Consider the following 115,343-nt stretch of genomic DNA (forward strand, 5'->3'; position numbering starts at 1 on the left):
CCTGCGACCTTAAAGAAGTCTCGTCCCACCATCATCAGGTTGGGGTAGCGGCTTGGGTCTTTTTGGTCGATGGGCACGGGAGCAACTCCTTCGATGTCGAAGTCGCCGTCCCACATACTGTTGGAAAGGAACGATGGTGTCTGCACCGACACGCCGGTCACCCCCGGAGTTGCAGCCAACTGTCTTTCAAGCTGATCAAACAGCGCTGGCGCGGCCGCACCGGGATACCTTGCCTCGGGCGCGCTGAGATCGAAGAGCAGCAGATTATCTGCCTGGATGCCTGTTTGCACCCGGTTCAGGTTAACCAGCGTCCGGAGAAAAAGTGCCGAACTGGCGACGAGCAGAGTAGAGAGAGCGATTTGAAAGGCAACCGTCAACTTGCCGGACCACGCCGAACGGCGTCGAGTGATGGACTGCGAAGTCTCTTTCAGGCCACGGTTCGGATCTTCGCGGGTGGCACGCCACGCCGGCAGGATGCCGAAGAGTATCCCTGTCAGTAGGGTGACGCCCGCTGCAAACCCAAAGATCACCCAGTTGAAACGAACATTGGAGGTGTATCCGTCGAACGATGTCTCCATCAGTCGCGGCAGGGTATTACGTCCCAGATAGCCAATTACGAGACCCGCAACGCCACCAAGCGACGAGAGCAGAAGGCTCTCTGTCAGCACCTGGCGAAGCACCCGTCTCCGGCTCGCGCCGAGCGCTAGTCGAACGGCCATCTCGCGCTGCCTTCCAGAGGCTCGCGCCAGCATCAGGTTCGCGATGTTTGCGCAGGCAAGCAACAGCACCAACCCACTCAAACCCAGCAACGTGTGCAGAGGTTTGCCCAGCTCTCGGCTGGTCCATACATACGAAAGGCCGCGGCTCCCATCCTCCAGAACGATCTCTGGAATGGATTCGCCATCTTTAGGCGTCAGCGCGGAGCGTACCGAAGCTTGGAATGTATTCGTCAGAGCAGCTCCAATACGCTGACCGGCGAAGTGGCCGAAGACTTCATGTTCTGGCCGACCGGACGGCATCACTTTGGCTGGTATCTGGAACCGGCGTACGATTACAGCTTCGCTGCGGGGCACCAGAAGTCGGTCGGGATAAGTGCCGGGCTCCTGATCGGTTTGAAAAGGAAGCATTCATGATGACGACAGCCATTGCTCCCCGTTCCTCTATCGAGGGCCGCATTCTCTTGCTTCAGTGGGTGACACTCTGCTGGATGCTTGTTGAGTGTCCGGTCGCCCTCACGGCCGCTTGGAAAGCCAGAAGCGTTTCGCTTCTGGCCTTCGGTGCCGACAGCTTGTGGAAGTCATCTCGACAGTTGTCGTGCTTCTGCAGTTCACTCGTGCGTTTCGGGTGTCGCAAACCCGTGCGGCGAAGATCTGTGGGTTCCTGCTGTATGGCCTGGCAGGCGTGGTCTTCTTGATTGCCTTGGCCGGTCTCGCTTGAACCACTCTGGTTCGGCAACCGCCATCAGCCACTCCGGGGCTATGACAGCAAGGCCGTTCAGCGCCGCCCGCAGCGTCTCACCGACACGCTCCAGCCGGTTCATCGTACGGACCGCAGCCAGGACATGCGTCGAATCGGTCCGCTGCTTGCCCGCGGCTTAAGCAATCCCAGCTCCTGCACCCGTTTCAGAAGTGCATCCAGCAAGATCAACTCCAGCTTTCCTTCAACAAGACGAGTGCGGAACTCGCTCAACACGGTACGGTCGAAGCCCGAGTCCACCAACTCCAGGCCGAGTGCATACTTCCTTTCGATTCGGCCCCGAACCGCAGCCGCCGCCTGTCGGTCGGAGATCGCTTCCGTGAACTGGAGCACCGTCGCAAGCGCCAGACGCCAGGGAGACTCGGCCGGCTGGCCGCGCCGAGGAAACAGGGCCGCAAACTGCTTGTCCCGATACACGCCGCCCAACGCGTCGGCGATGCGAAGGCAGGCACACCCTTTAGGAAACGCCGCCAAAGCCACGCGGCGCGTTTCGTCCGGGACACGGAAGTCTTCTTGAGGTTTGAGGGACATGGTTGAATCTTCAGCGGACAGACGCTCATCGCACGCATATAATCAGCTCCCGCACCACGGTTGATTCCTCATCCGCTCAATTCGCCACCAGTGTCAATGTTGGGTCTACCCCATCCTGAAGAGGCCCCGGCACATCGGACGATAGGCCAGGGCTTTCGGATTGATCCATGCCCTGTCACCAATCAGCAGTTTAGTGATCTGTAGAAGCTACAGGTCACATCACCCTAGCAGAATGTCCTCCTCGGGGAGAGGATTATTCTCTGGCCTTGCCTGAGAATATCGGACGGGGGCCTGGACCGAGAAGGGCGCGGCTGACTTCACTAGCAAGGGGCTCGAAGAGGTTCGCGGTCTCGGGGGAGATGTGGATACGGGAGAACATGAGGATACAGAAGAGCTCCCCCGAGGGAAGGAGGCCTCCGAAGCCCAGCACGGAATGAATGCCGAAAGGAACGACGAAGCTCGACTGTGCGGGAATGAAATCGCTGTCGAGAGCCTGCTCTACGTGGAACACGCGGAGGGTATGAGGGGTGGAGGTGTGGCTAGGATTGGGCTCGGGGTTAAGAAAGCTGTGAGGGTCTAAGCCGAACTGAACAATGAGGCGGGCGATCATGGGAGCGCGGGCTAGGACAACCGGGGAGGCTAGAGGGATGGCCTTATGACTCCGGGAGCCAAAGCGCGTATTCCATTCGGGTTGGTCGCCGCGGGTTGCGAGTAGAGTGAGGCACAGCACGTCCTCGTCCGATGGGGATCCTCCCAGAGGCCGGATGGCCACCTCACGGAGGTCGGCCGGAAGATCGCCGAGACGGTGGGTCTTAAAGCAACGGATGAGTGCGCAGGCGGGTTTCCCGACGGCCGTCAGGAAGCTGCGGTAGAGGTATTCGACGACCTCATTGGCGGCTTCTTCCATGGAGGTGCCTGCCTGCCCGAGGAGGCGGAGCGCGGTGGTGGCGCGAGTTCGCTCGCAAACATCGAATGTGTCGAACTGGAATGTATCTGATAGGTTATGCACGACGAAAGGCTCCATGGTGATAACTGAAAGTCTTTGAGGAGCGAGATTTTATGGTCCCACATCGGGCGGCGTTTGGCGAGATTGCGGCACTGACTGTCAAACACGTAGCCATGCGCGGGAGACCTGATGGCTATTTAAGTCTCGATAATGTATGGTCCGCCGCAGCGACACCATCAACTTTGAGAGGAACTGCTAACTGCAATCTGGGTTGCAGACGGGCGGACGTGAGGCGACGTGAAGAGAAACACTCACCATCTCGTTCCCGTTCATCGTGGCCACGACAATGCAGATTGCTCAAGCTCGTCGGCGGCTTCGATCTGCCATGGCATCAAGTTGATGCCGTGTCTTTCGGTGTGAGTATGCCCCTGCATGATCACCTCGCTGGCAATTTTCGGTTCCTTATCTATACAGTGGCGCGGAATCGTGGAGTATTCAATCCAACGGACCGGTTAGCGGCCGTACCTTGGCTGGTTCAGATCTCCAAGGCAATCCTGTAGGCATCGAAAACAATAGCTATGGACCAGATGGTAGGTACACCGGTACATCTTCGACAAATACTGCGGAACATCGTGCGCGAGCCGGTAAAGACTTTGGTTCCCCCGTGGAACTGGAAGGCCGCGGCCTTTGCTGCAGCGGTGCGTGGAGCAGTCTTTTTCTCAACGAATCTTCAGGCGGGGCGAGGAGAAGCGACAAAGGCTCTCGTTGTCGAAGCAGTATTCGCTTTCGTCACAGGAGGATTGATCGGAGCGATCTCACAGCAGTTGCGGAATGCCGAGCCTCTTTGGGCGACCGCTGCCGTGGTCTGGATAGGTTTGCCGGGGGTGATGCTCCTGGCGCAATCGGGAGTTCATCGACTCGCGCACACGCCTCACCTCAGCGGCGGGCTTGTTCTTTCATTCTTTGTTTCTGCCGTCTCAGCAGCCTTCAGTTGGTACGCCATGCGTCATGGTGCGATGTTGGGGGGATTCTGAAGAGACGACTATTCTTCACGACATGGAAGTGTTGCCGAAGATCCTTCTCGACTTCCTAATCGCTGGCCCTAACATGGTGGCTTCGGCCTTGCGGCCAAAGCGTCACGGCTAGGTTCCGGAGCGCCACGAGCCGGGCTGTTCTCGGGACCGCCATCCTTCTCCGCGCAACCGAACAGTAAGTCTTGGGTTTAGGTTTCAGGCAGCCTTTTTAGCTCCTATTGCGGTCCAGCTTCGCGGATCTGCTCACTATATAAACCAAGGAGCACCACCATGCGTTTCTGCGCCAATGCGCTCGGTCTCTCGACCTTCATAACCCTTCTCCTTGCTGCTTCGTTGAAAGCGGAACCGATTCCAGTTCGATACGGACAAGGGTCGAGTCATGGCTTTCTCGCGCTCAAAACTCTCGACGGCGTGACCATCGCGACAGGCGAGTCAACGCAGGTCGTCAGCAGAGGTAAGGTAACTTCTCGGTTGATATTCCGTTTTAAGGATGGCTCTGTTGATGAAGACGTGACCGTTTTCACGCAAGATAAGGTTTTCCGCTTGTTGACCGACCATCACATTCAGCACGGTCCTTCGTTTCCTAAGCCGATCGACTTCCTGATCGATATGACCAGTGGCGACCTCACATTCAAAGCGGAGGACGGCAGCATTTCGAAGGAGCACATGGATCTCCCTTCTGATGTCGCCAATGGACTTCCGCCGAATCTGCTGTTGAACATCCTACCTTCGACACCGGAGACCAAAGTCTCCTATATTGCGCCGGGCAAGAAGGCCCGACTCATTCATATTTCAATCAGACCAATGGGAACCATCCCCTTCCGAGTCGGAGCGTTTCGGCGAAAAGCTACAGATTTCACGCTCCATGTTGAATTGGGTGGTGTAACAGGAGTCATCGCGCCCATTATCGGCAAGCAACCGTCGGACTACCATATCTGGCTCCAAGCCGGTAATCCTCCCGCATTCGTGCGCGAGGAAGGAGCGTTGTACGAAGGGGGACCTATCTGGAGAATGGAGCAAATCAGCCCGTCCTTTTAGGACTGTCGCTCGCGCTAAGATGTCTGCATGTATGTACGCTACGGACGCCGATCCGACAAGCAGCATATCGCTGAGCACTATCGGCTACACGACCTTGGGGAAGTGACGCTAGAGCCAGCGCCGGACTGGAACATCACCCCAGATTCCATGCAGCCTGTTACCCCGCTCAGCAAAGATACCTGCAAGCGTGAACTGGCGTTCCTGAAATGGCGACTTGTTCCTTTCTGGTCTGAAACCCCTAAGCCGACCTTTGAGAGTATCAATGCTAGGGCGGCCACGCTCTTGACCAGCGGCTCATGGCGAGAGCCCTTCCAACGGCGCAGATGCCTGATCCCTGGCGAGTTCTTTTATGAGTGGGAACCGATCGACAAGAAAACCAAGCAGCCCTACGCGGTAGCTCTAACCGATGACCGGCTATTCTCATTCGGCGGAATTTGGGATCGGTGGAAGGATCACGATACAGGCCAGGTCATCGAAAGCTTTGCCATGATAACGTGCGATCCAAACAAGACCATGGAAACATTTCACGACCGTACTCCGCTCATCGTTGATCCGAAGGACTTCGATCGGTGGCTTGCGGACGCTGAGCCGTCCCAGGTGCCGATCGATCTCGTGCGAACTTATCCGGCTGACGAAATGAAGGCTTGGAAGATCGCGAAGCTGAATGGAAACGGACCTCACCTATTAGATCCGCTTCCTGAGCCACCTCAGGCGCCTTTGACGCTCTTCTGGCACCACTGCACGCCTACTCGAGCCGGTGCAAACGTCAGGCGGCGACGGCCCTTGGGTAGTTACCTCTCTCGATCAGATGTACACCTCGTAGATCGTCAGCGGGAGGCCTTTATTGCTTTTGCGTGCAAACGTAGCTTGATGCTGCGTCTGTATCACCACCGGCGTAACGGGGCCATTCCGGCCAGCAGCACATCGGACGCTCCCGGCGATGAGCATGCTTATTCTGATCGACAGCAATGAGGGTTTTAGGCGCTAAGCCCTCATCGACCCAGCGGTCTAAGGCTCCGACAGTGTCGAAGCCCGCATCAAAGACCCCTCGTCCATGTCCGAAACCCGGAATGAGGTACAACCTGACGAAAGCTGTCGTGCGTTGCTGACCCATTGCCTCAACGATCCGGGTATAGAGCAGGACCGAAGAGTCGGTCGGGATGGTGGAGTCTGCGACTCCATGGACTAACAAGAGCTTTCCGCCATGCCTTTCGTAAGGTGAGAGGTCTGCGAGGCTGGCATCATCTTCAACCGACTGCTCATGAACTCGAGGAAGGTATTCGGAGGGCGCATGGCCGATGGTTCCACCATCTTGCGTATTGATCTGAAACAGATTGACCTGTGGTCCAGCCGCGAGAAACGCACGCACTACTCCGTCCCCGATGAGGTAGTAGAAAGAATTTAGGAAGGGAATTGCTGGATGAAACGGATGGTTGAGCCAACCCATGTTTCCAACCAGATCTGAGCCACGCAAGACGTTATATCCGGGCTGATGGTCCATGTCATTTTCGACCGCAAACACTGTCTTCTGTGGCGCGGAGAAGGCCAGGACGGTGCGCTCTTGACCGTCAGACAAGCAGCCTTTGCGATCTTTTCCATCGGAGCATCGCAGTACCGCCGGATCGAAGTGGCATCCTGCGGGGTCGCTAATGATGCGATCTGTGAGGCCATCCTGAGCATCGCAGGCGTTAAGAACAGCGTCGCGCAGCAGTTTTGTCTTGGACGAAGGTAGCCAGCCCGCCTGCCCGTCTTTTCCTTTGGCGTACATCGCCTGGGAGATGTGAATGAACTGAAGATCAGTCTCAATCTGATTCCATGCAGCATAGGCCGCCATGACGCCATCGTAATCATCCGGCCAGCGGTCGACGACCTTCAGCGCTTCACGCCCCCCAGTAGAACCGCCGATAAAGTACATGCGCTTCGGCACGCGGCCATATCGCGCCTTAATGAGAGCCATTGCTACGTCGTGAGTCTTTTTCAGGCCGTCCGACGCAAAGTTGTTACGCTCTTCATCATTCAATCCAAAGTCTGCATTGACGAGGTTGAAGGCATCTGGGAGAAGCAGGTAATGCTTATGATGGCCTGAGTCGCTGCCAAAGGTTGCGTAGCCTCTTGCGAGGGGGGTGGGTTGACCCTTGTCAGCAACGACGGTGTGGCCCCGTCCATCGGTTTCCCGCAGATATCCATTGAATGCACCTCCCCCGAACTGAAGCGCCTTGCCATTCCATGTCTCCGGAAGATTTACTTCAAAACGGATAGGATCCGCAGCAGGGTCAATCGACCGAATTTGCCCTAACACTCGGCAATATCCGCCACCGTCTTTTCTGACCTCATGGGCAGACAAAACGATCCCGCCTCGGGTACGAAGGCCTATGTCTTCCCCAGGAATGTTGTGTCTACGTAGATCAGCACAGGCGTGAACTGCCGCGTGAGTTTCCTTTACGGAGATCAGGAGCAAGGCAGCTATGAGAACCTGTCGAACATCCATGCGCGTCTCCTCTCCTATGTATGACGCGCAAACACCTGCCGAGTTCTAGCTGTGTCAACGAATACGACGGAAATGGCAATTTGCTAGCTAAACCTTGGCGAGGTAGAAGCAGATTCGTTCAGATTTCAGATGGTCGCTCGGAAGCTGGGATCTTTCCGCTCAGCGTCTCTACCTTATCTGCCTGCGGGCCCTTTATCCCCTGAATAATGTCGAAGTTGCTCCGTCACCTTCCTTCAGGGTCTTGTAGCCTTTGGTTTGAATTGAGCTGTAGTGGACAAAAACGTCGGCTCCCCATCGTGTCCGAGAAACCCGCAACCCTTCACGTTTTTGAACCATTTCACCGTGCCCTTTAGGTTACGGCGAGTTAGGGCTGGGATGAGCAGACTCGTGCGGCCAATTCACCGCCCAAAGTTAGCACCTATACCTGTCTTCACACCCATTTGATTCAGCTGCTGTTGGGCTTGCGAGGCGTAGAGAAGATGAAAATGAGGATTAATCTGGAGCGCCTCGGTGAAGGAAATTTTTGCGCGATCAAGTTGATTATCCCGCATCAAAATCATACCGGAGTGGAACAGGAGAATAGAGTCCTTAGTGCCGTATTGCAGCGCTTTCTCACTCATCTTTGCTGCTTCCGGAATGTTCCCGTTCTTGTAAAGCGCCCATGCTAACGCGTCCCAGGTGTAGACGTCCTGGCGCACTTCAAGTTCCTTCTGCGCAAGTGCTAGTGATTCCGGTAGCTTTATGTCATGGTCGGCGTAGAAGAGTGCCAGGTCGCGGTTGTGCAGGACTTGGTTGATTTGGCCCAGCAATCCGATGTACTGAACGAGCTGATATTGCTTTGTGGCTTCTGCCGGATGGCTTGTTTTCGCGTATAAATCACCAAGTTCTGCAACAAAAATCGGCATGGGAACGACGTCGATGGCCTTTTGATACAGAAGAATCGCTTCATCATAACGGCTGCTTGCGGCTCGCAACTTTGCCAGACTTGCCAGCGCGCGGTAGTCGCCGGGGTGGATGTTAAGCGCTGTCAAGTAAGCGATGTCTGCAGGACCGTAGCTGCCGGTCTGAAAATCAAACTCACCAAGCTCATAATAAAGCCACGCCAGGTTTTCACTCGGCAGCTGCGCCATATTTCCTTCCTCGACTGCCGCTTTCATCAACGCAATAGCGGCGGGGGTGTCGCCGGCGACAAACTTCAAATACGCGAGTCGACTGTCGCGAGCATAAGCCGCACGAGGAGTCAGGGTCATATCGCGGGGCGTGAGTCGCGCATAGGCTTGCGCAGCTTTGTCGTAGGAGCCCATATCGGCATAGGCATCGCCCACAATGGCGAACGAGGACACATCTCCAGAACCCAAGGAGAGCGCCTTCTGTGAATAAGTTAGAGCGTCGTTAAAGCGATGCTCTCCCATGCAGACCTCAGCCAGTGTGCTTAGTGGTTCGTCTGCCGAAAAGTCAGTCGAGACCAGCTCGAGAGATTTTGTGAGCGCCTCTTCCGCCAACTGATAGTCGCTGGCGTCGCCGGTTTCCCGGGCGCGCTGAAAATATGAGGCTCCCAACGAGGAATACGCCTTTGCTTGCTTCGGGTTATTTGATGCCAGCGACTGCGCCTTGTGGATCAACCTGTCGGTGTCGGTGGGAAGAGGGGTGAGCAGCTTTGCTGGAACCGGCGCGAACACTACGACTGCGGGCATGGGCTGGTGAAAGGGAGACATGATAGCTGCAACCTGGGGCTCTTCCGCTGTAGGCAGCAACGAACTTGAAGGAACGGCTGTCGGCGCGACGGGTGGCAGGCTGGCACCTGGCGCTCGTCTGAGCGCCTTTCGTGCATTTTCGGAGAATTGTGAGGCGGCGTTGACTTTGAGGGAACGCTCGAAGTACGTCAGCGCCTGTTCATTCTGATTCAACTTCTGAGCGATCTGACCCGCATGATCGAAGATTTGAGCACTCTGGATGCCAATCGCAATTGCCTTCTGCTCCTGCTTGGCTGCCTCAACGAAATCGGCGTTTGCAAAGAGTGCCCAAGCCGATGCGTCTAATGTCCACACGTCGTGGCGCAATGCAAGTTGCTGCCTGGCAAGAATCAATGCGTTCGGGGCCTGGACAGGATCTTTTGCATAGAGAGAGATCAGGTCGAGCTGCGAGGAGTCGAATGGGTTGCCGGCTTGTGTTGCGAGTGCTGTGAACTCCGCATAGCTTGCGCTTGCCGCCGAAGACTGACCGGCGGCTTCTTGCGCCAAAGCAAGCAGATAGATGTAATGTGACTTGCCACTTATCTGTTTCGCGCGGAGCAGAAGCTGAATCGCATCTGCCGCCCGATGCTGTGCGAGTCGCGCACGACTGAGACTGGCAAGCGTGAACGGATAATCGGGAAAAAGCTCGTATGTCTTCTCCAGCAGAGAAATCGCCGCATCCATGGATCCCGATTCCATCTGGATCGCTGCGATCTGATTGGCAATCCAAGCCTGATCTTCTATCTGGGATGGCGAGGTCTCAGAGTACGCAAGGTCAAGTAGCTCCAATGCGCCATCTGCGTCGCCATAGACGGAACGCAGCCGCGCAGCGATTAGCAGGCCCGGAAGATTGTTGGGGCGCATGTTCAGCATCCATTGTGCGGATTTTTCGGCCGCATCATAGTTCCCCAAGGCTAAGTCCGATTCAGCAAGGTAGCCATAGATCATTACGTCATCTGGCACTTGTCGATTGAGGAGGGATGCTCTTTCTTTGGCCTCAATGTATCTTTGATCGGCAAGCAGTATCGCCACTTGCGTTTTTTGTAGTTGAAAATTGCCTGCATCCAGTTTCAGGCCCTCAGCATTCGCTCGTTCAGCATCAAGCAGGTCCTGCGGGCTGTCTGTCTCGCGTACCCGCTTAACATAGGCCGAAGCGAGGTCGGCATACGCGTCCGCCTTCTTCTGATCGGCCAGAACCTTACGCTTCGCATTTGAAACGAGTAGCTGTGCAGGAGTCGTTATAGAAGTTGTTGCAGCTAGTGAGGGCCCGGGTTGGGCTTGCATCGAACGGGCAATCGGGACAGCAACAAGGCAGCAGGAGAAGATAAGCCAAGCACACGTAGGTTTCACTTGAGGGCCCGTTTATGAAATCGTAAATGGGTTTGCTCCTCGCGACATCTTCGCGCGAGGAGCAAACCTTATCTGTAATGAAGCGTTAGTTTACGGGGCAGGTCGTGTTGCCGCCTTGGTTTGCTGGTTCTCCAGACGTACTGCTTGCACCCGTAGGCTGCTCGCCGCAACCGACTTCGCTTGCGTCGATGTGGCGGCTGTCACGCCCGCTATAAGCAAAATGCACATAGGGGAAAGTTTCCTGAGTCGGAACATCGGTCGCGTTCACACCATCACCGATCAGATTATTCGGCGAAACGTTGTATCCGGGGCTGAGGACGCCGGCACCGACGACTCGCGCAGCGATATCGACCACATCGTCGGTGACGCGACGACCGTTTGGAAAGCCAGCAGGATCGCCAGCGATAAGGCCCAGACGACTCCGATTTGCGTAAGGAGTTGGCGGTACACCAGTGTTAAGTCGGAGAAGATCCGCGATCGGGCCAGCAGGTGTACCCTTGGGAGCGATCGGTGCCGCGTACGTAACGAGCGGTAGAAGGTCAAGCCGTGGAGCAGGGGGAACATTGATTCCGTAGACAGCGTTGAACACGCGCGCGATGAGTGGGTCCAGATCAAAACTGGCGAACTGAGCGTCGTTGATCGGCTCTTCCATGCTCCAACGATCTTTTGAACCCGTTCCGATGACGAGCTCGTTTACCAACGGATTGCCGAAACGCTGTACCTGGTAAAAGGAACCTTCACTTTGAGTTGGTCGAGGCGAACGACGAATAGTAATCTGCGGACGAGAGGTAGTTGCCCACGCCCCGATGGTCCCTTTCGGATCCTTAGCTGAATGGACCTGGAAGTCACTGGTCAGATACTTGATCGGAACTTCAATCGCAATCGTATTGACATTAAAACCGGATACCGCGTTGGGAGCCGTGTTCAGGTGGTCATTCTTGTCCTGTGCCGATGTCATGACGCCTCCGCCTGCGGAGGGCCTGAAATTGAAGCTATCAAAGGCAGCCCCAAGATCGATGAAAAACGGATCAGCGACCGTCCCAGCAAAAACACTCACATCCGACATGACGGTGGTGTTGCCGCTCTTTGCCTCAAGATCATGGTAGATCCCTTGCCTGGCCAATGCGTCATAGTTGGGCATTGTTCTAGGCCCAACATTGCTCGGTACGGCAAACAGGAGTGAACCGTCACGATTCGTAAGGTTGTACTTGTAGCCGCCAACCTCCGCGGTCACGGTGTATGTCTGTCGTAGGCTCAAACCTGCCGACCCTGGGCCGTCCAGAGAGGTAATAGCTGGCGGAACTATTGGCGTTCCGGGTGGTACAGGGGCCGGAGAGTTGGCGGGCGAACTGATTCCATTGCCGGCACCTACGAAACCGGTGAAGACGCCGGGGGCCCGTACTTCCGTCGTAAAGCGGAACTGAACCTTCACTTCCGCCTTGGCACTCTGGTTGTTGTCGAGCTTGATTTCGTACAGCACATTCGGATCAAACGGGAAGTAATTCGGGCCGTTGCTGGGCTGTAGGAACGGATCAACATTCAAAATGAAAGTAACGCGGTCCGGGTGGTCGTAACTGACGAAGGCGTAAAAGTCCGTGATGTCGGCAGTGTGGTCTAAAGCGGTGATTGGTGCTTCCCGGTGGCTGGACGCGACCCCGGACTGGGGCATCGCGATGACGATTCCCAGGGCGACGCCCAGGACGGACTTGAGTTTTGACATGGAAGGGCCTCACACAGGCGAATGCTGTTTGGGAACCGGGTGCCTGACACGTGAGAGTGACCAAGTACCAAGTGAGGGTTCAGAGGCCCAGTTCATCTGTTGGCGTACGTGCAGAGAGTACGCAGCAGCAAAACATTCGGATGTCCGCTTCAGACAAATCTTTCGGTAACCACACGACTGCGGTCTTATTCTTGCCGATGTGGCCCGACATTTCTGCCGTTCATCAGGGAACCGAATGGTCGAGCTGATCCTTGACCTCGACCTGAAATCCTTCGATCTTGCTCGACGGAAACTCTTCGGCCGTCCACGGGGGGAGGGAGCGAAGCGCGGAGACCGATCGGTTCCGTCTCCGCTTCGCGCTAAGACACTGCCTATGCCGTCACCTGCCACGGAGTTTGGTTTATGGGTAATCCTGGCCTCAATGAGCGCATTGGCGATTGCACTAAGCCGCGCTTCTGCGATGCGTCGATCAGTATATTGGAACACTAAGCCAGAAAGCCACGTGCTTGATCGCGCTAAATCGCATCTCTGATGAGTCAGCCTCCAAACCTGCGATTTGGTATAGGGTGACCAGAGTTCGTGACTATTCTCTTCAGCTTTGGGTACCCGGGCGATCTTTTTGGCCGAAAATCTCGAACTCCCCTCAACTTATTCCTGCAAACTGAGAACAAACCAACGCGCGGCTCCGGAACACAGATCCCGCGCGAGCTCGCCTCCGAGATCGATCGCGAAATCCGGACTGAGCAATTTCGCCAGGAGCCCAATACTATGAGCTGTGCCAATCCGAACCTTGCTTCCTTCCCTCGCGTTTCTCAGCAGGAGCAATCATTTCCAACTCGCACAGCCACTTGCCTCACCTTGGAAGCTCGGATTTCGAATCGTGGGGCTTTAGCCCTCCAGCCTAGGCCGCTCGCCTACCTTCCCTCTGGGATTCCCTCCAGCTGGTCCCTACCGGTGACACCAGGTCCAGTGACACTACTGCATGTTTCCATGAACGATTTGAGGAAGAGAAATTCTCACGCGAAGCCGCACCAGGACGTCAGCACCCGTTTCGGTCAGCGCATCAAGGAGCTTCGTACACAGCGAAATCTAACCCAGGTCGGCATGGCTCGCGAGTTTGGCATTAATCGCAGCTATATCAGCCAGCTCGAGCGCGGCCGAAAATCCGTGTCACTCAACACCATCGAAATACTCGCCCTCGGCCTGAAGCTGTCGATCGCGGAACTCCTCTCCGGCATTTAACTGCAGCTGCCATTAAGCTGCCCCACACCTTAACACCGTTTAGTGCCGCTTAAGCCTTGCGGCAGCAGTATTAGGTGCGATGAAAACGCGAGAGCCGATCTTCGTTTCAAACGCCCCGTCGCCCTTTTTGCAGAGACGGTAGAGGAGAGTCGGGCTAATGTCAGGCAAGTTCGAAGAACGCCATTGCAGTGCGTTCCTTGACGGCTGCGGCCTGAGCTTCACGACGTGCGTTGCGGTCGACAACTGACGCAAATTTGCCAAGTGCGCCAGCGAGGCTCCAGAGAGCGTCGGCCGCTTCATTAGTTGCCAGTAGTCTTGCGGCGCGCTCACGCCGCCTGCTTTGGCTGTTCGCGAGTGTTGTTTAACTATTTATCTGGGTTCTTACGTATTTTTTTTGATCCTTTCCAGCAGGGCTGGGTACGGGTAAGTGAGCTTGCCCCCGGAAACGTCTCTCATAGCGAGCTAGTGTAATCGCGAAGAGGAGACTGAGATGGAGAAGTTGACGCGTCGTCGGTATACGTTGGCGTACAAGCAGGAGGCGGTTTGGCTGGTGGTCTCTGGGCAGAGGGTGAGGGCGGCTGCGAAGGCCCTTGGCATCGTCGAGCAGACGCTAGCCAACTGGGTCAAGGCGGACAAGGCCGGCCAGTTGCGTGGGCTGGGCAGCGAGCAACTGAGCGCGGAACGGATGGAGAACATCCGCCTGCGTGCGGAGCTGGCGCGGGTGACGATGGAGCGCGACATTCTGGGAAAAGCCACGGCGTACTTCGCAAAGGTGCAGCGATGAAGTACGCCTGGATCGAGCGGAATAAGCTGCTGTGGCCCTTATGCGTGCAGTGCCGGATTCTGGGCGTGAGCGCTTCGGGATATCGTCAGCACCTGGCGCGGAAGAAGAAGATGCTCACGCGCCGGCATCTGAGCGAGACCGCCTTACTGGTGGAAATTCGAGCGGTCTACGCCGAGGCGCGCGGGGCCTATGGATGGCCTCGCGTATGGCGGCAGTTGAAGCGACAGGGCGCTCGGATCGGCAAGCTTCGGGTGCAGATCGCGATGCGTCAGCACGGCATCCGGGCGCGGGGCAAGCGGCGTTTTCGCGTTGCGACCACCGACAGCAGCATGCCCTGCCCATCGCGCCCAACCTACTCTCGCGCAACTTCACCGTGGCCTGGGCGAACACCGTCTGGGCTGGCGACACGACCTATATCCCCACTCGCGAAGGCTGGTTGTACCTGGCCGTGGCGCTCGATCTGTTCAGCCGCCGTATCGTCGGCTGGGCAATGGGCGAGGCGATCACGGCGGAGCTGGCCTGCCGTGCGCTGGACATGGCGTGGCACTGCCGGCCGCCCGCACCGGGCCTGATCTTCCAAAGCGATCGCGGCAGCCAATACGCGAGTGCCGCCTTCACAGCCAGGCTCAAGGAGTACGGTATGAGGGCTTCGATGAGCCGCAAGGAAACTGCTGGGACATCGCCTGCTCGGAGACGCTGTTCGGATCCTTGAAGGTCCAACGGCTGCATGGCATGGAGTTCAAAAACCACAGAGAGAGGCGAAGGATGTCACGCTCAACTGGCTGCTCTGGTACAACGGATCGAGGATGCACTCGACCTTGCGCTATCTCAGCCCTGCTCAGTTCGAGCAACAAGCAATCGCTCAGCAACCCGCCCTCGCAGCTTGACCGCGAAGGTTCAACCGCAACCCGACGAAAGTCCAAAACCAGTACGCCTATGAGCGACGCGTTCTGAGGGCAAGCTCGGAGAGACACAATCTTTAACCTCTTAGGTTGCGAAGGTTCTCCGTTGTGGGGACATCTACGGGTTTTGGCCGAACATAAGTGCCACCTTCAACGAAGCCAAGAAAGTAAGCCATCGGAAGGGCTGCCGAACGCTGACTTGTAGCTTGCATCTGCAGTCCCTTCTGCATCAGCGACCGTCCGTCACGAGCTTGCTGGCAAATCAATCTTGTTGACTGCGATCAGTCGCCAGTCTGCAAGAGCCGCCCGGCGATGCGGCGTAGCCTCCGTCTCGTACTGCGGACTCTCGGTCACCTTGCGGAAGGCCTGGAAGTCCGGATATTCCACCATGACCATCTCGTCCCACTGATCGTTCGAAGGCCCAACGAGGAGACCCATGACTTGACCGAGAAAAAGAACCTTGATTCCCGTTACCCCTTCAGCTACTGCGACCTGATTGAAAGCCGGCGCATACCGCTGCAGGTAAGCCTCTCGGCCGGAACATTCGACCTCCGAACTTCCGTCTTGGTATAGAGCCGTAGCGTTATAACGCACCAGGTTTAGCATCGTCACTGGAGTCTTTGGTTGAATCGCTTGCTCCACACTCTTCACTTCATTGGCGCTGATTTCCGTTGTCTTCACTTTATCTCCTTCGATATCGTTACTTCTTTAGACCTTGGCCTCTTGCCAGTGCTGCTCAAGTGCGGAAGCGACCTCGATGGCCCGCGATACCTGGGTCCAGTGTCCACAGTCCAGCTTCAGCAATCCATCTGCTCCAGCATCCCGCGCCAGCTCGTCGCCAAATCGCTCAGGGCAGGCCTCATCCTGAGCTCCCCAGAACACAAGCCCAGGCGCCTTGATCTTTTCCAGATCCGGCTGCCACTCCTCGCCGACATGGGCCGCGGAGCGATAAAGCCGAAGAATGCAGCCCTTCATTCGATCTTCTACACGACTTGCGACCTCGGTCGCGATTCTGTAAGGCAATCCAGCAGCCTCCAGCTGTTGGCTGAAAGTGTCCTGATCGAGATTCGCCATCCATTGTTCTCCAACGCCCGGCGTCTGCCAGATCTTAGCGAGCGGGTGCCATTCATAGTTCTTGCTAACCGGCCCGCTGCCCGCGGCCCATGTCCGCACCAAGTCTAGGCGCAGTGAAGCAACACGCATCACCAGGATGCATACCCAGTCATGCCCCACTAAGTCGACCGGCTCGCCGAGCTTCTCAAGCTGCTCAATGATCCATTCCAAATACTCTTCTTTCGTTGCACCAAAGCCTAACGGAACCTCGCTGTTGAAGCCGGGCAATGAAAGCGCGATGACGTCCGTACGCGTCAGTCGCTGGCGCACCTCATGCCAGACCCGTTCCGTATCAGGAACTCCATGTACCAAGACTGCCGGCATATCAATCCTCACTTTCGCGATCACAATTCTGGGACAGAAACAGATATGCTCAGGCTTTCCAACGAGCCTGAACCCATTTCGCAATCTCTTGCCCGATCAGGTGAGGATTGTCCTCCTGCACAAAGTGCTTGCCCGCACCAAGCGCCACCGACTCCGTATTCCGGAGCGTTCGGACATACCAAGCCGCCTTCTCCTCCGGAATCAATCCACCGGGGGAGGCCCAGAAGTAAAGCTTTGGCAATTCGTTAGCCATCAACCAGTCGTGATATCGTTCCGCTCGCGCATACACATCCGCCGGCTCATGGGCGATCGGGAGCTCATTCGGAAACCGGTAGAGCGGCTCTCGATCCTCGACCTTCAGGAAAGGGGCACGATAATGATCCATCTCTACACTGCTCAGAGTGCGAGATACGCCGGCCTGAAGTATCTGCTCGATGAAAACGTTGTGCTCAATGAGCAACTCACGCCCTTTGAGCGGATGCCGGAAGGCCTGGAAGATCTCCCTGCCCTCCTGTGGGAAATCGTTCCAGGTCGGCACTGGCGCAATGAACTCCATCAATGCCAGCCCCGCGACCCGTTCCTCGTGCCGGCAAGCCCAGTCCAGTCCCAGCGCCGAACCCCAGTCATGCAGTACCAGCAAAATCTTGCCCGTCGTAACTACAGCGTCGAGGAATGCCTCCAGGTACCGCGCATGGTCGAAGAACCGATAGTCCGAACCCTTTAGTTTGCTCGAGTCACCCATCCCAATGAGGTCTGGAGCGAGGCAGCGCGCCTGCGGAGCCACATGCGGAATCACATTACGCCAAAGGTATGACGAGGTCGGATTGCCATGGAGAAACACCGCTGTCGTCGACCCGGATCCTCCCGTATCGATGTATGCCATCTCGCCATCAAGAACCTTGATTCGCTGCTTCTCAAAGCTGAACTCAGCGGAAAGCGCTTCTTTCTCATTCCCGTCCTGCATTTGCATACTTCACCTTCCTTTGGTTTTCACGCGCAATGATTCTAAGTAACCCGAAACTGCGTTCAAGCGTGCGCGAATCACGTTCATCTTGCGCGAGCTCTTTGCCAGTCCGAAACATCCTTCGAGCGCTGAAACGATAAACATCGCCGTGGTCTCTGGATCGATATCTCGTTTTACCCGACCTTTGCTTTGCCCCAGCGCAAGTGCTGCCGCGAACCCGCGTTCCCACTCTTCGAAGAGTGCGTCGATGCGTTCCCGAAATCCTTCGTCGAGCGGAGACATCTCTTGGGCTAGGTTGTTGAGCGGGCATCCTAACTCGACCGAGTCCAAATCGCTCGTGTCATGAAAGACCTGTAGGACCCCCTGCATCGCCCCGATAGGGTCGCCTTCCATCATCACTGGCGAAAGCCATCTGTCCCGGATTAGCTTGGCGATTCTCTCATCGAAGACCGCATACCCAAGCGCCTGCTTGGAGCCGAAGTAGTGATACAGCGCACCCTTCGTCACCGACGCGGAATTCAGGATGCGGTCTAGGTTCGCACCTTGATATCCATGACGATGGATCTCCCCAGCAGCTACATCGATTAGCAGGTCTCGGGTTTTTGATGAGGCAGTGCGGACTGGCATACCAACCAGTATGTATGGACCGCGTGTATTTGTCAATGGTCCGCAGTGGGGGTTAGCTAGATGTCAACTATCAGGGCGATAGCGCCTACACGGCTCACTACATCAGACCATTAAAGATGACACTACCGATCTCAGGCATGAGTTGCTAGAAAAGGCGCTTCGCGGAACTGACGCTTTGATACAGCGTGAAGCCGTCCGTTCTAAGAGAAAATTTGAGCTCTGCGGGGCGCCAGTGTCGAAACGGTGTTCCGGGGAGTTCGTATGTTTCTGAGTAACCGATCGCTGGGGCGAGCGTACCCTTCGATGCTCCGAGGTGATGCGATGGTCGCAGGCACGGCACAATAGTACGCGCGATGGATTGAGGCTCTATTTCTCATTTCGATCCTCGCAGGCGGGTGGGACGAGTCCTACGTGCCCGATAAGTTGATCCTCGCGAACGACCTGGCAGGAACGGCCCACCAGATGGCTAATTCGGCGGGGCTCTTTCGGTCCAGCTTCGCCGCTTACCTGATTGAAGTCGCCTGTGACATTACGCTCAACGTGCTGCACAATGCGCTGCTTCGCCCTGTGAGTCGCATCTTCATTGCTTGCAATGTGTTTCGAGCTAATGCGAACCCCGATCTTTGCCACCGGAGAGTTGCTTTACTTTGCCGCCGCGCTACCGGCCATCGATGCCGATGTGGCCCGCGTGATCTCGTTGGAGGCTAAGGCAACGATCACGTATCTCTGCATCACTATCTATGGATACGGTTTCGGCATCTTCGCGATGTTCTATGGCATTGCAGCTGCAGTGCGAGGGTACCTGATCTGGCGTTCCGGGTATTGCCGCATGCGTTTGGCGCCATTGGCATGCTTGATAGAAATCGCAGGCGAATCGATTGCATCACTTGGGCCGGTGCTGGGCTACCAGTTTGAAAGTGCGTTCAAGGCGGCTTTCAAGTGGCAACGGGGTAGTTCTCCGCGCGATTACGTACGCGCCCGCCGGCTAGAGTCGCAGGCTCGCCCGGTCTATTGAGGGCTCACTACACCAAACGTAGAAACGGACGCTAACGATTTGAGGCAGAGCGCGCCAACTGGTGATGACGGCGTGTCTGAGGAACAACGTATAGGGTCGCTTCATCAAGGCCATTCGGTATCTCCGGCCCACAGTTTGGTTTGTTAATAAATTATGTGCAAGGCGTTACCTTTCTAACTAGCTCACTTTACTGACTCGCAATCTTAATCCAGCTGTCCAAGCTGGTATTGGGCGTTGCCGCGACGGTCGTGCCAGAGGGGACGGCAATATCAAGCTTGACGAAGTACGGTCGCCGGTGCGACCCGTCATAGTCTGTCGACGAACCTGAGGCGAGCGGATGGTCGTTCGGATCATAGCCGGCAAAGAACATGTAATAGTTGCCACTCGAATCCAGGAGGACAGAGGGCACGCCGGGGGCGAGAACCTGTGTCTCATAGTTGGGGTAGCTGTTGATTTGATTTTGCAGAAGGTAGTAGCCTTCCGAATGATTGCCCTGGCTAAAGAGTCCGCTCGTATCCTGAAACTCGGCTTTTTGGTACTGTCCGCCGTTGGCCGGCAGGAAGGTGTCCGACCAAGCCAGGCCAGCCTTGTAGTTCGGCTCTTGAAAGTTGCCGGTTGAGTATGCCAGCACGTACTTACCGTTTATAAGGGTGATGTTACCCGTCTCCACCAGCTTGAATGTGGAGGTATGGAAGTCGAAGAAGTCTTCGGAGTTGAAGCCTCCGTTCGCGGTCTCCGGCGCAATCAGTGTCTGCGGCGGTGTGGAGCTGACCTGCGTGGCCGAGATCATCCCCTGCGCGACCACGCCGTCGTTCAACGGGCTCGTAGTTAGCGCCTCACTGTAAAGCAGGTAAAGGCTACCGCCATCTTCAAAGTATTTGCCGTCATAGTTCGCTTTCTGGGTCGTAGAGAGAGAGCCAATCAGCAGCGTATCCACCGTCCATGCAGTCGGCACAGGCGACCCTGTGTTCGTTGGCGTGGTGTGTGCAATCACGCTCCAGGTCGGATCCGCAGTCTGGCTGGGGTTGGTCAGCATAACCGTGGTCGCCATCTGCCAGTTCCCGTTGTTGTCTTGATAACTATTGTTGTTGCCGATAGAGACGAAGGTGGACCCGACGGCTGCGGCCTGCTTAGCGAAGGCGGAGGTGCTAATGGTGTAGGAGGAGACGAAGAAGCAGCCTGCCGAGACGGGCTCCGTGCAGCTCATCAGCTTCTTATCACTGCTGGAGAAGACCAGCGCCCCTGTGGTGCCAGGGCCGTAGTGGATCGGCAGGGGATCGGGGAAGTAACCCGAGGTGTTGACCACGACCTGCGTCGCCGGCTGGATACCGACTGGCCAGGTACTCGTAACCGGGTTAGGCGGAGCTACGGCATTTGACGCGCTGCCGCACCCGAGTGCAATCCCAGAAACTAGGAATGACACAGTAGCTGCCGCCAGACGGCGGGAACAGGCGGTCATACGAAAAGCAATACAGGAAGATAAATCAAACTTCAACGTGTTCTCCTTGTTCGATAAGAACCCACACTGTGTGGATTCGTTGTCGCGTGTCATCCTCCGTTGTCGAGTGAGTTACTCTGACACGACGAGAGCGATCGTTTGCGTTGGACTCGTTTAAGCTACTGAAGCTTCGACGGAACCGCCCCCGTCTTGTACCAAGACTGAATCAGCATTCCAGGACCGAAGCTGGTTGCACCGCAGGCGATGCCGTTTGCAAGGGTAGTCGGCGTCCCGTTGTAGTCACTTACAATCCCTCCATAGGTTGGCAGGCCAAAGTCGTAAGTGACTGCGACCAACCCTATGTGCAAAGACTGTATGTACTGCAGCAGCTGAAGGCCGGCGGTTGGCGTGTTGGCATCGCAATAGTAGGTCGTCGCTGTCGTCCACTCCCCAATGATGACGGGAGCGGTTGCGGCCAGGTTGCCGAACTTTTTTGCCCATGTGCTCTGCATCTGGTTCGCGGCACTATGGAAGTAGGGGTGAGACGAATAGAAAACCTGGTTCAGCGGGTCGGTCAACGGCACGACGCCGTTCAAGCTTTCCGCAAACCTTAAGCCATCGGCAAGCAGGGTGTTAGTAGCGCCTGTACTGCGGATCGTTTTCACGACGACGTTCATAGCGAATGTCCATTGTTGCCAATTGGCGGCATTCGGCGCAGGCTGTGGTTCATTGAACATCTCGTAGATGATGCCGTTGTCTCCGTTGAGCATCGGCGCGAGATTTCGCCAGACACGATTTGTGGCGGCGTTCGGCAAAGGCGTCGGGGAAGTCTCTCCGCTCTGCGACTCGTCCTGGATGGAGACGATGACGTTGAGCCCAAGCGAGCGCGCGGCCTTCACCGCGCCGACCGCCGTTTGCACGAAGGCAGAATCGTAACGAGGATTCTGAGGGTCGGCTCCCGGTTGCGAGATCTGGAAGCGAATGCTGTCGGCGCCCCAGCCCTTAATTGCCGCCAGCTCAGCAGTGCTGTAGTGGGCGTATGCCGCGGTAAACGGAGGCCTCTGTGCGCTTGGAGGAGCGACGAAGGCGACGAGCTGCACGGCATGGGGAACCCAAAGAGCCCCATCCCGCAGCAATCGATTGCCCGAGATGCTGACGATGCCTGCGGGTTGCGTCGCCGGCGCAGAGGGCGCTCCCGACGGCGCACCACTGGTGCTGCAGCTGGCCAGAGAAACGCCTAACCCGCAAACCCCGAGTGCTAGAAGGAAAATGGATGCCGCTAGGATTGGCCTAAGGCTTGTCACATTCCGGAATTTCAACATGATCTATTCATCTCCTTGCGGTTTCAGCAGCATTCGATGATCAGGTGTCGCGTTCCTGGATTCATCCACGATGAACGCTGACATAGAACGATGAAAGATTTGACCCGTTTATCGATCCGTCCAGGAATCATTAGCTGGAAGCACAGCGGAATCCGATATTGGAGGCGCTGCTCTGGGGCGTATTCGACGATCGTGCTGCGACGCGATAACGATTGCAGTACGACGCGTGACAAAGGAAGGATCCACCCTTCAGAACACGGCTAGCTCCTGTGCGCGGACCCTTGGGGTTGACCTTGTCCAGCAGAAAAGTACGGTCGGTCCCGAACCAATCGGCGCACCACTCCCAGGTGTTGCCTGTCATGGAGTACAGCCCAAAGCTGTTTGCCGGAAAAGCCTGGACAGGGCAGGTGCCCGCATAGCCATCCGCGGCTTCGTCGTGCGTGGGAAACTGCCCCTGCCAGATGTTGCAGAGATGCCGACCGTCGGGCTCCAGATCGTCGCCCCAGGGATAAAGTTTCTGTTTCAAACCGCCGCGTGCCGCGTACTCCCACTCGGCCTCTGTCGGCAGCCGCTGGCCGGACCAGTGACAAAAGGCGAGCGCGTCGTTCCAGCTGACATGAACCACGGGGTGGCCGCCGCGCCCGATCAGCGATGAGCCTATTCCTTCCGGTGCATGCCAGCAGGCATGCGCAACGCTGCACCACCACGGCGCCCCCAGAACCGTTGGCTGCGCACCTTGCAGTTCCGGAGTGAGGTGTGCGCGGACAACAAACGAGGATCCCAACGTTTCCGCATCGGTCAGGTAGCCTGTTGCGCGGACGAAGATAGCGAAGAGCTCATTCGTGACAGGTATACGGCCCATGTGAAAAGGCGACAGCGTCACCGGACGTACTGGCCCCTCGCCATCATTAGGAAAGGTGCTGTCATCAGTTCCCATAAGAAATGTGCCTCCTGCGAGGGGAACCGAGAGTCCCATCATGGCGGCGCATGGCTCTCGAGCGGTTATAGGTTGCCCTCGCATGGATCTTCCACCGGCCATCTGGGGTGTGCAACAGCTGTCGCGTTCCGTCTTCATCGTTGTTACCTCGATCTCATACAATGCCATCCACCGAACTGCGCGAGTTAAGCCGGAAATGTCGAGGTCCTGCTTAGAGCGAGAACGTAAGGAAACGGATCGTTCATCTCGCGTAGCCATTCCAATATCTTTGCGTCCAGTTCCTTCATCAGCTCCTGCTGTTCGTTGTCGTTCACCAGGTTCTGCATCTGGTACGGGTCCTTCACGTTATCGTATAAGCACCATCGCCCTGTCTCCATTACGGCATAGGTATGCGTCATTGTCCTTACGCCGCGATAGCTGGGTTGGTTGACGAGCATCAGAGTTCCCTTGCCATCCTCGGTGCTTTCGTCCTCGGGCTCCTCTATGCCGCTGACGTGTTGCGCCGGGACCTGATTCATCAGGAACACAAGCGTAGGTGTTGCCCGCGGGGCCTGTCCAAGCATCACGCCAGACAAGTCGCGTCCTCCACGTCCGGCCGGGACCGGGATGGCCGTCAATCCACAGAGAGTCGGATAGATGTCGATGGCCGCGAACAGCACACTGGATTTGCCGCTCTTCTGCCCTGGTATCCGCACATAGAAAGGAACCCGGCAGGATTCTTCAAAAGGGACCTGCTTTGCCATGCGTCCTTGCGATCCCATCATCTCGCCATGGTCGGAGGTGTAGATGACGATTGTGTTCTCGGACTGCCCGCTTTCTTCTAGCGCCTCCAGCAGGCGCGCGAACTCAAGGTCGACGCCTGTAATGCCACCGTAGTACCCTTGCTCGGCCTCGCGTAATCCATCCTGCGAAGCTAGGAATCGCGCCGGACCCTTCACGGGTTGCCCAGCCGCCGCGAGCCGCACGTTAGGCCGGAACTTCAATCCATCTTTCGGATAGCGACCTGCGTCCTCTGCGGGTGGATTAAAGGGTGGATGCGGCGGATTCCACGAGACCATCAGAAACCAAGGCCGATTTGCCGGTTGTTTCTGCAGGAACGCTACCGCTTGATCGGTCATCAACGTGCAATTCCAGCCCTCTGGCTGAATCTTGTCGCCAGTCACTTGGTCATAGGTCCAGGACTTATAGTGGGCGTTCGTGTTGTTCCACACATGCCAGTCTTCGAATCCCAGACGCTGTGGGCCGGGTGGAATGAAGGTCTGCGACTTACCGGAGAGATGCCATTTGCCGACGTAGCCGGTGTAGTAGCCAGCCTGGCGGAAGGTATCGCCGAGCGAGATCTCCCTTGCGCTTAACGGAACCTCGTTCTGAATGAGCCCTGTCTGCTGCGGCCAACGCCCGCTCATCAGGATGCCGCGATAGGGCGTGCACAGCGGATAATTCGAGATGCAGTTGTCCATCGAAAAATTCTGCCGGCGAAAGGCATCCAGGTTGGGCGCGATGGTCTGGCTATAGGGCTCGCCAGGCATCGATACGGCACGGTGCTGGTCGCTGAAGACATAGAGCAGATTGGGCCGCTGTTTTTTAGAGGGGGTCTGCGCCTCCGCAGTGATAGAAGTTGCAACCGTGGCTGCAAGTCCCTGGAGTAAGAAGTCCCTACGATCCATCGCAAATCTCCTGTTTCAGCATGAAGCCTTGATCTGTGAGTCTCTCAGACTCAGATAATCTGGGAGGGGCAAACGTCATAGCACCGAATTGCAAGACAGGCGTGATCATTGTCGTGCCTGACCAAGCGGAACGTACAAGAGGCTATGATCTCTCTCAGTTTGGAGCACACGAGTGGACTGGCCGGAGGGCAGATCGCGCAGCAGTTCACGCAAGACCATCCAGGTCAGCGACATCTTTCCCATTAAGTCGGAGCCTGTTAGCGTTCTCACATCGTGGATCTTAGTTGTTTGCGGGAGCGGCACCCTGCTGTTGCTTCGCTGTCTTGTGGCTCTGCTTCATCTGCTCATACTGCTGCCTCTGTGTGTCAGTCAGAATCGCTTCGACCTTTGCATCACTGTCCTGCCGGATGCTGCGAACCTTGGCACGTTTGTCCTTCGGAGCCAACGTTGTGTCAGATTGTGCGCCCTGCACCTGTTGTTGCCGGTCTGCAAGAATTGGCTCGATCTTTGATTCCTGGTCAGGCGTCAGACCGAGCCTCTTGGCTATCTTCCTGGCCTCGCGCTGAGGATTTGCGGCGTGCTGTGCCGGGACCAGCGAAGACTGATTAGTCGTCGCAGCGGGCTGCTGCTGTGCGAATAGCGACGAAGCGGAAAGACCGGTGAAGAGAACGGCGCTGAAAGCGAATGCGGGCGAGTGAATACGCATGAGAATAGCTCCTGAAGTTTGCTGCTGCTTGTTTCTGTCAGATTGTTAGAACTGCGGTCACACTCACTGGTTCCTGTGAGATCGTCATCCGATCGCAACTCTGGCGGGAGATGGTCTACTTGGGGGCAACACCAGGATCTGTCGTGCTGTTGTGGTTGCGATCGTAGATGCCCCTGGAGGTTCTATCTTGCTGGCGAGCTAGTTTGTGGCGGTCTGCAGAGGTAAGGTGACCGTTGTCGCGCGACCGCATGCGGGCATCCCGGCTGTTGATTCGTGCTTGATTGGCATCCGCCTTTGCGGCGCCACCCGGAGTGATCTGGCCGTCGGCTACACCTTTGTTAATACGGGCTTGCTGGTTCGCTGACCGCTGATTGATCGTGTGGCGCTGCTGAGGGGATGTTTGTTGCGCGAAAGCACCTGTTAACGGAACGAGGAGGAGCGAGGTTGCGAGTGCGAGTGTTCTTACGTTCATTGAAGTTCTCCTTGCAAGGTAATTGCGGTTGCGGCCTAACCGTCCCGGCCTGGGTGTCGTGGCCGCTTCAATTTAAGCGGCTTCTTCCTTTGGAAACCTGGTACCCCTCTCGATTACTGGGAAAAGGGGAGAGGATTGCAGAGCGAATCCTTTGTTCGCTCGTTCGACAACGACGGCCGGCGATGGCCCGTATGGAAAGCCATCGCGCGCAGTTTGCGTGAACCCATTCCGTATCTCCTTCGAGTCGTTCACACGATCTGTATGTATGAATGCAATTTGCTTTCTTTCCCCCCTCCCGTCGAGAGGGTATTCTTTCCTGCCTTCGGAGGGTATGCCCGCCTGAATAGGCTATTGGCTCCGCAGACCTCCAGAGTCCGCTCGTTATTTCGTCTGAATGAGGCCTAAACTAGGCTTCTTGCATCCGAGCAGGAGCCCGCTCGCTTGGAGGCTTTTGCGCACAAGGCAAGGGGGGCGGTGCTGGAGGAAGAGGCATCCAATGCGAGTAATGGAAGATAGAACTAAGATCATCGCCAAGCCGCTCTTCTCTGGAAGAAAGATTCTCTGGGTCGGTTGCGTCTTTATCCTGGCGGTCATGTGTGTCAGCACGGCGGATGTCATCTACTCCCTTCGCAAGACTGCCGCCAAGAGCGATGCTGTCGTCTCAGGATTTCGTCAACGAAGCCGGCTACTCGAAACGCTTCGAACGCTCATGCTCCGCTCTGCGCTATCACCAGATAGCGATGGAGAGCGCGCGATCGAGTCGAGTGACCTGCCTGCCGCCCATCTGCAAGCCAACCAGATTCTCGAACAGTTCGGGGCGTCGCTCGGAGCAAGCGGTGATGAAGCAACACAGCAAAGGCTTGACGATCTCAAGAGTTCAATCAATCAATATTGGGATTCTCTGCCCATCATTCGTGAGCAGAATGCTAGCCATCCTGTGACTCCACCGCCATTTTTCCGGGGCGCCGAACGAAGGCAAATAAGACACATTGCTCGTCAGATCATGGAGCTAAACAGAGAGCAGCAGGATCGGGCAGGGGCACAACTCCATGCTGAGCACGATCGGTTGCAGGGGGAACTCCTCATCTCCTCCTTGCTCTCCCTGGCTGTAGTTTTTGCACTGATTGCCGGCATCTCCTATCGGATCAAGACAACGGAGCGTTTTGCGGAACAGCAATACAAGGATGTCGTGCAAGCACGTGCAGAGCTACAGACCTTTGCAGGGCGTTTAGAACAAGCTCAAGAAGAAGAGCGCCGCAATCTGTCGCGCGAGCTCCATGACGAACTCGGACAAACAATGGCTGCTGCTCTGGTCGAGCTTAGCCGGATCGAAAGTGAAATGCCTCAGGACACCGCAGCCAAAGCACAGCTCGCGAGCGTGAAATCGGAACTCGAAGGCAGTATGCGTTCAATCCGGGACATAGCGCTGGTGCTTAGGCCGTCTATGCTCGACGACCTCGGGTTGGTACCGGCACTGAAGTGGCAAGGCCGAGAGGTCGCCCGACGTTCTGGTCTTGCGGTACGTGTCGAGGCTGATGACGATTGTGAGTCCTTGCCTGACACATATCGCACGTGCATCTATCGCATCGTTCAGGAGGCTCTTCACAACGTCGTCAAACACGCCTCGGCTACGTCTGTCGCGGTGTCGTTCCGATCGACTAACGAAACACTGCTATTGACTGTCGAAGACAACGGCAAGGGTTTTCGTCCGGCGTCTGAAAAGGGCATGGGGCTGCTCGGTATCGAAGAGCGTGTAGGAAGGCTTGCAGGACTTGTAAGGGTCACTTCCTCCCCAGATAAAGGAACAACCATTCAGGTCACCCTTCCGGTGCCGGCGGTTGAAAGAGAAGAGGTCAGATGATACGCATCGCACTCGCAGATGATCATACCGTCCTACGTGCTGGACTCAAATCGCTTCTGGAGCGCCAGCGTGACTTCGAAGTCGTCGGTGAAGCCGGTGATGGACGAGAGCTGCTCAGAGTGGTGGACGATACGACGCCCGATGTCGTCGTCACCGACATCGGCATGCCGAAGCTGAACGGAACGGAGGCGACTTCTCAGATTGTGACGAAGCATCCCAAGACGCGCGTCATCATGCTTAGCATGCACAGCGACGAAGCTTACGTGCTTCGTGCTCTAAAGGCAGGCGCTCGAGGCTATTTGGTCAAGGAATCAGCTGAGGCAGATCTGATGACGGCAATCCGGACTGTTCATTCGGGTAAAGCATTTTTCAGTCCTTCTGTGAGCGCACTGCTTGTTGAGGACTATGTTCGCCAGATGCGCGACCGTGGAGTGGAAGACAGCTACGAGTTGCTTTCGCCAAGGGAGCGCGAGGTGTTACAGCTGATCGCCGAAGGCCAGAGCAACAAAGACATCGCAAACGTGCTTGGTCTCAGCATTTATACCGTGGAGACACACCGTGGGAACATTCTTCAGAAATTAGGCCTTCATAACGTCCCGGAACTGATCCTCTATGCCGTGCGCAAGGGTGTTATTTGCTAGGCAACAAGAGAATGGCACCTTGTCCTGCTCCGAAGAAACCTCAGAATTGCGCGATGCCTAAAGCTCCTGCAGCAATCAATTCCCGAGGATCAAGAAACTCGCACAAAAGGCGGTCAAGTTGATGAAATTAGGTTGTTCCTGGCCTTGGCCCTGTTCGAAAAGCAGCACCTTCGAACGATCACCTATGGAACGGCACCTGGGTCCTTGATGCGGTACGTAGTACGCCTGGAATCAAGGATTGGGCGGCAGGCGCGTACCGGTTCACACTGCAATCGGGTGGCGTTATTAATGGGAGATTCCATCCCTGGGTGAGGTTGTGACAGGAAAGACGGATGGCGAGCCAATGGAGATTCCCCGTCTAAAACCCACGCCCGGATTGGCCCTCAGCGTAAAGGCAGAACGACCGACGGTGCTGCTCTATCGGGTGGCCTCGGGATGGAAAGCCTGAGGGGGATGGGCGCATGACGCTGGTGGAAAAATGAAAGGTATGGGGGATCTTTGCTAGCGGGCCGGGAAACCGCAATATGCGGGCGAACTCGTCTACGTCAAACAGCCTTAGTAAAAGCCTCTTAGTACAAACGTGAACAGCACCTTTGAAACTCTTCGGGCACCTCTCGCTGAATCGAAGCCTGCGGCGTTCAACGTTCGCGAGCGCAAGGTGATTAAGCGCTGACAGGCGCATCCAGTCTAATCCAATTCTGCTATTGCGCTACTGTACTGATCGGTATACTGTCTTGCTATGGACTCACGAACTGGCATTCTCCGATCGGCCCTTACTCTCTTTGCTGCCAGGGGATACGACGACGTGGGCGTGCAGGAGATTGCGGCCAGTATCGGTGTCGCAAAACCGACCTTATATCACTTTTTTGGGAGTAAGAACGGCCTTCTCAAAGAACTCTTCCGTGAATACGCAAGCCAATTGGACGAGGAAGTCTCGCGCGGTTCGCTGTATCAAGGCGACCTACCAAAGACCCTTGACCGTATTGCTGCTGCGTATATCGACTTCGCCACGCGCGAACCCTTGGCGTATCGCCTGGAACTGGCGCTCTATTTCGCCGGGCACGAGAATCTAGCGCGCTTAGTGGCTCTCGAACACTACAACCGCCGCCAGTCGCTTCTCGAAGCAGTTTTCCTGGCAGCCGCGAAAGATCATGGCAATCTTCGGGGCAGACATCGTCGCTATGCCTTCTCTTTTATCGGAGCCGTCAACAGCTACATAGTTCTGCAACTCGATGGCGAGGTTGTAATCACAGAGCGCCTTCGACACGACATCGTTCACCAGTTCAGCCACGGGATTTACTCGTAACCGTTTTCACAGGGATACCAAGTTCTTTGGCTCGTTTGTATACCTACCCGTACGTAAAGGAGCAAACCAACTAATGTCGATTTGGGCTCAACATAGCTCGCAATATCACCTCTATCCCCTCGGCTGCCTGAACGCGCCGCAGCGGAATACGTTTCTCGACAGACCAGCTGACCGCGTCAGCCAACTCTATCCATGGCTTGATTACCTTCAGGACCTGGGAACCGATACTCTGCTAATCGGTCCCGTTCAGCAATCGTCCGCCCACGGATATGACATTGCCGACTATTTTCTTATTGATGGTCGCCTTGGGAGCAATCAAGACTTCGCGGATTTCAGTCGCGAGCTCCATGGTCGAGGCATGAAGCTTGTCTTCGACGCTGTCTTCCACCACACCGGACGGGACTTCTGGGCCTTTCGGGACATTCTGGGACACGGTCAGTCTTCGGTCTACCGCGACTGGTACCATCTGGACTTTTCTGGCCGCAGTCCCTATGGCGACCTTTTTTCGTATGAAGGCTGGGCGGGACACTATGACCTTGTTAAGCTCAATCTCCGCAACACGGGTGTCAAGGATCATCTGTTCGCCGCAGTCACATCCTGGGTTGATCAGTTCGATGTCGATGGTCTTCGGCTTGATGCAGCCGATCGTCTTGACCCTGACTTCCGACGCCATTTGGTCTCACACTGCGCCACCCTCAAACCCGGCTTTTGGCTGATGGGTGAGGTGGTTCATGGCGACTACGGCAACTGGGCGCATGATGGCGGCCTCAGCTCCACGACTAACTACGAGGTTTACAAAAGCCTTTGGTCGGCACACAACGACCGCAATTACTTCGAACTCGGGTACTCGCTCAACCGTCAATTCGGCGAAGGCGGTCTCTATCGAGATCTAAATCTCTACTCATTCGCCGACAACCATGATGTCGATCGCGTAGCCAGTACCCTGAGCAATCCTGCTCATCTTTATCCCCTCTACTTATTGCTCTTCACCATGCCCGGCATCCCGTCGCTCTACTACGGCAGCGAGTGGGGTATCGAAGGACGTCGCTCCTCCAACTCCGACGCTGCGCTTCGTCCTGCGGTTTCTCCCGCTTCCCTGAAAGAGAATGCTCGTCATGCAGATCTCTACCCGGTGATCAAACATCTTTTATCCATCCGCCGTCAGCAATCGGCGTTGCGGGAAGGCAAGTACACCTCATTGCATATTGACCATGAACAACTTGCCTTCATCCGCGGCTCGGGCACAGGATCGCTCGTTGTCGCCGTCAACTCTTCAAACACGGCGCGCGACATCACCCTCACTTTGCCCGGCGTTAAAGATGGCTACCTCACAGATTTGCTCAACGGAGGAGAGATCGTCCAAGTCACGAATGGACTTTGCACCTTGTCGCTGGCTTCCTGTTGGGGCCGCATCCTCACTCTCAGCTGCTAACCACAACACAACGGAGATCAACGTGAACAGCAAACCCTCCTCTTCTGAAGTCTTTTCGCTCAAGGATCGTGTCGTCGTCCTCACAGGCGCGGCTAGCGGTATCGGCGCGGCTCTGGTTGATCAATTAGCCATGGAGGGTGCGCACCTGGCCCTCATCGACAAAGATCATGTCTCGCTTGAGACTGTTGCGGAAGCTGCAAGGCAAAGTGGAGCTTCTATTAGGACCTACAACATTGACCTCGCCGATGAATCTGCAATAACCACGCTTCCGGATGCGATCGCATCCGATCTCGGCACCGCATCGGTCCTCTTTAACATCGCTGGGATGGCTCTCGCCGGCACCTTCGAGCAGGTTTCATCGCAACGGTTTCATCATCTCTTCGCGGTTAACTTTTTCTCCATGGCGGCAATGACGAGAAGCTTCTTACCGCATCTGCGTCAGCACCGATCTGCTCAGATCGTCAATATGTCGAGTGTTTTCGGCATCATCGGCTCCGCGGGCCAAGTAGCCTACAGTGCAAGCAAATTTGCGGTGCGGGGCTTCTCAGAATCCTTGCGTGCAGAGCTTGAAAGCGCGGACATCGGTGTAACCGTCATCCATCCAGGCGGAGTGAAAACGAATATAGTTTTATCCGCCCTTGTTGAGGCAGGCTTAAGCGAACAAGAAATCAGACCGGTGCGGGGACCTGCCGAAAAGCCTCTTACTATGGAAGCCCGCTATGCGGCAGCGATTATCATCAGGGGCGTAAAACGCCGAAAGCAGCGTATCCTCGTCGGCGAAGATGCACGACTCGTTGCGCGTGTGCAGCGTAGGTATCCCCTCTCCTATAGCCGGATACTTGCAGAGCAAGCGTAATGAGGCTTGGAGCTCCGCTAACGCTAAGGAGCCTCTGCGTAGGCGGCTGATTTGGAGATGTCTGCGAGTGGCTTGAGTCGGCTGCCGGTTTTGCTGCGATGATGGCGGTGCTTTGCTTGTTCTGGCAGGGTTTGTCCTGAGCTGAGGACTCATAGCCCGTTTTCCTGCTATGTGGCGAGCCATGTCAGGCGTTTGCGGTGCAGGTAGAGGTTCATGAGGGCGAAGTTGGCGCACAGCCGGTGATAGTTCTTGGCGATGCCTCGGTAGCGTACCTTGTTGAAGCCGAAGACACTCTTCAGGATACGGAAGACGTGTTCTACTTTAGTTCTTACCTTTGACTTCGTCGCATCTTTCTTCTTTGCAGCTTCATCGACATAGTTCTTGAACCTGGTTCGCTTGCAGGTCATGTCCTGAACATTGGTCGGGGCCTGCCGGATGGCCTTGGTCTGGCCTTGATAACCGCCGTCGACCCACACCTTGCGCTCCTCGCCATGCAGCAGATCCGGCAGCATGTGTAAGTCGGAAACGTTGGTCGCAGACATCGCCACCGAATGCACGTGACCTTCTTTTGCATCGACGCCGATGTCTGCGCCTTCAGTCCGAAGTACCACTGCTTTCCTTTGCGGGTCTGACGCATCGCCGGATCGCGCTCTTTCTTCTCGTTCTTGGTCGAAGAAGGCGCATGAATAATGGTCGCATCGACGATTGTGCCGGTCTCGATGCGGATGCCCTTAGCCGCCAGATGCAGGTTCACTGCGTCGAGCAGGGCACCCCCAAGGTCATGCTTTTCAAGCAGGTGCCGGAAGCGCAGCACGGTCGTTTCATCAGGCGCCGGAGCCACGCCAAGGTCGACGCCAGCGAACCTCCGCAGTGTGGCGGACTCGTAAAACGCCTCTTCGACGCCGGGGTCGGACAAGTTGAACCACTGTTGCATGAAGTAGGTCCGCAGCATGATCGCAAGCCCGACAGGACGACGACCGTTGCCGACCTTCGGGTAATGTGGCTCGACCAGAGCCTGTAACTGGGACCACGGAACAACCACTTCCATCTCATCCAGGAACAACTCCCGCCGAGACTTCCGCCTATACTTCTCAAACCTCGACTGCGACGCAAACGTCTGCTGCTTCATCGCCATCCACCCCTGACCATCGAATTAATCCATCAGGCCGCCGACGCAGAACTCTGTGCAGAGCTTCCCTAAACCTGTATTTCATCGAAACAGTGCTCTAAATCTAGCCTTCATAGGTTCAGGATGATGGCCCGCTGCGATCGCATTACTTCGTCTGCGCCATGAAAACTTAGACAACATGCCAAGTTCATTTTCTCAGCATCATTGACTCGTGACGGGGTTGGCAGTGGGATGAATGGCGCTGAAGTGGTCGAGCACAACCTTCCACCCAACAGCTGTCTTTTCAAAAATGAGAGAGTAAATGTAATCTAAGTTGGCACCTCCATCAAACGTGTGTTCCAGTTGCCAGTGACAGTCGCGACCTGGCATCGAGGAGATGAACTCTCACATTCGTGTAGGTGAGGACGCCACAGGCTCGGGTGTAGCATGGTTCCTGCGATAGCGCTCAAGCATGCCTGCATAGCCATGGCTTCCACGATTGGCGATGAATGACGTGTCAAGTGAATCCTTACACATTGCAGCGAATATTTCGAGATCGCCTCCGTTCCAGTCACTATAGATTTTTCGATGACGGCATAAATGGAGCTTTCAGCTGCGAGTTTTGTGACTTGCTGCTCAAGTACTGGCTCCAGACCGGAAAGGACCGCACGAGGAAGAGAGAGATTACAGAGAGGAGTCTGAGGGGCTTTAGGAATGCTGCTGATTGCTGACGAGATGCTAAGTCGACTACACCTAAGATAGACGCAGTAAGCGAATAGGCACACGCACTCCTGCCGGTGAACGGCCGCACGCCTCTTTACCGCCGGTCGCTTGCGCAGGCTAAGGCCTTCCTCGCGGTAAAGCCGATACACAAGATCCCTGCCCACCTTTCGGCCCTCGCCTTTGATGCCATATGTAAGCGGGCACCTCACCAAGACCCAGAACAATTGAGTGGATGCCAAAAGCTTCTGTAACCATTCCGCTATTTTCGGTTCTAAAGAATGCGCGTCAAGGAGCAGGTCAGCGCAATCCAGAATCAATCGGGAGAAATAAACATGGGAAACAAATTGTGTGGTGCCCTCGTGGTCCTTGCATGCTTCGGCGTAATGCAGCCTGCTGCGCACGCCGCTGAGAGTGGGGCGGTTTTCGTGATGACCAACGCTGCAACCGGCAATCAGGTCATCGCATATGCTCGTGGTCCTGAGGGAAGACTGCAGCAGCGAGCGATCTATGACACTGAAGGTCGTGGTGGCGGCGGAAAGATCGATCCGCTGCAGAGCCAGGGAGCACTCACCCTCAGTCCGGATGGTTCCCGACTCTATGCCGTCAATGCCGGAAGCGGAACCATTACAAGTTTCCAAGTGCAGGGCGCAAACCTTAGCCTCATGGGACATGTTCCGTCGGGAGGCAGTGAGCCAGTCGCGGTCACGCAGTTTGGCAACATCGTATATGTGCTTAACGGAGCAGGTCCTGGCGACGTGGTGGCATTCAGAGAGAACAACGCCGGTCGTTTGGTGCAGATTCCCGACTCAACTGCCTATCTTTCTGGTGTAAACACGGGCGGGGCCTCCATCTCGGTCCGCCCCGATGGGAAGTTCTTAGCGGTTGTCGAACGGGGCGCGAGTGTGATCAGCACCTTCCCAATCAACGCGAATGGAACCCTTGGCCCCATCGTCACGACAACAAGCGCGGATCCAGGAGCCTTCTCTGGCCGCTTTGCTCCCAATGGTGTGTTGCTTGTTACAGACAACACTCCTGGAACCAGCGACGCTTCGCTACTCTCCTCTTACACGATTTCCGGAAATGGTACTCTCTCGCCGATCTCTGAGAGTGCGCCTACCTACGGTAACGGCAATTGTTGGAGTGTTGTTACCCCCAACGGCGCTTACGTCTACTCGGACAATTCTGCATCGTCCACAATTGCCGGCTATACATTGAGCAAAGCAGGCGTCCTAAAACCAATAAGAAATACGATCGTTGCTACTCTGCCTTCAGGTAGTACGAACCTTGAAGTGGCGGTTACAGCCGATGGCAAGTTCCTGTACACCTTGAATGCTGGATCGGGTACCATCGGCATCTTCGCCATCAATAGCGATGGTGTCCTTACCGAAGTTGCTGACCGCAGTGATGGTCTTCTCCCTTCGGCTGGTTATGAGGGACTGGCGGCCTTGTAAAGGCAGTGCGAGCAGGGTCCAGCCTGCTCGCTTCCCCCCTCATCTCATGCGCTGAGGGGGGAAGTTGGGATCACCTTGGTACGACAGACATTCTGCTCGCGTCTAGAGTAATTACCGCATCGGGGGGCGCCGAGTGTTGGGTCGCCGAAGGGTTGACCATCATTGGCGCGTCCACGTGCCCGAGTGGGGTGAGCTATCCTGCCTAAGATCAATGCTGAAGTGAAAACAATATGAGCGCATCCGGAAACGTTCGCGAACTCATCTTGGGAATTGTTCGTAGCATCGTCGACACGCCCGATGCGGTTATGGTCGATGCGAGTAACGAGGGCGAGGGGGTTCGGTTCGATGTTAGGTTGGCGGAAGGTGAAATCGGCTCTGTAATAGGGCCGCAAGGCCGCACAGCCCGGTCAATTCGAATCGTCCTATCCGCAGCATCGATGAAGCACGGGCGGCGGATGGCCGTGAACTTCGTAGAGCCGCACAGCGAGACGCGCTCAGCTGCTGGAATTAAGTGCGGCATTGAATGCCAGTGCCTTCCCAAAGTGATCTATCCTGACGCTTTGGAGCGCGAAGATTTGTAACCTGACCTTGTGCCAAGGACTCTAAAGGATAAGGTGATGATCATGGGAAAGCTGGATGGCAAAGTAGCAGTGATTACGGCTGGAACGTCGGGAATGGCGCTGGCAACAGCAAAGCTGTTCGTTGCTGAAGGCGCCTATGTATTTGTGACGGGTCGCGATCAAACCCGGCTGGATGAGGCCGTGACGCAGATCGGTCATAACGTGATTGGCGTTCAAGGTGACTCCGCGAAGCTCGACGATCTGGATCGGCTTTATGAAAGAGTCATGCGAGAGAAGGGCCACATCGATGTGCTGTTTGCGAGCGCTGGGCAAAGTGGACGGTCGCCGATTGGAAGCGTGACGGAAGAGGAGTTCGACAGGATTTTTGATCTCAACGTCCGGGGTACATTGTTCACGGTGCAGAAGGCGCTGCCGCTGTTTCGCGACGGCGGTTCCATCATACTGAATGGATCGATTGCGGCCCAGAAGGGTATGCCGGGACTAAGCGTTTACGGAGGAAGCAAAGCGGCGTTGCGTGCGTTTGCGCGGAGTTGGTTGATGGACTTAAAGGAAAGGCGGATTCGTGTGAATGTGCTGAGCCCCGGACCGATCGACACGCCGGCGATGCAGAAGGCACCTGAAGCGGCGAGGGAACAGTTCAAATCGATCATTCCCTGGGGCGAGTTCGGAACGTCCGAGGAGATTGCAACTGCGGCATTGTTTCTCGCTTGTGATGATTCAAAGTTCGTCAATGGAACGGAACTTTGTGTAGACGGTGGAACCGCGCAGATCTAGCAGTTCGGCGAAGCGACTGTTCGAGTTTGAAGTGGTGGTCTTCAGGGCGAAGCCTTGGTGTCGTACCTGCAGCCGAGCACCGTTATCGGGCGCTCGATCACGCGCCGCGGCTGCTGTTCGCGCTTCTTGGCACGGTGCGGTTGTCGTCATGGCCGCCGTCTCGCCAAGTAGCGTATATCATCGGGATCGGCTCTGCTCGTTCGCGGGTTGGCGTGCGCGGCGATAGCGTCCTTTCGACCACACACTCCTTCAGATCAGATCAGATCTGATCTGATTAGGCTGGCTGGCAGTCGTAATGTGGCGCTTTAGCCCCACAATTCAATCAACTCTTGATGAGTCAAGGACGGCATACCGTTTCTCCTAAGAGATGAAAGATTGAAAGAGCTGAGTCTCGCTGCGTTCAGCCTCGTAAATCGCGTTCGCCGCATTTATCAAGCCAACATGGCTGAAGGCTTGCGGGAAGTTTCCCAACAAGTCGCCGCTCTTGGAATCGACCTCTTCTGCAAGCAGGCCGACGTCGTTTACAAAGGCAATTGCCCGCTCAAAGGTCTGCTTGGCCTCGGTTGTTCTCCGGGCCAGAGCCTGTGCCTGAGCGAGCCAAAAGCTGCACAGCAGAAAGCTTCCTTCCTGTCCCGGGAGCCCGTCGTCACCTTGATAGCGGTAAACGAGTCCGCGTTCGTCTGTCAGCCGGCTCACGATTGCATCGATAGTGCTTAGGATGCGTGGGTCGTCTCCGGGTAGAAACCCGACGATCGGCAGCATCAGGCAAGATGCGTCTACTTGATCAGAACCGAAGGCTCGCGTGAACGATCCGACTTTTCCGTTCCAACCATGTGCCAAAATCGCTGACCGAATTTGGTCCCGAACCGAACTCCACTGCTCGACCTTTTCTGGTGATTGCAGAAGATCGGCAATGCGAACGGCACTATCTAAAGCAACCCAGCACATGAGCTTCGAATGCACGAAGTGTTGAGGTTCTCCCCTGATCTCCCATATACCCTGATCTTTCTCGTTCCACACTGCCGCTGCAGCGTCCGCGACTTGAACTAGGAACATCCGGGTTAGATCGTCGAGAGCCTCCAGCTTATTGGAAAGCACACTCGCAGACCTTAGGAGCTCGCCATAGACGTCAAGTTGCCGCTGTGTCCAGGCTTGGTTGCCGATCCGAACAGGACGGCTGTTGGACCACCCTGCAAGGTGCGGCAGCTCGCGTTCGGTAAGGTCATGCTCCCCTCCGATGCCGAACATGATCTGAAGGTACTTGTCCTGCGAAAGTTGAGCGGAGGCAGCGTTAGCAAGGAAACTGAAAAAGCGTCCAGCTTCAACAGGGCAGGCCGCGATCCAAAAAGCCTCCATGGTGATGGAAGCGTCTCTGACCCAAGTGAATCGGTAATCCCAGTTGCGATTGCCGCCAGGTACTTCTGGCAAAGAAGTGGTTGGGGCGGCGACGATGGCGCCGGTTGGCTGGTATACCAGACCCTGCAGTACACGTCCGCTGTGTGCCACCAGGTCTCGCCAAGGACCGTCGTAGCGCTGATGGATAGCGGCCCAGCTCTGCCACCCCTTTTCTGTGTCCGTGATCATTTCTTGCATGTGGTGCTGAGTCCAACTCCTCGGCTGCGCTTCCTCCGTGGAAGCATACTCAAGACCGAAGCAGAGGCTTTCGCCTTGCTGAAGACAGAAGGTGCTCACCAGTTTTCCCTGTTCAAGCGTGTAGGGTGTGGTCAAGGATAGAAAGAAGACCGAAGCACCCCCTCTACCGAGGGCGCCGCCTTCGGCCGGCACGAAAACCGGTTGAATGAGGCCATACTCTGGCCGAGGTGCACATTCGACAAGTACCTCAACCGAGCCCGATACGCAGCGCAGGCCGCGAAGTAGCAAAGGCGGGGAGTTCTCACCCAGATCATGCCCGCGCTTTCCTTTGCCAAGGGCGAGCGCATCGGTTAGCTGACAGGTCCCGCTTTTTGCTTGAAAAGTGGTTTGCAGAACGAGAGAGTCGCGGATATAACGCCGTTGTGTTGTCTCGCAACCCGTCACACTTACGCTAAAGTGTCCACCATTGTCACCGAGGAGTTGCGCAAAAAAGGAGGGTGAGTCGAAACGTGGGAAGCACAGCCAGTGGACCGATCCAGCACGGCTCACAAGAGCCGCGGAATGACAATTGGAGAGTAGCGCGTAATCGGCGATAGGAACGGTCATTGGCTGGGTTTGCAGCTATTGCGCGACGGGATGGGCGATCGCTTCCAGTGCGGCCAAGACGTCTGCCGGTTCAGCGCGTCCGGTCATATAGTCCACTTCGACATGTGCAGAGCGAACGATGCCATCCGGATCGAGGATAAACGTGGCGGGAGCGGGAAGCTGATAGGAATCTTCTCCATTCCGGAGAGCAAGATCGTTCTTGAACACGTTCTTCGAAAGATCCTGTAGCTTGTCGCCAACCTGGAACACGATGCCAAACTGCCGCGCCACCTTGTTGTCGAAGTCGCTTAGTACGGTGAAGGTCAGCTTGTTTTTCTTTGTTGCGGCAACCGTTCCTTCCGGTTTCTCAGGAGAGATGGCGACGAGGGTAGCGCCAAGCTCCTGCATCTTCGGCAGGGCCTCTTGTAAGGCACGCAGCTCGAGATTGCAGAACGGACACCACTCGCCGCGGTAGAAGCTGATCACGACCGGTCCTTTTGCCAGCAAAGTCTTTAGCGAGACCTCATCGCCGAAAGCATCGGGCAGGGTAAAGTCCGGCGCTGAATCGTTGATCTTTAGCGCATGGTCAAGAACGCCCGACGACCGGACGTGATCCATGTCATTGGTAAGGATCCCGAACTTCTCCCCAAGAGCGGCCTGGGCCTTTGCCTTATACTCCTCCGCTTCCTGTTTGTAGGCCATTTGATTCTCCTCGGTGCGGTGGGTTGACTAGTTGTAGCACCTGCTACAGAATGGAGATGGAGTCGTCCAATGTCAAGCACCGTTTGTGGCGGACGCAAAAAATCGCGAGGCGGGCCGCATGCCAAGGGCTTTGGAATTTGATTACGAAACTTCGTTGGATAGGGCGACACGGCTCTTCTGGAAGAGCGGCTACGCAGGCACGTCCCTACGCGATTTGCTCAAAGGAATGGGAATTGGGGAAAGCTCATTCTACAACACGCACAAGAGCAAGAAGCACGCATATCTCGAGTGCCTGAAGCATTACAACGAAACAGTCAACAGGAAGCGTGCAGAAGCTTTTTTCATTGCGCCCACGGCTGCGCTAGGAATTCGGGCGCTGTTCAAGACCGTGCTCGACTGTCTTGACGATCCGAACACGCCTTCGCTCGTCTGTCTGATGGCGGGGAGCCTCACGCACGAAGTTCTTGATGAGCCTGAATTACGCCAGTATGTTGAGGAACGGATGACTTTGCTGGCCGATGCGATGATCGCTCGTATGAGCGCTGACAAGCAGGCTGGCGTTCTCGAAGAGAAGTTAGATCCGCACCTTGTGGTGCCGGTCATCATCACCTACCTCCAGGGCATCTGGCGCATGGCCCTCGTGTTTTATGAGAGATCCCGCTTCGAGGGCCAGATCGATGTGTTTCTCACCGGACTCGGACTGTAACTCTTTATTCCAACATGACTGGCGGTCTGGTCCGCTCTTGTTGGGCCTGAAGAAACATATTTGAGGCTTACCTATGCAGATACGCACCATCAACGCCGACCTCGCTCCGCAGCCCGCCAGCGCCTATAGCCAGGCAGTTGAAGTCTCCAGCGCAACGCGCACTCTGTACATCAGCGGCCAGCTCGGAACGGAAGTCGATGGCACAACGCCGTCCAGCGTCGAAGAGCAGGCGCGGCTGGCATGGCGCAACCTTCGCTTCCAACTCGAAGCAGCCGGGATGACGTTCGACAATCTGGTGAAAGTAACAATGTATATTCCCGATCCGGCCGACATCCCGGCAAGTCGCCCTGCTCGTGCTGAGGCGCTTGGCAACCTGCGTCCCGCCAGCACGGTTCTCGTTGCCGCGTTGGCGAATCCAGCGTGGAAGATTGAGATCGAGGCTATCGCCTGCGGCTAATCGCCGCCGTGCTGACCCCCGACTTTCGCAACCGGAACTCATGCTAGAAAAGGATCTTGATTGATGAACTCAGAGCAGGTAAACACAGTGGAAATGGGCCAAATTCTCGCGTTCATTTTGGAAGTGGACCGCTTGAAGGCTGTGACGCGGAAGGTGCGGCCTGTGGGACTGGACCGGTATGAGAACTCTGCGGAACATAGCTGGCAGATTGCGCTGTTTGCAGCTTCTCTAGTGCCGTACGCGTATGGTCCAGTAGATCTCGACCGTACGATTCGTATGCTGTTGGTGCATGACCTGGGAGAGATTGAGACGGGAGACACCATTGTCTTTGCACGCGAGGGCTGGCAGGAGCGGAAGTCAGCGGAGCGGGTGGGCGGTGGAACGGATATTCGGCATACTTCCGAAACCGACGGGTGAGGCCCTTCTCGCTCTTTGGGAAGAATTTGAACTCGCCGAAACCGGCGAGGCGCGCTTTGCGCACGCCGTTGACCGTGCCATGCCTGTTTTGCTGAACCTCAACAATCGGGGCGGCAGCTGGAAGGAGCACGGCATCAGCCACGCGCGAGTGATGGAGCGGGTGGGCCCAGAGATAGAAGCCGGATGCCCTGCGCTATGGCATTTTCTTGAAGAGAAACTGGAAGAGGCGCGCGGGAACGGATTCTTTGGGGAGGAACCTCCTCAGGCGCCGATCCTTTAGAAACGAGCTCTGTATCTTTTTTCGCCCTGGCGACTCCTACCAGTGGCTTGTGTCGGTGTGTACGCAGGCGTTCCCGGACTTTCAGAGCCGGAGGTGCAAGTTTTTATGGAACAAACCGTCAAGGATCTGTCGACTTCCGCAAATGATCGGCTGGCGAGTATCCGCGTCGAGCGAAAACATCCACTCGCGATACGGTGGATGCACTGGATCAACTTTCCGGTACTGTTCACGATGATCTGGAGCGGGTTACTGATCTATTGGAATGACTCCGACAACGCGTATCAGCATGCGCATCGCGTATACCGCCTCGGTCTGGGCAGGTTCACGCTGTTCCGTTTTTTTCCTGACTGGTTTTACGCCAAACTGCATGTGCCCTACCATGTGACGCAAGGGCTGGGATACCACTTCTTCTTCATGTGGATCTTCGCGCTCAACGGTGTGGCGTGGGTGCTTTATACGTGGCTTTCAGGCGAGTGGCGCTTCCTGCTCCCGCAGCGAAGCAGCCTGCGCGAGGCGATTCAAGTGACACTGGTCGACCTGCACCTGCGTAAAGGACTGCCCGCTCAGACCAAGTACAACGGCGCGCAGCGTATCGCGTATACATCGGTGATCTTCATGGGGGCCGGGATGCTGCTCACCGGCTTAGCGATCTATAAACCAACCTCGGCGCACTGGCTGACCAGCCTGCTTGGCGGCTACGAGATGGCGCGATGGCTGCACTTCTGGCTCACGTGGGCGTTCCTTGGCTTCTTCGGCGTTCATGTAGCGCAGGTTATGTTGGCCGGCTGGAATAACTTCCGCTCAATGGTGAGCGGGCTCGAGGTGCAGCGCGTCGAAGCGCCGTCCATCGAAGCGGAAAGGAAGTCCTGGCGATGAGTAATCCCGAGATAGAACAACCGCAGGATGGGTCGCCGAAAGAGCCGGCCGCTTTGCAACCTGAAGCGAAGCAGCAGAGTGAGAGCGCGGACGACGAGCCTTCCGCAGAAGAGTTCGAAGCACGAGCTGAAGCCGACCAGGATCAGCGTGAACCAGCCGCGACCGAAGTAGATGCTCGTGCAGAGAGAGCAGCGGCTGATGCGGCGGTGTTGGCAACTTCCGGAGCGCAGACGCGGCGATCATTTCTCGCCGCCGCGGTCAGCAGCGCGGCTGCTTATGGTTTCTATCACTATCTGGGCGCGAACGATGACGCCGAGATGCAACCTCCTCCGATCCGCGATTCTTTCCGCTTCAATGCTTCCGTTTCTCGCGATCTATTCCGAAATAAGGAGCTGGCGCCAACGTATCCGCTCAGCCGCGCAGAGACGCTGCGCATCAACGGCACCTTTGGGCTGATGATGGACTTGCAACTCGACAGCTGGCGTCTCCAGTTGGTGGGCATGCGCGGCGCGGCCCAACATGCGCGTTACGTTAGGGATGTTACGGCTTGGGACTACCGGTATAAGGCTCCGCCGGCGAATGAGGACAAGGGACACGACAGTAAGGTCGATCCTAATCTTCAGACGGCGAACAAGATGGCGCCGGAGTCGATGCAGGATAAGGCGCAAGAAGATGAAAACCATACAGGACGCAAGCCTCGTGGCATGGCAGAGGCGGGGGAGAGCGACTCTACGCTACCGCCCAATACGCCCGGCTTACTGCTGCAGATGGCAGATATCACGCGGCTTCCACGATACGAGTTGGTTACGCAGTTCAAATGCATCGAGGGTTGGAGCCAGATCGTGCACTGGGCCGGCGTACGCATGGCAGACTTCCTGGAGCTTTATCCGCCCGATAAGATCGACGGCAAGGATCCGAGCTACGTGTATATGGAAACGCCGGACGGGGATTATTACACGGGCTACGATCTGGACGTGATGCGGCATCCACAGACGCTGCTCGTGACCGAGATGATGGGAGCCCCGCTTACCCAGCCACATGGGGCTCCCCTGCGTCTTCACATGCCCACGAAGTATGGATACAAGCAGATCAAGCGCATCGGGCTCATCGCCTATACAAACGATAAGCCCGATGATTACTGGACCAAGCTGGGGTACGACTGGTACGCAGGCTTGTAGGTGACGGCCGAACTACATGGTTGTGAGTCAACAACACGCGAACTCACTTGCAGGAAGGAGCAGGCCTTACCGGTATGGATGGGGACTTTCAACTCGGGACGAGGCGGGGATGATTACTTCCATACTCGCCGGTGACACGGAGCAGTACCATGAGTTGATCCGCCCGTATGAGCGGAGCGTCTACAAGATGGCGCTTTCGTTTATGAAAGATGACTCTGACGCTGAGGATGTTGCGCAGGAGGCGTTTCTAAAGGCTTTTAGGAAGCTCGCCGACTTTCGCGGTCAGGCAAAGTTCAGCACCTGGCTCATCAGCATCACACTCAACGAAGCGCGAGGGCGCCTGCGAAGACAGGGGCTTGTGCGCATGGAGTCGCTCGACGAAACACCTGAAGAAGGAAGCCACATCTCGCCGGCTCTCCTCCGAGATTGGCGCGAAATACCCTCAGAGGCACTCGAGCGCAAGGAAGTTCGTCAGATGCTTGAAGAAGCCATCGGCAACCTGTCTCCGCTCTATCGGGAAGTTGTGCTCCTTCGGGATGTAGAGGAGTTTTCGATTGAAGAGACGGCAGTGGCACTCGCGATCACAACTGGTAACGTGAAGGTTCGGTTGCATCGGGCCCGGATGATGATGCAGAAGGAATTGGCACCAAGACTGAAGAATGTCAGTCAGCGAAGGAGGTGGTTTCAGTGGTAATAGAATGCAAACACGTTTGGAACTACATCTCCGACTATCTCGACGATTCACTACCTGCTGAGACCAGAGAATTGGTACAGCGGCATCTGGAACACTGTGAGATATGTTCCGCCATCCTCGACTCCACGCGCAATATCGTGGTGCTCACCGGAGATGACCGGGTCTTTGAGTTGCCCATCGGCTTCAGCGAGCGTCTTCTTCGAAGGCTGGCGAAGGAAATCGGAACGGGTTCGTCAATGCCTCGTGAGAATCCAGCGGACTAGATGGAGGCATGCAGCCGAAGGTGAAACGCCCATTCAACACAGACAAGCAGCAAGGTGAGCACGGCGAGCCCGATCTGTATCAGTTCTGAGCGCTTTTTTTCGGGAGTGACTGGTCCAACTCGCCACTGAGAGGAAGGGCGAGCGCGCAGCGATCGTACACGCCAAATCGCGTATAGGTTGATGAGCGACCCGGCAACCGCAAGCAACTCCATAGGAATTCGTATTGCTTCACCATGAATGGACGCGATCAAACGTAGACCGGTCGTCGCCGCTGCTAGCGAGCCGATTCCAATGAGGAGCCGAAGGCCACTGACGGCCATTAAGGCGGTGCATGCACTCTGAAGCAAAATGAAGAGCAGGCTGGTGAGTCCGAGAATCCAGGAACGGCGCTGCACGGCGTTACGTGGGTGAGTCGCGACGGGCATTTCCTGTTTGAGCAAGGTAGTTCTCCAATCAGCATGCTAATTGTTTTCGCCAGCCTTGGGCTCGTCCGCTGAAAGATTTGGCTTCGACGCAGAGGTTCCCGTCTCATGCCGCGCGTCTGATCTATGCTTAAGATCGAAGCGCTCTGCAAGCCTGCTACCCTCAACTTTCAAGGTACGTTCAAACACAGGCTGGCAAGAAGAATGCAAAGTAATGAAGAAAGCCAGAGCACACGAGTAGCGATTGTGCAGGCGTCGCCCCACCCATCCGATCTCGCCAGTGGTTTACGTAAGGCGTTAGCCTTGGTCGAAGAAGCGGCAGAGCACGGTGCCCAGATCATTTGTTTCGCGGAAACATTTCTGCCCGGCTATCCGGCTTGGCTTGACTTCTGCCCAGGTGCGGCTCTCTGGAACCACGCACCAGTGAAAGAGGTCTTTGCAGCATTACGAGCGAATAGCGTGGTGGTGCCCGGCAAGGAAACTCAGGCGCTTGGCGAAGCCGCAGCCCGGTTGCGAGTCGGCATCGTGATGGGGATCAGCGAACGCGTTCGCGATGCGCCCGGTCACGGTACGCTGTTCAACAGCATGCTGTACTTCGCGGAGGAAGGGCGCCTGGTCAATCATCACCGGAAGCTGATTCCCACCTATTCAGAACGGATGGTGTGGGGACAGGGAGATGCGGCAGGCCTGCGCATCGCGAAGGTGCACAACTTGAATTTGGGTGGCGCGATCTGTTGGGAACACTGGATGCCCCTGACAAGGCAGCATCTACACAATGCTGGAGAACAGATTCATATTGCCGTGTGGCCGACGGTGCACGAGATGCATCAGATCGCGAGCAGGCACTACGCTTTCGAAGGACGGTGCTTTGTGCTCGCGGCGGGGCAAATCATGAAAGCCAGTGACTTGCCCATCGCTCTTGCGCCGCTGGAAACGCTGGATCCGCAAAGTCTGATTGAGAGAGGCGGCTCAGCCATCATCGCGCCAGACGGACGATATCTCGCAGGTCCGGTGTTCGATGAGGAGGTCATCCTTTATGCGACGCTTGATCTGCAGGAGATTGAAAGAGAATTGATGACCATGGATGTCAGCGGACACTATTCGCGGCCCGACATCTTTCGATTGCAGGTTACGGCATCTGATCGCGGTAACGATGTCAATGGCAAGTAGCTTGATGTGCCCATCAGATTGGCTTTGTGTCGATACCGGCAACCGCGCCGGCACTTCCTTGCTGCGCAAACAGAACGAGGTGATGGCCGGTGGCTTTATCAGAAAGAAAGGGGGCAAAGGCAGCGTCATGGACCGCTGCTCCACCTCGTGTAGCGAACCCAAGGGGACGAGAGCACGCGCCACTGCAACGTGAGTGAGGTTGCGGCCTGAATTATCGCCGCGAAGCACGCTGGACTGATCCAAATCATCCGCCAGCACAGCTACCAACCGCAGTTAACCCTTCGCGGGAATGTCCGACGCCGTGTAAATGAAGATGACGCTCTTGTCCCTGAGCTCGGCAGAGTCGATGCGCAGCAATATCTGCTTGCGTTCCAATTCCGTCTTTAGCGCAGCCTGCAGGGCGCGACCGTCGCTGCCGAAGAACTGCTCCCGGCGGACTACCACCATCTGTGTCGTGTAGACGCTGTCGAGAGCAAAATGACTGCCGTAGTCGTTCTGACGACCCGTGTAAAGGTCAGAGGAAAAGGGATCCTTCCATGCAAGATGATTCCAGTAGCTGACGTGCTCACTGATGCCCACAATCAACTGTCCGTCAACCGATTTGCGGCCATTAACCTGGCTCAGCAATTGATCGGCCGGTGGGCAATCCGAGCACCCTTCCGAGGTGAAGAGTACAAGCAGTACAGCTGTAGGATGTTCCGCAGCAGGCCGTGCCGGCTTTGCTTGCTCTTGAGCTTGACACGGGGTACAGGCTGCGACCACCGCAAGAATGAGTGAACCGACCAATGTGAAACGGCATTGTTTTAGGAATCGCAATTGCTACTCTGAAGCAGGCTTGGAGAAGCATTGACAGCAACTTCCCTTAGAAAGTCGATCTAGGCTCCGGGTTGAGACAGGGCCGTGAGTACTGCGGATTTGGTCAGCAACTCAGGCAAAACCTGCACCCGGCCGCCAGGAGCCGCAGGGTAAATGACGTACGTCTTGAGGTAAGTGGAAGGTCGATTCCCGGGAACTTCACGCGCGCAGACTTCGCGGCAAACCAGCCAACGACCATGGCCCTAAATACGGTCTGGGAACTTCCACTTGCACGTGCAGCAAACACGAAGCAACTGTGCCGCACGAATCTCATAGTCTCTCTCCACTCTGACGAATCTTCAGAGGCCCATTTATAAGGCATGTATCTGACGTGATTGGCGACAATTAGAACTCCCGGTCGTGTTGCCTCAAATAGAAATGTTACCGGAAAGAGTACCAGCATTTAGATTGAATTTGGCGGTGGCTTGAGCCGTAAGGAAGCGCGGGTGAGCGTAGCGAGGCAAGCGGGCTGGAGGCTCAAGCCACCGCGTAGCCCGCGTCACAATGCTGCGGCGGTACCGTAAACCAGCTACTGAACCACACGTGTTCTCCTTACCCGTACCCTGCGCTGTAGGGTACGCAATTGACCGTCTGAAAACACGCCGTATCGAGAGGCCTGTAGCCGCTTGAGCATCTCTTTGGCATCCAGATCCGGCTTCTCCTCCAGCCATCCCAGCAGAACCGGCCAGACCTCCGCAAATGGATCGAGCCGTGTACGCCAAGCCCGTCCCTGCCTCGATTCCTGACGATGAGTCGGCCGCACTTCACCCGAGCGCCACGCACTCGAGAGACCGCCCACGAATGAGACAATGTCGGGCGGCACCAGCTTCAGACCGATCGCACAGCCGATGATTCCCATAATCAACAAAGCGCGAAGGACGGTTGCAGGCTTATGGAAACCAGATCATCCCAATCCCCTGAAAATCTCTTTCTGTGAGCCTACTAGGGCAGATCGATTGCTGAGAAAGGTGGTCCGTATAGCTCAGGTCAGCTCATGAATGCGGAGTAGCCTGATCAGTAGCAATGTTGGTCGCGTAGAGCATTCAGCAAGACCGGCAGCGCAGTGGGCGTGCGTAAAACTTTCACGTCAACCGCAAGCAGCAAAGTAACGCACCACCCGATTCACAAGGAGAATCACGATGTCACTTGAAATCGATGTTCGCTATCTGCTCGACCGGATCGAAATTCAAGACAAGGTCGCCCTGTACGGCCTGGGACAGGACTTTCATCAGGCCGATGCCGAGAACAAGAACATCCTCGAACAATGGTCGGAGCTGTTCACGCCCGACGCACGCATCGATATCACGGATCTCGGCATGGGAGAGTATGGGCTCACACAATATGCCGAGGTGATGCGCGGCAAGGGTTTGAAGGGCGGCGGTCTTGAAGTGTCCTTCAAGGCGTGGCAGCATATCGAAGGCCATGCAACGGTGAAGATTGATGGCGATACCGCGACGTCCGTCGCATTGCATTTCCACTCGCATGAAGCACGCGACGGTGTTCGCAACCTGATCGACGCCGGTTACTGGTATGACACCTGGGTTCGCACCCCGGGCGGTTGGCGCATCAAGACCCGCAGGCACAAGCCGTGCTACACGAATACCTATCCGGTGGTGGCTGGCCCTCCCTTTCTTGACGTGTAGATCACGGCGCCGGTCGCATTGTGCGACCGGGCGCTACGCTGCATCACGAATTCCGCCTTCAAACCTGCAGTCGTACGCCAGCGATCTCATCGGCAGTTCGGGCCAACTTTATGAGGCACGTTTATCGTTGCCTGTAGCTGGATGAGTGGCTTGCCTTAACAGACCGGCCATGGCTGCGTAGGTAACTTTCGACGGCTTTGTGCGTGGTGCACCGTCGCGAGCAAGGGTGGACATTGCTTGAATCAGGACCACTACGTAACTTACCATCACTCCTGCGTCTACGTTCTGGCTTGCTCTATGTTTTCAGACGGCTCCGACGATCACTCACAGCCGTCCATGCCTCGCCAAACGACCAGACCGCGGCCCCCAGCAGCACGATGTCCTTGATAAGGAACTCACCGACAGCAGCCGAGGGAGCAGGAAACCCGCCCAGGCTCGCGTCCCAGGCCACACGTTGGAAGAGAAAAGTAAGCGTCGTCAGGAACATGCCGATGCCACCGGCACTCCCAATCAGACACGCCCTTGCGGAGACAGGTCGCAGAGCGATCAGACATGCGATTGCGAGTTCGACCAGCCCCAGACACCGCGAGAAGGAACCCACACTGAGGAAATGATAGGCCCATCCCAGCAAAGGGCTACCGGTGACCAGCGGCTTGATTCCTTCAGCTTCGACGATGGTGAACTTCATGATCGCAAACCAGGCGATGACAAGGACGAGCCCATAGCGGACGATCGTCTCTCCGGCTCTCTCGGCGGTAATTGGTGTGACTCCAAGGACGGGGGCGGGGGCAGCAGCGGCGACGGACGTCATTCGTTTTCTCCTGGGATACATGCAGTGGATCGTTCGTGGTTCTAACAGGTTGGCGGGGATAGCGGTCATCAAGGCACGGTAGAACCAATTGCCTCGATCTCGATCATGGCCGCGGGAGTGTAGAGCGCCTTGACTTCAACGATGGAGCCCGCCGGATAAGGAAGACGGAAGAACTTCCGTCGAAGCACGACAACCTGCTCAAAATGAGCCATGTCCGTTAGAAAAATAGTGACCTTCACCACGCGGCTTAGTTCCGAGCCGCCCGCCTTCAAAGCGCGTTGCAGATTGAGGAAAGCCTGTTCGCCCTGCGCCCAAAAGCCATCCTCGACGATCTTTCCACCTTCGTCATATCCTGCCCAGAGATGAAAACCAGTTCACCAACGCGGATTCCCTGCGAGAGCAGAAACGGTTCATACGGGTCGGGTTTGGTGATGACGCGTTCAAGCATGTGCACTCCAGTCAACATCGTGCGGCATCAGCGAAGGGTGAGACCGAACCAGCCCCGGAATCGCACATCCTACTTACCAGCGGTGAACTTGAGGCCGATCGCACAGCCCACCACTCCCACAATCAGCAGCACCCGGGGAACGTTTGCAGGCTCTCCAAACCAGATCATCCCAATCACGACTGTTCCCACGGCACCTGTCCCCGTCCAGATGGCATACGCCGTGCCAAGTGGAATGCTGTTATTTGCGAGTTCGAGAAAGAGCAGGCTGAGCGAGACACAAACCAGAAAACCCACTGTCGCCCACAAGTTCTTGAAGTGGTCGACAAACCGTAACGTCGTGGTAAAGCAAACTTCAAAGACACCAGCCAGCGCGAGATAAAGCCATGCCATTCGGTTCAACTCCGAAGCTACCCAGATATCGGTATCTCGTCTGAAGCGTACGTGAAGCCTCGGCTCCACGATGTTCCATCTAGCTCACCTTTTATAGGGCCGGTGCGCTTCTAACAGCGGAACTGGAGTTCAGAGCACAGACAGTGGGTCCCGGAATGTCGCAATCGCGGAAGTTTGCCGGCCCAAGTGGGCATTCGGGGCGGTCGCGGTCACTGACTGGCTTCAGCGGCGATTCTAGGGAACTGATCTGATACGTTGTTCACTCACTTTCGCGTTGCTTCGTACTAGCGGGGTTGATACACATGAAGGCATGGCTGCTCGACGACTTTGAACTGGATAACCTGCGACTAGGCGAAGGCCCACACCGACACCGAAGGACGATGAAGTTCTAATCAAGGTCTCGGGCTGTTTCGCTGAACTTCCGAGATAAAGCAATCATGGACGGCATTTACAAGCCGTAAATGATCCCCAAGCCCCTAATTCCGGTCTCGGATGCAGTGGGCGTTGTCGTTGCGGTTGGCAAGAGTGTCACTCGCCTGAAAGAGGGTGATCGGGGCAACTCTCACCTGTACTCCCATTGGGTGGATGGCCTTCCAGAGCCGAATGAGCCAGACTTTTGCTACGGCGCTCCGCTACCCGGCGGGCTGGCGGAATACATGACCTTCTATGCGGAAAGTGTGGTCAAGGCACCAGACGCCATGACCGACGAAGAAGCGTCCACGCTGCCCATGGCCGCCCTGACCGCGCGGTACGCCATGATGGATTATGGTCAGCTTCAACCGGGCCAGATCGTGCTTGTGCATGGCACAGGCGGCGTTTCCGTCCTTGCCGCGCAGATCGCCTCGGCCTTCGGTGCGAAGGTCATTGCCACTTCGAGCAAGGAAGAAAACCTCACCAAGATGAAGGCGCTCGGAGTCTGGGGGGGATCAACTACATCAATCATCCTAACTGGGAAAAGGTGGCTCTGGAATTAACAGAAGGCAACGGTGTCAACCAATTGCTCGATGTTGTCGGCGGCGACGGCTTGAACCAGTCGGTCAAGGCGACCCGCGTCGGAGGTCACATCTCGCAGATTGGGTTTCTTCAAGGGGATGAAGGTCTGGAGGATCGCGAAGCTGATCGGAAACGGCCCTCACCCTCTCAACCCTCTTTCTGATCCGGATCCCGTCCGAGTAACCCTGTTTTAGGGCGAGTAATTTCGTACGGAATTCGAAATCGCGGTCCGTCCAAGTTCTTACTCCTGAAACTTTGCGGACGTGTCCAAAACAGGACGGCTTTTCTGATGCTTCGCTGACACACTTGAAGATGTACCTTCGGTGTGGAAACCCATGACATGCCTGAAACTACTGACACGCGTCTTCTTCTCGTTGATGACGACAACGACTTGCGCGAAACACTTTGCACGATCCTCGAACACGGAGGGTTTGAAGTGCGCTCGGCCGCAAACGTCAATGAAGCGTTGAAATTGATCGGCTCAGAGCAATTTGACGTTTTGGTGAGTGATTTACATATGCCCCACGACGGAGATGGTCTGACGGTAGTGAGCGCGATGCGCCACGCGAACCCTAAAGCAGTCACCATCATCTTCAGCGCACATCCAGAGATGAAGGCGGCTGCGGCAGCGATCCTGGCACAGACTGACGACATACTCGTTAAGCCACAAGCCGTAGGCAACCTTGTGGCTCTGATCAGGTCGAAGATGAAGACTGGGACTGGTCCCGCGCGTGTAGTGAGCAGCATTGCGACGATTCTCGAAGAGGAGACTCAAGCGACGATAAAAGATTGGCTCGTTCGTATCGATGCCGATCGCCTCGTTATATCGATTCCCATGGACAATGTGAAGCGTGCGGCGCACCTTCCGCAGCTATTTTCAGATCTCGTATCCCGTCTCAGAAGCCCACTTGCCTTGGGCAGCCGCGCCTTGGTATCACCGGCGGCTGCGAAGCATGGTCTCTTGCGAAGGGAACAGGGCTATACAGCCGCGATGATGGTCGAAGAGTCGCGGATGCTGCAAGTAAGCATCTTTCAAACCTTGCAGAACAACTTGCACAGAGTGAATTTCAGCTTAGTTTTGGTCGGAGTCATGGCCATCGCGGACGAGGTGGATTCCCAGCTAGCGCAAGCGATGACCAGCTATGTCGCGGAGTCGAAAGTGGATTCCGAACCTATTCTGGCATAAAGAAAAACAAACCGAAAAGGACACGGTTCGAATCCTGGCGCACGTCACTCGGTCTTGCCAGACGCTCTCCGGCGTGTGACGTTTTTCTCTTCAAGTTCATTGCTGAAGAGCGCAGCGCTCTGTGCGTTATGCTCGAACTTTTGATCATGGAGAACCACGTTGAGCAAGGATTTGTTAACGTGAATCCGACCGTTGTATTCGATAAAGCCCAGCTTTCGAAACCGGTTCATGAAAAAACTCACGCGAGTGCGGGTACTGCCAATCATGTGGGCAAGCGTCTCTTGTGAAATTTTAGGTATCAACTTCTCTGGCTCGCCCGGCTGTCCAAATTCAGCCATAAGCAACAAAATTCTGGCCAGACGCCTTTCGCTTGAGTTGAAGAGCTGATCTACAAGATCAGCTTGAATTCTCATACTGCGATCGATCAGGAATGTAAGAAACATGTCGGAGAAAGCATTCTCTTCATGCATCACGCGAAGCATCTCTGCCCGTTGGATCTTGAGAGCGGTGCATGCGGTTAGCGCGCTGGCCGTCGCCATGTGACAACCCACAACGCCGGCTACCGACTCCTCGCCGATAAAGTCACCCGCTGCCAGCAGCGTGATCGTCGCCTCTTTGCCCGCTCCGGAGACGACGGTCAGCTTAGCGCGGCCTGTCTGCAGGTAGAAAACGTGGTCTGCGGGATTGCCTTGGGCAAAGAACACCCCCTTCGCCTTGACGCTGATGAGGCGGCGTCCTAATCCGGCGCTCGCAAGGAAGACGGCTGGATCAAAAGGCATTTGTCTTGCAACGCTCATCCATCCAGCTTTCTGACTCGTGTGGGCAGCCAATGTCGCGTAGTGAACATAGGTTATACCGTTTAATGTCACCAAAGGTGTCTAAAAGAGGACATAAGCCAAACGGAGGGATCTCTAGACTCGACGTGAGGGGATTCGGCAATGTCACCCCAGGCCATCGGAGCTCTTCGTAGCAGACCGAAACAAGACGGTTGAACTGATTTCATCTGCATATTCTGTCTTGCAACAATTGCATCGGTAGTGACTAAGGACGAGTGCGGGAGGGAAGCGCAGCAACATATTTGCCCCTCCCGCGAGGGTCTTCACGGTGGATTGCCAGTCGCGTGGCGGTCTACCCTAGGTTTTTGGGGGAAACCGGTGGAATGACTTGCCATGCGGACCGCAACTCCTGAACGGGAGAGCATTCACCAGAGATCGAAGTAATGCACTCGCGTTGCCAGCTCGAAGGGGAACCGCCTTGTTGCGTTCTTCATCGCCTCTCGAAACTTCTATGGTCTTCGAAGACCTCTCGTGGCATCAGGGGGTGGGGCTCTTCGTTAAAACAGCCATAGCCAAGCGGTGAGAAGATATAGCGAGCCACGCTGTGAACTGATGTGCTGGAAGGATAGGGATTTTCGCCGCGCGCCAGAGCGTGATGAAAACATCGAACAGAACGTCCTCTGCCGAGTCTGGATCATGCAACACTCCGAGCGCCACGGAGTACACCAGCGTCGAATGGCGATCGTAAAGCTTTTCCAACGCTAGCGGATTGCCCTCACTGATCGCCGTCAGAAGCTCCTCATCGGCTTGTCGGGTACAGGTACCGAGGCTGGGTAACGCTTGGGTGCCAGACATAAAGATCCTACAACGCGCGGCGGCGTGATGCTCACTCGACCCCATTGAAGATACGCTTGCAATAGGCCCAAGACTGGTCTATTTGAGACAGTGGCGATCAGTGGGAAAGCGCAAGGCGCGACTCTAAGGATTGGGGGCAAGCGGCGAAGGCTCTTCACAAATCTCTAACTCCAGTCGGCGACCTGTCTTTGCGCCAATTGCCGAGAGAATCGCTCGAAAGGAGCGGGCGGTCCGACCTTGCTTGCCGACAATTTGCCCCAAGTCCCCTGGAGCGACCATAACCCGTAAACAACTTCCGTTGCTCGTCGCAGAGACTTGGATCACGACTGCATTGGGATCATCGACCAGCGCCCTAATGAAGCCATCAAGGCTGGCGACGACCTTATTTATATCTCCGCCTCCATGCGCGTCGACTGTTTGGATCGTCATGTTGTTCTTATACTCCCAATTTGCCGGGTCCAAACGTGCGCCCCATGAGTTCAAATGCAGCTGTAATCATTTGGTCAAAGCCACCCTTGTACACCCAACCCCAAAGCTCTATGAGCGGGAATAGCCTCTTTGGAAACCACAGTACAACTTTCGGCGCTCTGCTGTGTCAGTGATGCTACAGACTATGAGGACGTCGTGAGTATCATTCTCGAATGGCTTGCTCAAGAGATCTAGAAAGCATCCAAAGCCATCCTGTCTTCGGGCCCCGAACACCTGATGACGAGTCGGCACGGCTCCAATCCCTCAACAACCTGCGCATTCTCGATACCGATCGTGATCCAGCCTTCGATCGATTGACCAAGCTGGCTTCCGAGATGTTCTCAGTTCCGATCGCCTTTATCTCGTTCATTGACGATTCCCGTCAGTGGTTTAAGTCGAGACAGGGATCAGATCTCTTTGAGACTAGCCGAGAGGCGGCATTCTGCGCTCATACAATCCTTGCGGATGAGGTCACAATTGTGTTGAATGCCAGCGAGGACGAGCGTTTCCGCCTCAATCCGCTGGTATGTGGAGAACCAAGAATCCGCTTTTACGCCGGTGCTCCCATCACCACGGCAGAAGGCCATCGGGTCGGATCACTGTGCATTATCGACACAGTGCCGCGAAAATCGTTTACGAAGAAGCAACAACGAATGTTGCTGGCTTTGGCCGATCTTGTAGTTCAAGCCCTTGCGACCCACAAAGCAAAACGCTGAGCTTCGGACGACAGCAGCCGAGGCCAGAAGCCGCTATGCATTGGTCGCACGCGCCACTCTCGACGGAGTGTGGGATTGGGACCTCTCAACCGACACCGTGTACTACTCTCCCCGCTGGCAATATATCGCCGGTCTCCATGAATCTGAACTCTCGTCAACCCTCAAGCACTGGCTGGACCGCGTGCATTCTGAAGATCGTCCGATTGTCGAGAGAGAACTGAAAACACATCTTGAAGGTGGGAGCTCTCGTTTTCGAAGCGAACACCGGCTTCGCCATGGGGACGGGTCTTGGCGCTGGGTCGTCGTCCGTGGCTTGGCACAACGTTCGAAAGCTAGCGGTCCCGGCCGGATGGCGGGCTCGATGATGGATGTCACGAACGACAAGACTTCTGACCCGCTTACTGGGTTGCCGAACCGGCTGCTCCTTCACGACAAACTTGAGCGGCTTATCCAGCGCGCTCAAAGGGAACATGCGTGGAACTTTGCGGTTCTCTTTATCGATGTCGACCACTACAAACAGATCAATGATCGCTTCGGTCACCTAGTCGGAGATGTGACTCTGAAAGCTATTGCCGAACGCCTGCAGATGGCGATTGCGGGCACCCGATCGAGCACCGAATCGATCGTCGCTCGTTTCGCAGGGGATGAATTCGTCGTCTTGGCAGATGGAGTCGAATCTGCCGCTCAAGCAGAGGCGATCGCGAAGCGCATTCACACTGCGCTTAGTCATCCGATTCTTTGCGGAGCAGAGGAGCTTTCGATCAGCGTCAGTATTGGAATCGCGATGGCCAAGCCGGAACTCACAAGTCCAGAGAGCTTTTTACAACACTCCGACCTTGCGATGTATTGCGCCAAGAGCAACGGACGCGGTTCCTATGTGACCTTCGATCCGTCGATGCAAGTTGAGACTCTAGCACGCCTGGAACTTGAGGCAGATCTTCGAAAAGCTTTAGCTCGCAACGAACTGAGAGTGTTTTATCAGCCACAGATGAACCTCCGGACGAAAGATCTTATCGGATGTGAAGCCCTCATAAGATGGCAACATCCGACGCGCGGACTCCTCGCACCTGGTGAGTTCGTTGGCGTGGCAGAAGAGATGGGAATCATTGCATCGCTTGATCTGTGGGTGATGGAAACTGCCTGCCAGCAAGTCAAAGAGTGGCGGGCTGTGCCTGACGCAAGGGCTCTGACGGTAAGCGTCAATGTGTCTGCCCAGCATCTCTTGCAGAAAGACCTGAAGGAGGCGGTAAAGGCGGTTCTCAATCGTCATGGCCTGCCACCATCTGCATTATGTCTCGAGCTAACGGAAACTGTGCTGATGGAAAACCTGGATGCCGGCAACCAACTGATGCAGGAGCTTCGCGCAATCGGCGTTGGTTTGCATATGGATGATTTCGGCTCCGGATACAGCTCGTTCAGGCAGCTGTCCGAACTGCCCTTCGACACGCTGAAGATCGATCGCTCCTTCATCGAAAGGATCGCGGTGAACGGTCAATCTCGGAAGGTTGTTGATGCTATTTCGAGTATGGCTCACACTATGGGTTTGAAGGTGGTAGGGGAGGGAATTGAGGATCGCTCTCAGGCAGAATTGCTCGCCTCGATGGACTGCGATATTGGACAGGGCTACTTTTTCGCAAAACCCCTCGATGCACGATCTTTCTATACAAAATACTTGCGCAAGAAGGGAATGCACAGAAGCTTTGCGGTTTCACATGGGGATCAGGCGGTCGCTTGAGGGGTAGGGCATGAAGCATCGAGCCGCCTATCGGTGCCCTCGTAGCATCTCTTACCCTGTGATTTCTTCGGTTGGTGCGGCGGTTCCGCGCAGGTAGAGGCTGAAGACCGTGCCGCGACCAAGCGTACTTTTTACGCGGATCTTGGACCCGGATTTCTTGATAATCTCTTGGCTGATCCAGAGCCCGATTCCCGTTCCTGTGTTCTTCTTCGTTGTATAGAAGGCTTCGAAGACTCTCGCCACAACCTCTGGAGGCATACCGGTACCCGTATCGGCTACCGTGAGACGTACGCAGCGATGGCCCTTTTCTTGCCGCAGTTCACGACTCCGAATTATGAGTCGCCCGCCTTTCGACATCGCGTCAATGGCGTTACCAACAAGGTTCACTATCACCTGGCGCAGTTCGCCTTCTGGAGCTTCGACGGCAATGCCTGGCTGCAATTCTGTCTGGACCCTTATCTTTTGAGGAGCTATGCGGCCTCGAAAGAGAACGAGGACAGATTCGATCAGATCTGCGACGTCGAAGCTGTTCGAATCTACAGGCTCGCGATAGAAACGGAGCGTGTTAGATGAGATTTCGTTTAGGCGAAGCAGCTCCGACTCCGCCAGCGAAAGGTACTCCCGCCTCTTTTCCGCCGATCGTTCGTCACGGACGATGTAAAGCAGGTTCGAAATGGAATCTAAAGGGTTCTTTATCTCATGGGCGATAGAGACTGCCAAACGGCCTGTCATCGCAAGTTTCTCAGACTCCAAAAGCGCTCGATGAGCAAGTTTCTGCTCCGTGCGATCGAGAAGTGTGCCAAGAAAACGAATTGCCGTTGGGACGCCACTGAGATTCTGAAAGAAAGCTCTGCCGTTTGAAGCAATCCATCGGACCTCCCCGTTGGGACGCAGGATGCGGTACTCCGAGTCGAATAGCCCGCTTCCCCCAGGGTCTAACGCTTTTTCCATTTCAAGCTGAACCCGCCCCCGATCCTCCGGGTGAATCAATTCGAGTACACCAGCAAGCCAACGCTTGGGCGCTAACGGTATGCCAAAGATCTTGGCACATCGAAAACACCATTGGAAGGAATCTGAACGAACGTCGAGATCCCAAATTCCAATGTCTGCCGCAAGCGTGGCTACGGCAAGTCGCTCTTCTGTGTCCCTTGCTGAAGGTTGATCCAACTGCCAACCGGCGGTCCGGAAGGGAAATGATACTTCAGAGGTCTGGTGAGTGGCAGGGTCTTGTGACTTTTCCGTCAGCGTCGATAACGGCTGACCGGATCCGTTCAATTTTATAGAGATAGTCTCTCCGGCTCTGAAGCTCTGGAGAGAACGCCATGTATGGCGTGTTGCTTGGGAATTTGGATATTCCACAAACCAGGGGATCAAGTAGTGAGATGCTTCCTAACTTGGGGCGTTGTATTGAGGAGGGTAGTCCACGATGCAAGCCACCGAAATTCGTTGGGTCAGATCTACTACTTAGGAATGTTTGCTTCGTGTGCAAGCCCGCACCTGAACTACAGCGCGGTTAGAAGACTAAGGGCGCAATCGCATCCGCCAATTGAACAGTGAGGTTCTATGGTGTGTCAGTGTGTCGTGCCGTCGCCTCAAGAGCTACACCGCGAATCACGCTGTACTCAAGCTCTGTATTCGTACCTTGCGAGTGGCGCGGCCCACAAACGTTATGTTAGATATCGAACAGACTTTGCGAAGGCGATACCGCTGACAGGTTCGGCCCATATTTCGCAGTGAATTACGCGTGTGCTTTTCAAAGAGAGAGGTTCCTGTGAACGCCGTCGCATACAAAAATTCGCTTTTGAAGAATCTTGATCGAGAAGTTATAGGTCGCCTCGGTCTTCAACCCGTCAAGTTCGAGTTGGGTCACGAAATCGAGTTTCCGGGAAAGCCGATAGGGCATCTGTTTTTCGTGGAAGAGGGCATGGCGTCCCAGACCACAACGTTCAAAGACGGATCACAGGTCGAGGTCGGCATGTTTGGATATGAATCCGTCATTGGTGTATCGGCTCTAATGGGGACGATCACAAGCCTAAACCGGGTCTACACCCAAATTCCAGGTCATGGGTATAGCTGCCGTATGGAGCTAGGCAAGAAAGAGTTCTCGCTTTGCGGGACCTTCCAAGCTCTTGTTCTCCGATACGTGCAGGCCCAACTGATACAGGCGATGCAGTCGGCGGGCTGTAATGCCAAACATCCGGTGAACGAGAGGCTCGCTCGATGGTTGTTGCTCTGCGCCGATCGGGCCCACAGCACCGATTTCCAGATGTCTCAAGACTACTTGGCTCAAATGCTTGGAAGTACGAGGCCCACCGTGTCCACCGCTGCCGGCGTTTTGAAAGCCGAAGGCCTGATCACGTACAAGCGGGGAGCCATCAAGATCGTTGACGTTGCCCGACTTCAAGCGCGGGCCTGCGAGTGCTATGAGGTGATCAAGTCGCACCTCGACAACTACGCGGCGTTCGACAGCAATATCGTTGCGTAAGCGAGATCTACAGGCTGTCCCGTCATCTCGGGGCTCCTATACCAACACGCTCTCTGCAGCTTGGAAACAAGCTAGTTTGGGGCGGTGTTCTGATCCAGGACGTTCCGTAGAGTTTCAAGGATGGCCCTATAGTTGTAGCTTGTTGACGTGCTGAAGCTGACAAAGACAGACTTCGTCGTTATATGAAAGGCAGCCAGCAGGCTGATGCACGGACTGAACAAACAGAGTCTAATGGAACGTGGCAAGATACGAAGCTTGCTCCACTATCAGACATCACACGAAATAGGCCATATTGCAGACAGATAGGTTTAGTTACCGCATCCTGCTTGTCGACGACGACCCCACCGTCCGGCTGGTAGGCAAAGATCTTTTGGTTTCGAAGGGTTATGAGGTGCTCACCGCCAGTGATGGGTTTGAAGGTTTGGCTGCCCTGAAGCAGTCTTTGCCCGACATCATAATCTCTGACCTTCGAATGCCGAACATGAGCGGCTTCGAATTCTTATCTGTCGTTCGGCGGCGATTTCCCATGATTCCAGTCGTTGTCATCTCGAGCGAATTCTCAGGACACAATGTGCCAGAGAGCGTGCTGGCAGATGCTTTCTTCCCGAAGTCACACATTCATGCGAATGAGCTATTCGAAAAGATCTGTGAACTTCTTCACGAACTTCCGACGCGGCCTAAACTTGGCAAGGCGAGCATGGCAGCGGTCTGGGTGAAAAACGATAACGGAAGCATCGTAGTCACCTGCTCGGAGTGTTTGCGCACCTTTCCGGTGTCGAACTCCGCCGCAGGAGACAACAAAGCCGAATGCGATTTCTGTTCGACCACAGTACACTTCCACATCATCGGGAACGACAACTTGGCGGTGGAAGAACTAAACCTTGCGGCGGTATGAACCGCTTTCTGCAGGTGGGCTGCAGATGCCCTAACCCTGAGATTGACGGTTCTCTGTGTTCAATTGCATTGAAGGACTTTTGACAGTCGTGTGCCCGTCGTCTTCATAAGGCAACGACCTGTATATTTCCTTTAGGGAAGCTCCGCGCACGGGGCTGATTTGATGATGTTGGCGATCAAGCAGGACTTGGCTCGACGGTTTGGTTCCGCGCTGCCATGTGGATCAGCCCGCTGCCGCCATCGCTCTCATACCGCGCCAGAAGGTGGGATGCTCGACGCTCGCTGACAGCCAGTACGAGTACCGTACCGTGGCTGCGGAGGTTTCGCCCATGAGAAGTGTCATGGTCTAGCGTCTACAAACGAACTATACATAAGGAACGTTATCGGGCCTGTCGGCATACTGCAGATGGACCGCTTTATCAATGACTCCGGCGCCAAACAAGCCTTGACTCGACGATGCTGCCGGATGCATCCTTCTGCTTTGTCACAAGGGTGAGGATGTCGCGCTCAAACGTAAAGCTTCTATGCTGGTTGCGGTTGATTAGATTGGGCAAGAGGGAGACTGTGGGCGTATGAATGACCTCCCCGCGCTCCTCGTCGACTGCATATGCCCCACAGTACGCGATGTACCCGTTTGCAAGATTCGCTCCTTCACCCGACTCAGCAGCAGCCCATGGATCGGTTCCGAGCGCCTTCCGGTCTCGCCTCATGAGCTGAGCGGAAACAAAGCCGTCGGCTGTGTAAATCAGAAAGCCTACAGGTGCTGCCCCAAAAGGGTTGAGTTCTTCTGACGGTCCAGACTGCTCAGTAAAGCTTTCCAGGGTCCAAACCCCCACGAATGGACTCCGAGCGTGAACTGCATCTCCTGTCACCATGACGTCTCCTTTGCCTAACCTAACCATGCATTGTGTGCCGCTGGTATGTCCGTGCTTTGAAAATGGAGAAGGCGTATCCTGCCTTCGTCTTCTACATAGACCGCAACCAAACGGAAGTGAGAGACAAATTCCACACCTCCACGTTCTGCAATCGTTTGGCTGTCCCCGGTGAGGAGTGCTACCGAGCCGATCAATCGAACGAGCACATTCGTTAGCTTGATGGACCTGAAAACAAGATCACCCGATTGCAGGTCGGTGAGAACTTCTTCCTTGGACAGGGCACTACCGTTTGAGCGCACGAGACTGTAATCATCGGCATACAGCTCGGCAAGCGAACTCCAGTCCTGATCAAGGAGAGCCTGATAGAAGACGAGGTGATGGGTTTGCAGTACGGTTTTTGCGGTCATATGGCCTCGCTGGGCGGATAGTCGGTGTAGCCCTTTTCCTGGCCTCCGTAGAATGTCGACCGATCGTATGGACTGAGTTTTAGATCGCTCTCTATTCGTTCCACCAAGTCCGGATTTGATATGAACATGCGACCGAACGCCACTGCATCCGCGGTCTTATCACCAACAGCTTCGCTGGCGGTGCGCGGCGTATAGGCGGCGGCAGAGATCAGGACACCCTGGAAATGAGGTCTGAAGAGCTTGGCGTTGTTCAACGCATCTTCATGCAATGCGTCACCCAGACCAATCTCCGAGCCGCGGCCCTCGATGAGGTGGAGGTATGCCAGGTTCCGGTCATTCAGTTCATCGATGATCGAGGTGAACAACCGCATCGGGTTGCTGTCGCCGATGCCACCGTATTGACCAAATGGTGACAGCCGCACCCCAAGTCGTTCCGCCCCGATGGTAGCTGAGACTTCCTCTGTAATTTCGAGAAGGAACCGCATCCGATTGATGACGGAACCCCCGTATGCGTCCGTTCTGATATTTGTTCCGTCTTCCAGAAATTGGTCGATCAGGTGGCTGTTAGAAGCCTGAAGTTCTACTCCGTCGAAGCCAGCCTCGATGGCGTTGCGACTGGCCTTCGTGAAGCTCTCAATGATCGGGCTTATCTCGTTAAGTTCGAGAGTTCGAGGTGTCTCAATCGGAACCTGCCGGCCATCGCGCGTGAATCCAGGCAGTTTCGGAGGAATGGCAGATGGAGCTACGGGTGGTCCGCCGTCCGGGGTGAACGAAGAATGAGAATTACGGCCATTATGAGCAATCTGGAGGAAGATCCGTCCGCCTCGGGAGTGAACGGCCTCGGTGACGACCTTCCAACCTTCTATCTGCTCTCGCGTGTAGATGCCTGGAGCGTTTGGATATCCCTGACCCTGTTGGCTTACTGCGGTCCCCTCGGCGATGATGAGCCCAGCGGCGGCTCGCTGCGCATAGTATTCCGCATTCAAAGCTGTGGGGACATTTCCGGCACCAGCACGCATTCTGGTAAGAGGAGCCATGATGATGCGGTTTGGAAGTGTGATGGCTCCCAACCGCAAGGGTTCAAAGAGCGAAGGATGATGGCGCATAGAGTCCTTTTTATGCTGAAAGATTGATGTGACGATTACTGCAGGGTGATTTCACCCATGTCGATCTTCACCAGAAGGGGCTCGGGCACGAGTTGGTAGTCCCCTTCGTAGGCGTAGATCCGACGCTTGGTCGGGAAGATAATGCCATTCACATCCCGGTACTCTGAGGCGTAATTCAGACCAGTCGCTCCACCAAGAATGTCGACTGTGTAGTCATGACGCCGTATCAGGCCATCCGGCCCGAAGCAGGAGATCTGCTCTCGCGTGTGGCTCTTTATCATGTCCGGAAAAGTGACCTTCAAGCGACGCCACGTCTCCCCACCCACATCTATGGACGCAATCTCCTCGGTCACAAACCCCGGTTGCGTGTAGAGAAACGGAGTATTCAGGTAAGTCCACAGTGCCTCACCCTGGAAGTATGCGACGTGGAGATCGTCCCACGGTGTCTCGCGGGCCTGGCCCTCGAACGACTTCTCGGGATCGTTCCGCTCCAAAAGCACGGTACCATCCCGCTTCTCCATTACAAGTCGCTCCGGTGTAAAGAGGAAGCGTTTGTCCTGGCCTGGAAAGTCTGTGGTCATCTGCTCTTTTCTGGTATCTACAGTCATCACCACGTTCTTCAGGTAATCACCCTGACTCTTTACAAACCAAATCGCTCCCGTCAGTGAGGCTGCAACTTTGATACCGCTAATCTCGTTCCAACGCTTTAGACCGCCGTGCGCATCCACTGCCTTCTGCAATAGATCATTCATTTTCAGCTCCTGGCTTGCCGTGGTGCTGTTTCGTACTTCGCGAGTGAGTGGAGCCGGTATTAGACGGCTGTGGGCTGGGGCGCTTCGAGCTGCTCATTGAAGGTTGAAACAAAGGCCGCCTCGTTGGGGCCGGCCTGGTCGCGCAGGAACTTTGCGTGCGGAACCATGATCTCGTCCGCATCCGTCGCGAGTGCCGCCATCGTGCCCTTCAGGAACTCGTCGAGAGGCATCGCGCGAGGCTCTTCGCTGCTGTTGAGCAGCTCCGTGCGGACCCAGGGAGGAATGACTTCCAGAACGCGAACCGGAGTGTGCCGTAACTTGAATCGGAGGGACTGCGCATAGGAGTGGAGCGCAGCCTTGGTAGACGAATAAACTGCCGTCATCGCCATGGGGGTGAAGCCAAGGACCGACGAGACGATCAGCACCGCAGCGGACTCTTGCTTCTTGAGGTGGTCGATCAAGGCACCCGTGATCCGTATTGGCCCCATCAGATTGGTTGCAATGGTGGACGTGACCAGCTCGTCGTCTACTTGGGCCGAAGCATCGTCGATCAGCATGATTCCTGCATTGTTGATAAGCACGTTCAGGGTGGGGTATTTTGCAATCAGTTGTTCGGCAGCCCGGCGTATGCTCTCTGGATCAGTCACATCTAGTTCGATCGAGTCCATTCCGGGATTGGCTTCCAGGGTTTTCTCCAGATGCCCCTTGCGACGACCGGAGATGATGACCTTGTTGCCAAGACGGTGAAGAGCTTCGGCAAGTCCGCGCCCGATGCCAGAGCCGCCTCCGGTGATAAAAATTACGTTTCCTTCAGTTTTCATGGTTCTCCTTTGTTCTCTGTGATTTCGGTTGGCTGGTGCTGCCTAAGCGAAAGAGGCACCGAACATCGGTAGCCCGCTCTTGGATTCAACTTCTGTCGCTTCGTCCTGGATGACATCCCAGTGTTCGACCAACACCCCTTCATCGAGGCGTACGATGTCGGCTACGATCCAATTCCTGGGCAGTCCGTGACCGGAAAACCGGCCATGCAAGATCACGAAGTCGCCCTCGGCCAAGGCGACATGATTCTCATATCGCAGCGTTTCCGGAAGGGCTCTGGTCAGACCGAGTAAGCCGTCACGTCCAGGGCCGATGTGCGCGCTGTGCTGGATGTAGTTAGGCGACCAGAAGCGCTCCGCAGCTTCGTAGTCCCGCTTGTTGAAAAGGGCGTCGAAGGCTTCGAGAACCGTTGCCTTATTCTTAGCGGGAGTAGCGAGGGTCATGATTGCTCCTCAATAACCACCGTTGTTTCTGAAGATGACGCTCGGTAGATCATGTCGATCATGGTGTGCATGGCCACAGCGTCCGAGAAGTCTCGGCCCATCTTGCCTCCATGCACCCGATCCCGAGCAAACGCGGCATAAAGATGAGCCAAGTCCTGGACGCTGGCATCAAGTTCCGTTGGCGGGAGGAGGCTGAGATGATTGGGTGTGGCCAACTCTCTCCAGGTCTGTCCCTCGCCCTGCGCTCCTCGAATCAGGTCGTTGTGTTTTGTAACGAACGCCTTCTCATTTGTGATCTGGAGGTCGCCGTCTGTGCCGGTGAGATCGATTTGAAGTCCTGTTGGATTGCGCTTCCCACCCTCAAGCTGGATCTGAAACATAGCGCCGTTCTGAAGCGTACCCATGACCATCACGCCGTCAGGCGTCTCATTGGGGAACGACTCTCCCGTACTGCTTGTCAGCTTAGTAAATTGTGTTCGGACAAGGGAGGTCATCGTGGCGGGCTGGCCTACCGCGTTAAACAGCATGTCCATAAAGTGACCGCCATAGATTGAGAGCACATGGGAGAAGTTCTTTGCTGGAATTGTCCAGTCGAGCGATGCCGATCGTACTGGCCCAAAACCCGCCATGCTGACGTGCATACGAACCGAACGGAGTTGACCTACGTAGCCTTCTGAAAGAAGTTCGTGGAGATGGAGGGAACTAGATCCAACGGTCCGCTGAAGCCCCACAAGATGCCGAACGCCGCGCAGCTCCGCAAGCTGCAAGAGCTCTTCCGAGTCTTTCGTGTTGGTCGTGAGCGGCCACTCGCAATAGACATCCTTCCCCGCCAGAATGGCAGCTTTAACCGCTAAAGCGTGTTCCGGGGCCGGGGAAAGCACCGCGACCAGGTCCACCTCAGCGTCATCGACGAGCTGCTGCATATCCCCGTAGGTCCGAGGAATATTGAACGTTCTTCCAATCTCCCTCGCCTTCTCCAGGGTTCTGCTTGAAACGGCGACGAGATCGTATTCCGGCAATAGTCTGAGCGCGGGAATATGCCCATACCGTGCCCAATTGCCAACTCCGACGAGACCTACCCGGATTCTGCTTTCTTCCGCCATGTCGTACCTCGTGAACGTGTCTTAGTAGCGAAAGCGGTCCGCGTATGTCCTGGCAAAATCGGCGAGACTTCGCGGCGCGCGGCCTGTCAGCTCAGGAAAGTTGTCGAAGGTGGCATCTGCGCCGATGTCCTTGCCATTGGTCAAGTCGGTATAGCTGTCAAACACACACTTCATGTATGCCGGCTCGGCGCCTTCAGCAAGCACATTCTCCAGAAAGTCGGGCGGCGGCTGCGGTTCGTAAGAGAATGGCTGCCCAAGAACCTTCGTAAAGACCTCTGCAAGTTCGTAGTAGGTCTTTGCCTCGTATCCCATGCGGTAGGTCTTACCGGCATGCTGTTCTGGCTGCACCAGGCATACCGCTGCGACGGCCGCGACGTCGTCACAATCCACCCAACTTAGTCGTGCACCGCCAACGTAGTGTTTGATCACGCCCTTTTGCACGTAGCTTTCGCCTCCATAGCCCAGCAGATTCTGCATGAATATCTCGGGGCGCAGGTGCGTGAAGGTGATGCCGGACCACTCGATGTAGCGCTCGATGAACTGGTGCCAGCCATAATGAGCGACGCGCGTGTCGTCATCGCCGCACGCACCCAGATGAACAATCTGCTGAACACCGCCCCGCTTGGCTCTATTTACCAAATCCTTGCTCTGGCGCAGCATGTCTACCGTGTAACCCGTTGCCATGAAGATGCGATCGATGTTTGCTAACGCCGGGGCAAACGTCTCAATTCTGTCGAGATCGAACTCCACAACCTCGACTCCAAGGTGTTCTGCCTTCTTTGGAGTACGGGCTGCTGCAACAACCTCGACGCTTTGATCGGCCACGAGCAGCGGCACAAGAGCTCCGCCAACCTGCCCCGTAGCTCCCAACACCAGTACTCTTGCTTTTGAATTCATAGGACCCTTTCGGAGACAAAGAACAAGGCGTAAAGCCGCCGTCCCCTCATGGAGGTGGTTTGGACGGCGGTTGAAGAGAACTAGAAACGGCTACTTGTCGATCGCCTCGGCTGCGAGAGCGATGATGTCCGCCACAGCCTCTGGCTTGGACATGAAGGGACAATGGCTGGAGGGAACGATGCGGACAGTTGCGTTCATGCGTTTAGCAAGGAACTCCTGGGCCGGTGGCGGAATCATCTGATCCTCAGTACAGACCAGGTACCAGGAGGGAAGTGTCTTCCATGCTGGAACCGCTTCCTTTCCACTAAACGCCGCAAGCGCAAGAGGCTTCTGAACTGCGGCCATGACGGCGGCCTCATCCGCAGTGACATCTCCGGCGAAGGACTTATGGAAAGTCTCACGATTGATCCAGAGAAATCCGTGGGCGTCGGGCTGAATGGAGGTAGACCCTGGGGATGGAGGGCCCTGGTTTGCCAGCGTCTCCAGGCTCTCGCCTTCATCGAGACCGAACGCCGTAATATACACAAGCGCTTTGACCTGCGGGGTTGCTGTGGCTGCGCCGGTGATGACTGCGCCTCCATAGGAATGCCCGACCAACACGGTAGGTTCCGGTTGCTCGGAAAGCAGGCGCCGAGTCACATCGATGTCATTCTCAAGGGATGTGAGCGGGATTTGAGCTGCGGTCACGGTATATCCCTTTGCCTGAAGCAAGAGAATAACCTTGCTCCAGCATGAACCGTCCGCCCATGCTCCGTGTACCAGCATGATGTTCGCTTTCTTACTCATGACAGCCTCCAGGATTCGGTATTGCGAGATCGAAACGTCGTGTAAGGAACACCGCTTATACAGCTACGGCCGGCGCATAGACGGGGTAATCGGTGTAGCCGACTTCATCGAACGTGTAGAAGGTTGAGCGATCGTAGGGCGTCAGCTCAAGATACTCGGCAATACGTTGCGGCAGGTCAGGGTTGGAAACAAAGTGACGGCCGAAGGCCACTGCGTCGAGAGTTCCGGTTAAAATCGCCTGCTCTGCGGTGTCCGGCTCAAAGCCTCCAGCGGCAATCATCTTTCCTTTGAAGAATGGGCGAAGGCGTTCTGCAGCAAGACCGCCGCTTGATTGCACATCGTCGCTCCCTGATACCCTCGGCTCGATCAGATGGAGGTAGGCAAGTCCAAACTGATTCAACTCTGTCGCAACATGAGCGAAAAGGGCATCCGGGTTGCTGTCCGACATACCATTCCACGTTCCGTAAGGACCAATCCGGACGGCTACGCGATCTGCTCCCCAAACAGAAGCCAGGGCGTGGACGATCTCAGAGAGCAGGCGCACGCGGTTCTCCAGAGACCCGCCATACTCATCAGTCCGTTTGTTGCTCCCATCCTGCAAGAACTGGTCGACGAGATAGCCGTTAGCGGCATGGAGTTCGACTCCCTCGAATCCAGCGGCCATTGCGCGTCTCGCCGCTTCACGGTAATCCGCAACGATGCCCGCTATCTCTTCCAAGGCCAAGGCCCGATGGGGAGAGGGCTGAACCCAGCCACCGGGGACGGACACAAGGTGGTTTGGGTTTTGCCAGTACGTTGGATCGACAGAAGCGGACACAGGGGTAGCACCACCCGTCATCGAGGTGTGAGACGAGCGCCCACTATGCCAGAGCTGCGCGAACATATGGCCGCCCTTGGCATGAACGGCAGATACAATCTTCTTCCATCCCTCGACCTGCTGATCGGAGTAAAGGCCCGGGGCTCCGAGCCAACCACGGCTGGTCAGCGAAATGTTCGTCGCTTCCGTGATAATGAGTCCGCCGTCTGATGCCCGTTGTTCGTAATACTCACGCATCAGATCACCCGGGACGGAATCAGGCTGAACTGAACGGGAGCGGGTAAGAGGCGCCATGATGACGCGGTGCTTCAATCGCAGAGCCCCGAGTGCCGTAGGTGTGAAAAGAGCGTTGCTAGCCTTCATCAGTCTGTCTCCTCTTTGCCTTCTAAAGTTGTTGCTTGCAAAGGTGTGCTTTCAGTAGCAAGCCTAGGTGCAAAGATCTGTGTGGCAAAGACCAAATTGGGCCGCTGAACGTGGGCCCCTTCGGGCTAGTGGTGCGCTAGCTGCGTGTGAGTAAAGGGCTATTTCTGACGCTTTGCGGCCTGCCTAATCGCGCGAGACGGTCACTTTTCGACGCCCAAACCACAGTGCGTCAAGCGAATACGCACCGGGTCCCAGCAAAAGAACGACTACGAGAAGGAGCACTCCGAGAACACAGCAGGGAAGGACCCTGAACCCAGTCACCCACGCGACGGTGATCTGCAAAACTAATGCCGCTGCACAAGCAAACGGTGTCATCAGCCCAGCAACTAGGAAACCTGCCACCGGCCAAAGAACCAGAATGACCCAACTCGGGACCTTTCCTCCAACGCAGAGAGCGTAACCTACTACCATCGCTGTTGCGCAAAGACGCAAGAGAATCAATCCGGCACCCGGCGGTCCCGCCGGAAACATCGTGAACAGTCTCTGCACCTTTAGAGTTCATCAGGTTTTGCTTGGGGCTTGAAGACCCTAAATGAAGGGACGACTATAGCCATTTTGAGCCCCTATCGACAGCACGAGATAGAGAGTACTGTTCTTGCATCTCCGTCTCTAAGGATCGACTTGCGTTCATCCTCCGTAGCCCTACTATCGCGTTTTGTCGACATCAGCGCGGTCGCGCTTATTGCCTCGACCTTCGTTGTTTTGGGCCGACCTTTTCATGCAACAAGCCTCCGATCTGGATGCATCGCGTGAGCGGCAGAGTAATTTCTATGAGGGCACAGCCGAATGTCTAACCCACAGCCAATCCGGGTTCTCGTTGTTGACGATCATCCGATGATGAGAGCAGGGCTGCGCGGCGAGATTGATGCTCAAACAGATATGCAGGTTGTTGCCGAGGCATCAGACGGCAGGGAAGCGATTGAGCTGTTCCATACACACCATCCGGATGTCACGCTTATGGATGTGCGTATGCCGGGGCTGGGCGGGATCGAAGCTATTGAGATCTTGCGAAGGGACTTCCCGAATGCGCGGTTTGTAATTCTTACGACGGCAGCCGGAGATGTTGTTGCGCTTCGAGCGTTCAAGGCGGGTGCCGTGGGCTACTTGCTCAAGAACCTGTTGCGCACCGAACTGATTGATACGATCCGCGTAGTTCACTCAGGACGTCGAAGAATCCCGCCAGACATTGCTCGGGAGATGGCAGAACACGCTGCGGATGACTCCTTGTCCTCGAGAGAAATCGATGTGCTCCGTTCTATCTCTCAAGGCCAGGCTAACAAGATCATCGCGTCGGAGCTTGGCATCTCTGAGAACACAGTCAAAAACCACGTGAAGAGCATTCTTTCGAAGTTGGAAGCCAATGATCGTACCGATGCGGCAATCATTGCAATTCGCCGTGGTTACATTGAGATTTAAGACTTGGTGGCTCTATTGAGCCATCTGCTTCTGGTCGGATTGAGACTGTCGCAATAGAGGGACCAGCCTTACCTTCAGCACAGGATGGGATGCAGCACAGAGAACAGGCCGTGATGCAGGTCCTCCACAGTGAAAGGGACAACCTCATGAACCTACGACGTAACCTCTTGGCGACATTCCTATGCGTTCCACTCGTTTCTCTTAGTGTCTCCGTCGCCGGCCTGTCGCAGGTGCCATCCAAAGGGCCAATCAAGAACGTGGTTCTAGTGCATGGAGCATGGGCGGATGGCTCAAGCTGGCTGAAGCTCCTCCCTCTTCTTGAAGCGAAGGGTTTGCACGTCGTGTGTGTGCAGATTCCACTCACCTCCTTTGCAGAGGATGTCGCAGCCACAAAGCGGATCATTGATGCGCAGGAGGGTCCTGTGCTCCTTGTCGGTCACTCCTACGGGGGAGCGGTCATCACAGAAGCTGGCAATGAACCCAAAGTGGCTGGACTTGTCTACGTCGCCGCCTTCGCTCCAGATCAGGGAGAATCAGCCGGTAGCCTCGGGAAGCCGTACGGAGCAACGCCGGGCGTAGGCGAGCTTCGCCCGTTGTCGGATGGGTTTCTGGTGCTCACGGAAAAAGGCATCCTGGAAGACTTCGCGCCCGATGTTGCTCTTGCAGACCGAACGTTGATGATTGCGACCCAGGTCCCAACGCAAGGTGCTGCCTTGGGAGCACCCATCACAACTGCTGCTTGGCGCACGAAGCCCTCTTGGTTTGTCGTGGCTGCAAACGATCGAATGATCGCACCAGAACAGGAACGAGTAACGGCTAAGAGGATGAATGCTAAGACTCTGACCCTCTCAACAAGTCACGTTCCAATGATCTCGAAGCCAAAGGAAGTTGCCGACTTCATCATCGGCGCGGCTTCAGCGGAGTCCAGCCCGAATCCTCCAGGTAATCTGTAGGAAGTCCTGCTCCAAACAGAAGGGGAAGCGCCCTGTGTCTGAGACAGAGGCGCACCTTTCGAATCACCTCAAAGCTAATTCACTGGACCCAGGAGCATGGCAATGCTGATTGGTACAGATCCGATAGAGCCCGAGATCGTTTATCTACAGTCGAGGATTTGCACGTTGGAGCAATGCGTCTGTGAGTTGTTGGTGAAGAACGAACTCCTGCGATCAGCGCTGTCACGCGACGCTTTTCTGAGCTGGGTTAATAGGTCGGATGATGAAAGAGGAAGTCGCTGTTTTGCTCGATAGGGCATTCTTGACGCTCAGCTTTTCCACCCCCGTCTCCTCTAAGATTTACCTGAACGCATCGTGCGGTGTGCACCAGAACGATTCTGTATAGTCGGTGGAGAAAGGCCAAACGCCGGGCTGGACCAACCCTAAGGGGTATCCTCACTCACCGTCAGATCGCTTCGTCTCTCTCTTGTAATGGTTTAACCAGTCCTGAGTGTTCAGCAAAGGGTTCGAGGACGATGGATGACGATAAGAAACTGCTCGCCTGCTAAATAGTGTATGAAGCCCTTTTCGCATCTCCGGCAAGCAGCAGGCCGAAGCATAGGATCCTTTCTTTGCTTTACCGTCGCGCTGCTTTGCGGGCAGATGATGCAGGCGGAGAATCCAGATTCAAGTGAGCATCCCCTCCGTAGCAAGTACATTCGCTCTGAACTAACGGTTGAGCAAGGTTTACCCGACAACGTCGTGAATGCGATCGCGCAGACCGAAAACGGGTTGCTCTGGATCGGGACGGGTACCGGCCTTGCAAGCTTTGATGGTGTTGCGTTTCATCAGCTTCGGCTTAAGGTCGAGGGTTCTGCATCCACTGGTGCTGTTAATGCTCTTCTCCGGGCTTCTAACGGAGATCTATGGGTTGGCACTGACGCCGGTGCGACAGTGCTTCCTCAGGCCGCTCAAGACCACATCGATCCAGGCACGTTGAAGTTGCTTCGTACGGCAGCAGGGGTCTCAGAGGAAGCCCAAGTCATCTTTGAAACTCGAAACAGAGATATTTTGGTTGGGGGCAAGCACGGACTCTATCTCTACTCCGGGAAGGTGCTGGTTCCAGTTCTGGAGAATGTATACGTCAACAGGATCAGCCAAGCGGCTGACGGACACCTTTACATCGTCACAAGTGATGGATTAATTGAAGTCGCAGGAAAGAATAGGATTCCGGCCACCGTGACGGCCAAGCAACTTGGGGTACCACCAGACCAGGTCTTTGAGGTTCACCAAGGGGGCGACGGTACCGTTTGGTACGGTACCCATGCTGGCATTAGGCGCCAGTCTCATGGTCTTGTTTCGTCACTGACGCCGAGCCACGTGGGAAATACGGCGACGAACCACATCTATGAGGATACTCAAGGCCACATATGGGCCGGCACCGGTATCGGATTGTACCTGGTTAGCGGAGCTCGATTAGAAAATTTAGATACCCTAGACCTTCCCCGGTCGATCTATGTCACCGAATCTGGCGATGTCTGGTTGGGAACGAATGGAAACGGACTTTGGCACTACAAACCACGGGCGATCCGCGTTTATACCAAGAGGGATGGGTTGCCGAACGATCAGCCGATGGCCCTTCTTGCGCGTCCGAATGGACAGCTATTCGTCGGGAGCAACTGCGGCTTCTCCATCTTCGACGGAAAGCGTTTTCGCAAGTACTTCGAGAAGGATGGTCTGACGAATACCTGTATCTGGTCTCTTGCACAAGACTCTAAAGAGAATGTGTGGATTGGGACGTATGGAGGTGGGCTGTTCAAGTTCACGAACGGGCACTTCACACAGTTCTCCAAGGCCGACGGACTCCCAGATACGGTGGTCACCAAGATTGTCGTTGCGCACGATGATTCCTTATGGATCGCGACTCTTAACGGCGTTAGCCACATGCAAGGCAAGCAATTTCACAACTACGGACGTGCGGAAGGACTATCCAGCGATCACGTGCTGGACGTCCACGAGGATGGGGCACATACAATTTGGGTCGCTTCGCAACAAGGTATCGATCATTTGGTTGGCGAACGTTTTGAGCGTCTTGAAGCAGCCTTAGCTGCAAGCGATGGACTTCCCTCTCGATTTGTCGAGGACGGAAGTGGCAACCTTTATGTTGCAGGCGCTCCATATGGATTGAGCAAGCTGGAAAATGGCCACCTCCTAAAGATCTTCGACAATCTGAATGTCAACGGGATGATTGAACTGCCTGGCCACCAGCTCTGGTGTACTAGCCGGCACGGCATCTACAAGTTCCCTGTTGAATCGATAACGAAACGATTGACTATCCCGGACTCTCCACTCGATTACCGCTGGGTAAATACCAGTGATGGCCTTCTTTCAAGCCAAACCAGCGTGGGATCTCCGAACATCGTGCAGACTACGGACGGTAAGGTCTGGGTAGCCACCGTGAAAGGTCTGGCCGAGCTTGATGTGAACAAATGGCCTAAGGCAACACAGAATCCCATCGTCTTTATTCCAGGAATCACTATCGAAGGCATTGAAGTTCCTGTGGGTCAAAGCCTCACGCTGTCGCCTGGAGCACACCGCACTGAGATCACAATGGCGGCTGTGGACCTTGATGCACCGGATACTATTCGCATGCAGTACCGTCTTGAGGGCGTCGACTCAGGATGGCAAAATACAACCGCTTCTCGTGCCGCCGTCTACACGACGATTCCACCAGGCACCCATCGATTCTTAGTGCGTTCGACGAACAGTGATGGCATCTGGGGAAAATCCGACTTTGCTTATGACGTGAAGCAACAAGCATTCCTCTATGAACGTTTGTGGTTTCGTCTGCTCCTGGCAGGCCTGGCACTTCTTGCAATCAGTGTCCTGTATCTGGTTCGCGTAAACGTCCTTGTAAACCAGGCACGACTGGTTCTCGGGGAACGAATGCAGGAACGTGAGAGAATCGCGCGAGATCTTCACGACACGTTCTTCCAAGGGATACAAGGCCTTTTGCTTCGCTTCAACACTGGCACCACACAGCTCAGGCAAGACGAACCCGCGCGGGCCATTTTCGAGGAAGCTTTGCAGCAGTCGGATGGCGTGATGCTAGAGGGACGAGAACTCGTGCTGGATCTGCGAAGTCCTACGCGAGATACGACTGATCTCTCGGAGGCGCTCGCCGAAGTGGCGCTTTCGCTGCGCGGGCTCCGCCATGTCACCTTCCGTTCCATATGCAATGGTTCGATACAGGCTCTCCACCCGATTATCTTTGAAGAGGCGTACCGCATAGGTAAGGAAGCGCTCACCAATGGATTCCGGCATGCCGAAGCCAGCGAGATGGAGACCGAGATCAACTTCGATAGGAATGAGTTCCGACTTCGAATACGTGATGACGGGATCGGCTTGGATAGAACGATTCTAGGCGATGGTTTCCGCGAAGGGCACTGGGGTTTGCCTGGAATGAGGGAGCGGGCCGCAAAGATCGGCGGCAGGCTCGACATCTGGAGTAGAACAGGACTCGGAACCGAAATAGAGTTGCGGATCCCGGCTTCAGTCGCATACCGCTCAAGAAGGCAGCCGGTACGAAGTCGTGTAGCGGCTTTCCTTCGACTCGGCTAGCCCCAACTCCTGCTTACTCATCTGTAGCCAACCCATCTGCCGCCTCCAACCCTTACTCAGGATGGGGCAGCGACACTTTGGCTTGCAGAGCTACGACATTATTGCTTTGCGCTTACACGTTTACTGTACATAATGGCCGTTATCGAACCAAGGCGATGACGGTCCGACGTCCCACGAAGAGCATTAGGTACTCGATCATTCGATGTCCGTGATCTGACTTACGGCTTCCTTTGTGAATCGCGGTTGCCGATTGAAACGGGTTGAATACTCAGCTGCACTTACCCCAAGAACCCGCAAGAAAGTACGGCGGACGGGAAGCCAGACGTGTCGGCAACCTCCTTTAGCCCCATGGAAGAGCTGTCGATTAGCTGTTGCGCGGCTTCAACGCGCATGCGGTCCACGAACTGACCGGGATTCATTTTCGTCTCCCGAAGACACACGCGCGTGAACTGTCGTGCGCTCATACCCAATCGATCGGCAAGCTTTTCGACTGTCAGATCTTCACGCAAGTTTTCGAGCATCCAGACCTGCAGTTCGCGGAGCGGCTTGGAAGTAACGGCCTGCCGCAAAAGCATATGACTGTGCTGCGCCTGCGCGCCGGGACGGACGAGAAACATCACCAGAAATCTGGCGACATTCAGAGCGATTTGATGTCCATGGTCTTCCTCAACCAGGGCCAGACAAAGTTCGATTCCGGCCGTGATTCCTGCGGAGGTATAAACGGCGCCGTCCTTGAGATAGATCGGCTCCGGCCGGACGGTCACTCTTGGAAACTCCTTTGCGAGTCGGTCGCAAAATAACCAATGGGTCACGGCTGCCTTGTCATCGAGGAGGCCAGCGGCTCCAAGCAGGAATGCGCCGATACAAATAGAAGCCACACGACGGGACCGTGCAGCAGCTTCAGCAATCCACGATATGAAAACCTCATCGTACACATTGGTTTCGGCTCCCGGTCCACCAGTGATGATGAGCGTATCGATGGGACCCGTGATCTCTTCTATCGGTGTCGCCCCTGTAAGGGACACTCCGCGGTTTGTCTGCAAGCATCTGTCCGGTCCCGGATTGCCGAGCTGCACTTCGTATCCGGGTGCGCTAGAAGAGACCTCAAGAGGGCCGGTTACATCGAGAATTTGCACGGGGGGAGGACCGATGTCAAGGGCGGAGTAAAACCAGGCCATTGGGGCGGCGATCAGGCCATTGCGGTTCTCCACCAGCGCATGGCCAAGATAGGCCAGATGCGACTCTTTGCCATAGCTCTTTTTGTAGAGCCTGGCATTTGGATCGGTCGTCGACTCATGCGTCTCATTGGAGCGCTTCTGTCCGTGGAAGTTCGCGCCATCGTCATTCGAGCCGTCCTTCTTACAGAAGCTCTTCTGCGACGCCCGCGCCTGGATCAGCGTGCCGTCGACCTTGAAGTGCTCATCGCTCATGAACCGCTTGGCTTGTTTGTTGACCTCGGCGAAGAACTGCTGCGCCACCTCGCTGGTGAGCAACCGGTCACGGGTCTTCGAGAACACAGCGTGGTTCCACACCGCGTCGTCCATGCCGAGGCCGACGAACCAGCGGAACAACAGGTTATAGTCCAGTTGCTCGACGAGTTGGCGCTCCGAGCGCACTGAGTAAAACGCCTGCAGCAACAGCGCCCGCAGCACATACTCAGGAGCGATCGACGGACGCCCCGCCGCCGAGTACAGCTCATCGAACGCGGAACGCGCGTTGCGCGTCGTCGCGGTCGGAAGGAAAACTATTTGTTCGCAGGCTCGAACCCCGGAGGAGAACGCGCCGCCGCGATCTATTCGCTGCTTGGAACTGACAAGCTCAACGGGATCAATCCGGAGCAGTACCTCAGATACGTCCTCACCAACATCGCTGACTATCAGGTCAACCGCATCGCAGAACTCCTGCCCTGGAACATCCCCTCTCCCACAGCTCAGACATAACGACCGACACCTAATAAGTGTCCGCCTAAAATAAGCGGACACTTAGCCCACGCAACTCAGACAAGAGTCGATTCGACCAGATGGGAAGATCGAACGCTTACACAGTACCTCAAGTTGCTGCTTGTGATGAGGGGGAGGAAACGCCCTGTCGATGGCCGTGAGGTCGTCGTCGTTCAGCTTGAGTGTGCCGGCGCATGTGCGTTCCCCTCAACATGAGGATGGTAGCCGCCTATCTTCCAAGCCTTCCATCGCAGCTTCGGTCTGAGAGACCAGGCTTCCATCGATGGCGTGTGGACCTCACCCACGCGAAATTGGGGCATAACTTGGTCAACTGTTACGGGAACCAAATGGAGGATCGAAATGCCGCGTCACCCAAAGCTGAAGCCGAGACCGCCGCATTCGTTTGTTCTGGAGGCCCTCGCGACTTTAGAGCCAGAAGTGCGCCGGATGTTTTCCGATGGGCTGTATATGTCCATACCCGCCTCTTCATGCTGCTGGATCATGCCAAGTATCCCAAAGATAACGGTGTGTGGCTCGTCCTTTCCGAAGCCACTGATCCCATGGACGCAGAGCTTCGTCAGGCCTTACCGTCGCTTCGCCCGATTCAGGGCCTGGGAAGCAAGATTGGTCACTGGCTCGTCCTGCCGGCTGATTGTGCCGAATTTGAACAGTGGGCTCTTCATGCATGCGATCTCATTCTGAGCCACGACCCACGCCTGGGTCGCATTCCGCAATCGAGGCGGTAGTTCGCCACTCCGGTTCAAGATAATCGCGTCCGCATGAGGCGGGAACGAGCGACCCACCCTGAACCGGAGCTGTCGTTCTACATTTCTTTTGTCGTCGCGACATCCTTCACAGTAGGCGCACGCTTAGCGGCAACCTTCTTTGCAGGCATCACGGTCTTCTTGCTCTGTATTGTAAAGTTCTTCTTTGCTGCGGGCTTGGCGACGTTGTTGCTGTTCTTTAGCACGGCCCAACGAGCCTTTTGTGCTGCCGCAATCCGCGCCTTACCTTCGCCACTGATGATGGCTCTGACTTTCTTTGCCGGGGTTGAAGCTGTAGCTTCAGACTTCTTGTTGATTGATCCTTTGGGCCGGCCACGCCGCTTACCGCTTGGCTTTCTTGTTGCGGCAACGGCAGGAGTATCTGGAGTGGCGCTAGAGAGTAGGGTCCGGGCCTGTTGCAGGCGCGTGATCTGTTTGTCGATGGCTTCCAATATCTCGTGTGTACTCATGTCACCTCAACATAAGGATAAACGCAGAGAGTGTCCGCACGTGCATCGCAAATCAGCGGTCGAATCGCGCATAGGCGATTTGCACCAACCGAGCAACTTTCAGACGTCGACAGATTGGCAAACTGCCCATTCTTGAGGAACCCGCCGGATGTCGTTAAGAACAAAAGGATATGCAGGTTTCGTAATACCCTGAGCCTTACGAGGCTTATCCTAAAGTAGAAATGAAAGCTTTTCGCCATCTCGGAGTCGCACTGCTTTCGCTGCTCTCTTGTGCAGCTCCCTTGATGGCGTGCGTCACTCCCGAATCCGAAATGACGGCTGCGGAGCGTGCCTGTTGCCGCATGATGCACAATCAATGCGCTCAGATGGGAATGCCTGCCTCCCAGAATGGCTGCGCTAAAGCTCCGCCCGCAGTTTTCGAAAATGCCTTGAAGTCGAATCCGGTACGCTTCCACCCGGTGGCCGTGCTGGTGTTGCGGACAGCGTCCTTCAATGTCTCGGTTAACGATAACGTTGGCCAGGCATGGATACACAGTCCTGAACACTTGCCCCGAAGTCACCGCCTGTAGGAATCACAGATTCTCAGAATCTAGGTAGGTCCTACCTCATGAGGATCGAGCCGCGTGCTTGCGTCTGCATTGCCGTTGAGACAGGAGTCCTATCATGAAGTTCGCCGTATATTGGCCGTTCTGGGCACTTTGCTCGCGCGCCCTGGTGCTGGCAAACGGCCCCTTTGCCTACGGGCAGCAGATGATCGTGGCAGCAAGCCCTCTTCGGCTCTCTACATAGCCTTCAATCGCTCGATTGCCTGCGAAGCCCGAGGGCGCTTCCCGGCGCATGTGAAATGTGCAACAACGCACTCGATCGCGTTCCGCGGCGTTCGCAGGAGCTTGTGAACGCAATGGACCACGTTCAAACACGCCATCGGTGCTTACTATCGCAGACCTTTCGTTTTGGTCCTGAGATCGCGGCGGCGGCGACTATCGTACTTCTTCGCAAGCTAGGTTCGCGAGAACCGCTCCGTGCTTCTATATCCGTGATCTCGCACATGGGTCACGTCAGGCCGGACGTCATACTTGCTCGCAGCAATGCAGCTGTGATGTCCAACGTCCTCAGGTGCCTAGCTCGAAACCTGCGATGTGCCGTGGTTGGAGGAACAAAAGACTTGGAACGTGTCCTTACAGATGTGCAGCGAGTGAAGCAAAATGAACCTGGCAATCCCCGGAACTAGTCGGGTTCCAAGGATGGAAGGACGTGATGAGATTCAGCACCCTGTATATAAGCCATAGACGGCGATGTCCTCGCAATTGCTAGGACATCGTCTCATTCTTACCTGTTTAAAAGCTACGTTGAATGCAGAGGTCCTAGGGCCCGAAGATTCACTCTTCCGTCAAAGATGCATCGGACGGCTCTTTCAAGAAGGTTGGGAGTCGCCTTCTCGCGCAGACCTATACGTTTCCAGCATTCGAAGTTCCTGGCAGCAGCACGAGCTTGCCATGTGCCTTCTTGCTCATGCTGCTCTCTGCTGCCTCACGCCAATCTTCCAAAGCAAACGTTCGAGCGATCGGAATCGAGAAACGGCCTTCGGCGGCGAGTTGCGCATAGTGCCCAAGAACGTCGTATCGTGGGCCACCAGATCTCTGCTCCTTCCACGCGGTGCGGACGCCGATGCCCGCTTCGTCCCGATCCGCAAAGCTGAACACACGCTTCGGATCGCCGTCCACGATCTTGACCAGATCGGGGAGACTACCTTTGACCTGAGCGGCATGTAGCGCAAAGTCAGGCGCTCCGTCTGCAAGTTCGCGAACGCGCTCAACCATTCCTTCGCCATAGGGCGTGACCTCCGCTCCTAGGTCACGCAGGCGATCGGCAAAGGTCTCACCTGCCGAGGCGATGACATTCGCGCCACGAAGCAAGGCGATTTGAACGGCAGCAAATCCCGTCATGGTTCCACCGCCGTTCACCATAAGGGTCTGGCCGGCAGTCAGCGGCAGAAGATCGATACTGCGCGCTGCCGTCTCCACCGCCATAGGCAGGGCCGCTGCCTCGGTGATGTCTAGGCCCTCTGGAATAGGCAGGAAGACTTTGAGGATGGCGTACTCGGCAGCTCCTCCGGTGGGTTGGCCTATGTAGTCCGGAACGCCAAATACTAGATCGCCGACGTTGAAGCTCGTGACACCCTCGCCAAGTGCGTCCACGGTTCCGGCGACATCGAATCCAATCCCTTTTGGCGGAGGGACTGGCAGAAATCCCTCGCAGACCGCCCAATCCGCAGGGTTGAGAGCACAAGCGTGAACCCGCACACGGAGTTGTCCGGTGCCAGGGATGGGGATAGCGACGTCCTCCAGGCAGAGCACATCGAGTGGCTTGCCTATGGTTTTGAAGTAGAGCGCTTTCATCATAGTCGGCTTGGGATTGGTCATAAGGTTCTCCGTTGATGTGGCTCGCCGAGTCGAACTGAGGCTCAACGAGCGGATGAAGGTCATACAATCCCGGCCGTGAACTAGAATTGTCAGTGACTGACACAATACCCAGTCACTGACAGATGGTACACGTATCGTCAGTCACTGACAATAAGGCGGAGACCCATGCCAAGGAACAGGGAGGAAGTACGGAAGCGTCTTCAATGGGCGGCACTGGAGCTGTTCCGCGAGCGCGGGTATGAGGAGACCACGGCGGCTGAGATTGCCGCGAAGGCGGGCGTGACAGAGCGGACGTTCTTCCGTCACTTTCCAGACAAGCGAGAGGTATTATTCGACGGTGGCGCTGCGTTCATTGAAGCGGTGACGGAGGCGGTACGAGACGCTCCTAAAACACTTGGCCCATGGGATGCTCTGTTTTTCGCGTTCGACTCGGTGAAGCAGATGTTCATTGAGAACCGGCCCTTCACTGAGCCTCGTCAACGCGTGATTGCCAGCAGCCAGGCATTACAGGAACGCGCGACAGACAAGACCAGAGCGTTGACTGCCGCCCTGGCATCGGCACTATGCGAGCGTGGCCTGACGGTTCCGCAGGCAAATCTTGCGTCACAGATGGGCATGGCTACGCTCAGCCATGGCGTCTCGGCATGGTTCAACGACGGTTCGATTGATTTGGGCGAGCACATCGTCAGAGCCTTCCAAGAGGCGCGCGATCTCTCTTCGTCGAATTTAGCAATTGCTAAGGGGACACGGAGAACGCAACGCATACAGGAGAAGGCGAAGCTAACTTGAGCTGGATGTAGCTTTGATCTGTCTCCCGGCGCAACAAGATCAGGAACGATAAAGCGGTATCTCGTCAGCGACCTCTCCGGGTTGCTTGCTGAACAACTCGTTTCGTAACAGCCTCGTTCCTGCTTCTGCATTGTCCCCTTTGCTGCCTGCGGCGCTCTAGTGACGAAAGGGTGTTGCCCGACTGAGGGAGAAACGGATCCCCTTACAATCCTCAAAGAGAACACGAACGATGGACCATGCTAGACCTGCCCCAGACCGCCATCGACAAAGATTTCAGTTCCAGTGATGTAGCTGCTGTCATCAGAGGCAAGGAACAAGACCGCCTTCGCGATCTCATCTGGATGGCCGGTTCGGCCGACTGGAACTGCCTTCGCTAAGTTGGTCATACGCTGTTGGCCGACCGGCGAAGTCCCTACCAACTCGCGGAATCCCTCCGTGTCAATCGACCCTGGACTGACGACGTTGACACGGATCTTGCGATCCTTGAGGTCTGTCGTCCAAGTCCGCGCGAAAGATCGGATAGCAGCTTTGGAAGCCGCGTACACCGAATTAGATGAGAAGCCCTTGCTCCCGACTACGGAACTGGTCAGGACGACCGTCGAGCCCTCTCGCATCAGCGGTAAAGCCTTCTGCACACTGAAAAGCAAACCCTTCACGTTTGCGTTGAAGATTCGTTCAAAATGCGCTCCGTCGATCTGGCCCATGGGTGCGTATTCCGCCGTTCCTGCGTTCGCGAAGACAATATCAAGTCTTCCGAACTCCTTTGTAATTTGATTGAAGAGTCGATCGAGGTCGGCCATATCTGCGACGTTTCCTTGTACGCCGATACATCCTTTACCGATCTTCGTCACGGCTTCTTCAACCTTGTCTTTGCGGCGCCCGGTTACGTAGATCTGTGCCCCCTCGGCTACAAAGAGCCTTGCAGTAGCAAAGCCAATTCCGCTCGTGCCGCCGGTGATCAGAGCAACTTTTCCATCGAGCTTTCCCATGCCACTCCCCTTTATGTTGTCGATCTGTCCGGCGATAGCCTTGACCCTCGCGGTATGACTACTTCTAACCCTTTGGTTTAAATGTCGATACTTCTACCGTTTCGACCTTCTCTCGCATGCCTTTGCGAAAGGGGGTCTCGTCAACTTTCAATTGAGGCTTGAGCTCTTCAGGTCTTGGTTGATGAACATGCTCTTCAACCAATTTTGTCTGCAGTGCCTCTTCAAGATCAGGGCGGTTCGTGATGTTTTCCTTCATTGTTTTTCTCTCAAGGAGATCGAAAGAGCCTCCCAGGGTTGGCGTACCTTCGCAGCGAAAAGGAAGAAGTCGAACAATCAGCTTCCGAATAGAGGAGGGCAGGTGTGAGGCAGTTGGCGCATCAGCTCACTTGAACAACGCGCCAGCGCCTTCCAACCGGCACTCTTTACTTGTCGAAAGATTGACTGGCCCGAACAATAACGTCTGTGACCTCGTCTGGTTTAGCCAGGATGATCACGTGGCACGAATCAGCGGTGATGGTGACGGCATTCATGCGTTTTGACATGAACTCTTCCAACTGTGGCTGAATGATGCGATCTCGCCCTGCAATGATGAACCAGGATGGCTTGGTCCGCCATGCTGCGCCGTGACCGGTGTACCCAACACATCTTGGGCTGTTGGGCCTTGAGTCGCGATAAGCGTCGTCTTCTCTCTCAGAGGTAGATCTTCTGCGAAGTCGGTCAAGATTCCTTTTGGCAGCAGCTTCAGGTTTCCGAGAGAGTCTGACGTGATCAAATTGTCCGCAGCTATGGGGGCAGGTGGATACATGGAATTGAGCGTCACAGCCGACTCGCCCGCGTCTGGTGCGTACGCCGCCACGTATACCAAGCCAATAACTTTTGGATCATTTCCAGCTTGTGTGATGACGACTCCGGCATATGAATGACCTACGAGGAGTACCGGCGGAGGCGCAATCGCGATCGCACGCTCTACCGTGGCAACATCGTTGGCCAGAGACGTCAGCGGAAGCTGGACCGCCACCACGTTGAGACCCTTCTCCTCCAGACGCGGGATGACCTTTGTCCAGGATGAACCGTCCGCCCATGCCCCATGAACGAGCACCACTGTTCCTATCTTGCTGGGTTTGGACTCTTGAGCCGCTGCTTGTCCTGTTGTACAAAGAAGTGCTGCGACCGCAATGCCGGCGGCGATGCCGATGCTGAGTATCTTGAAGGTTTTCATGTTCTCTCCTGTTTCCGGGTTGACTTGTATTAGGGGAGCAATCACTCGGTGAGGGTCAGTGGTTGCCGAATCGGATGAAATGCTCAGTCAACCCTCCACTAGAAACGTAGACAGCATGACCCGTGATCAAGAGAGCGCATCCGGAGCGATGGCGAACTGCTTGGTTTTATTGCAGTCCGCCCGAGGCTTGTATGATTTGCCCGGTGACCCAGCGTGATTTGTCAGAGGCAAGAAAGGTAACGACATCCGCAACGTCCTGGGTCGTTCCAGCGCGCCCCAGTGGCGTTTGGGCAACAAGGTCAACCACAAAGGCCGTCTCAGAATTCATTCCCAAGGCACTGACACCCTCGGTCAGTACAATCCCGGGATTTACCGAGTTCACTCGGATACCGCGCCTGCCTAGTTCTTTGGCGAGAACATGGGTGATGGAATCGGAGGCTGCTTTGGTTGCCGTGTACATCACCGTGCCAGGCAGATTGAGAGTCGTACCGGCGGTGCCGATGTTGATGATGCTTCCGCCGGCGTCGCCAAAGCGGAGAGAACCTTCCTTGCACATCAGAAGTGTTCCTAAGACATTCGTATCGAATTGCCTCCGGTACTCTGCCTCTTCGATCTCCGCGAGAGGACCAAACGTGTAAACGCCTGCGTTATTGACGAGGATGTCTACCTTACCGAAAGCCGCAATCGCCTCCTCGAAGATCCGCCTCACCTCCGAGAGGTGACTGACTGATCCCTGAATTGCTATCGCAATGCCGCCCGCTGCAGTGATTGCGGCCACAGTCTTTTCCGCACCGGTTTTGTCTGAAACATAATTCACGACTGTTAACGCCCCTTCGGCTGCCAGCGCTTTTGCGATGGCCGAGCCGAACCCCTTGGAACTTCCGGTGACGATCGCGACTCTGCCGTCTAGATCCTTATGCATGAGGACTCCCTATATCTTTCGAGCGCCGAACTCGTCGGTCATTTCCTAGACTACGAATCTGGCTTCAAGGCGTCTTGGCAAATAGGCTTCAGGATTGTTCGAAACAATCGACAAAGTGACGCGAGTCTGCACAATCCTCAGAATGGCAATGTCAGGTTCACCGATCAAGCCCGCGAAGGAGTGATCTTCGCTCTTGCTTTCAAGATCATTCCCCAAGCGGCGAGATGATCCAAGATGGCCCAGATTGTCTCGCTCGTGTCATCGACAAAGTCGTATTCAACATGAAGCAAGGTATCGCTCAAAATCCCTTCTCACAACGATGCGTGCGGACTCCAAGGATCCAAGATTGGCTCTTAGTGCCTTCTTCGACGCCTTGGGAATGAGCCTCATGAGTCGGCTGAGGCGAACGGGTTCCGGTCGCATGGCGCATAGGATTTCCAGGCTCCGTTTGCCCTGTAGGACCGCTTTTACTCCGAAACCCGTTGAATGTAATCTGGCCTTCGTGATAGGCCTGCATCAGTCGCCTCAAGTTCAAGCAACACTCGGGCTCTTTAAATAACACGACCAGTCGTATTATTTTGCCGTCTCACTCAGCAATTGTGTATGACAACTTCTTCTTTGACGATGTCTTCAGACAAAACTCAGCGCGATAAGCCAAGCATTAGGCTGATCGGCACCATATCGTTATCTGGTTGCCATTGTGGCCTTGGCGCAAAAAATCGAGCAGCCTCTGCGAGGGTGTTCACCTTCTGTCAACGCTGAAGGATCGAGCGAGCATGACTGTAAGAAACAATGAGCAGGGGACGCGGTCGCACATACTTCAAGCTGCATTCGAGATCGTCTGTATCTATGGGTTTTCCGGAGTGACATTAGGGAATCTCGCAAAACACATAGGAATGTCGAAGAGTGGCCTCTTTGCTCATTTCAAATCGATAGAGCAACTTCACCGGGAGCTGATCAAGCACATTGGTACTGTCTTTCGCTCGGAGGTTGTGTCCCCAGCTCTCAATGTTGCCGAAGGGCTCCCTCGATTGGAAGCCACCATCTCGAACTGGCTGACGTGGGCGTCTCGTCCGACGGCGTTGGGCGGCGCTCCGCTCCTAGCCGGCTTTTTCGAATTCGATGACCGTGAAGGTTCGGTCCGAGATTCTCTCTTAGAGGAAGGAGTTCGTTGGTGTACTCACCTGCGGTAGCTCGTTACCCAGGCCATCGCAATGGACGACTTCCGCCAGGATCTTGACGCGGAGCAGTTTGTCTTCGAGCTTTGCGGTATCTACTTCAGCTTCCATGTCTCGGAGCGCTTCATGCGCGATTCAGGCTCGCGTGGTTTCGCAACACTGGCTGTCGAAGAACTCATCAACCGCGCACGCAGGCGTTAGCGAGTCATTCGATATGCAAACTCCACAACAAGGGGGATTAGACCTTGAAGTTCCTACGCCAACGGCCGGGGCTGGTGCCAGTGAGCTTGGCGAATGTCCGATTGAACGACGCTTGGTCACAAAATCCGGCGCGGAAGGCAATCTCTATAAGGGATTCATTGGAGTTGAGAAGAAGTTGTTTAGCGTGATCGACTCGCTGATCGATAACCCAGCGGTGAACTGGAAGTCCAAAGGTTTTCTTGAAGGACCGCGCGAAATGGCTCACAGACAAGCGGCACTCTTTGGCAATTACCGCCAGCTTGACATCGTCGTACGTTCCCTTTGACAAGAGCTCCATCGCCCGCCGCCTCTGCCAGGTGGAGAGACCGCCGCTATGTACCTCTTCGTCCTTCGGACGGGAGCTCCAAAGATGAACCACATGTGAGCAAAAGAGCATCACAAAATGATTCATGAAGGTGGACGAGAAGAGAGAGGGCGCTTCGATACAGGGAATGATAAGGCTCGTAAGCTGAGCAAAGACCGGAGACTCACTCAAATCCCCATGGCATTCAATGGAGAGTCGAGGCAGCCCGTTCGCGTCGGTGAAGTCGTTGAGCGTTGTCCGCGGAAGATGGAACTGCACGGAATCGCACGTATGAGCCACCTCAGGCGAAAGTGCCCATTCAGCGTCGATACTGAGGTTTTTGCCAGTGTCGATCTTGGTATCGGCAGAAACATCAAGCAGCCACCGTTGTTGCACGCGGGCAGAGTTGAGATGGACCGTGACGACCAGCCTTGGCAGATGAACGTAGTCAACCGAAGCATTTGTCGTTCGGATGTGAGGCAATAGAGGTATCACCGCTGTTCTGCCGCGCATCTCTAATGCGGACCGGATGTACATGGTGTTTCCGATTGACGGGAGCAAACCTCCATTAAGGTCCTGATACGGCTGTGGGTTACGTCTGTCGTTCATGTCCGTCACCGCCTTATGATCTGGTGTAATCGATAATACGACCAGTCGTACGCGCTAAACGTGAAAAGGAATTACCCATTCGTGGGGGGGCTTTTAGGGTGTTTCCTCCCTTTCTGGAACGAGACCAGTCCAGGGAGACCGCCCAATCTGTTGATAGGCAACAGGTTGCAGTGAACCGAACCAGCAGAATTCGACGAACCATCGATGGAAATCGGAACCCACAACCATGCGTGCGCCTTTCGAGCCTGTTCCGCTAAAAGCCGAATGATTTTGACAAGAGAATTTAGGCGTACGTCGGTTAACGTTGCGGTAGTCAATTGACACAAGGCGAACGACTCAATAGCCCCACCGTCTCGACAGTTCTCTTGGCCTCCCTCAATTCAGTAAGAAGCACGCGTATAGATCGGTTCGCACTTGGAGGTTTAGGTTGGCGAGAAGAGACGATACCTCATCAGCCGGACACCGGATCTTATGTGTGGATGACGATCTTGTATGCCTCCAGCTCTGTCAGACTCTTCTTGAAAGCAACGGGTACACCGTGATCATCTCCGATCGACCGTTCGAGGCTTTGAAACAAGACTTCGACGCTGTCGACCTAGCGTTTGTGGATTACGACATGCCTGAGATGAACGGCAGAGAGTTGCTGCTCAGAATGCGCGCGTCAAACGCGACATTTCCCATTGTTCTCCTGAGCGGGCAAGCCTATACCTTGCCGTTCGAGGTGCGCGTCCTCTTCTCAGCTTGCATCGATAAGGGCTCGCCGGTACGAGAGATGCTCGAGATCATCGAGCGGTTTCGGACCCAGGGAGACGTGGAGGATTGGGGTTAAGCAGGGTGCATCCGGCTCTCAGACCTGAATTGCAGGTCGGTTTTCATGCCAACCAGCACTAGATCAGCGACAGGTGGCCTCAGCTTCGCTATGATTGCACTGTAAACGGAGTGCCATGGCAAACACCGGAACTCGCGAGAAGATCATAGAGGCAGCATATGTCCGATTCTATGAGTTCGGATACAACGGCACGAGTGTACAAGACATACTCGATATGGTCGGCGTTCCCAAGGGAACCTTCTACAACTATTTTAAGAGTAAAGAACTTTTAGGCCTGGAGGCGCTCGATCTCTATGCTTGCGTCGCCGACAAGGTGTTCACGCCACCCGACGTCGCACAAGGATCGCCCAGGTCGAAGAAACCTCAGCCATCGGAGATTGCACGCCTACGCGACCAATTTGAGGAAGCTCTTAGGTTTCAGCAGAGGCAGAAGATCTCTCTCGGCTGCCTTATGGGAAACTTCACCGCGGAATCTTCTGCATTGCCAGAGAGCTTCGGGAAGTTGATCGAAAAGAGCTTTAATCGTTGGATTGCCGCGGTCTCTGCTTCCCTCCGAGCAGCTCAAGTGAGTGGGGAAGTTGCCCAGTCGCATGATCCGGATAGTCTTGCCAGATACCTGATGGCGGCATGGTTCGGCTCGTTGCTGTTGATGAAGAATTCGCAAAACAAGACACCGATCGATGATTTCTTCAGACTATCCTTTGATACGCTCCTGAAAAGTCAGCCACCGCTAACCAAAAGGAAAGTGCCGCAACGTCGCAAGGGGAAGTGAGATGCCTCGATCTCGGTGCGGAGATGAGATGATACGTTATCCGTCGAGGAAACCACGCCTCATCGCGATCGTAACGGCATGAGTGCGATCGTTCGCGGAGAGCTTGGTAAGAATGCTACTCATGTGATTCTTGACCGCGTCTTCCGAGACAGTGAGGCGCGCTGCGGTGAGTTTATTCGAGTGACGGCCCGCAACGAGTCGCAGGACCTGGATCTCTCGCGTCGTCAAAACAGTATCGCCAACATGCTCCGCGATGAGCTTCGCGATTTCCGGAGGAATGCAGCGCTTCCCCTATGCACTGCTCTAGGCGAACAGACCTTTATTCTGCAAAATAAACTCCCTCATTCCTAGTGGCTTCCTAAGCGTGATCTTCTCTACCCAGTCGTTTGTTCCTGAGAACAGTCCTTCGCGACACTCCTGTGCGACGGAAGCGATGTGCTGCTGGTTAAACGTCTTCGATCCTACTGTTTTCTCCCAAACCGGCATAAACTCCTTGATCTCAAGGGCCTGATAGGTGATCTTTCGTCCGAGGATCTCCGTCAGGAGGTCGGCCACTTCGTATTCCGAGAGCTCCGTCGGACCGTAGAGTGGATAGATCTTTCCCGCATGCCCGGTCGGATCGTTGAGAATGGCAGAGATGACGCGTCCCTGATCCTCAGCGGCGATCGGCGCATAACGGGCGTCGCCAAAAGGAAGGGGAAGAACACTGTCCTTCTGAATGCTTTCCGCGAAATAGATCAACCATTCGGCAAAGAAGGTGGGACGCAGATGCGTGACTGGAATGCCTGAGCGATCGAGCAGTCGTTCAGCTATCCAATGATTCCTAGCAGCCACGCTTTTGGAAATCCTGCGTGCTGATATCTGCGACATGTTCACGATGGTGCCGACGCCGGCGTCCAAAGCAGCCTGCGTGAAGAAGGCAGTCGATTCGATGATCCCCGGTATCTGAATTGGATAGCAGAAATATGCCCCCGTAATTCCAAGCAGAGCCTTGTCGAGGACTGCAAAGTCGAGCAGATCACCTTCGACGATTTCCGCGCCTTGGGCGCGCAGTTGCTCCGAGCGGGCATCGATTCGGTGGACCAATGCCCGGACCGGAATGCCTAGTCCCAGTAGATTGGCGGCGGCCGCGCTGCCGGTAACACCGGTCGCCGCCGTGATGAGTATCTTCTTGTTTCCCATGTGATTCCCCTTCCGTGTTTGAAGTTCGTTCTTCGTCGCGAGCCAAATTTGCCGTTTGCCGCGGCAAATCAATGGAGATGAGCGTGAATTGCGTGCCTACCCCTGGTGACGGTTTCTTGGCTCGATTAGCGCTCCGCCAAAAGGTAGCGTCCGACATCTTCTGGCAGATCAAGTTGCGGCCAATGGCCGGCATCGAGCAGATGTACTGAGGCTCCTTCGAAGTGGCCAGCAAGATTTTGCGCGACGCCGACATTGAGATACGCGTCGCTCTTTCCCCAAACAATGGTCGTCGGAATGCCCAACTCTGCTAGCTTGCTCACTTGCTGATTGTTCGCAGCGATCTGGGGACGAAGATCTGCAGCTAAAGCCGCGAAGGCAGGTCCGGCACTCGGATGTTGAGCAAAATTGTTGAAGATGAGCGGCTGTACCAGCTTGTCAATGACGTCGATCTGGGCTTGCGAGACGCCAATTTCAAACTGTAGCTGCTGAAACCTCAGAAGAAACGCGAGCTGCTTGGGGTCGGAAGCCATAGCCAGTCCAAAGGCGCGTGTCTGAGGTAACGAAAAAAGTTCGATCAGTTCTGGTATACGGAGCGTCGGCGCATCTGCATAGAAGGTGTTCAAAAGAACGAGCCCTGCAATCAACTTGGGTTTCGACAAGGTGAAGTTGATAGCGGCCACGCCACCGGCATCGTGGGCGACCGGCACAATGCTGTCGAGTTTGAGGAAGTCGGCAACCGCGTGCAGATCCCCGAGTTGCTGTTTGAAGCCATAGTCGACTCCGGCAGGTTTCTCGGAAGCCCCAAAGCCAAGAAAATCGAAGGCTACGACATGACGGCCAGCAGCTACGAGAACTGGAATAAGCAGGTCATAGATATGCAGATTGTCAGGATAGCCGTGCAAGAGAACAAACGTTGGCCCCTGCCCCCCGTATTCGCGGGCATACAGGAAATGGCCATCTCGTGGAACGCGGTGTTCTACGAACGGAGGTATAGACTCGGAACCCTTTGCTTGCGATACTCCTACCACACCCGAGAGGTTTTCAGGTTGGTGCTTGTCCACCATTGCTCTTGTGGATGACGGCGCTACGAGCCAGGCTGTTGCTGCACCAATTCCGGAGACTATCTCTCGTCTGTTCATCTTTCGCTACCCTTCAGAGCGCGCGCTCATTGTGAGATTGTGGCGCGGCATACCACCTGACCATAGAATTCCCCAGGACACGGGTCTTCCCAAATAAGCTCATGCTTTGACGGGAAGAGCCTAAGATTGCGCGCGCTTGACCATGAAACAGCTTTTGAGTTGGAAATGGAAAAATTCGGTACTTTCTACAAAGAGATGTCTCTCGCCAACCCTTAGTGTCGAGCGATGACACAGCCAGCTCATGCGTCGCCAATCGGGACTGTCGGTGCTGACAAAACAGGGGAAGTCAGTAGGGCCGCCACGCTTGCCGCGCTGACACTTGCCAGCGCGGCGGAGACTTGGACCACGTCTGGCGTGAGTCTGACTCTTACGGATCTTACGGGCACGCTGAGCGCCTCCAGCGACCAGGCTAGTTGGGCCCTAACGGTATACATGGCTGCGTTTGCCGTCTCTATCGCGCTGTCAGATCGCCTCTCCCTCAAATACGGAAACCGGCACTTCCTCACAGCTTTGTCTCTGTCTTATGCGGTCGCGTCGGTGGGGTGTGCACTCAGTACCGACCTGAGTACCTTTCTTCTCTTTCGCGCTATAGCCGGATTCGCGGGCGGAGCGTTTCTTGTCCGTGCATTCGTTTTCTTCACACAGCAATATGAAGCTACGGTTCGTCCTACACCGCTGGTCGGTTACGCCATCGCCTACTTTTTTGTTGGTAGGTTCTTGTCGCCGGTGGTGTGTGGGTGGCTCGCAGATGTTGCATCGTGGAGATTCCTATTTGGAATACCAACCATCCTGATGCTTACGGCCGCGTGGTTGTTTGATCGGTATGGAGCGAATCACTGGGCGAAGGAGGATTCGCGTAAGCCTCTCGACTCAATTGGCATAGGACTTCTCATTCTCGGTGCTATATGTCTGCAACCGCTCTGAGCCGCGGCGAGGTAGACGGTTGGTTTGAGTCTTCGACTCTCACCACCTTTTTCCTCGTTGGGGTCACCGCAAACTCGGTCTTTGTGCTGTGGGAACTGTCTTCCTGGAATAGATATCCTCTGCTTGATTTTGCTATCCTTCGCAATTCTCTAGCTCGCGGGGGCGCCATCCTGGGCTTTCTGGTCGGAGTGTTGCTGGCCGGCAGCCTCTACGTCATTCCCCAGTATTTGCGGAATCTTGAAGTTCATTCTGCTCTTCAGACAGGTGTACTTCTCAGCATTGGCGGTGCCTCCTCTGTCCTCGTGCTTTGCTGCTTCCGTTCAATCATTCCCCTCTTCGCGAAGATTGGCGGGACGGGCGTACTTCTTTTTGCTCTAGCCGTGGAAATAGCTTCGCAACTCCTCTTTGCGCATTTCGTAACGACTGATACCCCCGATCTAGATCTGTGGCTGCCCTTGGCACTAAATGGGATATTCATTGGACTGTCTGTCCCTACCCTTGGGATTGTGGCGTTCGCAACGGTCGACAACCAAAAGGCTTCGAATGGTCGCGCGATGTATTACGGATGCAGACAACTCGGCGCATCCGTGGGGGTCACCTTATCGGCAGTTCTCATCGACCGAAGGATGTCACTTCATTCGTCGAGGCTTCTCGACGCCTTTGTCAATCGGAATCTTTCCGTGCTTGGTCAAGCTTCATATCTCAGTGACAGAGCACTGTCTGCGATGGTCCGGAAGCAGAGTTCGGTATTGAGTTATGCCGATACGTTTTACACGATGGCGTTTGTGGCCGCGATCACTGTATTCTTCGTTCCACTTCTTTCCTCTCGTGCGGCGGCCCCGTCACCCGTGCGAAATTCTCTCGACGAACCAGTCCCTGCCAGCCTCCTGCAAGCCGCTGGAGGGCGCAGATGAAGAGGTCATTGTGGTCGTATGGTCATAAAGTTTGTTTCACTCTCGGTGTCGCAATTTGCTTGACAACAAATGGTCGAACGCAAAGTACCGGAAGCGGGAGCTCCCCGCAAAATACGGTCGACACCCCTCGTCCCTTCAACCCCGGTCAGAACACCACCAACCCAAGCGCATTCGCCGTGCAGTCGCAGAATCCCTTCCTTGGAAGCGTGCCGACAGGACGGGTGGTCCCCGGGGTTCTTCAGCTCTCTTTACGCGCCGCCGTAGATTTAGCGCTTCGGACAAACCTTGGTTACATCGACTCAGAACAGGATCACCAGCGGTCGCGTGCTGCAAGGCTCCGCGCTCTCTCGACGTTGCTTCCGCAGATTGGGGTCGAATCCACTGAGGACTACAGAAATCTCGTGATGGACGCCTTGGGCACGGAGAAGCTTGGCGTACCGCACGTTGTCCAAGGCTATAACTACCAGACGGCTCACGCCACACTCCAACAGCGAGTTGTAGATGTCCAGGCACTGCATGATGTGAAAGCTTCGAGCAAAGAGATGGAGGCTTCGGCTGCATCGATGGCTGACGCCAGGAATATCGTCGTTCTCGCCTCAGTCAGTTCTTACCTTCTAGTCGAAGCGAGTCAAACTAGGCTCGAAACCGCACGGGCGCAATTCGCAACCGCCAAAACCATTGATTCCATTCTGTCGAGCAGAGTTGTACATGACCTTTCTCCTCAGATTGACGAAATACGAGCGAACGTCGCTATGCGTTCTGCGGATCTTCGGGTGACTCTCGCGACGACCACGCTGGAGAAGGACAAGCTAGCTCTAACTCGGATCATTGGTCTTCCTATCGAACAAGAATTCACGTTGACTGATGGTTTGACCTTCCTCGAAGGCCCTCCCACCGACAAGGCGGAACTGCTATCGAAAGCCACAGAAAAGCGCCAAGATTTGCGAGCCGCTAGCGCCCGCCTCGATGCAGCTGAGCAGAGTGTTAAGGCGGAACGAGCACAGCGGTTGCCGTCCGTGGAGATACTCGCCAATGGCGGCGAAACAGGCATCACCTATGGACACCCCTATCGGGACTATGACGTGGAAGGGAGGATCTCAGTTCCTATCTTTACTGGGAGGCGAATCGAGGCGGATGTCCTGGACGCAAAGGCAACCGCCGACCGCGGAGAGCCGAGTTCGCGGACACGCGGGCAAGGGCAGTATTCGATGTCCGGACGGCCCTTCTGGATTTGACAGCTGCCAGCAAGAGCGTCGAAGTCTCCCTGGAAAATCAAGCCTTGGCCGTCGAGGGCCTACGCCAGGCAAAGGACCGATTCGACGTTGGTGTATCGAATGCGGCCGATCTCATCCAAGCTCAGCAGTCCGCGGCTGAGGCAGAGGATAACCGGATCGCCAGCATTTATGCTCACCAGGTCGCGAAGCTGATGCTGATCCGAGCGACCGGCACAGCAGAACAAGACTACGTATCGTACCTGGGGGTGCACTGATGTCATTGACCGAGACCAAGAGCAGGAAGGCTAGCAACACTCTGCTCGTTGCACTATTCGTCGCGGTACTGATAAGCGCGCTCGTGGGCTGGCACTTTGTGCTCCATACCAACGAGGTGAGCACAGATGACGCGCAGATAGACGGGCACGTTCACCCGATCAACACTCGAATCGGAGGAACCATCACCTGGGTGAACCCAAATGTTGAAGATACCTACTACGTGACGGCGGGCACCGTGATCGCACATTTGGATCCCAACGACTATCAACCAACCGTCAATCGATTAGAAGGCGATGTACAGGCGTCCGTAGCGCAGGAGCGGGCAGCAGCGCTAAACCTTCCTATCGCTTCAGAGACCGCTCTGAGCAGGCTGACCTCAGCTCAGGCCTCGCTTGTAGAAGCAGAGGCAGACTTGGAATCTGCCTTTTCTCAAAAGACCGCAGCCGAAGCAACGGTTGCTCAGACCGAGGCGAACTATCGCAGAGCAGAAGATGATAGGGTCCGATATCAAGCACTTGTGGCGACACACGAGATCTCACGATCCGAGTACGATCAGCGCGAGGCGGACTCTAAAGGTACGGGGGCACTCCTCGCCGCCGCTCAGGCCAACAGCGCCGGTGCCGATCAAAAGATCGAGGCTGCGCGCCAAAAAATCAAAGAGCGGCAGAGTGATCTTCGCATGGCCGAAACCGCTCCAGAGTCGATCGCGAGTGCGCGTGCAAACATGCTCCGCGCTTCAGGTGAAACGAAGAAATCTCAAGCCGCGCTTTGGAATGCGCAGCTTGACCTCGGCTACACAAACCTGGCCGCACCTGTCAGTGGAATCGTGGGTCGTAAATCTATGGAAGTTGGACAGCGAGTGGCCGCCAATCAATTGATGCTAACTCTCGCACCGCCTAAGGACGTGTGGGCCATTGCCAACTTTCGGGAAACGCAGATGAAGAAGATGCGCATCGGCCAGCCTGCAACTGTGCACGTCGATTCGATAGGTCGTGATTTCCAAGGAACTGTAGAAAGTATCGGAGGGGCTACCGGGTCCAAGTACTCAGTGATCGCCCCAGACAATGCAACCGGCAACTATGTGAAGGTAGTGCAGCGCATCCCTGTGCGGATTCGGCTGAATGGTCTCGAAGCGGCAGGTCCGCTCTTGTTACCCGGTATGTCGATCGAAGTTTCAGTTCGAGTGAGTCCATAGCTTATGGTCTGACGTGTCCTCACCTCTATCCGCGAAATCTCTAATACGCGAGCCTAGAGATGGCGTATGAGTACGAAGAACACAAGCACCGCGAGAACCACCATCCCCACCAGCATAGTCGACACAAAGATCAGCGCGCCGCGTTCTCTTGCAGGGGTCGGAGGTGTGATACCGACGGTGAGGATAAACGCTTGTGAGATGGCTCGCAGCGGATTTTTCATGGTGGGTAGGGTCGCTTGATCTATCGCAGATAGATGCCGTACAAGCAGCAACGATAGAAGAACAAGGGGTGGAGTTCTTTGCGAAAACGACTTTCATTTGTCGCAGACGATAGGGATCACCACCAAGCGCTAGCGCGGGAGAACTTCGCCTAAAAGAACGAAACTTTTTGGCAGCAGCACTGCCAAAATGCAGTGCGATTTGAAAATCCTTCTAGGAGCAAGGTCGGTAGTCTCGTTGTATTGGCAACCGGGACATTGTCTTTGGTAGCTGGTCTGGTATCTGTTCAACCAGAGCGGAACAAGGGAGATCAAATGACAAAGTCAAAGCTTTTGGTGACCGGCGCAACCGGGGGAACCGGCGGCTGGGCCACCCGCTTCCTTCGCAATGAAGGGCATTAAGTACGAGCATTTGTTCAGAAGGACGACGCGCGCGCCGACGAATTACGCTCCCTAGGGGCAGAGATCGCAGTAGGCAATCTACTGGATATCGATAGCGTTCGCGCGGCGATGGAAGGCGTTGGTGCTGCGTATTTCGTCTACCCTCTGGCCCCACAACTTCTTGAGGCAACGGTCGCTTTCGCACAGGCCGCAAAGGAAGCAGGGGTGGGTGCCATCGTCTACACCTCCCAGATGACCTCAAGGCGCGATTCTAAGAGCCATGCGGCTCAGAGTCATTGGCTCGCTGAACAGGTGTTTGATTGGTCCGGTGTGCCTGTGACCCACCTTCGGCCGACCCTATTTGCTGAGTGGTTGCTCTATCCCTTCTCGTGGAAGGATTATGCGAGAAAGGATACATTGGCCCTGCCGTTTGGTCGCGGGAAGTTTGCGCCCATCGCTTCAGAAGACCAAGGGCGCGTGATTGCCAAGATCTTGGCTGACCCCGCTCCCCATGCCGGCCATCTCTACAAGCTGCTTGGGCCGGTCGAGCTTGACGTTTACGGGATAGCCGCCGCCGCGAGTGAAGTGTTAGGACGCACCATCACATACACTCCGCTCGAAGTCGATGAGTTCCTTGCGATTCTTGCGAAGATCCCAGACTATTCCTCGCCCTTCTTTACCCAACACATCGGGGCCGTAGCCTTGGATTGCCAAAATGGCATAACCGGCGGAACGAATGACGATGTTGAGCGCATCACGGGCCGCCCCCCCATGACCATCCAGGAATTTGTCGCCAAGCATAAGGCTGCGTTTGAGGTCCCCCCGAACTCTAAAACGATCAGTTAGAGCTGGCCCAGCCGGCCTCTTCCGGACGGGCCAGTCGAAGGCCGGCTACCATTCCGCTTGAGCTCAGGGCCTAATATCTAAAGTCGCGTACGTGACGACCAGTCATTTCTTACCAGAGGGCCGCTAAATGAACAATAGACTTGGATCATCGAACGCGGCTCCAGGGTCCGGCTCGGGTGTAAAGACCGAATACGTACCTGACGATCGCCTTGTGGAACTGATCAGAATAGGAAGTCACGAAGCGTTCGAGATTCTTCGAGGTAGGCATGAGAAGCGTCTATTGAAAACCGCGATCCACATCTTGAGGAATAGAGAAGATGGCGAAGACGCGGTACAGGAATCCTTCCTGAAAGCCTATCGGCGAATCGAGACGTTCAGTGGAAGATCTACCGTGTCGACCTGGCTTACTCGGATCGTCATTAACACCTGCTTGATGCAGCTGCGAAAGCAGCGAACGAGACCCACTGTATCTCTTGATGAGCCCAACGAGCTCGGCCTTTCAAGGTGCGACGGAGTACCCGATCGTTCAATCAACATCGAGGCTTCTTACGTCGGATGGGAGAGGCGTAAGTTATTGTCAATTGCAGTGTCACGATTGAAGCCCTCACTCCGTTCGGTAGTCGATGCCTACCGCCAACACGACTACACGATGGCCGAACTCGCGGAACAAAGTGGCTTGTCGGTTCCTGCCGCTAAGTCTCGTCTACGGCGGGCACGTCAAACTCTGGAGAGATCCCCGGTGATGAACGCATGTCGATAATATTCTCCTCGATGTCATTGCACGCATTGCCACAGATTCGGATCCAAGGAGTTCGCCGATGAATTACCTTCCGCTTCCTATCATTGTCTTCTTTCTGGGAGTCACCGCTCTAGCCCTCTTCCTGTTCGGCAGAGCCGTCCGTGGGTCCAAGTCGGCGATCTTGTTTTCGCTGGTTTGGATGGTGTTGCAGTCGGCTATCGCACTCAGTGGCTTTTACCTGATCACCAACACGATTCCACCACATTTCATCCTTGCGATCGCACCGCCGGTGATCCTGATTGCCGGCTTGTTCCTCACTGAAGCCGGTCGACGTTTCGTTGATCGGATGGACCTGAAGTGGTGCATCCTCGTGCACGCCATCCGTATCTTTGTGGAAGCCACTCTCTACTGGTTACTCCTCTATAAGCAGGTACCTGCACTGATGACGTTTGAGGCTGGAAATGTCGATATCCTGGCCGGGCTGACGGTGCCATTCGTCTGGTGGGCGTTCAGCAACCGAAGGATCGGAAGGAGAGGTTTGTTCATTTGGAACGCCCTCTGTCTACTCAGTGTGCTTAATGCCCTTGCCCGAGCGATGCTCTCTGCACCGTTCCGCTTTCAGCGCTTCGCCTTTGAGCAGCCGACGATCGCTATTCTTCATTTCCCATTCGTTCTGTTGCCCGCATTCATCGTTCCAGTTGTTCTGCTGTGCCATTTTGCGGTATTCAGAAAGCTGACTTCTTCGATGAGCTTGCCAGAATAACGTAGCGAGTCTGGCTCTTGGCGAATCGCTGACCGCACTTTCCGAAGGCGTTCTGTGGGCTCGATCCTAACCCTCGTCGGATTCCAGGCCAAACTGCGACTTTCTCGCCGTCCACACGATGACAAGCGTGCCGAGGAAGGTGGTGAAGGCGCAGCCGAACATCACATCCCGATAGGCAGTTACAAACGAGTGTTGTAACATCGCTGTCGCGCGTAACGACTGCGAATACCCAAACTGTTGAGGGATCGGAAGGGCCAGCATGAGCCCTTCTGAATTCACGAGTATATGTTGCATCTCGGCGGGTAAGCCAGAAGACTGCAGCTGTCTTGCAAGCGCAAGATTGAACGTGTGGCTCACCGCGACGGCGACGATTGAGACTGCGATGAGGCCCCCAAGCCGAGACACAGAGTTGTTCACCGCGGATGCGACGCCCCGGCGGCTCGCGACTACGGAAGACATAAGAAAAGACGTAAGAGGTGCGACGGTCAGTGTGATGCCCACACCCAACAGCAAGACTCCGGGGAGAAATCCAAAAGCGTAACGGGTCTCTTTGGAGACTAATCCCAACAAGGCAAAACCACCTGCGGTCAGTGCCGAGCCTACCACCATGAACTTCACTTCACCTACCTTGGCGGCTATCGTTTCGACCCTTCCCGAAAAGGCGAACATGATCGCAATCATCGGCAGAAAGGCGGCGCCCGCGGAGCTGGGCAGGAGATGCCGTGCACCAATCAGGAAGTACGGAACGATATAGAACGCGCCGCCGAGCGCCCCGTAGGCAAGAAAGGTTAAGACATTCGCACCAGAAAACGCAGCGCTACGAAACAGTGAGAGCGGAACGAGAGGGTTGGGGCTCCTGCGTTGAGACAGAACGAAGACGAAAAGCAAAACAAAGCCAGTGAGGAGAGATAGACTGATTCGCGGATCTTTCCAGCCGAGTTGCGGCACGAAGGACAGGGCGAAGACGATCGCGGCGAATCCTAAAATGTTGAGCATTGCGCCCCGATAGTCCAGGGCAAAAGACGTGACTGGCGGTTGGTCATTCGCCGTTCGCCTAAGCTTAGGGGCAAGCCAGATTATCCATAATGTGAAGGGTATGTTGAGTAGAAAGATCGCGCGCCAGCCAGAAACTTGGATCAGCCATCCGCCGACAATAGGCCCGAGCGCAATAGAAACAGAAGTCCATGCCGACCAGGTTCCGATCGCGCCGGCACGCTCGCCTTCCGGGTAGGTGTCAGAAAGTATTGCGAGCGCCTGCGGAATAAGGAGTGCCGCGCCAAAGCCTTGGATTGCACGCGCCAGGATTAGCTCACTGAGGTTCAATGATGCCGCACAGCCGATTGAGGCTAAAGCAAATACGGCAACACCTAAGAGGTATATTCGCATCCGGCCGAAGCGATCTCCCAAGGCTCCGCAAAACAAAAGCAGCGCCGAGCCTAAGAGGGAATAAGCCTGAACAACCCAGAGGATGTGATAAGAGCTCGCTCTGAAACTTGCCTGAAGTGTAGGTAATGCCACGTTTACGACGGATCCGTCCATGAATGCCATGGAGGAACCCAGCACAGTCAGCAGAAGGGTCGATCGCCGATCAGACGCAAGGCACTGCAAGTCCACTCCTGTGTGGACCTCGGATGCAACACATGGCGGACTCATTGGCGACCGAGAAACGGCTGAGGTCATAAATTATTCTGGCGGAAGAAACATGGCATTGCCACTCGCTGTGTTCTCGGCCGGTACCTCTTCCTGCATGACATCCCAATGTTCGACGAGCTTTCCGTCGACGATTCGGAAGATATCGACAGCAATCAGAGGTTTGGCTGCCCAACCGGTGTACCGGCCGTGAATTGCGACGAACTCGCCTTCAGCAATGACCATGCCCATTTCGTATTTGAATTCGGCCGGCAGAGCGCGAATCAGGTCAGGAATGGCTTTGCTGCCATTCGGAATGGCAGGGTTGTGTTGCTTATAGGCGACATCGAAGAGCTCTTCAGGCACACTGGTGTCCCGTTTGATAAAGACACCTGTGATCGCCTCAATAGCAATGGCCTTATTCCTAGCGGTATTCTCGTTACTCATCAGGTCTCGATTCCTCCAGCATAAGGCAAGATTTTCCAGTCAATTCAGATTCATGGTCGAGCGTAGTTCATCGTCCAGATCGCTTTGTCGCCCGCGTGATACTCATTACCTTCCCACGGACTCCCGCAGACGTGGAGGTAAGAGTAGGGCGTTCCTGCAAACATCACCCAGGCTCCCTTATCCCGAACCGTAGTGGGAAGTCCATTCGCTTGAGCATCGAAAGGCCAGGTAATCATCCAGTGTGGGCCAATGGGTATAGCCGGGCCAGTCTTGTCCGTTGCATCTGTATTGCTCCGCTGGGTCGCGCCACACAGCATGTAGATCATGCCGGGAGCGGCATTGCCCGGCTTCGGCTTGCCCTGCATAGCATCCATCATCCACTGCATACCGAGCGGATTCATGCACATCGGCGGCGAACCGATTCGGTTCTCATCCCCGGCGACGCACACCCACTCGTTCGATCCTTGAACCAGAACCTTCATGACCCCTCCTGGTCCAAGTTCGGCCACGGTCGCATTCTTCGTCACTTGCTCCGGCCCTGAGAGCCGCGCTCTGGTGATCCTCGGATCCTCTGCTTGGTCCTGCATATCAGTGCCCCTTTCCGCTTTGTTGAGGGTGTGTTCCAACGCCGCAACGCGTCCGACTGAAGCGGCTGAACTTTCACTAGAATTGGAAGCCAACGAAGCCGCAGTGGCAATCGTCCCGGCGATGAATGTTCTACGAGTCGTCATATTAGAAGCCTGCCCAAACCGGCAATCTCACTGTTTGCTTTGGACGACGACGTGCCGCGAGAGAAGGCTTTGATGGCTCTTCCTCGCGCCGTTTGCAGACCGTCAAAGAAGTCAGCCCTTGATGAAGGCAAGTAGATCAACGTTGACCTGATCGGCGAACGTGGTGCAAAGCCCATGCGGCTGACCGGGGTAAATCTTCAGCGTGGAGTTCTTAACCAACTTCGCGGTGAGAGGCGAAGAAATCTGCAAAGGAACGATTTGATCGTCGTCGCCCTGCAGGATCAGTGTTGGGATTGTGATCTTCTTGAGATCCTCCCGAAAATCCGTCTCGGAGAATGCCTTGATTGAGTCCAGTTCACCTTTCACAGAACCCAACATTCCCTGAAGCCAGAAGGAATTTTTGATGCCTTCCGAAACCTTCGCGTCCGGTCGGTCATAACCATAGAACGGAACGGAAAGACCACGGAAGAACTCGGCCCGATTGTTCACAACGCCTTGTCGCAGTCCGTCAAATACCGACATCGGGGCTCCGGGATGATCGGGAGTTTCGAGCATAAACGGCGTCACAGCTGAGATGAGGACTGCTTTCGATACGCGCTTGCTTCCATGCCGGCCAAGGTACCGGGCAACTTCGCCCCCGCCGGTCGAATGGCCGACCAGAATAGCGTCCTTCAAATCCAATTTCTCGATCAGCTCCGAAAGATCGTCGGCATAAGTATCCATATCATTCCCGTTCCAAGATTGACCGGAACGGCCGTGGCCCCGACGATCGTGAGCGACGACCCGATACCCTCGCTCGCCGAAGAAGAGCATCTGCGCATCCCAGGCATCTGCCGTTAGCGGCCAACCATGTGAGAAGACAATGGGCTGACCGGTGCCCCAGTCTTTGTAGTAGATGGATGTTCCGTCTTTGACTTTGAGCGTGTCCAATGAATCCTCTCCGGAGTGTGGCCTTGAAGGAGAGTCCCCCGTGCCGTGTTGTGAAGCGAAAGACTTATGCGGAAGCGCGAATGATGTAGCCATCGCAGCGCCCCCGATCAGGATAGTTCTGCGTGAAAACTGGCTTTGAACATCAACGTGCTGAACGCGATCTTCACCCTCTTCTTGCAAAGTTTTCTCAAGGTTTGACAAGTCGTTCTCCTGCGATTCGGCGCGTTGGATATTGATGTCGACGATCAATAGTCGTGATAATTGAGCATGGCCCGTTGCGGAACGCTTTAAGGTGCTTCACCCCAGATGACGGCTTCTAACTGATCTCCAACCTACCGGAAGAGCAAGCGATCCTCTTTCTGATCGCAACTGTATTTTGACGAATACAGCTTCGATGTTTCGGCGAGATCCCCACTCTCGACCTCCCGCGCAAGTGCGGCTGGAGAAGTGTGGATTAGTCCTTTCTTTCGACAAAACCCAGTCACTTTGGCAAAGAGAGATCATGCGATTCGGCTCTATGGTCACTACAGACATGGCTGTGGCCGTCACCAGCCGGGATGAGCCTCACCAGAAACCAAGAAAGCAGTCAGGAGATTGTTATGAGTGTAAAAAGCCAAGAAACAGTCCAGGACGCAGATGACCTGAAAATATTCTTTCGGTCCTGGCGTCCTGAAACGAAAGCCCGCGCCACCGTAGTCATCGTGCCTGGATTCAACGCTCATAGCGGATACTACGAAGAGGTAGCCGAGCACCTCGTTGCCGACCGCTTATCCGTGTATGCGGTAGATCTTCGTGGCAGAGGTAACTCGGAAGGCGAACGCTTCTTTGTCGAATCGTTCGATGACTACGTGAGTGACGTTGAGGCCGTCATGGAGATCGTGAAAACCCGCGAAGCGGCTTTTCCGATGTTCATGCTCGGTCACAGCGCCGGCGGTGTCGTCGCGTGCCTTTACACACTCGATCACCCAGCGGATCTGACGGGGCTTATCTGCGAGAGCTTTGCCCATGAATTACCCGCTCCCGACTTCGTCCTGTCAGTCTTCAAGGGACTGAGTCACCTCGCCCCCCACGCACACATCCTTCATCTTCCGAATGAGCGATTCTCAAGGGATCCTGTTGCTGTAGAAGCGATGAACAGCGATCCGCTGATCGAGAAGGAGACTCAGCCTACACAGACCATGGCCGCGATGGTTCGGGCGGACGAACGCCTTAAGCAGGACTTTCCCCAGATCACATTGCCTGTTCTTATTCTTCACGGAACAGAAGATAAGAACACACGGCCAAGTGGTAGCAAGCACTTCTACGACAATGCTGGCTCTTCCGACAAGACGCTGAAGTTCTATGAGGGCGGATTCCACGACCTTCTCAACGATGTAGATAAGGATGTGGTTCTGGCCGACATCGTCGCCTGGATCAACGGTCATCTGGTTGCGACCTCACACATTCCCGAAGAGCTCCCCGCACTTGCGCGTTGATATCTTGTGAGCAACTTATGTGCCCCCTTTCCTCTGCCGCGCTGCGTTTTCGCCGCGCGGCAGCTTTATCTTTGTCCCTTGGGTCAGAGCGATGAAGCCCCAGGACCGACCTTCTGCCCGCACAGGCAGGAGATCCCTTGATCATCAGCACTTCTCTGCGATGAAGCGCGACGAGATCAAAGGAAAGGAAGATTTTTATGGCTGTGGAAAACTACGAGAACGTCGTAATCGGCAGCGGCGAGGGTGGCAAGTACCTCGCTTGGCATCTGTCACAGTCTGGACAGCAAGTCGCTGTAATCGAGCGGCGGTGGATCGGGGGCTCCTGCCCGAATGTAAACTGCCTCCCGAGTAAGAATGAAATTTGGAGTGCCAAGGTGGCGTACCTCTCGCAGCACGCAAGGACCTTTGGTGTGGCTCCCACCAGACCCCCATCTGATATGGAGGCAGTTCAAGAGCGCAAGCGAAGAATGGTGCAGGGCCTAATCGCTACGAATTTGGACCGCTACAAGGGTAGTGGAACTGAGCTTGTGATGGGTGAGGCGAAGTTTATTGGTCCGAAGACGCTTGAAATCCAACTGAACGACGGTGGAACTCGAACCCTGAGGGCGGAGCGGATCTTCCTCAACCTGGGAACCCACGCCTCTATACCACCGGTGCCCGGCCTCGCGGAGGCAGGGCCGTTAACGAATATCGAAATTCTTCAACTCGATCGTCTCCCAGAGCACCTTATCGTCTTGGGGGGAGGGTATGTCGGGCTCGAGTTTGCTCAGGCGTTTGGTCGTTTCGGTAGCCGAGTAACGATCCTGCATCGCGGGTCGCAACTCTTAGCGAACCAAGACGCTGATATCGCTGGCTCTCTACTTGAAACCTTCCTTAAGGAGGGAATCGACGTGATCGCCGTCTCCGAGACTGTGAGTGTGCGGGGGAGATCGGGTTCAAGCGTGAGCTTGCTCGTGAGAACCGATGCAGGCGAAATCACGGTTGCAGGAAGCGATATCCTCGTCGCAACCGGACGAGTGCCGAACACCTCTTCGATAGGGCTAGACGTCGCGGGTGTTCACCTAAATGAACAGGGATATATAAAGGTGAATGATCGCCTTCTGACAACTGCCACCGGGATATGGGCGATCGGTGAATGCGCAGGAAGTCCGCAGTTTACCCATATTTCCTATGACGATTTCCGTGTGATCCGTGACAATCTCGCTGGCATCGATCGGACGACGGCCGGCCGTCTGGTCCCCTCCTGTCTCTTCACCGATCCGCCGGTCTCGCAGGTCGGTTTGACCGAAGACGATGCTCGCCGTCGTGGAATACCCGTTCGCGTAACCAAGTTACCCATGGCTGCAGTGCTGAGAACCCGGACCCTCGATGAGAGTCATGGGTTCATGAAGGCCCTGCTTGAAGTAGGAGGGGACCGCATCCTGGGCTTCTCCATGATTGGACCGGAAGCGGGGGAGGTCATGGCCATCGTGCAAGTAGCGATGCTGGCCGGGCTTCCTTATCAGACTCTGCGCGACGCCACGTTTACACACCCGACCATGGCCGAGGGCCTCGTCTTTCTCTTTTCAAAAGTGGAGCTACAACGTTGACGATTAGGTAGAGCTCCACAACGTTCTGCGGACATGGGAGAGGCATGCTATGGCAACACACGGAATCGGCGCGAAGCTAAGTAATCGAGAGTTTTTCATCAAACGTTGGCAGCAAGAACATTCTGCCTTTGCGAATGTAATCGCGGCTTTGCCAATCGATCATCTGGAATTCCGGCCACACCCTCTTTCGCGTTCGGCGGCAGAGCTAGTTGCGCTGCTCATCGCAGCTCAGCGGAGCTGCATTCAACTCTGTGAGAACAAGAACAGCTCTTACACCGGGATGCACTGGCAAGAGCCCACCACGTTGGATGATCGAGTTAACATTGTGGCTACCTATGAGCGAGACCACAACGAATTGAGGATTCAGCTTGCTGCCTTGGACGATGAGAGTTGGAATCATCAAGCTTGGTTGATTCAGGGCAAGGAAGAAATACTACTCAGAGATACATTGGGAGGTCTTCTATGGATCGCGCTCTTCGACACGATTCATCATCGCGGCCAGTTGACCACCTACATCCGTCCTATGGGCGGTAAGGTCCCGAGCATCTATGGCCCGTCGGCCGACGACCAAAGGGAATGGCACTAATGCCACGGACGAGAGTTCCGGTCCTAACGTCCTCACCGTCGATGGACGTCGTTCCTAGCCGAGCGCGCGATACCAAGCGAAGATGGGGGCTCGCCCATGTCGACTGAAGGCAACGAAAGCCATTCACTACTGTTTCCCCGCTTGGACGCTCGAAGTCTGCAAATGCTTCAAAGCAGGGGTACGGTGAGAAAGACAGCGGCAGCTGAGATATTGTTCAACCGGGAGACTTTGCAGCATGGGCTTTTTGTGGTCCTGAGCGGCAGTATTGAACTCGTCGGCGTTTCAAACGGGTATGAATCGGTCATCAGCGTGCTTGGACAGGGTGAGTTCACGGGCGAGTTGACTCAGCTCTCTGGTCGTCGGAGTCTTGTCTCTTGTCGAGTCTCGACAGCCGGCGAAGTGCTTGAAGTGGATCGCGCATCGTTGCATCACATCATGCGGACGGATGCCGTCGTTGGCAATCTGCTGCTGAATGCGTTTGTGCAACGAAGAATCTATCTCATTGCGAATGCCGTGGGCGACGCAGTCTTAATCGGCTCAACTCATTCCAGTGACACCTTACGCTTGCGGTCGTTTTTGGTACGAAACGGACATCCCTATACCTATCTGGACATCGATGAAGATCCCGATATACAAAGCGTTCTCGATCAGTTTGGTATCGAATTGGCCGACATTCCGGTTCTGATCTGCAGAGGAGACGTGGTTCTGCGTGCTCCTAGCAACGCGGAGGCAGCCGTCTGTTTCGACTTGAATGCCGGATTGGACCAAACGGATGTGTTCGATGTGGTCATCGTTGGAGCTGGACCATCTGGATTGGCGGCCGCAGTCTATGGAGCATCCGAAGGACTCAACGCGCTAGTTGTTGAAAGCAATGCTCCTGGTGGACAGGCCGGGTCGAGTTCACGCATCGAAAACTATCTAGGTTTCCCTTTGGGATTTCGGGACAGGAGTTGGCGGACGCCGCCTACATTCAAGCGGAGAAGTTTGGCGCGAGATTGTCCATTGCTCGAAGCGCCTGTACGCTGCAATGCGAGCAGCATCCTTATCGGATCAAACTCGACGACGGAAGTGTGATCCAGACCCGAACTGTGGTTGTTGCTACCGGATCTCGGTACCGTCGCTTGGACATCCCTGATGCCGCTCGCTTTGATGGCAACGGAGTCTACTACGGGGCGACACAACTTGAGGCACCGCTGTGTCAGGACGAACCTGTCGTGATCGTAGGAGGCGGAAATTCTGCGGGACAAGCCGCGATCTTCCTTTCGAGTTTCGCAACCAAAGTCTACCTGCTTGTTCGTGGGCCAAATCTCAAGACCAACATGTCCAAATACCTGATCTCAAGAATTGAGGCTTCGCCAACGATCATCCTGAAGACGCGCACGACTGTAGTGGCTCTGGAAGGTGGAGACAGGTTGGAGGGTATTCGTTGCATGGATCATTTGACAGGCGAATCGGAAGACCATGAGGTCCGACGCCTGTTCATGATGGCTGGGGCCGACCCTAACACAAGCTGGGTGAGCGGTTGCCTTTCCTTGGACACCAAGGGATTCATAAAGACGGGTACGAGCGTGCTTGCAGACTCGAGTCTTCAGCGCGCTCCCTATCCCCTAGAGGCAAATGTGCCAGGAGTGTTCGCTGTAGGAGACGTGAGGGCTGAAAGCGTAAAGAGAGTAGCGTCGGCTGTTGGAGAAGGTTCCATGTGTATTCAGTTCGTTCATCGTGCATTAGCGAATCAATGATCGCAAACCCGCCAGCCAGAGAGCGATTTCTTTTGACAAACGCTGGCGACTTCCGCAAAGACCTACCCTCGAAGAGATCCTATCGTTGGAACCAGATTCCGGAGAAATCATGACCTTCGTTGACACAATCACTCTACGAAACGACGAGTTTGCCAAGGAACGGTATTCGACTGATCTGAAGATTATCCCCTCAGCGAAGACCATCATCATCGGGTGCCTCGATCCCAGGGTCGATCCGGTAGACGTCTTCGGGTTGAAGTCGGGCGAGGCGGCAATTTACAGAAATGTTGGGGGCAGGATCAATCCTGCCCTCGTCGAAGCCATGGTCTTGCTCCCGATCGTGACCAGAGCCGCAGGCCAAGAGATGGGCTTAGGGTGGGACCTCATCATTCTCCACCATACCGAGTGCGGCATCATCGGCTGTTATAAACACGCGCCTGATCTGCTCGCAATCCATCTGGGTGTTAGCAGGTCCCAACTCGATCTGATGGCGATCGCCGACCCACGCAAAGCTGTTGCCATGGATGTTGAATCCTATAGGAGCAACAAAGACATCCCTGGTGGATTCATGATCTCTGGGATTGTCTACGACGTTGCAACAGGGTTGATCGAAGTCGTCGTGCCTCCAAGCCGACTCCGCTTGGGTGCGTAGGGTCAAGCTCGCGCCGATCGGATTTGACCTTTGCCCTCCTTCCAAACCCTAAATCAGCAATGCAACAGTGATTCTGATTCCCCAGATCGAGTGAGACGAGCCATGAATTCTGATCTGGTAAGCAAGCGTAGTGCAGCATCTGACACGGACACAAAGCTGATCCTGGTTACCGGGGCAACAGGCGACACTGGACGGCCAACGGTGAAGCTCCTATTGGAGAGAGGTCACCGAGTAAGAGCATTGGCGCGCAAACAAGATGGGCGCTCCAGAGCACTTCAGGAGCTTGGCGCCGAAGTCGTCTTTGGCGACATGTTGAAGATTGGCGACATTAGGGCGGCGCTGAAGGGTGTCAGGAGTGCCTATTTCGTCTATCCTCTGGCGCACGGACAAGTCGAGGCCTCGGTAATCTTTGCCAAGGCCGCGGAAGAAGAAGGACTGGAACTCGTCGTAAACATGTCTCATAAGCAGTCTCGGCCTTTCGCGAGAAGCCAAGCAACGATGGCTCATTGGCTTTCGGAGCAAGTCTTTGACTGGTCAGGAATACCCGTAACGCACCTCCGGATTACGTTCTTCGCCGAATGGATACTTTACATCTCCGCCCTTATTCGCAAGGGGCGTTATGTAGTTCCGTTCGACGGCGACAGCCGCTTTGCGCCCATCGCCTCAAGCGATATTGCGCGGATCGTGGTCGGTCTACTTGAGAATCCAGCGAAACACGTCGGGCAGGCCCTATCCCTTCACGGGCCCGTTGAATATAGCCACGTCGAGCTTGCGGCGCTTATCGCGGGGGTTCTCGGAAAAGACGTTCGATTCGAACAGGTCTCTCCGCCCGAGTTCCTAGAGTTGCTTGGCATTCCGAACGACACCGCAAAGGGAGCGCACTTCGAGGCGGTGAAGATTGATCAGCAGGAGGGACTTCTCAGCGGAACCGACAGCCTAGGATCGGAGATTGCCGGCGGTCCACTCATGACGATGGAAGAGTTCGTTGCAAACCATCGTGCACAGCTGATGTGAACTGCGCGGATTCAGACGCATACCGCAGACCGCCAGCGCTCGAAAGGAGTGCCTTCTCGTTTTGCCCGATCCAGCAATCATGCGATAAGCAATCCACTTGTTCAAAGTCTTAATCGCATTTAGCGGAGACGTTCATATGGTGACTGAGATCTCGGATAGCTCCACAAACATCAAATTAGTTCATCAGGTCTCCCCCGGCATCAACCCCTGGGTGGTTGCACTCACAGTAACGCTTGCAACCTTCATGGAACTGCTTGATACGTCCATAGCGAACGTTTCTTTGCCTTATATCGCTGGCGGTCTCGGTCGTTCCTTCGATGAGGTGACATGGATATTGACCACGTATCTCGTTGCGAATGCAGTAGTCCTCCCGATGTCAGCTTGGCTTTCGCGCGTATTCGGTCGGAAGAACTACTACATGGCATGCGTATTTCTCTTCACCGTTACTTCCTTTCTGTGCGGGATCGCGCCGAGTCTACAGGTGATCCTTATCGCGCGCGTGCTTCAAGGCATAGGGGGAGGGGGTCTCGCCCCTGTCGAGCAGGCCATCCTAGTCGACGCATTCGAGCCTGCTAAGCGGGCTTCGGCTTTTGCGCTTTACACCGTAGCAATCGTGACAGCACCAGCGATAGGACCGGTGCTGGGGGGATACATCACAGACAACTTCAGTTGGCGTTGGGTGTTCTTTATCAACATTCCGGTCGGCATCTTGTCGCTCATTTTGACGAATCGATTCGTACACGACCCCCCCCGCCTTCATCAAAGAGCGCGCTTCAGTTCGGGTCAATGGAAAGCTGCGGGTGGACGGAATCGGAATTGCTCTGGTCGGCATTGGTTCTGCCGCTCTGGAAGTGTTGTTGGACCGCGGCCAGATCGATGACTGGTTCGGCTCAACGACCATACGTTGGTGCACGGTTATAGCGGTTGTATGTCTCAGTGCCGCTGTGTATTGGGAACTGCACACTCCGGACCCGATTATCAACCTTAGGCTCCTGAAGGTACGTAACTTCGCGATCGCGAACGTCTTCTACTTCGTTTTCGGGGTCGGGCTGTTCGCCTCCACCACAATGATTCCTCAGATACTGCAGTCACTTTTCGGATATCGAGCGATCGACGCTGGACTTGTTCTTGCCCCGGGGGCGCTGGTCATAACGTTGTTGGCTCCCCTTGGCGCTCAATTGGTTCAGCGTAAGATCATCCAGCCCCGAATCTTGTTGTTTGGCGCAGTGATGGTGGTCGGTATTTTCTTCCTGCATTACGGCCGGATGACCCTTGACACTGATTTTCAACATTGGGCGCTTGCCAGGTCTCTCCAGGGTTTTGGCTACGCCTTCTTCTTTGTTCCTCTTTCTGTTCTAGCCTATTCACAACTGGCGCCCGAGGATAACAATAAGGCGTCTTCCCTCACTAATTTCTTCCGGAATTGGGGAGGCAGCTTTGGAATTGCGCTGGTCACGATCATGAGCGACAGACGGGCTAGCTTTCATCAGTCGGTTGTCGGTGCAAACCAGACGGCATCGACGGTGCCCTTCCAAGCCTCGGTGAAGCAGATAGTTGCTTATCTCCAGATACACGGGTTCTCCCATGCGGACGCCATCCATGCCGCGACCGGTCGTATTTACGAACAGCTCCAAGTCCAGACCAGATTCCTGGCCTTCATGGATTGCTTTTACATTTTGGGTGTTGGAACGTTGATTGCTGCACCTCTGGTCTTGCTCACAAAGGGATTTCAGATCGGCTCAAGAGCGCCTGGCGGACACTAGAAGCGGTCTCATAAATGTCTGATTAGCATATGCATACAAGCGAGTTGGACGAATCCGAGGAAGTTTGTGGGACACCGGAACAATCCGGCGCTCTCGCAGCGCCCAAGAGCCCCGGCGGCGGCGGACTACTTCTAACCCAATGCCAAGCCAGTTGACAGAGGTCTATGTTCTCTTGTGCTTCGGGATTCAAAACACGTTTCGCCGTGAATGCGTGAATACCAACGGTGCCTGGATTTCACAGATGCTCAGCATTTCGGAAAGCTGCGTTACACTAACATGAATATCGGTTGCAAAGCTCGGGATGACCAACCGGCACCTCGACGGCCGATGTGTCCTCTCGGGCTTTAAGGGCTTTGAAGCGAAACAGTGACTCAGGTTGTGATCGAATTCTCAGTTGAGACCTCCTCACGCGCTTGTTACGCACCACATTCGACGTGGTTTTCGCCCTGAAGGGAACATCTATTGAGACCAGACCCACACTTCGTCGCGCCTGTGAGGAGAGCGGCGCGGATCTGGAGGCTGCTCGGAGCAGGTCAAGGTACTGCTTGGATCCTTTCTTTGTCTCCCGCCGGAAGTAAGCTCGACTCCTTAATCGCTGCTTGTGGTCCGGTAGTGGCATTGTTTATATTCTCTTGCGCCCTCTGCGCGGCGGAGCCAGGCAAGCCGGATCATTATCCAGCTCATACGCTCCCGGTTGCGCAGGCCGGTGTGAATGAGCAGACTATACAGTTGCCGATTATTGAAGGGAGGGAAATTCGATTTTCCCGGCTATCCGCCGCCCAGGGCCTATCTCAAGTCAGAGTCTCGAATATCATCCAGGACGATAGAGGTTTCATGTGGTTTGGGACGCAGGACGGTCTAAATCGCTACGATGGTTACAAGTTTAAGGTCTTCAGGCACGATAACGCGCATCCGGACAGTTTGAGCGGGGTCTACATCTATTCCTTATTCAAGGACCGCTCTGGCACCATTTGGGTTGGATCGGATCAATATCTTGATCGATTCGACGCTCTCACCGAAACATTCACTCACTACCGAATTGACGCGCAAGATTCGAGCGGTTCAGCGACTGCCATCAATCAGATCAGTCAAGACGACTCCGGCATGCTTTGGTTATCTACAGGTAGCGGTCTGTACAAGTTAGATCCTACGAGCGGGCTGATTAGCCATTATCGCCATGTTCCGAATGACCCATCTAGCCTCGGTGACAACGATATAAAAACGACTGGCGAAGACCGGGCGGGCACCTTCTGGGTCGGGACTGGTAGAAGTCTTGACGAATTCGATCGTATAAGCGGGAAGGTGAAAAGGCATATTCCTCTCGGCGATTCCGGGATGGGAACCTATTTCCACGAAGATAGATTCGGTGTGTTTTGGATCATCTACGGCGAAGATGGCGTTATAGCGACATTTGATCGGAAAACGAACACGCTGACTCGGTATGAGTTGACACCGGAGAGCGGTGCGGCCAAAGTAAGAAACCCGGCCTATACGATGCTCGAGGATCACCAAGGAACAATGTGGTTTGGAACAGGCGCCACAGGCTTGCTGAGATTTGACCGCGAACGCAGGCAATTCATAAGCAACAATAATCGCCCTGGCGATAGCGAGAGCCTAGCAGATACGCGGGTAATAACTCTATTCGAGGATAGCGAAGAGAATATCTGGGCCGGCTTGCATCAGGCAGAACCCAATTTTTTCGAAAGCAAGTCGCCGCCGTTCGAAAGCTTCACGCATGGCACCGGAACTCACAATGGCTTGGGAGGAGCTTTGATTGGTGCTCTCTACGAGGATCGGCAGGGCGTTTTGTGGGTAGCTACAGAAAGTCTAGTGAAGCGCATCGTACGCAAGACCGGCCGCTCCTCTACCTTCAGGCAGCTCCGTAACTACGAAGTCCTCTCGATCATCGAGGAAGGCTCGGACACTTTGTGGTTTGGAACTGGTGGTCAGGGGCTCATGCGTTACAACCGTAGGACTGGTCGGATACGCACCTACCGTAACGATCCAACTGATTCCACCTCATTGTGCAGCGATCTTATCGAGCGCCTACTTATCGATCATCGTGGCAATCTTTGGGCGGCAACCTGGGATGGTCTTTGCCGCTTCGATGCAACGAGCCAGCACTTTATTACATACAAACCGGATCTAAACACGCGTGGCTTGAATTATTACGCTATCGCTGAAGCGGAAAATGGCAGCCTGTGGCTTGGCAGCAATCTGGGATTGCTGAGTTTTGACCCAGGTAGTGGCCGTTTCAAGATTTATCACCATAATTCGGATGATCCCCAAAGTCTCAGTGACAACCGGGTCAACGCTGTATTCTTTGATCACCTAGGACAGATGTGGATTGGCACACAAAATGGTTTAGATAAATTCAATCCAGAAATTCACACGTTTGCTGCCTATGGTGAACGGCAGGGGATGGCTGGAAATGTTGTGAGTTGTATCCTGGAAGACACGCGCGGTCGTCTTTGGGAAAGCACCAATAAAGGTGTGTCGAGCTTTGACCCACCCACAGAACAATTCAACAACTACACCACCGCTGACGGTCTTCCTGGCCCTGATCTCACTGGATGGGGTGCATGTTACAAGAGCGCGGCGGGAGAGATGTTTTTTGGAGGCTTCAGCGGTGCGGCTGCCTTTTACCCAAGCCGGGTCCACGATACAGTTCAAGTCCCGAATATTGTTCTGACGGATTTTCGGCTAGCTGGCGCAGAAGTCCCAATAGGCAATAAGTCGCCGCTTAGAGAGTCAATCACGGATACGAATTACATAACCCTCACGAGCAGGCAGAACATCTTCTCATTCGAGTTTTCTGCTCTCAGCTACTTTAACTCAGAAACCACTCGTTATCGCTATAAGCTAGAAGGGCTTGATATTAAGTGGAATGAAGTCGATAGCACACAACGAATTGCGAGCTACACGACTTTGCCTAAGGGTGACTACACCTTGCGCGTACAGGGTGCGTCGAGCAGGGGGCCTTGGAATGAGCCCGGCGTTTCGCTCCACGTTCACATACTGCCGCCGTGGTGGGATACCTGGTGGTTCAAGACAACTTATGTGGCAAGCATCACGCTATGTTTATGGTTCGGATACCGCTTTCGATTGCAAGAAGTCACGCGGCAGCACAATCTCCGTCTTCAGGAGCGACTCAGGGAACGCAGTCGGATAGCGCGCGAACTGCACGATACTCTCTTGCAAGGGTTCCAAGGGCTAATGCTACAGTTCCAAAATGTGCTCAACACTCTGCAGCATGATGAGCCTATCTACAGGAGAATCGAACACGTTATGGGGCGCGCCGATGACGTTTTGTTGGAAGGGCGCCAGAGCACTAGCGGTCTCCGCGATGAGGGCAGGAACGACGGCGATCTTTCGGAACTTCTAATGCACTACGGCGAGCAGCTTGCGGAAGATCATACCGTCCCTTTCAGCTTCTTCTTAATTGGCGAGGCGCGGTATATAGACCCGGCGATGTTGAGGGAAATTTATTGTATAGGGCGCGAAGCCATACGGAATGCGTTCCAACATTCGCGTGCGGCAAAGATAGAGGCAGAATTGTCATACGAACGGACTGTTGTGACGCTAACTGTTCGTGACAATGGCATCGGTATCGAGCCTCACGTGTTGGCTGCAGGACTTAATGGGCATTGGGGTGTTTCTGGTATGCGTGAGCGCGCTGAAGCTATAGGCGGACAATTGAGTGTATGGAGTGGCCTAGGTTCCGGTACGGAAATTACTCTGACGGCACCGCTAAGCGCGATTGATTCCCCTTTTAAATGGGACTCACTGTGGCGTCGCATAGGCGTCTTGGGAAGAAAGGTCTGACCTGCCATTCACGGCCATTTCGAGGAACATATGCGGAAGCGGATAAAGTGACTTCATGTCGTCCGAGCCAGTTCCGGATTGTAGGGCGAATCGGGTGAAGTAACGAGATTAGATAGTGGGTTCGTCGCATCGACTCGTGATATCTATCTCTAGTCAGGTCACTGCCCGTCTCTGGATCGGCGGGGTTGATCATAAAAGATCCCGGCCTTTGTTCAAGAGGTGTGCAGATTGCGATGATATGAATGGTGATGGTGCGTGTCCCAGGCTGCTCGAAGGCCCTGCGCCATCAACCGGGACTGATGCCCATGAGTGTTAAGAAGGCTCGATTGAAGCAGGCTTGGTCCGAGAAGCCAGTACAACAGGCCACCTCGACGAGAGGCTCGTCTGAATTCACGAGCAGGTTTTTTGCTTCTTCGACTCGCTGGGCCAGAATCTACCGATGAGCGGGCATTCCGAAAGGGTCCTTAAAGGACCGAGCGAAGTGGCTGACCGAGGGTCGAGACTCTTTCGCCCAAGCTGTGAGACTTAGTGGCTCGTTGATATTGTTGCCGAGCAGTTCAACCGTCCGTCGCGTCTGCCAGGAGGATAACCCGCCGCGGCTTATCATGCAGCTAGGACTGCATCCATGAATAAGGACAAGCTGAGCGCAGAAGAGCTTCACGAAGTATTCCATGAAGAATGAAGGCACGAGTTCTGGAAAGTTGAGCGAAGGCAAGATCAGCTGTGTGAGTCGAACAAAGACAGGGCACTGATAGGTCTTTGACTCCCCTTTCACGAGAATCCGGTCATACCCGTGTCTATCGGTGTATTCGTTGAGCGTATGGAACGGAAGACGATATTCATTGGCAATTCCATCCCTAACTTCCTAATGATCATCGTGGAATGTGATTCGCCGTCTTCCAAAGAACCGGGCGTCGCATGAGTAGGCCCCCGGACCAATGATCGCCAGCGCAACAGAGCAGAGAAGGCAGGTTGTGAGGATGCTCGCTTCAACAAAGTGGAGACGACAGATGCTTAGACCTTGAACGGCAGTGGCGAGAGAAGCCACGTAGGGCGTCCAAACGCCTATGCACAAAGCGAGTGCGATCGCAGCAATTGCGAATGCTGACCAAGTCGGGAACGCTATCGAAGAGAGTGCAAATCTAAGCCAGATCAAGGATCCGGCCA

The 115,343-nt window shown here is 55.2% G+C and carries 109 protein-coding genes and 8 pseudogenes; 60 read left to right on the forward strand and 57 right to left on the reverse strand.

Going from position 1 to position 115,343, the window contains the following annotated elements:
* From HDF16_RS22985 to HDF16_RS22995, 3 genes are all read right to left on the reverse strand, one after another.
* Positions 1–1,127: FtsX-like permease family protein (locus HDF16_RS22985; protein ID WP_184222064.1), on the reverse strand; the 1,127-nt coding region annotated here is incomplete at its 3' end.
* A gap of 409 nt (positions 1,128–1,536) precedes the next feature.
* Complete coding sequence (locus HDF16_RS22990) at positions 1,537–2,007, reverse strand: transposase (RefSeq protein WP_184222066.1); 471 nt, start codon at positions 2,005–2,007, stop codon at positions 1,537–1,539.
* A 253-nt stretch (positions 2,008–2,260) separates the two neighbouring features.
* A complete protein-coding gene (locus tag HDF16_RS22995; RefSeq protein ID WP_184222068.1) occupies positions 2,261–3,016 on the reverse strand; it encodes a hypothetical protein in 756 nt (251 codons plus the stop codon).
* A 515-nt stretch (positions 3,017–3,531) separates the two neighbouring features.
* On the opposite strand from HDF16_RS22995, the gene HDF16_RS23000 reads away from it, so the two are divergent.
* The 3 genes and pseudogenes from HDF16_RS23000 to HDF16_RS31960 all read left to right on the forward strand — a co-directional run.
* Positions 3,532–3,987 (forward strand): hypothetical protein, encoded by a 456-nt coding sequence (locus tag HDF16_RS23000; RefSeq protein ID WP_246409778.1) that lies wholly within the window; start codon positions 3,532–3,534, stop codon positions 3,985–3,987.
* 270 nt (positions 3,988–4,257) lie between these two features.
* On the forward strand, positions 4,258–5,025 hold the full coding sequence (locus tag HDF16_RS23005) for a hypothetical protein (RefSeq protein ID WP_184222070.1): 768 nt from the start codon (positions 4,258–4,260) through the stop codon (positions 5,023–5,025).
* A 27-nt stretch (positions 5,026–5,052) separates the two neighbouring features.
* Positions 5,053–5,673: pseudogene (locus HDF16_RS31960) on the forward strand (SOS response-associated peptidase); the annotation flags it as partial.
* A 193-nt stretch (positions 5,674–5,866) separates the two neighbouring features.
* Here the strand turns inward: HDF16_RS31960 and HDF16_RS23010 are convergent.
* From HDF16_RS23010 to HDF16_RS23025, 4 genes and pseudogenes are all read right to left on the reverse strand, one after another.
* On the reverse strand, positions 5,867–7,324 hold the full coding sequence (locus HDF16_RS23010; protein WP_184222072.1) for a tannase/feruloyl esterase family alpha/beta hydrolase: 1,458 nt from the start codon (positions 7,322–7,324) through the stop codon (positions 5,867–5,869).
* A gap of 307 nt (positions 7,325–7,631) precedes the next feature.
* Positions 7,632–7,854, reverse strand: a pseudogene (locus tag HDF16_RS23015) (cold shock domain-containing protein).
* Positions 7,855–7,911: 57 nt separating this feature from the next.
* Positions 7,912–10,530: a tetratricopeptide repeat protein gene (locus HDF16_RS23020; protein WP_184222074.1), complete on the reverse strand. Its 2,619-nt coding sequence runs from the start codon at positions 10,528–10,530 to the stop codon at positions 7,912–7,914.
* Positions 10,531–10,681: 151 nt separating this feature from the next.
* Positions 10,682–12,316 (reverse strand): DUF4331 domain-containing protein, encoded by a 1,635-nt coding sequence (locus tag HDF16_RS23025; RefSeq protein ID WP_184222076.1) that lies wholly within the window; start codon positions 12,314–12,316, stop codon positions 10,682–10,684.
* 990 nt (positions 12,317–13,306) lie between these two features.
* Here HDF16_RS23025 and HDF16_RS23030 point away from each other — a divergent pair.
* Positions 13,307–13,558 carry a helix-turn-helix domain-containing protein gene (locus HDF16_RS23030; RefSeq protein ID WP_184222078.1) on the forward strand — a complete coding sequence of 84 codons (252 nt, stop codon included), beginning with the start codon at positions 13,307–13,309 and terminating at the stop codon, positions 13,556–13,558.
* Positions 13,559–14,048: 490 nt separating this feature from the next.
* A pseudogene (locus tag HDF16_RS23035) lies at positions 14,049–15,229 on the forward strand (IS3 family transposase).
* Between the two features lie 258 nt (positions 15,230–15,487).
* Here the strand turns inward: HDF16_RS23035 and HDF16_RS31340 are convergent.
* From HDF16_RS31340 to HDF16_RS23055, 4 genes are read right to left on the reverse strand one after another with little or no spacing between them, the layout of a single operon-like run.
* Positions 15,488–15,925 (reverse strand): DUF1330 domain-containing protein, encoded by a 438-nt coding sequence (locus tag HDF16_RS31340; protein WP_184222080.1) that lies wholly within the window; start codon positions 15,923–15,925, stop codon positions 15,488–15,490.
* Between the two features lie 27 nt (positions 15,926–15,952).
* Positions 15,953–16,681, reverse strand: coding sequence for an alpha/beta fold hydrolase (locus tag HDF16_RS23045; RefSeq protein ID WP_184222082.1), 729 nt, complete (start codon positions 16,679–16,681; stop codon positions 15,953–15,955).
* Positions 16,682–16,730: 49 nt separating this feature from the next.
* Complete coding sequence (locus tag HDF16_RS23050) at positions 16,731–17,651, reverse strand: haloalkane dehalogenase (protein ID WP_221313041.1); 921 nt, start codon at positions 17,649–17,651, stop codon at positions 16,731–16,733.
* A 3-nt stretch (positions 17,652–17,654) separates the two neighbouring features.
* On the reverse strand, positions 17,655–18,272 hold the full coding sequence (locus tag HDF16_RS23055) for a TetR/AcrR family transcriptional regulator (protein ID WP_184222084.1): 618 nt from the start codon (positions 18,270–18,272) through the stop codon (positions 17,655–17,657).
* A gap of 375 nt (positions 18,273–18,647) precedes the next feature.
* Here HDF16_RS23055 and HDF16_RS31965 point away from each other — a divergent pair, with 375 nt between their 5' ends.
* Both HDF16_RS31965 and HDF16_RS23065 read left to right on the forward strand, forming a co-directional pair.
* Positions 18,648–18,980, forward strand: a complete 333-nt coding sequence (locus HDF16_RS31965) for a DUF4386 family protein (protein WP_432432270.1) — start codon at positions 18,648–18,650, stop codon at positions 18,978–18,980.
* The gene (locus HDF16_RS23065) at positions 18,880–19,287 is read left to right on the forward strand and encodes a hypothetical protein (RefSeq protein WP_184222086.1); all 408 of its coding nucleotides are present in this window, start codon (positions 18,880–18,882) and stop codon (positions 19,285–19,287) included. The genes HDF16_RS31965 and HDF16_RS23065 overlap by 101 nt, the downstream gene beginning before the upstream one ends.
* Positions 19,288–19,474: 187 nt before the next feature.
* On the opposite strand, the gene HDF16_RS23070 is transcribed toward HDF16_RS23065, so the two are convergent.
* The 6 genes from HDF16_RS23070 to HDF16_RS23095 form a co-directional block, all read right to left on the reverse strand.
* Entirely contained in the window at positions 19,475–20,710 is a 1,236-nt protein-coding gene (locus HDF16_RS23070) for a hypothetical protein (protein WP_184222088.1), read from the reverse strand.
* 194 nt (positions 20,711–20,904) lie between these two features.
* Positions 20,905–22,047 carry a glycoside hydrolase family 5 protein gene (locus HDF16_RS23075; RefSeq protein WP_184222090.1) on the reverse strand — a complete coding sequence of 381 codons (1,143 nt, stop codon included), beginning with the start codon at positions 22,045–22,047 and terminating at the stop codon, positions 20,905–20,907.
* Between the two features lie 130 nt (positions 22,048–22,177).
* Positions 22,178–23,152 carry a formylglycine-generating enzyme family protein gene (locus tag HDF16_RS23080; protein WP_348641401.1) on the reverse strand — a complete coding sequence of 325 codons (975 nt, stop codon included), beginning with the start codon at positions 23,150–23,152 and terminating at the stop codon, positions 22,178–22,180.
* A gap of 17 nt (positions 23,153–23,169) precedes the next feature.
* A complete protein-coding gene (locus HDF16_RS23085) occupies positions 23,170–24,651 on the reverse strand; it encodes a sulfatase family protein (protein WP_184222094.1) in 1,482 nt (493 codons plus the stop codon).
* Between the two features lie 280 nt (positions 24,652–24,931).
* Positions 24,932–25,357 carry a hypothetical protein gene (locus tag HDF16_RS23090; RefSeq protein WP_184222096.1) on the reverse strand — a complete coding sequence of 142 codons (426 nt, stop codon included), beginning with the start codon at positions 25,355–25,357 and terminating at the stop codon, positions 24,932–24,934.
* Between the two features lie 115 nt (positions 25,358–25,472).
* Positions 25,473–25,829: a hypothetical protein gene (locus tag HDF16_RS23095; protein ID WP_184222098.1), complete on the reverse strand. Its 357-nt coding sequence runs from the start codon at positions 25,827–25,829 to the stop codon at positions 25,473–25,475.
* 505 nt (positions 25,830–26,334) lie between these two features.
* Here HDF16_RS23095 and HDF16_RS23100 point away from each other — a divergent pair.
* From HDF16_RS23100 to HDF16_RS23120, 5 genes are all read left to right on the forward strand, one after another.
* Positions 26,335–27,690 (forward strand): sensor histidine kinase, encoded by a 1,356-nt coding sequence (locus HDF16_RS23100; protein WP_246409787.1) that lies wholly within the window; start codon positions 26,335–26,337, stop codon positions 27,688–27,690.
* Positions 27,687–28,331, forward strand: a complete 645-nt coding sequence (locus HDF16_RS23105) for a response regulator (protein ID WP_184222102.1) — start codon at positions 27,687–27,689, stop codon at positions 28,329–28,331. The genes HDF16_RS23100 and HDF16_RS23105 overlap by 4 nt, the downstream gene beginning before the upstream one ends.
* A gap of 739 nt (positions 28,332–29,070) precedes the next feature.
* Positions 29,071–29,637, forward strand: coding sequence for a TetR/AcrR family transcriptional regulator (locus tag HDF16_RS23110; RefSeq protein WP_184222104.1), 567 nt, complete (start codon positions 29,071–29,073; stop codon positions 29,635–29,637).
* A gap of 73 nt (positions 29,638–29,710) precedes the next feature.
* Complete coding sequence (locus HDF16_RS23115; RefSeq protein ID WP_184222106.1) at positions 29,711–31,069, forward strand: alpha-amylase family glycosyl hydrolase; 1,359 nt, start codon at positions 29,711–29,713, stop codon at positions 31,067–31,069.
* A 22-nt stretch (positions 31,070–31,091) separates the two neighbouring features.
* Positions 31,092–31,925, forward strand: coding sequence for an SDR family NAD(P)-dependent oxidoreductase (locus tag HDF16_RS23120; protein WP_184222108.1), 834 nt, complete (start codon positions 31,092–31,094; stop codon positions 31,923–31,925).
* A 167-nt stretch (positions 31,926–32,092) separates the two neighbouring features.
* On the opposite strand, the gene HDF16_RS23125 is transcribed toward HDF16_RS23120, so the two are convergent.
* Positions 32,093–33,054 (reverse strand): IS5 family transposase gene (locus HDF16_RS23125; RefSeq protein WP_246409790.1). Its coding sequence is split into 2 segments (ribosomal slippage): positions 32,093–32,509 and positions 32,512–33,054, totalling 960 coding nucleotides; the frame shifts between segments, so codons are not numbered across the junction.
* A 1,034-nt stretch (positions 33,055–34,088) separates the two neighbouring features.
* Between HDF16_RS23125 and HDF16_RS23130 the strand changes: the two genes are divergently transcribed.
* The 3 genes from HDF16_RS23130 (at position 34,089) to HDF16_RS23140 (ending at position 36,562) form a co-directional block, all read left to right on the forward strand.
* Positions 34,089–35,207: a lactonase family protein gene (locus HDF16_RS23130; protein ID WP_184222110.1), complete on the forward strand. Its 1,119-nt coding sequence runs from the start codon at positions 34,089–34,091 to the stop codon at positions 35,205–35,207.
* A gap of 230 nt (positions 35,208–35,437) precedes the next feature.
* Positions 35,438–35,788, forward strand: a complete 351-nt coding sequence (locus HDF16_RS31970; RefSeq protein WP_184222112.1) for a KH domain-containing protein — start codon at positions 35,438–35,440, stop codon at positions 35,786–35,788.
* Between the two features lie 42 nt (positions 35,789–35,830).
* Entirely contained in the window at positions 35,831–36,562 is a 732-nt protein-coding gene (locus HDF16_RS23140) for an SDR family oxidoreductase (RefSeq protein ID WP_184222114.1), read from the forward strand.
* 360 nt (positions 36,563–36,922) lie between these two features.
* Here HDF16_RS23140 and HDF16_RS23145 read toward each other — a convergent pair whose 3' ends face one another.
* Positions 36,923–38,761 carry a glycoside hydrolase family 15 protein gene (locus tag HDF16_RS23145; RefSeq protein ID WP_184222116.1) on the reverse strand — a complete coding sequence of 613 codons (1,839 nt, stop codon included), beginning with the start codon at positions 38,759–38,761 and terminating at the stop codon, positions 36,923–36,925.
* Positions 38,762–38,776: 15 nt separating this feature from the next.
* Complete coding sequence (locus HDF16_RS23150; RefSeq protein ID WP_184222118.1) at positions 38,777–39,442, reverse strand: peroxiredoxin-like family protein; 666 nt, start codon at positions 39,440–39,442, stop codon at positions 38,777–38,779.
* Positions 39,443–39,596: 154 nt separating this feature from the next.
* Here HDF16_RS23150 and HDF16_RS23155 point away from each other — a divergent pair, with 154 nt between their 5' ends.
* The 9 genes from HDF16_RS23155 (at position 39,597) to HDF16_RS23190 (ending at position 45,905) form a co-directional block, all read left to right on the forward strand.
* Complete coding sequence (locus tag HDF16_RS23155) at positions 39,597–40,148, forward strand: TetR/AcrR family transcriptional regulator (protein WP_246409793.1); 552 nt, start codon at positions 39,597–39,599, stop codon at positions 40,146–40,148.
* 73 nt (positions 40,149–40,221) lie between these two features.
* Positions 40,222–40,605: a RidA family protein gene (locus HDF16_RS23160; protein ID WP_184222122.1), complete on the forward strand. Its 384-nt coding sequence runs from the start codon at positions 40,222–40,224 to the stop codon at positions 40,603–40,605.
* A 63-nt stretch (positions 40,606–40,668) separates the two neighbouring features.
* Entirely contained in the window at positions 40,669–41,022 is a 354-nt protein-coding gene (locus tag HDF16_RS31345) for an HD domain-containing protein (RefSeq protein WP_281383544.1), read from the forward strand.
* The gene (locus HDF16_RS31350) at positions 40,982–41,302 is read left to right on the forward strand and encodes an HD domain-containing protein (protein ID WP_348641402.1); all 321 of its coding nucleotides are present in this window, start codon (positions 40,982–40,984) and stop codon (positions 41,300–41,302) included. Before HDF16_RS31345 ends, HDF16_RS31350 begins: the two co-directional genes overlap by 41 nt.
* A 105-nt stretch (positions 41,303–41,407) precedes the next feature.
* The gene (locus HDF16_RS23170) at positions 41,408–42,178 is read left to right on the forward strand and encodes a cytochrome b/b6 domain-containing protein (protein WP_184222124.1); all 771 of its coding nucleotides are present in this window, start codon (positions 41,408–41,410) and stop codon (positions 42,176–42,178) included.
* Positions 42,175–43,356 carry a molybdopterin-dependent oxidoreductase gene (locus HDF16_RS23175; protein ID WP_184222126.1) on the forward strand — a complete coding sequence of 394 codons (1,182 nt, stop codon included), beginning with the start codon at positions 42,175–42,177 and terminating at the stop codon, positions 43,354–43,356. Before HDF16_RS23170 ends, HDF16_RS23175 begins: the two co-directional genes overlap by 4 nt.
* 109 nt (positions 43,357–43,465) lie before the next feature.
* The gene (locus tag HDF16_RS23180) at positions 43,466–44,050 is read left to right on the forward strand and encodes a sigma-70 family RNA polymerase sigma factor (protein WP_246409796.1); all 585 of its coding nucleotides are present in this window, start codon (positions 43,466–43,468) and stop codon (positions 44,048–44,050) included.
* Positions 44,044–44,313 carry a zf-HC2 domain-containing protein gene (locus HDF16_RS23185; protein ID WP_184222130.1) on the forward strand — a complete coding sequence of 90 codons (270 nt, stop codon included), beginning with the start codon at positions 44,044–44,046 and terminating at the stop codon, positions 44,311–44,313. The genes HDF16_RS23180 and HDF16_RS23185 overlap by 7 nt, the downstream gene beginning before the upstream one ends.
* Positions 44,314–44,861: 548 nt before the next feature.
* Positions 44,862–45,905: a carbon-nitrogen hydrolase family protein gene (locus HDF16_RS23190; protein WP_221313042.1), complete on the forward strand. Its 1,044-nt coding sequence runs from the start codon at positions 44,862–44,864 to the stop codon at positions 45,903–45,905.
* 273 nt (positions 45,906–46,178) lie between these two features.
* On the opposite strand, the gene HDF16_RS23195 is transcribed toward HDF16_RS23190, so the two are convergent.
* Positions 46,179–46,667, reverse strand: a complete 489-nt coding sequence (locus tag HDF16_RS23195) for a DUF1223 domain-containing protein (RefSeq protein WP_348641408.1) — start codon at positions 46,665–46,667, stop codon at positions 46,179–46,181.
* A 1,232-nt stretch (positions 46,668–47,899) separates the two neighbouring features.
* Here HDF16_RS23195 and HDF16_RS23200 point away from each other — a divergent pair.
* The gene (locus tag HDF16_RS23200) at positions 47,900–48,403 is read left to right on the forward strand and encodes a nuclear transport factor 2 family protein (protein WP_184222134.1); all 504 of its coding nucleotides are present in this window, start codon (positions 47,900–47,902) and stop codon (positions 48,401–48,403) included.
* Between the two features lie 295 nt (positions 48,404–48,698).
* On the opposite strand, the gene HDF16_RS23205 is transcribed toward HDF16_RS23200, so the two are convergent.
* From HDF16_RS23205 to HDF16_RS23215, 3 genes and pseudogenes are all read right to left on the reverse strand, one after another.
* Positions 48,699–49,214, reverse strand: a complete 516-nt coding sequence (locus tag HDF16_RS23205; protein ID WP_184222136.1) for a YkgB family protein — start codon at positions 49,212–49,214, stop codon at positions 48,699–48,701.
* 68 nt (positions 49,215–49,282) lie between these two features.
* Positions 49,283–49,552, reverse strand: a pseudogene (locus HDF16_RS23210) (RidA family protein); the annotation flags it as partial.
* Positions 49,553–49,731: 179 nt separating this feature from the next.
* Positions 49,732–50,052: a DMT family transporter gene (locus HDF16_RS23215; RefSeq protein WP_184222138.1), complete on the reverse strand. Its 321-nt coding sequence runs from the start codon at positions 50,050–50,052 to the stop codon at positions 49,732–49,734.
* 461 nt (positions 50,053–50,513) lie between these two features.
* Here HDF16_RS23215 and HDF16_RS30310 point away from each other — a divergent pair, with 461 nt between their 5' ends.
* The 3 genes from HDF16_RS30310 (at position 50,514) to HDF16_RS23225 (ending at position 52,231) form a co-directional block, all read left to right on the forward strand.
* Complete coding sequence (locus HDF16_RS30310; protein ID WP_246409802.1) at positions 50,514–51,026, forward strand: alcohol dehydrogenase catalytic domain-containing protein; 513 nt, start codon at positions 50,514–50,516, stop codon at positions 51,024–51,026.
* Positions 50,987–51,208 (forward strand): zinc-binding dehydrogenase, encoded by a 222-nt coding sequence (locus tag HDF16_RS31975; RefSeq protein ID WP_432432271.1) that lies wholly within the window; start codon positions 50,987–50,989, stop codon positions 51,206–51,208. Before HDF16_RS30310 ends, HDF16_RS31975 begins: the two co-directional genes overlap by 40 nt.
* 162 nt (positions 51,209–51,370) lie before the next feature.
* Complete coding sequence (locus tag HDF16_RS23225; protein WP_348641403.1) at positions 51,371–52,231, forward strand: response regulator; 861 nt, start codon at positions 51,371–51,373, stop codon at positions 52,229–52,231.
* A gap of 44 nt (positions 52,232–52,275) precedes the next feature.
* Here the strand turns inward: HDF16_RS23225 and HDF16_RS23230 are convergent, their stop codons facing one another.
* The 3 genes from HDF16_RS23230 to HDF16_RS23240 all read right to left on the reverse strand — a co-directional run bounded on the left by HDF16_RS23230 (position 52,276) and on the right by HDF16_RS23240 (position 54,291).
* The gene (locus HDF16_RS23230) at positions 52,276–53,028 is read right to left on the reverse strand and encodes a Crp/Fnr family transcriptional regulator (protein ID WP_184222251.1); all 753 of its coding nucleotides are present in this window, start codon (positions 53,026–53,028) and stop codon (positions 52,276–52,278) included.
* Positions 53,029–53,544: 516 nt separating this feature from the next.
* On the reverse strand, positions 53,545–53,907 hold the full coding sequence (locus tag HDF16_RS31980; protein WP_432432267.1) for a sigma factor: 363 nt from the start codon (positions 53,905–53,907) through the stop codon (positions 53,545–53,547).
* 78 nt (positions 53,908–53,985) lie between these two features.
* On the reverse strand, positions 53,986–54,291 hold the full coding sequence (locus HDF16_RS23240) for a KH domain-containing protein (protein WP_184222142.1): 306 nt from the start codon (positions 54,289–54,291) through the stop codon (positions 53,986–53,988).
* Between the two features lie 212 nt (positions 54,292–54,503).
* Between HDF16_RS23240 and HDF16_RS23245 the strand changes: the two genes are divergently transcribed.
* On the forward strand, positions 54,504–55,046 hold the full coding sequence (locus HDF16_RS23245) for a GAF domain-containing protein (protein WP_184222144.1): 543 nt from the start codon (positions 54,504–54,506) through the stop codon (positions 55,044–55,046).
* On the forward strand, positions 55,021–56,781 hold the full coding sequence (locus HDF16_RS23250; protein ID WP_281383546.1) for a putative bifunctional diguanylate cyclase/phosphodiesterase: 1,761 nt from the start codon (positions 55,021–55,023) through the stop codon (positions 56,779–56,781). The genes HDF16_RS23245 and HDF16_RS23250 overlap by 26 nt, the downstream gene beginning before the upstream one ends.
* A 51-nt stretch (positions 56,782–56,832) precedes the next feature.
* Here the strand turns inward: HDF16_RS23250 and HDF16_RS23255 are convergent, their stop codons facing one another.
* Positions 56,833–58,155: a two-component system sensor histidine kinase NtrB gene (locus HDF16_RS23255; RefSeq protein WP_246409805.1), complete on the reverse strand. Its 1,323-nt coding sequence runs from the start codon at positions 58,153–58,155 to the stop codon at positions 56,833–56,835.
* Positions 58,156–58,705: 550 nt separating this feature from the next.
* Here HDF16_RS23255 and HDF16_RS23260 point away from each other — a divergent pair.
* Positions 58,706–59,266 (forward strand): Crp/Fnr family transcriptional regulator, encoded by a 561-nt coding sequence (locus tag HDF16_RS23260; protein WP_246409808.1) that lies wholly within the window; start codon positions 58,706–58,708, stop codon positions 59,264–59,266.
* A gap of 292 nt (positions 59,267–59,558) precedes the next feature.
* Entirely contained in the window at positions 59,559–60,161 is a 603-nt protein-coding gene (locus HDF16_RS23265) for a response regulator (protein ID WP_184222150.1), read from the forward strand.
* Positions 60,162–60,579: 418 nt separating this feature from the next.
* On the opposite strand, the gene HDF16_RS23270 is transcribed toward HDF16_RS23265, so the two are convergent.
* The 10 genes from HDF16_RS23270 to HDF16_RS23315 all read right to left on the reverse strand — a co-directional run bounded on the left by HDF16_RS23270 (position 60,580) and on the right by HDF16_RS23315 (position 68,528).
* Positions 60,580–61,035, reverse strand: a complete 456-nt coding sequence (locus tag HDF16_RS23270; RefSeq protein WP_184222152.1) for a lipocalin-like domain-containing protein — start codon at positions 61,033–61,035, stop codon at positions 60,580–60,582.
* 14 nt (positions 61,036–61,049) lie between these two features.
* Complete coding sequence (locus tag HDF16_RS23275; protein ID WP_184222154.1) at positions 61,050–61,442, reverse strand: nuclear transport factor 2 family protein; 393 nt, start codon at positions 61,440–61,442, stop codon at positions 61,050–61,052.
* Entirely contained in the window at positions 61,439–62,548 is a 1,110-nt protein-coding gene (locus HDF16_RS23280) for an alkene reductase (protein ID WP_184222156.1), read from the reverse strand. Before HDF16_RS23280 ends, HDF16_RS23275 begins: the two co-directional genes overlap by 4 nt.
* Before the next feature lie 35 nt (positions 62,549–62,583).
* Positions 62,584–63,300: a hypothetical protein gene (locus HDF16_RS23285; protein WP_184222158.1), complete on the reverse strand. Its 717-nt coding sequence runs from the start codon at positions 63,298–63,300 to the stop codon at positions 62,584–62,586.
* A gap of 59 nt (positions 63,301–63,359) precedes the next feature.
* Positions 63,360–64,121 (reverse strand): SDR family oxidoreductase, encoded by a 762-nt coding sequence (locus HDF16_RS23290; protein WP_184222160.1) that lies wholly within the window; start codon positions 64,119–64,121, stop codon positions 63,360–63,362.
* 42 nt (positions 64,122–64,163) lie between these two features.
* Positions 64,164–64,562, reverse strand: coding sequence for a nuclear transport factor 2 family protein (locus HDF16_RS23295; RefSeq protein WP_184222162.1), 399 nt, complete (start codon positions 64,560–64,562; stop codon positions 64,164–64,166).
* On the reverse strand, positions 64,559–65,665 hold the full coding sequence (locus HDF16_RS23300; RefSeq protein ID WP_221313046.1) for a Gfo/Idh/MocA family protein: 1,107 nt from the start codon (positions 65,663–65,665) through the stop codon (positions 64,559–64,561). Before HDF16_RS23300 ends, HDF16_RS23295 begins: the two co-directional genes overlap by 4 nt.
* Before the next feature lie 21 nt (positions 65,666–65,686).
* A complete protein-coding gene (locus HDF16_RS23305; RefSeq protein ID WP_184222164.1) occupies positions 65,687–66,562 on the reverse strand; it encodes an NmrA family NAD(P)-binding protein in 876 nt (291 codons plus the stop codon).
* A gap of 90 nt (positions 66,563–66,652) precedes the next feature.
* Positions 66,653–67,348 (reverse strand): alpha/beta fold hydrolase, encoded by a 696-nt coding sequence (locus tag HDF16_RS23310; RefSeq protein WP_184222166.1) that lies wholly within the window; start codon positions 67,346–67,348, stop codon positions 66,653–66,655.
* A gap of 55 nt (positions 67,349–67,403) precedes the next feature.
* A complete protein-coding gene (locus HDF16_RS23315) occupies positions 67,404–68,528 on the reverse strand; it encodes an alkene reductase (protein ID WP_184222168.1) in 1,125 nt (374 codons plus the stop codon).
* 846 nt (positions 68,529–69,374) lie between these two features.
* On the opposite strand from HDF16_RS23315, the gene HDF16_RS23320 reads away from it, so the two are divergent.
* From HDF16_RS23320 to HDF16_RS23330, 4 genes and pseudogenes are all read left to right on the forward strand, one after another.
* Positions 69,375–70,004 carry a response regulator gene (locus HDF16_RS23320; RefSeq protein WP_184222170.1) on the forward strand — a complete coding sequence of 210 codons (630 nt, stop codon included), beginning with the start codon at positions 69,375–69,377 and terminating at the stop codon, positions 70,002–70,004.
* A gap of 89 nt (positions 70,005–70,093) precedes the next feature.
* On the forward strand, positions 70,094–70,957 hold the full coding sequence (locus tag HDF16_RS23325; RefSeq protein ID WP_246409811.1) for an alpha/beta hydrolase: 864 nt from the start codon (positions 70,094–70,096) through the stop codon (positions 70,955–70,957).
* A gap of 645 nt (positions 70,958–71,602) precedes the next feature.
* Positions 71,603–71,743: pseudogene (locus HDF16_RS31985) on the forward strand (two-component regulator propeller domain-containing protein); the annotation flags it as partial.
* Between the two features lie 306 nt (positions 71,744–72,049).
* On the forward strand, positions 72,050–74,557 hold the full coding sequence (locus HDF16_RS23330) for a sensor histidine kinase (RefSeq protein WP_348641404.1): 2,508 nt from the start codon (positions 72,050–72,052) through the stop codon (positions 74,555–74,557).
* A gap of 278 nt (positions 74,558–74,835) precedes the next feature.
* On the opposite strand, the gene HDF16_RS23335 is transcribed toward HDF16_RS23330, so the two are convergent.
* Together HDF16_RS23335 and HDF16_RS23340 are read right to left on the reverse strand one after the other, a co-directional pair.
* Positions 74,836–75,735 carry a GlxA family transcriptional regulator gene (locus tag HDF16_RS23335; protein WP_246409858.1) on the reverse strand — a complete coding sequence of 300 codons (900 nt, stop codon included), beginning with the start codon at positions 75,733–75,735 and terminating at the stop codon, positions 74,836–74,838.
* A gap of 9 nt (positions 75,736–75,744) precedes the next feature.
* Positions 75,745–76,260, reverse strand: a pseudogene (locus tag HDF16_RS23340) (IS5 family transposase); the annotation flags it as partial.
* A 1-nt stretch (position 76,261) separates the two neighbouring features.
* Between HDF16_RS23340 and HDF16_RS23345 the strand changes: the two are divergent.
* Positions 76,262–76,497 (forward strand): annotated as a pseudogene (locus HDF16_RS23345) (transposase domain-containing protein); the annotation flags it as partial.
* Between the two features lie 823 nt (positions 76,498–77,320).
* Here the strand turns inward: HDF16_RS23345 and HDF16_RS23350 are convergent.
* Positions 77,321–77,713: a hypothetical protein gene (locus HDF16_RS23350; protein ID WP_184222174.1), complete on the reverse strand. Its 393-nt coding sequence runs from the start codon at positions 77,711–77,713 to the stop codon at positions 77,321–77,323.
* A gap of 681 nt (positions 77,714–78,394) precedes the next feature.
* Between HDF16_RS23350 and HDF16_RS31355 the strand changes: the two genes are divergently transcribed.
* Positions 78,395–78,520: a hypothetical protein gene (locus HDF16_RS31355; protein ID WP_281383548.1), complete on the forward strand. Its 126-nt coding sequence runs from the start codon at positions 78,395–78,397 to the stop codon at positions 78,518–78,520.
* 659 nt (positions 78,521–79,179) lie between these two features.
* On the opposite strand, the gene HDF16_RS23360 is transcribed toward HDF16_RS31355, so the two are convergent.
* Positions 79,180–80,154, reverse strand: a complete 975-nt coding sequence (locus tag HDF16_RS23360) for an NADP-dependent oxidoreductase (RefSeq protein ID WP_221313048.1) — start codon at positions 80,152–80,154, stop codon at positions 79,180–79,182.
* Positions 80,155–80,319: 165 nt separating this feature from the next.
* Between HDF16_RS23360 and HDF16_RS23365 the strand changes: the two genes are divergently transcribed.
* The gene (locus tag HDF16_RS23365) at positions 80,320–80,943 is read left to right on the forward strand and encodes a TetR/AcrR family transcriptional regulator (RefSeq protein WP_184222178.1); all 624 of its coding nucleotides are present in this window, start codon (positions 80,320–80,322) and stop codon (positions 80,941–80,943) included.
* Positions 80,944–81,182: 239 nt separating this feature from the next.
* Here HDF16_RS23365 and HDF16_RS23370 read toward each other — a convergent pair whose 3' ends face one another.
* From HDF16_RS23370 to HDF16_RS31990, 5 genes are all read right to left on the reverse strand, one after another.
* Entirely contained in the window at positions 81,183–81,932 is a 750-nt protein-coding gene (locus HDF16_RS23370; RefSeq protein ID WP_184222180.1) for an SDR family NAD(P)-dependent oxidoreductase, read from the reverse strand.
* A 64-nt stretch (positions 81,933–81,996) separates the two neighbouring features.
* Entirely contained in the window at positions 81,997–82,188 is a 192-nt protein-coding gene (locus tag HDF16_RS23375) for a hypothetical protein (RefSeq protein WP_184222182.1), read from the reverse strand.
* A 270-nt stretch (positions 82,189–82,458) separates the two neighbouring features.
* On the reverse strand, positions 82,459–83,151 hold the full coding sequence (locus HDF16_RS23380; protein ID WP_246409813.1) for an alpha/beta hydrolase: 693 nt from the start codon (positions 83,149–83,151) through the stop codon (positions 82,459–82,461).
* 166 nt (positions 83,152–83,317) lie between these two features.
* Positions 83,318–84,073 carry a glucose 1-dehydrogenase gene (locus HDF16_RS23385; protein ID WP_184222184.1) on the reverse strand — a complete coding sequence of 252 codons (756 nt, stop codon included), beginning with the start codon at positions 84,071–84,073 and terminating at the stop codon, positions 83,318–83,320.
* Between the two features lie 276 nt (positions 84,074–84,349).
* The gene (locus HDF16_RS31990; RefSeq protein WP_432432272.1) at positions 84,350–84,580 is read right to left on the reverse strand and encodes a winged helix-turn-helix transcriptional regulator; all 231 of its coding nucleotides are present in this window, start codon (positions 84,578–84,580) and stop codon (positions 84,350–84,352) included.
* Between the two features lie 269 nt (positions 84,581–84,849).
* Between HDF16_RS31990 and HDF16_RS31995 the strand changes: the two genes are divergently transcribed.
* Both HDF16_RS31995 and HDF16_RS32000 read left to right on the forward strand, forming a co-directional pair.
* Positions 84,850–85,266 carry a TetR/AcrR family transcriptional regulator gene (locus tag HDF16_RS31995; protein WP_184222188.1) on the forward strand — a complete coding sequence of 139 codons (417 nt, stop codon included), beginning with the start codon at positions 84,850–84,852 and terminating at the stop codon, positions 85,264–85,266.
* A gap of 21 nt (positions 85,267–85,287) precedes the next feature.
* Complete coding sequence (locus HDF16_RS32000) at positions 85,288–85,452, forward strand: hypothetical protein (RefSeq protein ID WP_184222190.1); 165 nt, start codon at positions 85,288–85,290, stop codon at positions 85,450–85,452.
* A 37-nt stretch (positions 85,453–85,489) separates the two neighbouring features.
* Here HDF16_RS32000 and HDF16_RS23405 read toward each other — a convergent pair whose 3' ends face one another.
* Positions 85,490–86,404: a helix-turn-helix domain-containing protein gene (locus tag HDF16_RS23405; protein WP_184222192.1), complete on the reverse strand. Its 915-nt coding sequence runs from the start codon at positions 86,402–86,404 to the stop codon at positions 85,490–85,492.
* Between the two features lie 475 nt (positions 86,405–86,879).
* Between HDF16_RS23405 and HDF16_RS23410 the strand changes: the two genes are divergently transcribed.
* Together HDF16_RS23410 and HDF16_RS23415 are read left to right on the forward strand one after the other, a co-directional pair.
* Positions 86,880–87,233, forward strand: coding sequence for a response regulator (locus HDF16_RS23410; RefSeq protein WP_184222194.1), 354 nt, complete (start codon positions 86,880–86,882; stop codon positions 87,231–87,233).
* 115 nt (positions 87,234–87,348) lie between these two features.
* Complete coding sequence (locus HDF16_RS23415) at positions 87,349–88,005, forward strand: TetR/AcrR family transcriptional regulator (protein WP_184222196.1); 657 nt, start codon at positions 87,349–87,351, stop codon at positions 88,003–88,005.
* A 36-nt stretch (positions 88,006–88,041) separates the two neighbouring features.
* Here HDF16_RS23415 and HDF16_RS23420 read toward each other — a convergent pair whose 3' ends face one another.
* The 3 genes from HDF16_RS23420 to HDF16_RS23430 form a co-directional block, all read right to left on the reverse strand.
* Complete coding sequence (locus HDF16_RS23420; protein WP_221313050.1) at positions 88,042–88,233, reverse strand: response regulator transcription factor; 192 nt, start codon at positions 88,231–88,233, stop codon at positions 88,042–88,044.
* A gap of 75 nt (positions 88,234–88,308) precedes the next feature.
* Positions 88,309–89,187: an NmrA family NAD(P)-binding protein gene (locus HDF16_RS23425; RefSeq protein WP_184222198.1), complete on the reverse strand. Its 879-nt coding sequence runs from the start codon at positions 89,185–89,187 to the stop codon at positions 88,309–88,311.
* Between the two features lie 125 nt (positions 89,188–89,312).
* Positions 89,313–90,326, reverse strand: a complete 1,014-nt coding sequence (locus HDF16_RS23430; protein ID WP_348641405.1) for an alpha/beta fold hydrolase — start codon at positions 90,324–90,326, stop codon at positions 89,313–89,315.
* A 225-nt stretch (positions 90,327–90,551) separates the two neighbouring features.
* Here HDF16_RS23430 and HDF16_RS23435 point away from each other — a divergent pair, with 225 nt between their 5' ends.
* The 4 genes from HDF16_RS23435 to HDF16_RS23455 all read left to right on the forward strand — a co-directional run bounded on the left by HDF16_RS23435 (position 90,552) and on the right by HDF16_RS23455 (position 94,849).
* Entirely contained in the window at positions 90,552–91,250 is a 699-nt protein-coding gene (locus tag HDF16_RS23435) for an MFS transporter (protein WP_184222201.1), read from the forward strand.
* Positions 91,251–92,223: 973 nt separating this feature from the next.
* A complete protein-coding gene (locus HDF16_RS31365; protein WP_184222205.1) occupies positions 92,224–93,399 on the forward strand; it encodes a TolC family protein in 1,176 nt (391 codons plus the stop codon).
* Positions 93,390–93,653, forward strand: a complete 264-nt coding sequence (locus HDF16_RS31370; protein ID WP_281383552.1) for a TolC family protein — start codon at positions 93,390–93,392, stop codon at positions 93,651–93,653. Before HDF16_RS31365 ends, HDF16_RS31370 begins: the two co-directional genes overlap by 10 nt.
* Positions 93,653–94,849, forward strand: a complete 1,197-nt coding sequence (locus HDF16_RS23455) for an HlyD family secretion protein (RefSeq protein ID WP_184222207.1) — start codon at positions 93,653–93,655, stop codon at positions 94,847–94,849. Before HDF16_RS31370 ends, HDF16_RS23455 begins: the two co-directional genes overlap by 1 nt.
* 53 nt (positions 94,850–94,902) lie before the next feature.
* On the opposite strand, the gene HDF16_RS23460 is transcribed toward HDF16_RS23455, so the two are convergent.
* Positions 94,903–95,070 carry a hypothetical protein gene (locus tag HDF16_RS23460; RefSeq protein WP_184222209.1) on the reverse strand — a complete coding sequence of 56 codons (168 nt, stop codon included), beginning with the start codon at positions 95,068–95,070 and terminating at the stop codon, positions 94,903–94,905.
* Between the two features lie 411 nt (positions 95,071–95,481).
* Here HDF16_RS23460 and HDF16_RS23465 point away from each other — a divergent pair.
* The 3 genes and pseudogenes from HDF16_RS23465 to HDF16_RS23475 form a co-directional block, all read left to right on the forward strand.
* Positions 95,482–96,294 (forward strand): annotated as a pseudogene (locus HDF16_RS23465) (NmrA family NAD(P)-binding protein); the annotation flags it as partial.
* Between the two features lie 127 nt (positions 96,295–96,421).
* Positions 96,422–97,054: an RNA polymerase sigma factor gene (locus HDF16_RS32005; RefSeq protein ID WP_432432268.1), complete on the forward strand. Its 633-nt coding sequence runs from the start codon at positions 96,422–96,424 to the stop codon at positions 97,052–97,054.
* A gap of 58 nt (positions 97,055–97,112) precedes the next feature.
* Positions 97,113–97,796: a hypothetical protein gene (locus HDF16_RS23475; RefSeq protein ID WP_184222213.1), complete on the forward strand. Its 684-nt coding sequence runs from the start codon at positions 97,113–97,115 to the stop codon at positions 97,794–97,796.
* A 66-nt stretch (positions 97,797–97,862) separates the two neighbouring features.
* Here the strand turns inward: HDF16_RS23475 and HDF16_RS23480 are convergent, their stop codons facing one another.
* The 4 genes from HDF16_RS23480 to HDF16_RS23495 all read right to left on the reverse strand — a co-directional run bounded on the left by HDF16_RS23480 (position 97,863) and on the right by HDF16_RS23495 (position 101,782).
* A complete protein-coding gene (locus HDF16_RS23480; protein WP_348641406.1) occupies positions 97,863–99,476 on the reverse strand; it encodes an MFS transporter in 1,614 nt (537 codons plus the stop codon).
* A 3-nt stretch (positions 99,477–99,479) separates the two neighbouring features.
* Positions 99,480–99,872 (reverse strand): nuclear transport factor 2 family protein, encoded by a 393-nt coding sequence (locus HDF16_RS23485; protein WP_184222217.1) that lies wholly within the window; start codon positions 99,870–99,872, stop codon positions 99,480–99,482.
* 50 nt (positions 99,873–99,922) lie between these two features.
* A complete protein-coding gene (locus tag HDF16_RS23490; RefSeq protein WP_184222219.1) occupies positions 99,923–100,354 on the reverse strand; it encodes a hypothetical protein in 432 nt (143 codons plus the stop codon).
* A 360-nt stretch (positions 100,355–100,714) separates the two neighbouring features.
* The gene (locus HDF16_RS23495) at positions 100,715–101,782 is read right to left on the reverse strand and encodes an alpha/beta fold hydrolase (RefSeq protein WP_432432269.1); all 1,068 of its coding nucleotides are present in this window, start codon (positions 101,780–101,782) and stop codon (positions 100,715–100,717) included.
* A gap of 350 nt (positions 101,783–102,132) precedes the next feature.
* Here HDF16_RS23495 and HDF16_RS23500 point away from each other — a divergent pair, with 350 nt between their 5' ends.
* The 10 genes from HDF16_RS23500 (at position 102,133) to HDF16_RS23540 (ending at position 114,176) form a co-directional block, all read left to right on the forward strand.
* Positions 102,133–103,008, forward strand: a complete 876-nt coding sequence (locus HDF16_RS23500) for an alpha/beta hydrolase (protein WP_184222221.1) — start codon at positions 102,133–102,135, stop codon at positions 103,006–103,008.
* Between the two features lie 197 nt (positions 103,009–103,205).
* A complete protein-coding gene (locus tag HDF16_RS23505) occupies positions 103,206–104,597 on the forward strand; it encodes an FAD-dependent oxidoreductase (RefSeq protein WP_184222223.1) in 1,392 nt (463 codons plus the stop codon).
* Positions 104,598–104,646: 49 nt separating this feature from the next.
* A complete protein-coding gene (locus HDF16_RS23510) occupies positions 104,647–105,183 on the forward strand; it encodes a DinB family protein (RefSeq protein ID WP_184222225.1) in 537 nt (178 codons plus the stop codon).
* Positions 105,184–105,279: 96 nt separating this feature from the next.
* Complete coding sequence (locus HDF16_RS23515) at positions 105,280–106,257, forward strand: cyclic nucleotide-binding domain-containing protein (protein ID WP_184222227.1); 978 nt, start codon at positions 105,280–105,282, stop codon at positions 106,255–106,257.
* A complete protein-coding gene (locus tag HDF16_RS32010; protein ID WP_184222229.1) occupies positions 106,179–106,922 on the forward strand; it encodes an NAD(P)/FAD-dependent oxidoreductase in 744 nt (247 codons plus the stop codon). The genes HDF16_RS23515 and HDF16_RS32010 overlap by 79 nt, the downstream gene beginning before the upstream one ends.
* A gap of 109 nt (positions 106,923–107,031) precedes the next feature.
* The gene (locus HDF16_RS23525) at positions 107,032–107,574 is read left to right on the forward strand and encodes a carbonic anhydrase (RefSeq protein WP_184222231.1); all 543 of its coding nucleotides are present in this window, start codon (positions 107,032–107,034) and stop codon (positions 107,572–107,574) included.
* Positions 107,575–107,676: 102 nt separating this feature from the next.
* The gene (locus tag HDF16_RS23530; RefSeq protein WP_184222233.1) at positions 107,677–108,588 is read left to right on the forward strand and encodes an NmrA family NAD(P)-binding protein; all 912 of its coding nucleotides are present in this window, start codon (positions 107,677–107,679) and stop codon (positions 108,586–108,588) included.
* A gap of 244 nt (positions 108,589–108,832) precedes the next feature.
* Entirely contained in the window at positions 108,833–109,468 is a 636-nt protein-coding gene (locus tag HDF16_RS31375; RefSeq protein WP_281383554.1) for an MFS transporter, read from the forward strand.
* On the forward strand, positions 109,389–110,351 hold the full coding sequence (locus tag HDF16_RS31380) for an MFS transporter (protein WP_348641407.1): 963 nt from the start codon (positions 109,389–109,391) through the stop codon (positions 110,349–110,351). The genes HDF16_RS31375 and HDF16_RS31380 overlap by 80 nt, the downstream gene beginning before the upstream one ends.
* Positions 110,352–111,080: 729 nt before the next feature.
* Entirely contained in the window at positions 111,081–114,176 is a 3,096-nt protein-coding gene (locus HDF16_RS23540) for a ligand-binding sensor domain-containing protein (RefSeq protein WP_184222235.1), read from the forward strand.
* A 286-nt stretch (positions 114,177–114,462) separates the two neighbouring features.
* Here HDF16_RS23540 and HDF16_RS32015 read toward each other — a convergent pair whose 3' ends face one another.
* On the reverse strand, positions 114,463–114,609 hold the full coding sequence (locus HDF16_RS32015) for a helix-turn-helix domain-containing protein (protein ID WP_432432273.1): 147 nt from the start codon (positions 114,607–114,609) through the stop codon (positions 114,463–114,465).
* Positions 114,610–115,343: the final 734 nt, after the last annotated feature.

The sequence above is a fragment of the Granulicella aggregans genome (assembly GCF_014203275.1).
Lineage (GTDB): Bacteria > Acidobacteriota > Terriglobia > Terriglobales > Acidobacteriaceae > Edaphobacter.

Coding starts and splice junctions, on each gene's coding strand:
- HDF16_RS22990 (WP_184222066.1), bottom strand. CDS start 2,007: ATGTCCCTCAAACCTCAAGAAGACTTCCGTGTCCCGGACGAAACGCGC.
- HDF16_RS23000 (WP_246409778.1), top strand. CDS start 3,532: ATGGACCAGATGGTAGGTACACCGGTACATCTTCGACAAATACTGCGG.
- HDF16_RS23005 (WP_184222070.1), top strand. CDS start 4,258: ATGCGTTTCTGCGCCAATGCGCTCGGTCTCTCGACCTTCATAACCCTT.
- HDF16_RS23020 (WP_184222074.1), bottom strand. CDS start 10,530: ATGCAAGCCCAACCCGGGCCCTCACTAGCTGCAACAACTTCTATAACG.
- HDF16_RS23025 (WP_184222076.1), bottom strand. CDS start 12,316: ATGTCAAAACTCAAGTCCGTCCTGGGCGTCGCCCTGGGAATCGTCATC.
- HDF16_RS23030 (WP_184222078.1), top strand. CDS start 13,307: ATGAACGATTTGAGGAAGAGAAATTCTCACGCGAAGCCGCACCAGGAC.
- HDF16_RS23045 (WP_184222082.1), bottom strand. CDS start 16,681: ATGCCGGCAGTCTTGGTACATGGAGTTCCTGATACGGAACGGGTCTGG.
- HDF16_RS23050 (WP_221313041.1), bottom strand. CDS start 17,651: ATGCAAATGCAGGACGGGAATGAGAAAGAAGCGCTTTCCGCTGAGTTC.
- HDF16_RS23055 (WP_184222084.1), bottom strand. CDS start 18,272: ATGCCAGTCCGCACTGCCTCATCAAAAACCCGAGACCTGCTAATCGAT.
- HDF16_RS23065 (WP_184222086.1), top strand. CDS start 18,880: ATGCGAACCCCGATCTTTGCCACCGGAGAGTTGCTTTACTTTGCCGCC.
- HDF16_RS23075 (WP_184222090.1), bottom strand. CDS start 22,047: ATGTTGAAATTCCGGAATGTGACAAGCCTTAGGCCAATCCTAGCGGCA.
- HDF16_RS23080 (WP_348641401.1), bottom strand. CDS start 23,152: ATGGCATTGTATGAGATCGAGGTAACAACGATGAAGACGGAACGCGAC.
- HDF16_RS23085 (WP_184222094.1), bottom strand. CDS start 24,651: ATGGATCGTAGGGACTTCTTACTCCAGGGACTTGCAGCCACGGTTGCA.
- HDF16_RS23090 (WP_184222096.1), bottom strand. CDS start 25,357: ATGCGTATTCACTCGCCCGCATTCGCTTTCAGCGCCGTTCTCTTCACC.
- HDF16_RS23095 (WP_184222098.1), bottom strand. CDS start 25,829: ATGAACGTAAGAACACTCGCACTCGCAACCTCGCTCCTCCTCGTTCCG.
- HDF16_RS23100 (WP_246409787.1), top strand. CDS start 26,335: ATGGAAGATAGAACTAAGATCATCGCCAAGCCGCTCTTCTCTGGAAGA.
- HDF16_RS23105 (WP_184222102.1), top strand. CDS start 27,687: ATGATACGCATCGCACTCGCAGATGATCATACCGTCCTACGTGCTGGA.
- HDF16_RS23110 (WP_184222104.1), top strand. CDS start 29,071: ATGGACTCACGAACTGGCATTCTCCGATCGGCCCTTACTCTCTTTGCT.
- HDF16_RS23115 (WP_184222106.1), top strand. CDS start 29,711: ATGTCGATTTGGGCTCAACATAGCTCGCAATATCACCTCTATCCCCTC.
- HDF16_RS23130 (WP_184222110.1), top strand. CDS start 34,089: ATGGGAAACAAATTGTGTGGTGCCCTCGTGGTCCTTGCATGCTTCGGC.
- HDF16_RS31970 (WP_184222112.1), top strand. CDS start 35,438: ATGAGCGCATCCGGAAACGTTCGCGAACTCATCTTGGGAATTGTTCGT.
- HDF16_RS23140 (WP_184222114.1), top strand. CDS start 35,831: ATGGGAAAGCTGGATGGCAAAGTAGCAGTGATTACGGCTGGAACGTCG.
- HDF16_RS23145 (WP_184222116.1), bottom strand. CDS start 38,761: ATGACCGTTCCTATCGCCGATTACGCGCTACTCTCCAATTGTCATTCC.
- HDF16_RS23150 (WP_184222118.1), bottom strand. CDS start 39,442: ATGGCCTACAAACAGGAAGCGGAGGAGTATAAGGCAAAGGCCCAGGCC.
- HDF16_RS23160 (WP_184222122.1), top strand. CDS start 40,222: ATGCAGATACGCACCATCAACGCCGACCTCGCTCCGCAGCCCGCCAGC.
- HDF16_RS31345 (WP_281383544.1), top strand. CDS start 40,669: ATGAACTCAGAGCAGGTAAACACAGTGGAAATGGGCCAAATTCTCGCG.
- HDF16_RS23170 (WP_184222124.1), top strand. CDS start 41,408: ATGGAACAAACCGTCAAGGATCTGTCGACTTCCGCAAATGATCGGCTG.
- HDF16_RS23175 (WP_184222126.1), top strand. CDS start 42,175: ATGAGTAATCCCGAGATAGAACAACCGCAGGATGGGTCGCCGAAAGAG.
- HDF16_RS23180 (WP_246409796.1), top strand. CDS start 43,466: ATGATTACTTCCATACTCGCCGGTGACACGGAGCAGTACCATGAGTTG.
- HDF16_RS23190 (WP_221313042.1), top strand. CDS start 44,862: ATGCTTAAGATCGAAGCGCTCTGCAAGCCTGCTACCCTCAACTTTCAA.
- HDF16_RS23200 (WP_184222134.1), top strand. CDS start 47,900: ATGTCACTTGAAATCGATGTTCGCTATCTGCTCGACCGGATCGAAATT.
- HDF16_RS23205 (WP_184222136.1), bottom strand. CDS start 49,214: ATGACGTCCGTCGCCGCTGCTGCCCCCGCCCCCGTCCTTGGAGTCACA.
- HDF16_RS23215 (WP_184222138.1), bottom strand. CDS start 50,052: ATGGCATGGCTTTATCTCGCGCTGGCTGGTGTCTTTGAAGTTTGCTTT.
- HDF16_RS30310 (WP_246409802.1), top strand. CDS start 50,514: ATGATCCCCAAGCCCCTAATTCCGGTCTCGGATGCAGTGGGCGTTGTC.
- HDF16_RS23230 (WP_184222251.1), bottom strand. CDS start 53,028: ATGAGCGTTGCAAGACAAATGCCTTTTGATCCAGCCGTCTTCCTTGCG.
- HDF16_RS31980 (WP_432432267.1), bottom strand. CDS start 53,907: ATGGGGTCGAGTGAGCATCACGCCGCCGCGCGTTGTAGGATCTTTATG.
- HDF16_RS23240 (WP_184222142.1), bottom strand. CDS start 54,291: ATGACGATCCAAACAGTCGACGCGCATGGAGGCGGAGATATAAATAAG.
- HDF16_RS23245 (WP_184222144.1), top strand. CDS start 54,504: ATGGCTTGCTCAAGAGATCTAGAAAGCATCCAAAGCCATCCTGTCTTC.
- HDF16_RS23260 (WP_246409808.1), top strand. CDS start 58,706: ATGGCGTCCCAGACCACAACGTTCAAAGACGGATCACAGGTCGAGGTC.
- HDF16_RS23270 (WP_184222152.1), bottom strand. CDS start 61,035: ATGGTGACAGGAGATGCAGTTCACGCTCGGAGTCCATTCGTGGGGGTT.
- HDF16_RS23275 (WP_184222154.1), bottom strand. CDS start 61,442: ATGACCGCAAAAACCGTACTGCAAACCCATCACCTCGTCTTCTATCAG.
- HDF16_RS23280 (WP_184222156.1), bottom strand. CDS start 62,548: ATGCGCCATCATCCTTCGCTCTTTGAACCCTTGCGGTTGGGAGCCATC.
- HDF16_RS23285 (WP_184222158.1), bottom strand. CDS start 63,300: ATGAATGATCTATTGCAGAAGGCAGTGGATGCGCACGGCGGTCTAAAG.
- HDF16_RS23290 (WP_184222160.1), bottom strand. CDS start 64,121: ATGAAAACTGAAGGAAACGTAATTTTTATCACCGGAGGCGGCTCTGGC.
- HDF16_RS23295 (WP_184222162.1), bottom strand. CDS start 64,562: ATGACCCTCGCTACTCCCGCTAAGAATAAGGCAACGGTTCTCGAAGCC.
- HDF16_RS23300 (WP_221313046.1), bottom strand. CDS start 65,665: ATGGCGGAAGAAAGCAGAATCCGGGTAGGTCTCGTCGGAGTTGGCAAT.
- HDF16_RS23305 (WP_184222164.1), bottom strand. CDS start 66,562: ATGAATTCAAAAGCAAGAGTACTGGTGTTGGGAGCTACGGGGCAGGTT.
- HDF16_RS23310 (WP_184222166.1), bottom strand. CDS start 67,348: ATGAGTAAGAAAGCGAACATCATGCTGGTACACGGAGCATGGGCGGAC.
- HDF16_RS23315 (WP_184222168.1), bottom strand. CDS start 68,528: ATGAAGGCTAGCAACGCTCTTTTCACACCTACGGCACTCGGGGCTCTG.
- HDF16_RS23320 (WP_184222170.1), top strand. CDS start 69,375: ATGTCTAACCCACAGCCAATCCGGGTTCTCGTTGTTGACGATCATCCG.
- HDF16_RS23325 (WP_246409811.1), top strand. CDS start 70,094: ATGCAGCACAGAGAACAGGCCGTGATGCAGGTCCTCCACAGTGAAAGG.
- HDF16_RS23335 (WP_246409858.1), bottom strand. CDS start 75,735: ATGGCCTGGTTTTACTCCGCCCTTGACATCGGTCCTCCCCCCGTGCAA.
- HDF16_RS31355 (WP_281383548.1), top strand. CDS start 78,395: ATGAAGTTCGCCGTATATTGGCCGTTCTGGGCACTTTGCTCGCGCGCC.
- HDF16_RS23360 (WP_221313048.1), bottom strand. CDS start 80,154: ATGACCAATCCCAAGCCGACTATGATGAAAGCGCTCTACTTCAAAACC.
- HDF16_RS23365 (WP_184222178.1), top strand. CDS start 80,320: ATGCCAAGGAACAGGGAGGAAGTACGGAAGCGTCTTCAATGGGCGGCA.
- HDF16_RS23370 (WP_184222180.1), bottom strand. CDS start 81,932: ATGGGAAAGCTCGATGGAAAAGTTGCTCTGATCACCGGCGGCACGAGC.
- HDF16_RS23375 (WP_184222182.1), bottom strand. CDS start 82,188: ATGAAGGAAAACATCACGAACCGCCCTGATCTTGAAGAGGCACTGCAG.
- HDF16_RS23380 (WP_246409813.1), bottom strand. CDS start 83,151: ATGAAAACCTTCAAGATACTCAGCATCGGCATCGCCGCCGGCATTGCG.
- HDF16_RS23385 (WP_184222184.1), bottom strand. CDS start 84,073: ATGCATAAGGATCTAGACGGCAGAGTCGCGATCGTCACCGGAAGTTCC.
- HDF16_RS31995 (WP_184222188.1), top strand. CDS start 84,850: ATGACTGTAAGAAACAATGAGCAGGGGACGCGGTCGCACATACTTCAA.
- HDF16_RS32000 (WP_184222190.1), top strand. CDS start 85,288: ATGGACGACTTCCGCCAGGATCTTGACGCGGAGCAGTTTGTCTTCGAG.
- HDF16_RS23405 (WP_184222192.1), bottom strand. CDS start 86,404: ATGAACGACAGACGTAACCCACAGCCGTATCAGGACCTTAATGGAGGT.
- HDF16_RS23415 (WP_184222196.1), top strand. CDS start 87,349: ATGGCAAACACCGGAACTCGCGAGAAGATCATAGAGGCAGCATATGTC.
- HDF16_RS23425 (WP_184222198.1), bottom strand. CDS start 89,187: ATGGGAAACAAGAAGATACTCATCACGGCGGCGACCGGTGTTACCGGC.
- HDF16_RS23430 (WP_348641405.1), bottom strand. CDS start 90,326: ATGAACAGACGAGAGATAGTCTCCGGAATTGGTGCAGCAACAGCCTGG.
- HDF16_RS23435 (WP_184222201.1), top strand. CDS start 90,552: ATGACACAGCCAGCTCATGCGTCGCCAATCGGGACTGTCGGTGCTGAC.
- HDF16_RS23455 (WP_184222207.1), top strand. CDS start 93,653: ATGTCATTGACCGAGACCAAGAGCAGGAAGGCTAGCAACACTCTGCTC.
- HDF16_RS23460 (WP_184222209.1), bottom strand. CDS start 95,070: ATGAAAAATCCGCTGCGAGCCATCTCACAAGCGTTTATCCTCACCGTC.
- HDF16_RS32005 (WP_432432268.1), top strand. CDS start 96,422: ATGAACAATAGACTTGGATCATCGAACGCGGCTCCAGGGTCCGGCTCG.
- HDF16_RS23475 (WP_184222213.1), top strand. CDS start 97,113: ATGAATTACCTTCCGCTTCCTATCATTGTCTTCTTTCTGGGAGTCACC.
- HDF16_RS23480 (WP_348641406.1), bottom strand. CDS start 99,476: ATGACCTCAGCCGTTTCTCGGTCGCCAATGAGTCCGCCATGTGTTGCA.
- HDF16_RS23485 (WP_184222217.1), bottom strand. CDS start 99,872: ATGAGTAACGAGAATACCGCTAGGAATAAGGCCATTGCTATTGAGGCG.
- HDF16_RS23490 (WP_184222219.1), bottom strand. CDS start 100,354: ATGAAGGTTCTGGTTCAAGGATCGAACGAGTGGGTGTGCGTCGCCGGG.
- HDF16_RS23500 (WP_184222221.1), top strand. CDS start 102,133: ATGAGTGTAAAAAGCCAAGAAACAGTCCAGGACGCAGATGACCTGAAA.
- HDF16_RS23505 (WP_184222223.1), top strand. CDS start 103,206: ATGGCTGTGGAAAACTACGAGAACGTCGTAATCGGCAGCGGCGAGGGT.
- HDF16_RS23510 (WP_184222225.1), top strand. CDS start 104,647: ATGGCAACACACGGAATCGGCGCGAAGCTAAGTAATCGAGAGTTTTTC.
- HDF16_RS23515 (WP_184222227.1), top strand. CDS start 105,280: ATGTCGACTGAAGGCAACGAAAGCCATTCACTACTGTTTCCCCGCTTG.
- HDF16_RS23525 (WP_184222231.1), top strand. CDS start 107,032: ATGACCTTCGTTGACACAATCACTCTACGAAACGACGAGTTTGCCAAG.
- HDF16_RS23530 (WP_184222233.1), top strand. CDS start 107,677: ATGAATTCTGATCTGGTAAGCAAGCGTAGTGCAGCATCTGACACGGAC.
- HDF16_RS31375 (WP_281383554.1), top strand. CDS start 108,833: ATGGAACTGCTTGATACGTCCATAGCGAACGTTTCTTTGCCTTATATC.